Annotated in this window: 106 protein-coding genes, 1 other RNA gene and 1 pseudogene (1 of these 108 running past the window's edge); 46 read left to right on the top strand and 62 right to left on the bottom strand. The window is 70.6% G+C overall.

What is annotated here, in order from left to right:
* The 9 genes from ACIA5D_RS12155 to ACIA5D_RS12115 form a co-directional block, all read left to right on the top strand.
* Positions 1-441, top strand: partial view of an alpha/beta fold hydrolase gene (locus ACIA5D_RS12155; protein ID WP_396029907.1) — the 3' end only. The gene continues 567 nt to the left of window position 1, outside the view; only the last 441 of its 1,008 coding nucleotides appear in the window; its start codon lies off the left edge, out of view; the stop codon is at positions 439-441.
* 94 nt (positions 442-535) lie between these two features.
* Positions 536-1,318: a hypothetical protein gene (locus ACIA5D_RS12150; protein ID WP_396029906.1), complete on the top strand. Its 783-nt coding sequence runs from the start codon at positions 536-538 to the stop codon at positions 1,316-1,318.
* Positions 1,315-2,307 (top strand): LLM class flavin-dependent oxidoreductase, encoded by a 993-nt coding sequence (locus tag ACIA5D_RS12145; protein WP_396029905.1) that lies wholly within the window; start codon positions 1,315-1,317, stop codon positions 2,305-2,307. The genes ACIA5D_RS12150 and ACIA5D_RS12145 overlap by 4 nt, the downstream gene beginning before the upstream one ends.
* Before the next feature lie 349 nt (positions 2,308-2,656).
* On the top strand, positions 2,657-3,844 hold the full coding sequence (locus tag ACIA5D_RS12140; RefSeq protein WP_396029904.1) for a hydroxymethylglutaryl-CoA reductase: 1,188 nt from the start codon (positions 2,657-2,659) through the stop codon (positions 3,842-3,844).
* Between the two features lie 119 nt (positions 3,845-3,963).
* Entirely contained in the window at positions 3,964-4,623 is a 660-nt protein-coding gene (locus tag ACIA5D_RS12135; protein WP_396029903.1) for a DUF998 domain-containing protein, read from the top strand.
* Between the two features lie 32 nt (positions 4,624-4,655).
* Positions 4,656-5,027: a YciI family protein gene (locus ACIA5D_RS12130; protein ID WP_396029902.1), complete on the top strand. Its 372-nt coding sequence runs from the start codon at positions 4,656-4,658 to the stop codon at positions 5,025-5,027.
* 27 nt (positions 5,028-5,054) lie between these two features.
* Positions 5,055-6,284 (top strand): RNA polymerase sigma factor, encoded by a 1,230-nt coding sequence (locus ACIA5D_RS12125; protein ID WP_396029901.1) that lies wholly within the window; start codon positions 5,055-5,057, stop codon positions 6,282-6,284.
* A gap of 185 nt (positions 6,285-6,469) precedes the next feature.
* Positions 6,470-6,721 carry a type II toxin-antitoxin system Phd/YefM family antitoxin gene (locus tag ACIA5D_RS12120; protein ID WP_396029900.1) on the top strand — a complete coding sequence of 84 codons (252 nt, stop codon included), beginning with the start codon at positions 6,470-6,472 and terminating at the stop codon, positions 6,719-6,721.
* Complete coding sequence (locus ACIA5D_RS12115; RefSeq protein WP_396029899.1) at positions 6,721-7,092, top strand: type II toxin-antitoxin system VapC family toxin; 372 nt, start codon at positions 6,721-6,723, stop codon at positions 7,090-7,092. Before ACIA5D_RS12120 ends, ACIA5D_RS12115 begins: the two co-directional genes overlap by 1 nt.
* 189 nt (positions 7,093-7,281) lie before the next feature.
* Here ACIA5D_RS12115 and ACIA5D_RS12110 read toward each other — a convergent pair whose 3' ends face one another.
* Positions 7,282-7,815, bottom strand: a complete 534-nt coding sequence (locus ACIA5D_RS12110; RefSeq protein WP_396029898.1) for a TetR/AcrR family transcriptional regulator — start codon at positions 7,813-7,815, stop codon at positions 7,282-7,284.
* A gap of 199 nt (positions 7,816-8,014) precedes the next feature.
* Here ACIA5D_RS12110 and ACIA5D_RS12105 point away from each other — a divergent pair, with 199 nt between their 5' ends.
* Positions 8,015-8,950, top strand: coding sequence for an NADP-dependent oxidoreductase (locus ACIA5D_RS12105; protein WP_396029897.1), 936 nt, complete (start codon positions 8,015-8,017; stop codon positions 8,948-8,950).
* Between the two features lie 181 nt (positions 8,951-9,131).
* Here ACIA5D_RS12105 and ssrA read toward each other — a convergent pair.
* Positions 9,132-9,506: a transfer-messenger RNA gene (gene ssrA / locus ACIA5D_RS12100) on the bottom strand.
* A 24-nt stretch (positions 9,507-9,530) separates the two neighbouring features.
* Positions 9,531-9,779, bottom strand: coding sequence for a cellulose binding domain-containing protein (locus ACIA5D_RS12095; RefSeq protein WP_396029896.1), 249 nt, complete (start codon positions 9,777-9,779; stop codon positions 9,531-9,533).
* Positions 9,780-9,828: 49 nt separating this feature from the next.
* Here ACIA5D_RS12095 and ACIA5D_RS12090 point away from each other — a divergent pair, with 49 nt between their 5' ends.
* A complete protein-coding gene (locus ACIA5D_RS12090) occupies positions 9,829-10,059 on the top strand; it encodes a hypothetical protein (RefSeq protein ID WP_396029895.1) in 231 nt (76 codons plus the stop codon).
* A 175-nt stretch (positions 10,060-10,234) separates the two neighbouring features.
* Here ACIA5D_RS12090 and smpB read toward each other — a convergent pair whose 3' ends face one another.
* The 7 genes from smpB to pruA all read right to left on the bottom strand — a co-directional run bounded on the left by smpB (position 10,235) and on the right by pruA (position 17,467).
* Positions 10,235-10,711: an SsrA-binding protein SmpB gene (gene smpB, locus ACIA5D_RS12085; protein WP_396029894.1), complete on the bottom strand. Its 477-nt coding sequence runs from the start codon at positions 10,709-10,711 to the stop codon at positions 10,235-10,237.
* Between the two features lie 41 nt (positions 10,712-10,752).
* Positions 10,753-11,925 (bottom strand): peptidoglycan DD-metalloendopeptidase family protein, encoded by a 1,173-nt coding sequence (locus ACIA5D_RS12080; protein WP_396029893.1) that lies wholly within the window; start codon positions 11,923-11,925, stop codon positions 10,753-10,755.
* A gap of 170 nt (positions 11,926-12,095) precedes the next feature.
* Positions 12,096-12,971, bottom strand: a complete 876-nt coding sequence (ftsX, locus tag ACIA5D_RS12075) for a permease-like cell division protein FtsX (RefSeq protein ID WP_396029892.1) — start codon at positions 12,969-12,971, stop codon at positions 12,096-12,098.
* A gap of 75 nt (positions 12,972-13,046) precedes the next feature.
* Entirely contained in the window at positions 13,047-13,727 is a 681-nt protein-coding gene (gene ftsE / locus ACIA5D_RS12070) for a cell division ATP-binding protein FtsE (RefSeq protein WP_396029891.1), read from the bottom strand.
* A 143-nt stretch (positions 13,728-13,870) separates the two neighbouring features.
* A complete protein-coding gene (prfB, locus tag ACIA5D_RS12065; protein ID WP_396029890.1) occupies positions 13,871-14,983 on the bottom strand; it encodes a peptide chain release factor 2 in 1,113 nt (370 codons plus the stop codon).
* Between the two features lie 57 nt (positions 14,984-15,040).
* Positions 15,041-15,556 (bottom strand): PadR family transcriptional regulator, encoded by a 516-nt coding sequence (locus ACIA5D_RS12060; protein ID WP_396029889.1) that lies wholly within the window; start codon positions 15,554-15,556, stop codon positions 15,041-15,043.
* A 279-nt stretch (positions 15,557-15,835) separates the two neighbouring features.
* Positions 15,836-17,467 carry an L-glutamate gamma-semialdehyde dehydrogenase gene (gene pruA, locus ACIA5D_RS12055; RefSeq protein ID WP_396029888.1) on the bottom strand — a complete coding sequence of 544 codons (1,632 nt, stop codon included), beginning with the start codon at positions 17,465-17,467 and terminating at the stop codon, positions 15,836-15,838.
* A 122-nt stretch (positions 17,468-17,589) separates the two neighbouring features.
* Here pruA and ACIA5D_RS12050 point away from each other — a divergent pair, with 122 nt between their 5' ends.
* Positions 17,590-18,645, top strand: coding sequence for a hypothetical protein (locus ACIA5D_RS12050; RefSeq protein WP_396029887.1), 1,056 nt, complete (start codon positions 17,590-17,592; stop codon positions 18,643-18,645).
* Positions 18,646-18,660: 15 nt separating this feature from the next.
* Here the strand turns inward: ACIA5D_RS12050 and ACIA5D_RS12045 are convergent, their stop codons facing one another.
* Both ACIA5D_RS12045 and ACIA5D_RS12040 read right to left on the bottom strand, forming a co-directional pair.
* The gene (locus ACIA5D_RS12045) at positions 18,661-19,170 is read right to left on the bottom strand and encodes a DUF6912 family protein (protein ID WP_396029886.1); all 510 of its coding nucleotides are present in this window, start codon (positions 19,168-19,170) and stop codon (positions 18,661-18,663) included.
* Between the two features lie 101 nt (positions 19,171-19,271).
* Positions 19,272-19,919: a rhodanese-like domain-containing protein gene (locus ACIA5D_RS12040; protein WP_396029885.1), complete on the bottom strand. Its 648-nt coding sequence runs from the start codon at positions 19,917-19,919 to the stop codon at positions 19,272-19,274.
* A gap of 93 nt (positions 19,920-20,012) precedes the next feature.
* Here ACIA5D_RS12040 and ACIA5D_RS12035 point away from each other — a divergent pair, with 93 nt between their 5' ends.
* Complete coding sequence (locus tag ACIA5D_RS12035) at positions 20,013-20,618, top strand: Lrp/AsnC family transcriptional regulator (protein ID WP_396029884.1); 606 nt, start codon at positions 20,013-20,015, stop codon at positions 20,616-20,618.
* A 129-nt stretch (positions 20,619-20,747) separates the two neighbouring features.
* On the opposite strand, the gene ACIA5D_RS12030 is transcribed toward ACIA5D_RS12035, so the two are convergent.
* The 3 genes from ACIA5D_RS12030 to secA form a co-directional block, all read right to left on the bottom strand.
* The gene (locus ACIA5D_RS12030) at positions 20,748-21,308 is read right to left on the bottom strand and encodes an Rv3235 family protein (protein ID WP_396029883.1); all 561 of its coding nucleotides are present in this window, start codon (positions 21,306-21,308) and stop codon (positions 20,748-20,750) included.
* Between the two features lie 249 nt (positions 21,309-21,557).
* Positions 21,558-21,785: a helix-turn-helix transcriptional regulator gene (locus tag ACIA5D_RS12025; RefSeq protein ID WP_396029882.1), complete on the bottom strand. Its 228-nt coding sequence runs from the start codon at positions 21,783-21,785 to the stop codon at positions 21,558-21,560.
* Positions 21,786-21,907: 122 nt separating this feature from the next.
* Positions 21,908-24,808, bottom strand: coding sequence for a preprotein translocase subunit SecA (secA, locus tag ACIA5D_RS12020; RefSeq protein WP_396029881.1), 2,901 nt, complete (start codon positions 24,806-24,808; stop codon positions 21,908-21,910).
* A 177-nt stretch (positions 24,809-24,985) separates the two neighbouring features.
* Here secA and ACIA5D_RS12015 point away from each other — a divergent pair, with 177 nt between their 5' ends.
* Positions 24,986-26,116, top strand: a complete 1,131-nt coding sequence (locus ACIA5D_RS12015) for a GNAT family N-acetyltransferase (protein WP_396029880.1) — start codon at positions 24,986-24,988, stop codon at positions 26,114-26,116.
* Positions 26,117-26,120: 4 nt separating this feature from the next.
* Here the strand turns inward: ACIA5D_RS12015 and hpf are convergent, their stop codons facing one another.
* The 16 genes from hpf to ACIA5D_RS11935 all read right to left on the bottom strand — a co-directional run bounded on the left by hpf (position 26,121) and on the right by ACIA5D_RS11935 (position 43,720).
* Positions 26,121-26,744: a ribosome hibernation-promoting factor, HPF/YfiA family gene (gene hpf, locus ACIA5D_RS12010; RefSeq protein WP_396029879.1), complete on the bottom strand. Its 624-nt coding sequence runs from the start codon at positions 26,742-26,744 to the stop codon at positions 26,121-26,123.
* A 216-nt stretch (positions 26,745-26,960) separates the two neighbouring features.
* Entirely contained in the window at positions 26,961-27,761 is an 801-nt protein-coding gene (locus ACIA5D_RS12005) for a ComF family protein (protein ID WP_396029878.1), read from the bottom strand.
* Positions 27,762-27,763: 2 nt separating this feature from the next.
* Positions 27,764-29,572, bottom strand: coding sequence for an LpqB family beta-propeller domain-containing protein (locus ACIA5D_RS12000; protein WP_396029877.1), 1,809 nt, complete (start codon positions 29,570-29,572; stop codon positions 27,764-27,766).
* Positions 29,572-31,236 (bottom strand): MtrAB system histidine kinase MtrB, encoded by a 1,665-nt coding sequence (gene mtrB, locus ACIA5D_RS11995; RefSeq protein ID WP_396029876.1) that lies wholly within the window; start codon positions 31,234-31,236, stop codon positions 29,572-29,574. The genes ACIA5D_RS12000 and mtrB overlap by 1 nt, the downstream gene beginning before the upstream one ends.
* 53 nt (positions 31,237-31,289) lie before the next feature.
* Positions 31,290-31,979: an MtrAB system response regulator MtrA gene (gene mtrA / locus ACIA5D_RS11990; RefSeq protein WP_396029875.1), complete on the bottom strand. Its 690-nt coding sequence runs from the start codon at positions 31,977-31,979 to the stop codon at positions 31,290-31,292.
* Positions 31,980-32,046: 67 nt separating this feature from the next.
* A complete protein-coding gene (efeB, locus tag ACIA5D_RS11985) occupies positions 32,047-33,321 on the bottom strand; it encodes an iron uptake transporter deferrochelatase/peroxidase subunit (RefSeq protein WP_396029874.1) in 1,275 nt (424 codons plus the stop codon).
* A gap of 2 nt (positions 33,322-33,323) precedes the next feature.
* A complete protein-coding gene (gene efeO, locus ACIA5D_RS11980; RefSeq protein ID WP_396029873.1) occupies positions 33,324-34,448 on the bottom strand; it encodes an iron uptake system protein EfeO in 1,125 nt (374 codons plus the stop codon).
* Positions 34,449-34,457: 9 nt separating this feature from the next.
* A complete protein-coding gene (efeU, locus tag ACIA5D_RS11975; protein ID WP_396029872.1) occupies positions 34,458-35,303 on the bottom strand; it encodes an iron uptake transporter permease EfeU in 846 nt (281 codons plus the stop codon).
* A gap of 162 nt (positions 35,304-35,465) precedes the next feature.
* Positions 35,466-35,666, bottom strand: a complete 201-nt coding sequence (locus ACIA5D_RS11970; RefSeq protein WP_396029871.1) for a DUF397 domain-containing protein — start codon at positions 35,664-35,666, stop codon at positions 35,466-35,468.
* 39 nt (positions 35,667-35,705) lie between these two features.
* Positions 35,706-36,566 (bottom strand): helix-turn-helix domain-containing protein, encoded by an 861-nt coding sequence (locus ACIA5D_RS11965; protein WP_396029870.1) that lies wholly within the window; start codon positions 36,564-36,566, stop codon positions 35,706-35,708.
* Positions 36,567-36,747: 181 nt separating this feature from the next.
* A complete protein-coding gene (gene ahcY / locus ACIA5D_RS11960) occupies positions 36,748-38,214 on the bottom strand; it encodes an adenosylhomocysteinase (RefSeq protein ID WP_396029869.1) in 1,467 nt (488 codons plus the stop codon).
* Positions 38,215-38,730: 516 nt separating this feature from the next.
* Positions 38,731-39,885 (bottom strand): mannose-6-phosphate isomerase, class I, encoded by a 1,155-nt coding sequence (gene manA / locus ACIA5D_RS11955; RefSeq protein ID WP_396029868.1) that lies wholly within the window; start codon positions 39,883-39,885, stop codon positions 38,731-38,733.
* 39 nt (positions 39,886-39,924) lie between these two features.
* Entirely contained in the window at positions 39,925-40,887 is a 963-nt protein-coding gene (locus ACIA5D_RS11950; protein ID WP_396029867.1) for a cation diffusion facilitator family transporter, read from the bottom strand.
* On the bottom strand, positions 40,884-42,095 hold the full coding sequence (locus ACIA5D_RS11945) for an SIS domain-containing protein (RefSeq protein WP_396029866.1): 1,212 nt from the start codon (positions 42,093-42,095) through the stop codon (positions 40,884-40,886). Before ACIA5D_RS11945 ends, ACIA5D_RS11950 begins: the two co-directional genes overlap by 4 nt.
* The gene (locus tag ACIA5D_RS11940) at positions 42,095-42,280 is read right to left on the bottom strand and encodes a Trm112 family protein (protein WP_396029865.1); all 186 of its coding nucleotides are present in this window, start codon (positions 42,278-42,280) and stop codon (positions 42,095-42,097) included. Before ACIA5D_RS11940 ends, ACIA5D_RS11945 begins: the two co-directional genes overlap by 1 nt.
* 60 nt (positions 42,281-42,340) lie before the next feature.
* Positions 42,341-43,720 (bottom strand): phosphomannomutase/phosphoglucomutase, encoded by a 1,380-nt coding sequence (locus ACIA5D_RS11935; RefSeq protein WP_396029864.1) that lies wholly within the window; start codon positions 43,718-43,720, stop codon positions 42,341-42,343.
* Between the two features lie 154 nt (positions 43,721-43,874).
* On the opposite strand from ACIA5D_RS11935, the gene ACIA5D_RS11930 reads away from it, so the two are divergent.
* From ACIA5D_RS11930 to ACIA5D_RS11915, 4 genes are all read left to right on the top strand, one after another.
* Positions 43,875-45,176: a transcriptional regulator gene (locus ACIA5D_RS11930; protein WP_396029863.1), complete on the top strand. Its 1,302-nt coding sequence runs from the start codon at positions 43,875-43,877 to the stop codon at positions 45,174-45,176.
* 149 nt (positions 45,177-45,325) lie between these two features.
* Entirely contained in the window at positions 45,326-46,849 is a 1,524-nt protein-coding gene (gene adh / locus ACIA5D_RS11925) for an aldehyde dehydrogenase (RefSeq protein WP_396029862.1), read from the top strand.
* 2 nt (positions 46,850-46,851) lie between these two features.
* Positions 46,852-47,226, top strand: coding sequence for a DUF779 domain-containing protein (locus tag ACIA5D_RS11920; protein ID WP_396029861.1), 375 nt, complete (start codon positions 46,852-46,854; stop codon positions 47,224-47,226).
* 239 nt (positions 47,227-47,465) lie between these two features.
* Positions 47,466-48,290: a polysaccharide deacetylase family protein gene (locus ACIA5D_RS11915; RefSeq protein WP_396029860.1), complete on the top strand. Its 825-nt coding sequence runs from the start codon at positions 47,466-47,468 to the stop codon at positions 48,288-48,290.
* 11 nt (positions 48,291-48,301) lie between these two features.
* Here ACIA5D_RS11915 and ACIA5D_RS11910 read toward each other — a convergent pair whose 3' ends face one another.
* Positions 48,302-48,667 (bottom strand): DUF3499 domain-containing protein, encoded by a 366-nt coding sequence (locus tag ACIA5D_RS11910; protein ID WP_396029859.1) that lies wholly within the window; start codon positions 48,665-48,667, stop codon positions 48,302-48,304.
* A 197-nt stretch (positions 48,668-48,864) separates the two neighbouring features.
* Here ACIA5D_RS11910 and ACIA5D_RS11905 point away from each other — a divergent pair, with 197 nt between their 5' ends.
* The gene (locus ACIA5D_RS11905; protein ID WP_396029858.1) at positions 48,865-49,338 is read left to right on the top strand and encodes a metallopeptidase family protein; all 474 of its coding nucleotides are present in this window, start codon (positions 48,865-48,867) and stop codon (positions 49,336-49,338) included.
* A 1-nt stretch (position 49,339) separates the two neighbouring features.
* Here the strand turns inward: ACIA5D_RS11905 and ACIA5D_RS11900 are convergent, their stop codons facing one another.
* From ACIA5D_RS11900 to ACIA5D_RS11890, 3 genes are all read right to left on the bottom strand, one after another.
* A complete protein-coding gene (locus ACIA5D_RS11900) occupies positions 49,340-49,597 on the bottom strand; it encodes a WhiB family transcriptional regulator (protein ID WP_015619224.1) in 258 nt (85 codons plus the stop codon).
* Positions 49,598-49,879: 282 nt separating this feature from the next.
* Entirely contained in the window at positions 49,880-52,381 is a 2,502-nt protein-coding gene (locus ACIA5D_RS11895; RefSeq protein ID WP_396030350.1) for a bifunctional FO biosynthesis protein CofGH, read from the bottom strand.
* A 136-nt stretch (positions 52,382-52,517) separates the two neighbouring features.
* On the bottom strand, positions 52,518-53,495 hold the full coding sequence (locus tag ACIA5D_RS11890; protein ID WP_396029857.1) for a hypothetical protein: 978 nt from the start codon (positions 53,493-53,495) through the stop codon (positions 52,518-52,520).
* A 113-nt stretch (positions 53,496-53,608) separates the two neighbouring features.
* Between ACIA5D_RS11890 and cofD the strand changes: the two genes are divergently transcribed.
* The 4 genes and pseudogenes from cofD to ACIA5D_RS11870 all read left to right on the top strand — a co-directional run bounded on the left by cofD (position 53,609) and on the right by ACIA5D_RS11870 (position 56,650).
* Positions 53,609-54,565 (top strand): 2-phospho-L-lactate transferase, encoded by a 957-nt coding sequence (cofD, locus tag ACIA5D_RS11885; protein WP_396029856.1) that lies wholly within the window; start codon positions 53,609-53,611, stop codon positions 54,563-54,565.
* Positions 54,566-54,603: 38 nt separating this feature from the next.
* Positions 54,604-55,203: pseudogene (locus tag ACIA5D_RS11880) on the top strand (coenzyme F420-0:L-glutamate ligase); the annotation flags it as partial.
* Positions 55,204-55,949: 746 nt separating this feature from the next.
* Positions 55,950-56,093 carry a hypothetical protein gene (locus ACIA5D_RS11875; RefSeq protein ID WP_396029855.1) on the top strand — a complete coding sequence of 48 codons (144 nt, stop codon included), beginning with the start codon at positions 55,950-55,952 and terminating at the stop codon, positions 56,091-56,093.
* Positions 56,090-56,650 carry an NUDIX hydrolase gene (locus tag ACIA5D_RS11870; protein WP_396029854.1) on the top strand — a complete coding sequence of 187 codons (561 nt, stop codon included), beginning with the start codon at positions 56,090-56,092 and terminating at the stop codon, positions 56,648-56,650. Before ACIA5D_RS11875 ends, ACIA5D_RS11870 begins: the two co-directional genes overlap by 4 nt.
* A gap of 117 nt (positions 56,651-56,767) precedes the next feature.
* Here the strand turns inward: ACIA5D_RS11870 and ACIA5D_RS11865 are convergent, their stop codons facing one another.
* Positions 56,768-58,993 carry a hypothetical protein gene (locus tag ACIA5D_RS11865; RefSeq protein WP_396029853.1) on the bottom strand — a complete coding sequence of 742 codons (2,226 nt, stop codon included), beginning with the start codon at positions 58,991-58,993 and terminating at the stop codon, positions 56,768-56,770.
* 317 nt (positions 58,994-59,310) lie between these two features.
* Here ACIA5D_RS11865 and ACIA5D_RS11860 point away from each other — a divergent pair, with 317 nt between their 5' ends.
* The gene (locus tag ACIA5D_RS11860; protein ID WP_396029852.1) at positions 59,311-61,248 is read left to right on the top strand and encodes an acetoacetate--CoA ligase; all 1,938 of its coding nucleotides are present in this window, start codon (positions 59,311-59,313) and stop codon (positions 61,246-61,248) included.
* On the opposite strand, the gene ACIA5D_RS11855 is transcribed toward ACIA5D_RS11860, so the two are convergent.
* Entirely contained in the window at positions 61,226-61,954 is a 729-nt protein-coding gene (locus ACIA5D_RS11855) for a TIGR03089 family protein (protein WP_396029851.1), read from the bottom strand. The two genes, ACIA5D_RS11860 and ACIA5D_RS11855, sit on opposite strands and share 23 nt — an antisense overlap.
* A gap of 160 nt (positions 61,955-62,114) precedes the next feature.
* Between ACIA5D_RS11855 and ACIA5D_RS11850 the strand changes: the two genes are divergently transcribed.
* Both ACIA5D_RS11850 and ACIA5D_RS11845 read left to right on the top strand, forming a co-directional pair.
* On the top strand, positions 62,115-63,263 hold the full coding sequence (locus ACIA5D_RS11850) for a glycosyltransferase family 4 protein (RefSeq protein WP_396029850.1): 1,149 nt from the start codon (positions 62,115-62,117) through the stop codon (positions 63,261-63,263).
* 19 nt (positions 63,264-63,282) lie between these two features.
* The gene (locus ACIA5D_RS11845) at positions 63,283-64,398 is read left to right on the top strand and encodes a mannose-1-phosphate guanylyltransferase (RefSeq protein WP_396029849.1); all 1,116 of its coding nucleotides are present in this window, start codon (positions 63,283-63,285) and stop codon (positions 64,396-64,398) included.
* On the opposite strand, the gene ACIA5D_RS11840 is transcribed toward ACIA5D_RS11845, so the two are convergent.
* Positions 64,389-65,582 (bottom strand): M20 family metallopeptidase, encoded by a 1,194-nt coding sequence (locus ACIA5D_RS11840; RefSeq protein ID WP_396029848.1) that lies wholly within the window; start codon positions 65,580-65,582, stop codon positions 64,389-64,391. The genes ACIA5D_RS11845 and ACIA5D_RS11840 overlap by 10 nt on opposite strands.
* A gap of 91 nt (positions 65,583-65,673) precedes the next feature.
* Between ACIA5D_RS11840 and lexA the strand changes: the two genes are divergently transcribed.
* From lexA to ACIA5D_RS11825, 3 genes are all read left to right on the top strand, one after another.
* On the top strand, positions 65,674-66,297 hold the full coding sequence (gene lexA / locus ACIA5D_RS11835; RefSeq protein ID WP_396029847.1) for a transcriptional repressor LexA: 624 nt from the start codon (positions 65,674-65,676) through the stop codon (positions 66,295-66,297).
* A gap of 59 nt (positions 66,298-66,356) precedes the next feature.
* Positions 66,357-66,500, top strand: a complete 144-nt coding sequence (locus tag ACIA5D_RS11830) for a hypothetical protein (protein WP_396029846.1) — start codon at positions 66,357-66,359, stop codon at positions 66,498-66,500.
* A 117-nt stretch (positions 66,501-66,617) separates the two neighbouring features.
* Entirely contained in the window at positions 66,618-68,108 is a 1,491-nt protein-coding gene (locus ACIA5D_RS11825; protein ID WP_396029845.1) for a PstS family phosphate ABC transporter substrate-binding protein, read from the top strand.
* Positions 68,109-68,110: 2 nt separating this feature from the next.
* Here ACIA5D_RS11825 and ACIA5D_RS11820 read toward each other — a convergent pair whose 3' ends face one another.
* Positions 68,111-68,503, bottom strand: a complete 393-nt coding sequence (locus ACIA5D_RS11820) for a cupin domain-containing protein (protein ID WP_396029844.1) — start codon at positions 68,501-68,503, stop codon at positions 68,111-68,113.
* 100 nt (positions 68,504-68,603) lie between these two features.
* Here ACIA5D_RS11820 and ACIA5D_RS11815 point away from each other — a divergent pair, with 100 nt between their 5' ends.
* A complete protein-coding gene (locus ACIA5D_RS11815; protein ID WP_396029843.1) occupies positions 68,604-69,965 on the top strand; it encodes a peroxidase family protein in 1,362 nt (453 codons plus the stop codon).
* A gap of 100 nt (positions 69,966-70,065) precedes the next feature.
* On the opposite strand, the gene ACIA5D_RS11810 is transcribed toward ACIA5D_RS11815, so the two are convergent.
* Genes ACIA5D_RS11810 through ACIA5D_RS11790 form a run of 5 tightly spaced genes read right to left on the bottom strand, consistent with a single transcriptional unit; the run spans position 70,066 to position 73,884 of the window.
* The gene (locus tag ACIA5D_RS11810) at positions 70,066-70,764 is read right to left on the bottom strand and encodes a WXG100 family type VII secretion target (protein WP_396029842.1); all 699 of its coding nucleotides are present in this window, start codon (positions 70,762-70,764) and stop codon (positions 70,066-70,068) included.
* Positions 70,761-71,075, bottom strand: coding sequence for a hypothetical protein (locus ACIA5D_RS11805; protein ID WP_396029841.1), 315 nt, complete (start codon positions 71,073-71,075; stop codon positions 70,761-70,763). The genes ACIA5D_RS11810 and ACIA5D_RS11805 overlap by 4 nt, the downstream gene beginning before the upstream one ends.
* On the bottom strand, positions 71,068-71,451 hold the full coding sequence (locus ACIA5D_RS11800) for a YbaB/EbfC family nucleoid-associated protein (protein ID WP_396029840.1): 384 nt from the start codon (positions 71,449-71,451) through the stop codon (positions 71,068-71,070). Before ACIA5D_RS11800 ends, ACIA5D_RS11805 begins: the two co-directional genes overlap by 8 nt.
* Before the next feature lie 28 nt (positions 71,452-71,479).
* Positions 71,480-73,072, bottom strand: coding sequence for a putative bifunctional diguanylate cyclase/phosphodiesterase (locus tag ACIA5D_RS11795; protein WP_396029839.1), 1,593 nt, complete (start codon positions 73,070-73,072; stop codon positions 71,480-71,482).
* Positions 73,069-73,884: an SAM-dependent methyltransferase gene (locus ACIA5D_RS11790; protein WP_396029838.1), complete on the bottom strand. Its 816-nt coding sequence runs from the start codon at positions 73,882-73,884 to the stop codon at positions 73,069-73,071. The genes ACIA5D_RS11795 and ACIA5D_RS11790 overlap by 4 nt, the downstream gene beginning before the upstream one ends.
* Positions 73,885-74,083: 199 nt before the next feature.
* On the opposite strand from ACIA5D_RS11790, the gene ACIA5D_RS11785 reads away from it, so the two are divergent.
* On the top strand, positions 74,084-74,881 hold the full coding sequence (locus ACIA5D_RS11785; protein ID WP_396029837.1) for a DUF3152 domain-containing protein: 798 nt from the start codon (positions 74,084-74,086) through the stop codon (positions 74,879-74,881).
* A gap of 22 nt (positions 74,882-74,903) precedes the next feature.
* Here the strand turns inward: ACIA5D_RS11785 and ACIA5D_RS11780 are convergent, their stop codons facing one another.
* Both ACIA5D_RS11780 and ACIA5D_RS11775 read right to left on the bottom strand, forming a co-directional pair.
* Complete coding sequence (locus ACIA5D_RS11780; RefSeq protein ID WP_396029836.1) at positions 74,904-75,707, bottom strand: SAM-dependent methyltransferase; 804 nt, start codon at positions 75,705-75,707, stop codon at positions 74,904-74,906.
* Between the two features lie 44 nt (positions 75,708-75,751).
* The gene (locus tag ACIA5D_RS11775) at positions 75,752-76,906 is read right to left on the bottom strand and encodes an acyl-CoA dehydrogenase family protein (RefSeq protein WP_396029835.1); all 1,155 of its coding nucleotides are present in this window, start codon (positions 76,904-76,906) and stop codon (positions 75,752-75,754) included.
* A gap of 89 nt (positions 76,907-76,995) precedes the next feature.
* Between ACIA5D_RS11775 and ACIA5D_RS11770 the strand changes: the two genes are divergently transcribed.
* Together ACIA5D_RS11770 and ACIA5D_RS11765 are read left to right on the top strand one after the other, a co-directional pair.
* Positions 76,996-78,363: a UDP-glucose dehydrogenase family protein gene (locus ACIA5D_RS11770; RefSeq protein ID WP_396029834.1), complete on the top strand. Its 1,368-nt coding sequence runs from the start codon at positions 76,996-76,998 to the stop codon at positions 78,361-78,363.
* A 146-nt stretch (positions 78,364-78,509) separates the two neighbouring features.
* On the top strand, positions 78,510-83,939 hold the full coding sequence (locus ACIA5D_RS11765) for an SCO7613 C-terminal domain-containing membrane protein (RefSeq protein WP_396029833.1): 5,430 nt from the start codon (positions 78,510-78,512) through the stop codon (positions 83,937-83,939).
* 310 nt (positions 83,940-84,249) lie between these two features.
* Here the strand turns inward: ACIA5D_RS11765 and ACIA5D_RS11760 are convergent, their stop codons facing one another.
* Genes ACIA5D_RS11760 through ACIA5D_RS11735 form a run of 6 tightly spaced genes read right to left on the bottom strand, consistent with a single transcriptional unit; the run spans position 84,250 to position 89,257 of the window.
* Positions 84,250-84,690 (bottom strand): glutaredoxin domain-containing protein, encoded by a 441-nt coding sequence (locus ACIA5D_RS11760; RefSeq protein ID WP_396029832.1) that lies wholly within the window; start codon positions 84,688-84,690, stop codon positions 84,250-84,252.
* A gap of 21 nt (positions 84,691-84,711) precedes the next feature.
* Positions 84,712-85,128: a hypothetical protein gene (locus ACIA5D_RS11755; RefSeq protein WP_396029831.1), complete on the bottom strand. Its 417-nt coding sequence runs from the start codon at positions 85,126-85,128 to the stop codon at positions 84,712-84,714.
* Positions 85,129-85,137: 9 nt separating this feature from the next.
* Positions 85,138-85,635: a 5-(carboxyamino)imidazole ribonucleotide mutase gene (gene purE, locus ACIA5D_RS11750; RefSeq protein WP_396029830.1), complete on the bottom strand. Its 498-nt coding sequence runs from the start codon at positions 85,633-85,635 to the stop codon at positions 85,138-85,140.
* On the bottom strand, positions 85,635-86,777 hold the full coding sequence (locus ACIA5D_RS11745; RefSeq protein WP_396029829.1) for a 5-(carboxyamino)imidazole ribonucleotide synthase: 1,143 nt from the start codon (positions 86,775-86,777) through the stop codon (positions 85,635-85,637). Before ACIA5D_RS11745 ends, purE begins: the two co-directional genes overlap by 1 nt.
* Before the next feature lie 28 nt (positions 86,778-86,805).
* The gene (locus ACIA5D_RS11740) at positions 86,806-88,806 is read right to left on the bottom strand and encodes a thioredoxin domain-containing protein (RefSeq protein WP_396029828.1); all 2,001 of its coding nucleotides are present in this window, start codon (positions 88,804-88,806) and stop codon (positions 86,806-86,808) included.
* Positions 88,807-88,861: 55 nt separating this feature from the next.
* Positions 88,862-89,257, bottom strand: a complete 396-nt coding sequence (locus ACIA5D_RS11735; protein ID WP_396029827.1) for a nuclear transport factor 2 family protein — start codon at positions 89,255-89,257, stop codon at positions 88,862-88,864.
* 59 nt (positions 89,258-89,316) lie between these two features.
* Between ACIA5D_RS11735 and ACIA5D_RS11730 the strand changes: the two genes are divergently transcribed.
* Positions 89,317-91,527 carry a hypothetical protein gene (locus tag ACIA5D_RS11730; RefSeq protein WP_396029826.1) on the top strand — a complete coding sequence of 737 codons (2,211 nt, stop codon included), beginning with the start codon at positions 89,317-89,319 and terminating at the stop codon, positions 91,525-91,527.
* Between the two features lie 4 nt (positions 91,528-91,531).
* Here ACIA5D_RS11730 and ACIA5D_RS11725 read toward each other — a convergent pair whose 3' ends face one another.
* The 3 genes from ACIA5D_RS11725 to mca all read right to left on the bottom strand — a co-directional run bounded on the left by ACIA5D_RS11725 (position 91,532) and on the right by mca (position 95,620).
* Positions 91,532-94,075, bottom strand: coding sequence for an EAL domain-containing protein (locus tag ACIA5D_RS11725; RefSeq protein WP_396029825.1), 2,544 nt, complete (start codon positions 94,073-94,075; stop codon positions 91,532-91,534).
* Between the two features lie 249 nt (positions 94,076-94,324).
* Complete coding sequence (locus tag ACIA5D_RS11720; RefSeq protein ID WP_396029824.1) at positions 94,325-94,681, bottom strand: hypothetical protein; 357 nt, start codon at positions 94,679-94,681, stop codon at positions 94,325-94,327.
* 57 nt (positions 94,682-94,738) lie between these two features.
* Entirely contained in the window at positions 94,739-95,620 is an 882-nt protein-coding gene (mca, locus tag ACIA5D_RS11715; protein WP_396029823.1) for a mycothiol conjugate amidase Mca, read from the bottom strand.
* Positions 95,621-95,652: 32 nt separating this feature from the next.
* On the opposite strand from mca, the gene ACIA5D_RS11710 reads away from it, so the two are divergent.
* Together ACIA5D_RS11710 and greA are read left to right on the top strand one after the other, a co-directional pair.
* Positions 95,653-96,132 (top strand): DUF4307 domain-containing protein, encoded by a 480-nt coding sequence (locus ACIA5D_RS11710; RefSeq protein ID WP_396029822.1) that lies wholly within the window; start codon positions 95,653-95,655, stop codon positions 96,130-96,132.
* Positions 96,133-96,272: 140 nt separating this feature from the next.
* Positions 96,273-96,767 (top strand): transcription elongation factor GreA, encoded by a 495-nt coding sequence (gene greA, locus ACIA5D_RS11705; RefSeq protein WP_396029821.1) that lies wholly within the window; start codon positions 96,273-96,275, stop codon positions 96,765-96,767.
* A gap of 209 nt (positions 96,768-96,976) precedes the next feature.
* Here greA and ilvA read toward each other — a convergent pair whose 3' ends face one another.
* From ilvA to ACIA5D_RS11690, 3 genes are read right to left on the bottom strand one after another with little or no spacing between them, the layout of a single operon-like run.
* The gene (ilvA, locus tag ACIA5D_RS11700) at positions 96,977-98,206 is read right to left on the bottom strand and encodes a threonine ammonia-lyase (protein ID WP_396029820.1); all 1,230 of its coding nucleotides are present in this window, start codon (positions 98,204-98,206) and stop codon (positions 96,977-96,979) included.
* Positions 98,207-98,227: 21 nt separating this feature from the next.
* Positions 98,228-99,586 (bottom strand): amidase, encoded by a 1,359-nt coding sequence (locus ACIA5D_RS11695; RefSeq protein WP_396029819.1) that lies wholly within the window; start codon positions 99,584-99,586, stop codon positions 98,228-98,230.
* A gap of 35 nt (positions 99,587-99,621) precedes the next feature.
* Positions 99,622-100,773 (bottom strand): cystathionine gamma-synthase, encoded by a 1,152-nt coding sequence (locus tag ACIA5D_RS11690; protein WP_396029818.1) that lies wholly within the window; start codon positions 100,771-100,773, stop codon positions 99,622-99,624.
* Positions 100,774-100,797: 24 nt separating this feature from the next.
* Between ACIA5D_RS11690 and ACIA5D_RS11685 the strand changes: the two genes are divergently transcribed.
* The 5 genes from ACIA5D_RS11685 to ACIA5D_RS11665 all read left to right on the top strand — a co-directional run bounded on the left by ACIA5D_RS11685 (position 100,798) and on the right by ACIA5D_RS11665 (position 103,066).
* Positions 100,798-101,211 (top strand): HIT family protein, encoded by a 414-nt coding sequence (locus ACIA5D_RS11685; RefSeq protein ID WP_396029817.1) that lies wholly within the window; start codon positions 100,798-100,800, stop codon positions 101,209-101,211.
* Between the two features lie 48 nt (positions 101,212-101,259).
* The gene (msrA, locus tag ACIA5D_RS11680) at positions 101,260-101,919 is read left to right on the top strand and encodes a peptide-methionine (S)-S-oxide reductase MsrA (protein ID WP_396030349.1); all 660 of its coding nucleotides are present in this window, start codon (positions 101,260-101,262) and stop codon (positions 101,917-101,919) included.
* An 81-nt stretch (positions 101,920-102,000) separates the two neighbouring features.
* Complete coding sequence (locus tag ACIA5D_RS11675) at positions 102,001-102,231, top strand: hypothetical protein (protein WP_396029816.1); 231 nt, start codon at positions 102,001-102,003, stop codon at positions 102,229-102,231.
* Positions 102,221-102,532, top strand: a complete 312-nt coding sequence (locus tag ACIA5D_RS11670) for a type II toxin-antitoxin system PemK/MazF family toxin (protein ID WP_396029815.1) — start codon at positions 102,221-102,223, stop codon at positions 102,530-102,532. The genes ACIA5D_RS11675 and ACIA5D_RS11670 overlap by 11 nt, the downstream gene beginning before the upstream one ends.
* Positions 102,533-102,745: 213 nt before the next feature.
* Complete coding sequence (locus tag ACIA5D_RS11665; RefSeq protein ID WP_396029814.1) at positions 102,746-103,066, top strand: hypothetical protein; 321 nt, start codon at positions 102,746-102,748, stop codon at positions 103,064-103,066.
* Here the strand turns inward: ACIA5D_RS11665 and ACIA5D_RS11660 are convergent.
* Positions 103,063-103,239: a hypothetical protein gene (locus ACIA5D_RS11660; protein WP_396029813.1), complete on the bottom strand. Its 177-nt coding sequence runs from the start codon at positions 103,237-103,239 to the stop codon at positions 103,063-103,065. The genes ACIA5D_RS11665 and ACIA5D_RS11660 overlap by 4 nt on opposite strands.
* Between ACIA5D_RS11660 and ACIA5D_RS11655 the strand changes: the two genes are divergently transcribed.
* The 3 genes from ACIA5D_RS11655 (at position 103,238) to ACIA5D_RS11645 (ending at position 106,987) form a co-directional block, all read left to right on the top strand.
* On the top strand, positions 103,238-104,788 hold the full coding sequence (locus ACIA5D_RS11655; RefSeq protein ID WP_396029812.1) for a CHAD domain-containing protein: 1,551 nt from the start codon (positions 103,238-103,240) through the stop codon (positions 104,786-104,788). The two genes, ACIA5D_RS11660 and ACIA5D_RS11655, sit on opposite strands and share 2 nt — an antisense overlap.
* A gap of 30 nt (positions 104,789-104,818) precedes the next feature.
* A complete protein-coding gene (gene ppk2, locus ACIA5D_RS11650; RefSeq protein WP_396029811.1) occupies positions 104,819-105,769 on the top strand; it encodes a polyphosphate kinase 2 in 951 nt (316 codons plus the stop codon).
* A gap of 312 nt (positions 105,770-106,081) precedes the next feature.
* Positions 106,082-106,987 (top strand): ribonuclease Z, encoded by a 906-nt coding sequence (locus ACIA5D_RS11645; RefSeq protein WP_396029810.1) that lies wholly within the window; start codon positions 106,082-106,084, stop codon positions 106,985-106,987.
* Here ACIA5D_RS11645 and ACIA5D_RS11640 read toward each other — a convergent pair.
* Together ACIA5D_RS11640 and ACIA5D_RS11635 are read right to left on the bottom strand one after the other, a co-directional pair.
* Positions 106,968-107,477 (bottom strand): pyridoxamine 5'-phosphate oxidase family protein, encoded by a 510-nt coding sequence (locus tag ACIA5D_RS11640; protein WP_396029809.1) that lies wholly within the window; start codon positions 107,475-107,477, stop codon positions 106,968-106,970. The genes ACIA5D_RS11645 and ACIA5D_RS11640 overlap by 20 nt on opposite strands.
* Positions 107,474-108,472 carry an RNA polymerase subunit sigma-70 gene (locus ACIA5D_RS11635; protein ID WP_396029808.1) on the bottom strand — a complete coding sequence of 333 codons (999 nt, stop codon included), beginning with the start codon at positions 108,470-108,472 and terminating at the stop codon, positions 107,474-107,476. The genes ACIA5D_RS11640 and ACIA5D_RS11635 overlap by 4 nt, the downstream gene beginning before the upstream one ends.
* Here ACIA5D_RS11635 and ACIA5D_RS11630 point away from each other — a divergent pair.
* Both ACIA5D_RS11630 and ACIA5D_RS11625 read left to right on the top strand, forming a co-directional pair.
* A complete protein-coding gene (locus tag ACIA5D_RS11630; protein WP_396029807.1) occupies positions 108,471-109,040 on the top strand; it encodes a dihydrofolate reductase family protein in 570 nt (189 codons plus the stop codon). The genes ACIA5D_RS11635 and ACIA5D_RS11630 overlap by 2 nt on opposite strands.
* A gap of 26 nt (positions 109,041-109,066) precedes the next feature.
* Positions 109,067-109,570, top strand: a complete 504-nt coding sequence (locus ACIA5D_RS11625) for a GNAT family N-acetyltransferase (protein WP_396029806.1) — start codon at positions 109,067-109,069, stop codon at positions 109,568-109,570.
* Between the two features lie 112 nt (positions 109,571-109,682).
* Here ACIA5D_RS11625 and ACIA5D_RS11620 read toward each other — a convergent pair whose 3' ends face one another.
* Entirely contained in the window at positions 109,683-111,848 is a 2,166-nt protein-coding gene (locus ACIA5D_RS11620) for an ATP-binding protein (RefSeq protein ID WP_396029805.1), read from the bottom strand.
* Between the last annotated feature and the right edge of the window lie 89 nt (positions 111,849-111,937).

Raw genomic sequence — 111,937 nt, 5'->3', positions numbered from 1 at the left:
CTGGACCGCATCAGCACACCGACGCTGGTCCTGCACCGAGAGGCGGACCGTGCCATTCCGTACCGGCTGGGACGGGATCTCGCCGTCCGGATCGCCGGTGCCCGGCTGGTAACGCTCGCCGGCAGAAGCCACTTCCCCCATGCCGGCGACGCCCAATCCGTCGTCCGGGCAATCCTGGAGTTTCTCGGCGAGCCCGCGAGCCAACTGCTCCCGGCCTTGTCCGGCCGCGAGTCGAGCCCGCTCACCGCGCGGCAGTCACAGGTCGCGGCACTGATTGCGGAGGGCTTCACCAACCGTCAGATCGCCGAGCGGCTCGGGATCGAGGAGCGCTCGGCCGAGGGTCATGTGGAACGGATCCGCCGACGGCTCGGGGTTCCCTCCCGCGTGCAGGTCGCGGCGTGGTGGATCCACCAATCGCGGGGCGATGAGGTACCGCATTGAGGTACCGACTGGCGTACTTCTCCGCCTGACAGCCAGGTCGGCCTGGCCTAGCGTCGCCAGGACGACCCTGCCGACCGCGAAGGAGACCCACCATATGTCTGCGCCGGCTGAACTGTGTTTCGCGCAGCGCTTCCGCGGTCCACCCGGGGTAACCAACGGCGGCTTCGGCTGCGGATCGCTCGCTGCCCTGCTCGACAGCTCAGCCGATGTGACACTGCGCCGCCCGCTGCCGCTGGAGCGAGCGTTGACGGTTCGCCGGGACGGCGACGGCCTGGTTCTCAGCGACGGCGCCATGTTGCTCGCCGAGGCACGCCCGTCTGCGATCGACGTCGCGCTGGTGATGCCCGCCGACGTAACCGCCGCGCAGGCACGCGCCGCCGCCGGCACGGCGCGCTACTACGCGGACCCGGTGTTCCCGGAGTGTTTTGTCTGCGGGCCGGCCCGCGGTCCAGCCGATGGTTTGCGGATCTTCCCCGGACCGGTCCCCGGCAATGCGATGCACGCCGCACCTTGGACGCTCGACCCTTCGGTTGCCGGCCCGGATAGCCAAGCATGGCCCGAGGTGGTCTGGGCGGCGCTCGACTGCCCCAGTGGGGTCGCCGCCGCGGCGGCGGTCGAACTGCACGCCGACACCGCGGTCGTGCTCGGCCGGATGACGGCCAATGTAGCCGCGTTGCCCAACGCCGGTGACGAGTGCCGTGTGGTCGCCTGGCCACTCGGACACGAGGGTCGCAAACTCACCGCCGGCTCGGCGCTTCTCGGCCCGGACGGCCGCGTGCTAGCTGCGGCCAAGGCACTGTGGATCACGGTTCCGCGTCCCCTCGGCGCGGGTCGGGGGACGCGGCTACAGACGTACGGCCGGGGGATACCCGAATGACCATGAAACGCCGCGGCGTTGCGCTGACCCCGATGGAAACACGCCCCGACATCATCGTGCGGACCGCCCAACTCGCCGACGAACTGGGCTACGAGGTGTTCGCACTGCCCGAAGGCTGGGGATTGGACTCCACCGCCACAGCAACCGAAATCGCACTGCGCACGCGACGGATCACGGTCGTGTCCGCCATCCTCTCCATCTGGGGACGCACTCCGGGCACGCTCGCGATGACCGCCGCGACGCTCCATCGAATCTCGGGGGGTCGCTACATCCTCGGCCTCGGCGCCAGCACCAAAGCGCTCGTCGAGGGGTTCCACGATCTGCCCTTCGTCCATCCGGCCGCGAAACTGCGGGACGTCACCGCGAAGGTCCGCGCACTGCTGACGGGTGAACGTGCCCGGCTGGATCCCGCATCCACAGCGCGGCCGCTCCGCCTCGGCCAGCCGGCCGTACCGGATCTGCCGATCTGGCTCGCGGCGACCGGCGACCACACCGTCCAGGTTGCCGCCGAGTTGGCCGATGGCTGGTTTCCACTGTTCGTCGCGCGGGACCGGGTCGCCGGCCAGCGACCGGAACTCAACCGGGTACGCGCGGCCGCCGGCCTCTGGAAGACGCCACTCACCGTCGCCGCCGGTCCGATGACCGTCGCAGATGACGATGCCGACACCGCCCGATCGCTCGTGGCAAGCACCATAGCCTGGTACCTGTGCGCCATGGGCGACGTGTATGCCCAGGTGGTCGCCAAACAGGGCTACGGCGACGCTGTCCAGGCCATCCGCGCGGCGAACCCTCGTCCCAGCCCGGCACACGGCATCGTTCCCGGCAACGCTCAAATCGTCCTCGACCAGTTCACCGCGTACGGCACGCCCGATCAGGTCCGCGACAACTTGGAGCGCTGGGACAGTGCGGTCGACATACCGATGATCGGCCTCCCGCCTGGCCTCGGCTGGCCGGCCATCGAGACGACATTGCGGGCCGCCGCACCATGACCGTGATCCGGTGTCAGCGCCGCAACGCTTGACCGCCTTCCTCGCGCGCCGCGCCTGTCCACGTTCGCCTCCCTACAGCAACGGCGACGCGCGCCGCATGTCGCGGTCGCCAACCTTCCAGTCGCACTACGGACACCGTTCCCGCTGGTCAGCACGTGTCTCGCCTCCTAACGTTGTGCAGGAGTGATTGTGGGGTGACGGATATGTCTGGTCAACGAGGAATCGTCACCGCGTTGCCGATCACGCCGACAATGCCGCTCACGCCCACGCATGCCCAGGGTCTGACGGACGGCCGCCGGCTTCGACCGGACGCGGCCTCGGCTCGGATGCATTCCCGCGGGGTCATCGCATGACTGACGGGATACCGGGACGGGGTCAGTACACCGAGGAGGCACGACGGCACCGCCTGGACTGGCTGCGCGCACGCACCGGGGCAGAGCTACCGTCGCTCGACACCACCAGCCTCGATGCGCGGGCATTGACCGGCAATGTAGAGAATCTCGCAGGCTCAGTGGAGGTGCCGGTCGGGCTCGCCGGGCCGCTGCTGTTCACCGGCGACGCCGCCCGTGGCAGCGTGGTCGCGCCGCTGGCCACCACCGAGGGCGCACTTATCGCGTCGGCATCCCGGGGTGCCCGGGCCATCACCGCCGGCGGCGGCGTGACGACGAAAGTGCTTTCCCAGCGGATGATCCGGGCGCCGGCATTCGAATTCGCCGACATCGCCACTGCGGCGCGGTTCACCGACTGGCTGCGGGCGCACCGGCCCGACCTGGACGAGCAGGTCCGGCTCGCCTCCCGGTACGCGCGGCTGGTCGACGTCGACCCGTACCAGATCGGGCGGTACCTCCACGTACGGTTCGTGTTCGAGACCGCCGACGCCGCCGGGCAGAATATGACCACCGCGGCGACGTGGCAGATCTGCCGCTGGGTGCACGACACGCTGGCCGGCGACGACGGGCCGGCACCGATATGGATGCTGCTCGACGGCAATCTCAGCAGCGACAAGAAAGTCAGCGTGGCGTCCATGCTGGCCGGCCGCGGCACCCGGGTCGTCGCCGAGTGCCGGATCCCGGCGGACGTCGTCGGATCGGTCCTGAAGAGCACACCGGCGGCGATGGTGAAGGGGCACGTGACGTTGCTGCTCGGCGCTCAGCAGGCCGGCATCGTCGGGGCCGGCCTCAACGCCGTCAACATCATCGCCGGGTTGTTCGTGGCCACCGGGCAGGACATCGCCTGCGTACACGAGTCCGGGGTGTCGATCCTGTCGATGGAGAGGGACGGCGATGATCTGATCGCCACGTTGCTGCTGCCCGCCTTGGTCATCGGTACGGTGGGCGGGGGCACGTCGCTACCGCACCAGCGGCAGTGGCTGACCGCGCTGGGCTGTGCCGGCTCCGGCGGCGGCGCCCGGTTCGCGGAGATCGTCGCCGGGTTCGCCCTGGCGCTGGACCTGTCGACCACGGCGGCGCTGGTCAGCGGGCAGTTCGCGGACGCCCACCAGCGTCTCGGCCGATCACAGCAGGCGGACCGGCTGTAGACCACAGCAACCACCCAGTTGCTCGGACGCGGCCCTCCCAAAAAATCTTGAAGAGCGCTGTCGGAATCCGGTCGCTCCGTTCGAGGCCCAGGTAGAGACCTCGAACGAAGGAGAGAGCGATGACCGCGTACGCCACATCCGACTGCACCTCGGCCAATCGGATCACCAGGTCCCTGCTTGGCTACGGCGTTCTCGCCGGCCCGCTGTACCTCGGAGTCTCGCTGGCGCAGGCGCTCACGCGCGACGGCTTCGACCTCAGCAAGCACGCCTGGAGTCTCTTGGCCAACGGCGACCTGGGTTGGATCCAGATCATGAACTTCGTCGTCGCGGGCCTCGCGACCGTGGCGGCAGCCGTCGGGCTGCGTCGTGCGCTTGGTCGCCGGCTGGCGCCGACGTTGATCGCTGCCTATGGCGTCAGCCTCATCGGCGCCGGCATCTTCCGCGCCGACCCGGCGCAGGGCTTTCCGGCGGGTACTCCCGAGACGACACCGATCAGTTGGCACGGCGCGCTGCACTTCGTCGTCGGCGGCGTCGGCTTCTTCTGCCTCATCGCGGCCTGCTTCGTGCTGGCCGGCCACTTCCGGCGGGAGGGGCGGCGCGGGCTCGCCTGGTTCTCCCTCGCCACCGGGGTGGCCTTTCTGGCCGGATTCGCGGGCATCGCCAGCGGCTCACACGGGCCGACGACATTGGCATTCGTCGCCGCGGTAGGGCTCGTCTGGGCCTGGCTCGCCGCAGTCTGCATCCACTTCTACCGCGCCCTGGCGGATACGGCCGCCTGAATCACGACACCTGACACTGAAAGGATTCGCTCATGCGCTACCTGACTCTGCTCAAAGCGACCCAACCGGCGGGCCCACCGCCGCCCGAGCTGATGGAGGCCATCATGGCGCTCGGCGCCGAGGCGACCGCGTCCGGCGCTCTCCTCGACACCGCCGGACTGGCGCCGAGCGTCGCCGGTGCCAGGGTGGATGTCGTCGGCGGCAGGCTGAGCGTCACCGACGGGCCGTTCGCCGAGGCCAAGGAGACGATCAGCTACGCGCTCTACGAGGCGCGCTCCAAGGACGAGGCGGTCGAGTGGGCGTCCCGCTTCATGGGCCTGCACCGCGACCTGTGGGCGGGCTGGGAAGGCGAGACCGAGGTACTCAAGGTCATGGGTCCGGAGGATTTCGCGGGTCCCGCGTAGTCCGCCGATGAGGCAGGATCGGTAGCCGTGACGGCTACCGATCCTCGCCGCACGCTGGAGACCGTCTGGCGGATGGAATCCGCGCGGATCGTCGCCGCGCTGGCCCGGCTGGTGCGCGACGTCGGACTCGCGGAGGAACTCGCACAGGACACGCTCGTCATCGCGCTGGAACAGTGGCCCATCGGCGGGGTGCCGGACCATCCGGGTTCTTGGCTCATGGCCACGGCCAAACACCGGGCCGTCGACGCGTTGCGCAGGCAGGGCCGGTATCGGGAAAAGCTCCAACTCCTCGGCAACCAGACGCCTGACGCCGAGGAGCCGGACATCGCCGCGGCCATGGACGACTACGTCGGCGACGACCTGCTGCGGCTTGTCTTTGCCACCTGCCACCCGGTGCTGTCGACCGAGTCCCGGGTGGCCCTGACCCTGCGCCTGCTCGGCGGACTGACCACCGAGGAGATCGCCCGGGCCTACCTGGTGTCGGAGTCGACGGTCGGGCAGCGGATCACCCGTGCCAAGCGGACGCTGGCCGACAACCGGGTGCCGATCGAACTCCCGCCGCCGACCGAAGTGGCTCAGCGGCTGGCCTCGGTGCTCGAGGTGATCTACCTGATCTTCAACGAGGGGTACGCCGCGACGGCCGGCGACGACTGGATGCGGCCGACCCTCTGCGAGGAGGCGCTACGCCTCGGCCGCATCCTCGCCACGTTGGCGCCCGATGAGCCCGAGGTGCACGGGCTGGTCGCGCTGATGGAGCTCCAGGCGTCCCGGACCGCCGCTCGAACGGCGCCGGACGGTACCCCCATCCTGCTGCAGGACCAGGACAGGCGACGCTGGGACCGGTTGCTGATCCGCCGCGGGCTCGCGGCGCTCGCCGGGACCGAAGGCTCGTACGGCCCGTATGTCCTACAGGCCTCGATCGCGGCGTGCCACGCGCGCGCCGCCCATGCGGACGACACCGACTGGCGCCGGATCGCGGCGCTCTACGAGGTGCTCAACCACGTCTCGCCCTCTCCGGTGGTCGACCTCAACCGGGCGGTCGCCGTCGGCCACGCACACGGCCCGGCCCGTGGCCTGGAGATCGTCGACAGCCTGAACCTGCCCGGCTACCCGCTGTTGCCCGCCGTCCGCGGCGACCTCCTGGCAAAGCTGGGCCGCGCCGCGGAAGCCCGCAAGGAGTTCGAGCGCGCCGCCGCAATGACCCGGAACGCCCGCGAACGCGTCCTGTTCGAGGCGAGGGCCGCCGCACTGCGCTGATCTCACAGCCGGCGCCGAGATTGCGAAGTACGAGATCGGCGCCCTGATCACGTGACGTCGCGACCACCGCATCGTGGAGGTGCCGTCGGCTTACTTGGACCCGGCCGACCAGGAGGGAGCGTGCGTTGGATACTGCTGGCCGGTCCGCGTGGCACTGGACTAACCTCTTAGCTAAGGAGGTCAAGATGGCCGACGCACCTGCGCAGTTCAACATCCACGACGCGAAGACGAACCTTTCGCGGATCATCGAGCGCGTCGAGCACGGCGAAGAGATCATCATCAGCAGGTCCGGCACACCGGTCGCCAAGGTGATCCCTCTGAATCGCCGGGTCAACAGGGCTGGGCGAGGTAGCCTCGCCGGCCAACTCACCATGACCGATGACTGGGACTCCCCCGACGTGAACGAGGCCATTGCCCGAGACTTCGGGCTCGCTTGATGAGCCTGCTCCTCGATACCCACATCGTGCTGTGGTGGCTGTCAGACGACCCCGCGCTCGCCGCAGAGCTCAAGGATCGGCTGGACCACGAGCCGGACGTCTACGTCAGCGCCGCGACGATCTGGGAAGTAGCAATCAAGCAGTCGATCGGCAAGCTCAAGCCGGACGATCTCCCTGAGCGCGTACGCGACAGCGGCTTCCGTCATTTGGAGATCACCGCCGACCACGGCATCGCAGCGGCCAGGCTTCCCCTGCTGCACCGCGATCCATTCGACCGGATGCTGATCGCCCAGGCGAAGACAGAAGACTTGACACTGGTAACCCGCGACGCCGCAATCGCGAAGTACGACCTCGAAATCCTGAGGGCGTAGCACCCACCGCCAAACCGCAACGCCGCCCAGCGCAACCACGGCACCGCGGAGCGTCCGGTGGGCCTGCGGGTGGACGGCCGGGTCTTCGACGCCTGCTGCGGCACGGGCGCATCCGCGCTGCCGGCCGCGCACGTGGTGGCCGCCTCCGATCGGATGCCGTACTTCACCGCTGTGCAGCGGCAGGCTGGGTCAATGCTGGAGCCCCACCGGTGGGATGTCCAGGCCGGCCGTATCCGGCGGGGGTGGCCGGAGGCCGTCCATCAGGAGGCTCAGCAGGCGACTGGCATTGGCTTCGCGCTTCGGCCGGGGAGCGACGGTGAAGATGCCGATGAGGGCGGCGGCGATGTCTTCAGCGGTGACGTCGGGGCGGAGGTCACCCACCACGCGACCGGCGTCGAGGATCGTGGTGATGGCCGTCAGCAACTCGCTCCGGGTTTGGTCATGAGCGATCTCGCCCGACTGGATCATCGAAAGCAGCGTGCCGAGCATGCCGTTCTTGGCCGCGATCCAGTCCCCGAACAGATCCATCCAGCGCCGCATCGCTGCAGCCGGGGGCAGCTGGCCCAGCAGCTCATGGGCGCCGGCCGTGAGCCGCGCGACCTGGTCCCGGTAGACCGCGTCAACCAGCGACTCGCGGGTGGGAAAATGCCGGTAGAGCGTGGCGATGCCGACACCGGCCTCGCGGGCGATCGCGCGCATCGACGGCTCGATGTCGGCCGACATGAACACGCGGGTCGCCACCGCGAGCAGCTGTTCGCGGTTGCGCGTCGCGTCCGCTCGCGGCGCGCGGCTCTCCGTGCCAGTCAAAACGGATCACGCTCCGGTTGTGCTAGGTTCGTTCGTGCAAGCGGAGCATAGTCCGTTTCAGCGCTTTCCCTCGTACTCAGGGAGGCCAGCGAGCATGCATGAGTGGAGCGATCAGATGCCGGCGAGCACGAGCAGAGTGGTCCGGCTCGATTCATTCGGCGGCCCCGAAGTCCTGAACATCCGCGAGGTACCCACTCCACAGGCCGGCACAGGGGAGATCCGAGTGCGGGTCACCGCCGCCGGACTGAACCCGATGGACTGGATCATGACCGCCGACGCGGGCACCGCGGCCCGGTTCGGCTTGAGCCTGCCGGCCGGGTTCGGAACCGACTACGCGGGAGTGGTGGACCAGATCGGTGACGGGGTGACCGGGTTCGAGCCCGGCGACCGGGTATTCGGTGGCGCACTGTCTCGTGCGGTCGCCGACTTCGTGGTGGTAGACGCGGCCGGGGACATCGCGGCGAGCGAGGCCCATCGCACCCCCGACGGCGTCGACGACCGTACCGCCGCCTGCCTTGCGATAGCGGGCCGCACGGCGGCCGCCGCCCTCGCCGTTATCAACCCCGGCCCGGGCGACACGGTGCTGATCGGCGGCGCAGCGGGCGGTGTCGGGGTTTTCGCGGTCCAGTTGGCCCGGCTCGCGGGCGCGCGGGTGATCGGGACGGGATCGGCAACATCGTCCGATTTCCTTCGCGGCCTCGGGGCCGAGCCGGTCGCCTACGGCGACAGCCTGGCCGACCGGGTCCGGGCCCTCGCTGCCGGCCGTGTCACCGCCGCGATCGACCTGCACGGGACGGAGACAGTGCACGCCGCAAGGGAACTCGGCGTCCCAGACGGGCGCATCTGCACCATCGCCGCCCAGGTCGACCGGGTCACGCCGGCCAACGGCGCCAACGCCGCCCCCGGCGCCCTGGAAGAGATCGCCCGTCTGGTCGCGGTGGGCCGGCTCCGGGTGCCCATCGCGGCGAGCTTCCCGGCCGAGCAGATCCGCACCGCGGTCGAGCTCCAGGCCGGCCGGCACGTGCACGGCAAGGTCGTGATCGATCTCTAAATTCAGTGTCAACAGCGCGTCGCTGCCTTGGTCCGTTTCCGCGATCACCGCAACCACCGCAACGCGCAACCACCGCAACGCGCAACCACCGCACCGCGGGGCGTCCGGGGGCTCGGCCCCCGGAGCAGATATACCGGAACGGCCCCCGGTTCGCGCTTTCCGCGAACAGGGGGCCGCCACGCCGTGGAGGTGCCGGGAATCGAACCCGGGTCCTTCGTTGTTTCGTCAGGGCTTCTCCGAGCGCAGCTCACTATGCCTCTACTCGCCCCTACCGATCACGTGAGCAAGTCGGTATGACGGGGCCAGCCGTGTTTGATCTCGTCGCGCGGTCCTCACGACTGGGACCGGTTGACCAACCTCCTAGCTGATGCCGGAGATCTGGGACGGAGGTGCTCCCAGCCCGACAGACTCGCTACTCGCCTCAGGCGGCGAGAGCGAAGTCAGCGCGATTGTTATCGGCGCTTATAAGTTTCCGACGACCGATTCTCGAGACGACGTCGGCTTCCTCGGCTCGCTTCCCCTGTCTCCACGTACGAAGTCGAAACCAGTCACCCCCTGGTAATGATCCAACCCTGAAATCTTAGCTCACGCCGCACGTGCCGCCCACGACGGAGCAGCCGGACGGGCGGGCGTTGCCTCGTCCGCTCTTGCTGACCTGGTAGCCGAAGCTGGCCGACGCGCCGGGCGCCAGCGGGCCGCCGGTGAAGGTCAGGTTGTCGCCGCTCTGCGAGCCGCGGGCGTTCCACGTGCCGAGCAGGCGCAGGTTGTCCTGGTCGGAGTGCCTGACGGTGACGCTCCACGAGGCGACGGCGCGGCCGGTGTTCCGCACGCGCACCGTAGCGACGTACCCCTGCTCCCAGCTCGCCCCGAGACTCAGGGTGACCGAAAAGTTGGCCTTGGGCGGCGCCGGGGTGGTCTTGGAAGGCGTCGGCCGGGTCGTCTTCTCGGGGACGGGCGAACGCGACGTCGTCGTGGGCCGGGCCGACGTCCGCGATGGGGACGGCGACGGCGAGGAGGACGAGGGCGAGACCGATGGCGAGGAGGAGGTAGCGGAGAAAGCCGGCGAGATCGGCACCTGCGGCATCGACGGCAGCACGACCTTGGGCTGAAGCGTCGCTTCAGCCGGCCCGACGGCCCGCACGGCGATCCAGACCACCAGCATGACGAGTACGGCCGCGGCCGCGCTCAGAAAGATCCGGGCGGGACCGAGCGAACGCGCGGAGTGCTTTGCGGGCAAGCGGGCCACCCCTTCGGTGATCTAGGGCCGCCCGGCACAGTACCTGATCAGGACACACCTTTGTTACGTCGGCCCAACGCGCGCGTGATCTCGCGCTGGGCGTCGCGGGTGGCCAGGTCTTGGCGCTTGTCGTAGCTCTTCTTGCCGCGGGCCAGGGCGAGCTCGACTTTCGCGTACCCGTTGTGGAAGTAGACCTGGAGCGGCACCAGCGTGATGCCCTCGTCGCGCAGCTTGCCCTGGATTTTCCGGATCTCGTCGCGGTGCAGCAGCAGCTTGCGGACGCGCCTCGGCTCGTGGTTGGTCCAGGTGCCCTGCGTGTACTCGGGGATGTGCAGGGCGTGCAGGTAGATCTCGCCGTTGCTCTCGTGGCCGAACGCGTCGGTCAGCGACGCGCGGCCGGCCCGCAGCGACTTGACCTCGGTGCCGGTGAGCGCCATGCCGGCCTCGTAGGTGTCGAGGATGGCGTAGTCGTGGCGGGCCTTGCGGTTGGAAGCGACGACCTTGCGCCCCTGTTCGCGTGGCATTGCTCCCCTTGGAAGGTTGAATGGACAACCCTACAAGCGTACTAGCAGAGGCATGCGGGCAGATATCGCAGCGGGTTGCGCGGCACCCCGTCGAAGCGGGTCTCGAAGTGCAGGTGGTTGCCGGTCGACGCGCCCGTCGTCCCGACCCGCCCGATCACCTCGCCGCGCCGCACGTACTCCCCCACCCGTACGAGGATCGCCGACTGATGGCCGTAGCAGGTCTGGAAGCCGTAGCCGCCGATCTTCCCGTGGCTGATGCAGGTGTAGTTGCCGTAGCCGCCGTTCCACCCGGCCCGGATCACGTGTCCGGCCGCCGCCGCGTGGATCGGCGCGCCACCGGGCGCTGCGAAGTCCGTGCCGGCGTGCAGCTGCCACACCCGGTAGTACGGGTCGTATCGGTTGCCGTAGTCGCTCGATTTCCACCCGCGCACCGGCATGAGCAGCCGGCCGCCGCCGTACCGGCCGCCGCCGCCCGACTTGATCGAGTAGCCGCGCAGCGCCGCCCGGATCCGCTGCTCCTCCGCCAGTGCCGCCCGGTAACGGGCGAGCACGGCGCTGCGCTGGGCGTTGGCGAGGCGCAGCGCGGCCTGGCGGATCACCGTGAGGTGGACCAGCTCCTGCTGGGCGCGCACCGCGGCCGTCTGGGCGTTCTTCGCCGCCATCAGCTTGCCCTGGGCGATCGCCTCGGCGTCCTCGGCCTCCCGCTTGGCGAGCCCGGCCCGGTCCTGAGCGCTGCGAGCGACGCGGCGGGCCGCGATCAGCCGGTCGACGTCCTGCTGCTGAGTGCGCATGAGCTGGTCGACGAGGCTGAGCCGGTCCATGATGTCGGCCGGCCCGGTGGCCTCGACGAGCACGTTGATCCGCGAGAACGTGCTGCCCATGTAGGTGGCCTGGGCGATCTGGTCGACCCGTTCGCGCGCGTCGGTGAACTCGGCCTGCGCCTGCTCGTAGTCGCCCGCGATCTGCGCGTAGGCGGCCCGGGCGGCGTTGGCGCGGCGGCCGGCCGTGTTGGCCGCGGTGATGGCGGCGGCGACGGCGCCGCGGGAGGTGGCGACACGCCGCTGGGCGGCGGGCATCGCCGCGGTGGCGGCCTCGAGGCGGAGTGCGGCGGCTCGCGCCCGGCCGGTGGCGTTTTCGAGTACGGCCGAAGCACGGTCCACGGCCCGGGCGGCGCCGGCGGCGTCACCGGTGTCGGCGACCGCCGGGGACGGCACGACCGTCAGGCTCACTAAGCACGCACATATCGCCAGAAGGGTTCTATGTCGGCATTTGGACCACACGGGGAGTCAACCTACCCCCAACAACCGGGGATAACTGCCCAAATCGCCCAACGGCCGCGTTCCTGTAGTGGGAACGCGGCCGTTGCGTGATCAGCTCTGGGAGGTCAAACCTTGAGGTAGAAGCGGAGCGTGACCCACGCGGTGACCGCGCTGACCACCGCGCCGACGCCCGCCAACAGGGGCAACATCAGCCACACATTGCTGTTGTGCACCGGTGTCAGGATGCTCGTCAGCGCCTGAAGCTTGTGGTCGAGCAGCACCACCTTGCCGACGAACAGCACGATGAAGCCGAGGACCGCGCCGATGACGCCGGCCACCACCGCCTCGAGCACGAACGGCGCCTGGATGAACCAGTTGGACGCGCCGACGAGCTTCATGACCGCGACTTCTCGGCGCTTGCTGTACGCCGCCACCTGGATCGTGTTACCGACCAGGAGCAGCGCCGCGACAGCCATGAAGGCTGCCACCCCCAGCGCGCCGAATTGGAAGCCGTTGAAGATGTTGAACACCTTATCGAGCAGCGTGCGCTGGTCGATGATGTCCTGGATGCCCGGAAGGCTCTGCATCTGGTCGGAGAAGGTCTTGTACTGCTCCGGGTCCTTGAGCTTGACCCGGAACGACTCGGGCAGGCTGTTCGGGCCGACCGACTTCACGAAGTCGGGCGAGTCCGCCCAGAGCGCCTGGAAGCGCTCGAACGCCTGCTTCTGCGTCTCGTACTGCTTGTCGGCGACCAGCGGGTTGCTCGAGATGGCCTGGTCGATGGCCGACCGCTGCGCCTCGGTGACGTCCGGGCGCAGGAAGATGGAAACCTCGATCTCGCCGTAGTAGTAGTTCTTCATCTGGTCGACCTGCATGTACAGCAGCACACTGGCGCCCAGCATGAACAGCGAGACCGACATGGTGATGATCATGGCGACCGTCATCGTGACGTTCCGCCACAGGCCCACCAGGACCTCGTTGAGTACGTACTTCAAACGCATCGGGGGGTTCCTTCCGGGACTCCGCGTCCCGCGATTTCGGGGGTCGGGGATTCGGCAGCGGAGCCGCGGGCGTGCTCAGCCGTAAACGCCACGGGCCTGGTCACGGACGATTCGTCCGCTCTCGATCTCGATGACTCGGCGGCGCATCTGGTTGACGATGTTGGAGTCGTGCGTGACCATCACGACCGTCGTGCCGGTCCGGTTGATCCGGTCCAGCAGACGCATGATCTCGATCGAGGTGTCCGGGTCGAGGTTTCCGGTGGGCTCGTCGGCCAGCAGGATCAGGGGACGGTTGACGAAGGCCCGGGCCACGGCCACACGCTGCTGTTCACCACCGGAGAGCTCGTGCGGGTAACGGTGTTCCTTGCCGCCGAGACCGACCAGCTCGAGAACCTCGGGCACGACCCGGCGGGCCACGGCCTTGGTCTTGCCGATCACCTCGAGGGCGAAGGCGACATTCTCGTACGCGGTGCGGTTGGGGAGCAGGCGGAAGTCCTGGAACACGCACCCGATCGACCGGCGGAACTGTGGAACCTTCCACGACCTGAGCGTCGTCACGTCCTTGGTGTTCACCACGACCTTGCCGCGCGTAGGGGTGACCTCGTGCAGCAGAAGCTTGATGATCGTCGACTTGCCGGAACCGGAGGGGCCGATGAAGAAGACGAACTCACCCTTCTCAATGCCCACGCTCACGTCGTCCAGCGACGGGCGAGACGCCTTGGGGTACGTCTTCGTCACGTTCTCGAGCTGAATCACGGGACGGTAGTCTACGCGGTGTAACGAAATCGCCAAGTCCGGCGGGTACGCCAATCTGCACCGGCGGTGCCGGAACAGGCGTTTCAGAGGCCGGCGCCTGACCGAACGCTCAGGCGCCGTCGCCGTCCGTGGTGGATCTCGACTCAGCCGGCGACCTGGGTCTGCTTGCGCCAGCGGATCCCGGCCTCGATGAACTCGTCCAATTCGCCGTCGAACACCGCAGACGGGTTGCCCGTCTCCTGCTCGGTACGCAGATCCTTCACCATCTGATACGGGTGGAGGACGTACGAGCGCATCTGGTCGCCCCACGAGCCGGTGGTGTCGTGCTTGAGACCGGCGAGTTTGGCCTCTTCCTCCTGGCGCTTGCGCTCGAGCAGCCGGGCCTGCAGAACTCGCATAGCGGACGCTTTGTTCTGCAACTGGGACTTCTCGTTCTGACACGTCACCACGATCCCGGTGGGAACGTGCGTAAGCCGGACAGCACTGTCCGTAGTGTTGACGCTCTGTCCACCCGGCCCCGACGAGCGGTACACGTCGACGCGGATCTCGTTGTCGGGGATGTCGATGTGGTCGATCTCGGCGACCACCGGCATCACCTCGACGCCCGCGAAGCTCGTCTGGCGCCGGCCTTGGTTGTCGAACGGGCTGATCCGCACCAGCCGGTGGGTGCCGGACTCGACGCTGAGCGTGCCGTACGCGTAGGGCACCTTGACGGCGAAGGTCGCCGACTTGAGGCCGGCCTCCTCGGCGTACGACGTGTCGTAGACCTCGGTCGGGTAGCCGTGCCGCTCGGCCCAGCGCAGGTACATCCGCATGAGCATCTCGGCGAAGTCGGCCGCGTCCACACCGCCGGCGCCGGCCCGGATGGCCACGACGGCCTCCCGGGAGTCGTACTCGCCGGAGAGAAGGGTGCGGACCTCCATCTCCTCGACCGCCTTGCCGAGCGCGACGATCTCGTCGCCCACCTCGGCGATCGAGGCCTCATCGCTCTCGGCCTCGGCCATCTCGAGCAGCAGGCCGGCGTCGTCCAGCCGGGAGCGCAGCCGCTCGAGCCGGCTGATCTCGCCAGAGATGTACGACAGCCGGCTGTTGACCTCCTGCGCGCGCGCCTGGTCGTCCCACAGGTCGGGCGCGGAGGCCTGTTCCTCGAGCTCAGCTTTGTCCCGGCGCAGCTTGTCGACGTCCAGGACGTTCTCGATGTTGCGCAGGGTGGCGTCTAACGCCTTGAGTCGCTCAGGAAAGTCGGCAGCGGTCACGACACCCAAGACTACGCCGCCCGGCCGGCGTTCCGGCCGGGCGGTGGGGTCCGCTCATCAATTCGCCGGTGCGGTCTTCAACCAGCTCAGCGCGGCCTTGTGATAAGCGACGGCGAACTCGAGGGCAGCGGAGCCGTACGCGTCGCCGTTCTTCTTCGCCTCCTTCGCCTGTTCCTTGGCCATCGCGAGCGCCTCGGAGTGGTACTCGCTGGCTTCGGTGTAGAGCGACTTCAGCTGGCCGCCGGAGTGCTGCTCGCCGAAAGCGACACGTAGGGCGACGGGGTTACGCAGTGCGTCGCGGCCGGGGGCCTCGGCGAGCCACCGGCTGAAGGCGCGCTTGCCGGAGGCGGTGATGGCATAGGGCTGGCTGGAACGGGGTCCGGGCTTGCCGAGTCGGACGTACCCCATATCGGCAAGAACCGGCAATTCGCGGTAGACCTGGCTCCGCGTCATCGACCAGTAGGGCCCGAGGCGGCGTTCGGCAGCCGCCATGAGCTGTCCGCCGGTCATCGGCCCCTCGTGAAGCAGGCCGAGCAGAGCGGCAGCCGTGGGATTGATTTGAGTGTCGGGCATGCCTTCTAAGCTGCCACTTTGTCGCGCCCACGTCCAGGATTTCGCCCGATCCGTCCAGTTTGCGTCTCCACAAACGACTGTCCCGCACAGACAGTCCGACCACGAGGGTCGAGACGGCGCGTTTATCGGGCACGCAGAGGTCTGACCAGCTAAAATGGCGCAAGCAAACCGGTCAGACGGCGATGCCGGGCAGCAACCACCCAAAAAGGGACGAGCCGCCGCGCCCAAAGGGCGCGACGCCTCCTAAATGCACACGATCACGCCAAAGAGCGCCGGCGCTCAGCCCATGTGGGGGTAGCGCCACGACACCGGCGCTTCGAAGGTCTCCTTGATCGTGCGTGGAGAGACCCACCGCACGAGGTTCAGCGCCGAGCCGGCCTTGTCGTTGGTGCCGCTCCCGCGGGCCCCGCCGAACGGCTGCTGACCGACCACCGCGCCGGTCGGCTTGTCGTTGATGTAGAAGTTGCCCGCCGTGAAGCGCAGCGCCTCCTGAGCCCGATCGATCACGGCACGGTCGGTAGCGAAGATCGATCCGGTGAGCGCGTATTCCGACACGACGTCCGCCTGCGCCATCACCGCCGCGAGGTCGTCGTCGGCGTAGACGTGCACGGCCAGGATCGGGCCGAAGTACTCCGTCCGGAACACCTCATGGGACGGATCGGTGCACTCGACCAGCGTCGGCGCCACGAACCAGCCCTCCGAGTCGTCGGCCGTCCCGCCGGCCACGACCGTGCACGACGCGCTGTTCTTGATGCGGTCGAGCGCGCCGGCCAGCTTCGCGAACGACCGGCCGTCGATCACGGCGCCGCCGAACACGGAAAGGTCGCTCACGTCGCCGTACGCGATGGAAGAGACCGAAGCCGCAAGCCGGTCGCGAAGGCCGCCACCCTCCCAGAGACTCCGCGGGACGTAGGCCCGCGACGCCGCGCTGCACTTCTGGCCCTGATATTCGAAGGCGCCGCGCACGAGCGCGGTGTGCAGCGCCTCGACGTCGGCGCTGGCGTGTGCGAAGACGAAGTCCTTGCCCCCGGTCTCGCCGACCAGCCTCGGGTACGACCGGAAGTGGTCGATGTTCGCGCCGACCTCGCGCCACAGGTGACGGAACGTCGCCGTCGAGCCGGTGAAGTGGATGCCGGCCAGGTCGCGATCGGCGAGCGCCACCTCGGAGACCGCGAGGCCGTCCCCGGTCACCATGTTGATCACACCGGGCGGCAGGCCGGCCGCCTCGAACAGGCGCATCGTGAAGTGCGCCGCGAACTGCTGCGTCGGCGACGGCTTCCACACCACGGTGTTGCCCATGAGTGCCGGCGCCGTCGGAAGGTTGCCGGCGATCGCGGTGAAGTTGAACGGGGTGATCGCGTAGACGAAGCCCTCGAGCGGGCGGTGGTCGAACCGGTTCCAGACACCGGGCGATGACTGCGGCTGCTCGCTCAGCAGGCGCTCGCCGAACGCCACGTTGAACCGCAGGAAGTCGATCAGTTCGCAGGCCGCGTCGATCTCCGCCTGGTAGCAGGACTTCGACTGGCCCAGGATCGTCGCCGCGTTCAGCGTGTCGCGCCAGCTGCCGGCCAGCAGTTCGGCCGCGCGCAGAAAGACGGCGGCCCGCTCGGCGAACGGGAGCGCGCGCCAGGCTGGGGCGGCTTGCTTGGCTGCTTCGATCGCTTTCGCGGCATCTTCACGCGTGGCATTGGCGGTCGTGCCGAGCAACTCCCGGCGGTGATGTGGCTGGACAACGTCGATCGCCGGGCCCGAGGCCATGCGCTGCGCGCCGCCGATCGTCATGGTCAGGTCGGGCCGGGCGTTGCGGAGATCGGCGATCCGCGCCTCCAGCGAGGCCCTCTCCGGGCTGCCGGGCCGATATTCGCGTACGGGTTCGTTGCGGGGGGTGGGCACGGCGAGCTGGGCGTCCATCAGGGGCACTCCTCGACATGGTGGTCTGCTGAGTAGAACCGGGCCGCGGGGTCGCCGGGGCCGGAATCCCCATCCTCGCACCGCTTCCGGCCCGCGCAGACTTCCCGCGTACCCTGTGCCACATGAGTGCCCAGGACACGACTCCGGACGCCGAGCGCCCCTCGCCGTACGGTCTCCTCCTCGCGCTCGCCGCGCTGATCTGGATGGCCGCCATGCTCTGGTCGGCGCGCGCCACCATCACCGGCCGGGCCGACGCCGAGATGGAGGTGACCTCGACGGCCTACGCGCTGCCGGGCGCCGTCACCGCGTCACTGGCCGCCGGCGCCGCCGTCGCGCTCGCCCTGATCACGCTGATCACCCGCCGCCGCGACCTGGGATCCACCCTGCGCTTCGCGGTCGCCACCGGCACGGGCCTGGTGCTCGGCCTGCTCGGCGCCATCACCATCATCACGATCAACACCGAGGGCTGGATCTACGCGGTCGTCGGCGGCACGATCGCCGCGGCCGCCACGATCGGCGGGGCGCTGGCCGGCTTCCGCCAGCCGCGGGTGCTGGCCGCGGCCTGCTGGGCGGCGATCGGGGTGTTCCTGGTCGGCTTCGTGCTCAACTTCTTCCAGAATCCGGTGCTGCGGGCGCTCGGCTCCGGCGACTCCCAGGCGTCACAGACAAATGCGGCGCAGTGGTTCACCTTCCTCCAGTCGTTTCTGTCCGGCCTGGCGGCTGGCTTCATCGCGTACGGGGTATTGCGGCGCACCCGCCGCCGCACAACGGCCGGCGACGTGGCCTGGCCGATGTACGCGCTGGCCGGTGGCGGTCCCGGCCTGCTGCTGGTCGTCGGCGAGGGCCTGACCCGGACGGCGGGTTCACGGGTGCTGGAACTGGCCGGCAAGGTCAGCGAGCTCGAGCTCACGGTGCAGCAGATGTTGAGCGGCGCCCGCTTCAACAGCGCGCTGATCGTCCTCTTCGTCGGCGCGATCAGCGCGACGGTCGCCGTGGGCCGCACGATCCGCCCGGCCACCACCGACGAGGCCGCGGAGGTGCCCGAGCCGGCGCCCAAGACGAAGGCCGCGCCCGCCACGAAGGCCGCGCCGAAGGCGAAGCCCGCGGCAAAGGTGAAGGCCGAGCACGACGCCGAGGCCGAGTCGTCCGCCAGCGCCACCTCCGCCGCCGGCGAGTAGGCGGCGCGGCTCCGCTCAGGCCAGGTCGTCGAGTTCGGAGACCGCGTACCACTCCAGCTCGTGGTCCTCGGCGCCGTCGACGGTGAACTGCGCGTCGGGGTCGCCGGCCTGCGCCTCCTCGACCACATCGGCCGCCGCGCCCACCTGTTCGGCCGCGTCCGGGCTGTCCACGTGGATCGACGCCACCTCGGTGAGCGACACCGGCTGCGGCAGCCGCACCGTGCTGGACCCGAGCTCGACGTCCTCGCGCACCAATGAGGTGGCCGGCACGTCGGCCGAAACCACGACCCGCCGGCGCGGCGCCTCCGGATCGTGCCGCAACAAGTGGAGAGCGCCCTGCGCGGCGCGGGTGAACGCCACGTACTCCAGCTCTTCCTCGTCGCCCTCCGCATACCACTCGCGGAGCGCCGGGGTGACCGCGTGCGCGACCATTCCGTCGCCGCCCAGCTTCCCGGAGGCACGCAGGGCCACGAGCATCGGCACGGTGGCCGGTACGTAGACCCGGACCAGCTCGGTGATCGGCACGTCTCCTCCTGCGGTTCAGACCGTCCCCGTAGTACACCGCTGCCGCGGCGCTAGGAAGGCCCATTCCACCAGTCGTGTCCGGATCGTGCCGCGCCGGGGTTTCAGCAGCCGCAGGCCGGTCCCTCCGCTCCCGCCAACGAGATCAAACCCGCTCCCACCGCCGCCGAGGTCAGCTTCGCTCCCGCCGTGGCCGGCTTCGCACCTGCCGTGGCCGGCTTCGCACCTGCCGTGGCCGGCTTCGCACCTGCCGTGGCCGGCTTCGCACCTGCCGTGGCCGGCGAGGGCCCGGCGACGGGCACGGTGAGCGGGTCGGCGTCGGCCACGACGTCGCCCTCACGCGTACGCAGCGGCAGCCCCTCCCGAACCCAGTACTCGACCCCGCCGATCATCTCCTTCACCGAGTAACCGGCGAGCGCGAGGGCGAGAGCCGCCCGGGTCGACCCGTTGCACCCCGGCCCCCAGCAGTAGGTGACCACCGGCGTCGCCGGGTCGAGCAGCTCACCGGCCCGCGCCATGATCTCGGCCGTCGGCAGGTGCACGGCCCCCGGAATGTGCCCCTGCTCCCACGCCACCCGGCTCCGCGTGTCGATCAGCACGAACCCCGGCGTCGCCTCGAGCAGCCCGGCCCGCACGTCGGAGACGTCGGTCTGGAACTCGAGCCGGGCCGCGAAGAAAGCCGCCGCCCGCGAGGGTTCGCTCGGCGTGGCCGGACCCACGTTTTCGCTGGTGAATGCGGAAGTGATCGTCATGCCGAAAACGCTACGAGCGCTTCACGGTGCGGAACATGCACATTCCACGGCACCACCCGGGGATTGCCGAGGAAAGCCCGGTACATTGCCGCCATGACCGTGGACTTCCCCCTGGACCGCACGGATTGGCGACTCCTCGCCGAGCTGCAGCGCGACGGCCGGGCCTCGTTCGCCGAGCTGGCCCGGGCCGTCTCCATGTCCGCGAGCGCCGTGGCCGAGCGGATCCGCCGCCTCGAGGAGTCCGGCGTGATCGCCGGGTACCAGGCCACCATCAACCCCGAGCGGATCGGCCTGACCGTCATGGCCTTCGTCCGCCTGCGCTACCCCACCGGCAACTACCGCCCCTTCCACGCCATGCTCGACACCACCCCCGAGATCGTCGAGGCCCACCACGTCACCGGCGAGGACTGCTTCGTCCTCAAGGTCCTGGTCCGCTCGATGCGCCACCTCGAGGAGGTGACCGGCCGCATCGCCGGCCTCGGCCCGGTGACCACGAGCGTCGTCTACTCCAGCCCGCTCGCCACCCGCTCGATAGCCGAGCCCACCCATCCCCAACCGACCCAGCCCGCCCAGCCGCAGCCGGCCCAGCCGCAGCCGGCCCAGCCACAGCCCGTCCAGCCACAGCCCGTCCAGCCGCAGCCCGCCCAGCCGCAGCCCGCCCAGCCGCAGCCCGCCCAGCCGCAGCCCGCCCAGCAGTAGCCCGTCCAGCAGTAGCCCGTCCAGCAGTAGCCGGGCCGGCCCCAGCCAACCCGGCCCCGGGGACGCGGACGCAGGCCCGGGACGCCCGCCGTCTCCACTGCGCGGCGGACGCCCCGGGGGTCGGTAGCGCTAGATGAGGCGCAGGATCGTCGCGCACCAGCTCTGCTGATGCAGCTCGAGCCGCAGCGCCATCGCCCACGTGCGCTCCCCCGTAACCAGCGCCACCGCGGCCTCCACCGCTCCCGGGCGCGGCTCGCACATCCGCAGTTGTATCACCGCCACCGGCGCCGGCCGCCGCCCCGGCCTGCGCCCCGGGCCCTGGGCGGCCCGTCGCAACTGGGCCACCCGCCGAGCCCCGATCAGCCCCTGCGCGACCACCGCCGACGCGTCGGCCGGGACAGCGAGACGCCGCAGGTGCGCCGGCGGCCGATGCCCGTTGAGCACCTCGACGCACATGCGCACGAAGCGATGCACCGCAAGCTTGGCGTCATGCGAGGCCCCCGCCACGATCACCGGCCGTCGAGCCGGCGGCCCCGAAGCCGGCCCTGACGAAGGCCCAGAGGGCCCAGAGGGAGGCCCAGAGGGAGGCCCAGAGGAAAGCGCTGATGGAGGCCCCGAAGGCCCCGAAGAACGCCGGAGTGCCGCCGCCGACCAGTCAAGCGCAAGCTGATGTGCGGAGACCCACGCCATGGGCTCAATCTCGTCGTCGAAGGGCGGCTCGCACGGCGGAACCGGACGAAAACTGATCGAGGGCCGCGGCCCGCCCGGAGCGATCTCAACAGTCCGCCTCATCCCGCACCCCATCCCGTCCGGACGCTTGATCGTTGCGTTTGCCTACGTTTGCCTACGACAGCCATTGTCGCGAGGGCGTGACGGAGCGTCAACGCGCGGCTCCAAGAGCACTACCGATGCGGGAAGAGGCCCAAACCGGGCGCTAGATCAGTCGAGCTCGCGGTCGGTGAGCGGGTTCACCCGGACCCACTCGGCGGTCTCCGCGTACTTCTGCTGGATGTACTCCTCCAGCTTGGAACGCTCCACCCGCCACTGACCGCGGCCACCGACCTTGATCGCGGGGAGCTCGCCGCTGCGGACCATGTGGTAGACCTGCGAATCGGACACGTTCAGTTCGGTCGCCACGTCCGACAGGAGCAGAAATCTGGGTTCCAACGCTGGCCACCTCCCTGTTGCGATCGGCTAAGTTTGCCACCGTTCGCCTTCGGCTGCTGAAACGCAAAACGGCCCGCCGGACAAGGCCGGCGGGCCGTGAAACGATCGGAAACAGACCGGGATCAGGCGGCCCCGGGCGCGCCGTGGCAGCGCTTGTACTTCTTGCCCGACCCGCAGTAGCAGGGGGCGTTCCGCGACGGTCCGCCCGACTCCCCGCCCTGCGCGGCCCCGCGGCCGCCGCGACGGTTCGGCGGCGTGTTCGCCGGGGAGGCCGGAACCGGCGACCCGCCGGGCCCGATGCCCAGGGCGGGCGCCTGCTGCTGGATCGTCGGCGATCCGTCGCCCGCCGCGCCGTCGATGGCCGGGGCGGTGTACTGGAGGTTCTGCGGGCGACGACCGCCGCCCAGCCCTTTGGCGCGCACCTCGACGCGGTCGGAGTCGGTCATGTTGTCGGCGCCCACCGCCGACAGCGGCATCGCCTTGCTCGGGTCGACGGTGACGGTGGGGGCCTCCTCGACCTGGACCTCGAGGTTGAAGACGAAGCCGACCGCCTCCTCCTTGATGCCCTCCATCATCTGGTTGAACATGTCGAAGCCCTCGCGCTGGTATTCCACCACCGGGTCGCGCTGGGCGTACGCCCGCAGGCTGATGCCCTCCTGGAGGTAGTCCATCTCGTACAGGTGCTCGCGCCACTTGCGGTCGATGACCGAGAGCAGCACCTGACGCTCGAGCTCGCGCACCGCGTCGGCGCCCAGTTCCTCCTCGCGGGCGGCGTAGGCCGCGGCCGCGTCGTCCTTGAGCTGCTGGGTGAGGAATTCCTGGTCGATGGTGTTCTTCTCGCCGCCGGCCTCCTCGAGGACGTCGTCGATGGTGAGGACGACCGGGTAGAGACGACGCAGGTTGGTCCAGAGCTGCTCGAGGTCCCAGTCCTCCGCGTAGCCGTCGGAGGTGGCGGCCAGCACGTAGTCGCCGACCACGTCGTCGATCATGGTCTTGACCTGGTCGTGCATGTCTTCGCCGTCGAGCACGCGCTTACGCTCGGCGTAGATGACCTGGCGCTGCTTGTTGAGCACCTCGTCGTACTTGAGGACGTTCTTGCGGATCTCGGCGTTCTGGCCCTCGATCTGGGTCTGCGCGCTGCGGATCTGCCGGGTCACCATCTTGGACTCGATCGGCACGTCCTCGGGGATGTTGAAGCGCTCCATGACGGCCTCGACCGCGCCGGCCCGGAACCGCTTCATCAGGTCGTCCTGCAGCGACAGGTAGAACCGGGACTCGCCCGGGTCGCCCTGCCGGCCGGAGCGCCCGCGCAGCTGGTTGTCGATGCGGCGGGAGTCGTGGCGCTCGGTGCCGAGCACGTAGAGCCCGCCGGCGTCGATGACCTCGGCGGCCTCCGCGTCGCAGGCCTCCTTCCACGACGGGAGGACCTCTTCGAGTGCCTTCGCGTACTCGTCGGGGCTCTCCACCGGGTCGAGCCCGCGCTGGTGCAGCTCGGCGGAGGCGAGGAACTCGGGGTTGCCGCCGAGCAGGATGTCGGTGCCACGGCCGGCCATGTTCGTCGCGACGGTGACGCCGCCCTTGCGGCCGGCCTGCGCGATGATCGTGGCTTCCTGGGCGTGGAACTTCGCGTTCAGCACGCTGTGCGGGATGCCGCGGCGGCGCAGCAGCGTCGACAGGATCTCGGAGTTCTCCACCGAGACCGTGCCGACCAGGACCGGCTGGCCGGTCGCGTGCCGCTCGGCGATGTCTTCGATGACCGCGTTGAACTTGGCCTTCTCGGTCTTGTAGATGACGTCCGGGTGGTCGATCCGGATCATCGGCCGGTGCGTCGGGATGCTCACGACGCCGACCTTGTAGACCGTGTTGAACTCGCCCGCCTCGGTCTGCGCCGTACCGGTCATGCCGCCCAGCTTCTCGTACAGCCGGAAGTAGTTCTGCAGGGTGATGGTCGCCAAGGTCTGGTTCTCCTGTTTGACCTCGACGCCCTCCTTCGCCTCGATGGCCTGGTGCATGCCCTCGTTGTAGCGGCGGCCGTGCAGGATGCGGCCGGTGAACTCGTCGACGATCAGGACCTCGCCGCCCTCGTTGACGATGTAGTCCTTGTCCCGCTTGTAGAGCTCCTTGGCCTTGATGGCGTTGTTCAGGTAGCCGACCAGCGGGGTGTTCACCGACTCGTACAGGTTTTCGATGCCGAGGCGGTCCTCCACCCGGGTGACGCCGCGCTCGGTGACCGCGATCGTGCGCTTGGCCTCGTCGACCTCGTAGTCGCCCTCGCCGTCCTTGCCCTTCTGGAGGCGGCTGACGATCGCGGCGAACTCCGCGTACCACCGGGCCGAGTGCTCGGCCGGGCCGGAGATGATCAGCGGGGTACGGGCCTCGTCGATCAGGATGGAGTCGACCTCGTCGACGATCGCGAAGTGGTGGCCGCGCTGGACCAGCTCGTCTTTCGACCACGCCATGTTGTCGCGCAGATAGTCGAAGCCGAACTCGTTGTTCGTGCCGTACGTGATGTCGCACCGGTACGCCGTCTGGTGCTCGACGGACGGCCGGTTGGGCAGGATCACACCCACGGTGAGGCCGAGGAACACGTGCACCCGCCCGACCCACTCGGCGTCGCGCTGGGCGAGGTAGTCGTTGACCGTGATGATGTGCACGCCCTTGCCGCTCAACGCGTTGAGGTAGGCCGGGAACACGCCGGTCAGGGTCTTGCCCTCACCGGTCTTCATCTCGGGGATGTTGCCGAAGTGCAGGGCGGCCCCACCCATCAGCTGTACGTCGTACGCCCGCTGGCCGAGCACCCGCTTGGCGCCCTCCCGGGCCACCGCGAACGCCTCGGGAAGCAGGGAGTCGAGGGACTCGCCGTCCGCGAAGCGCTCCTTGAACTGCTCGGTGCACTCACGCAACTCGTCGTCGGTCAGATCGACGTAGTCTTCCTCAATCGAGTTGACCGCGTCTGCGATCGCCTTGAGCCGGCGCACCATGCGGCCTTCGCCGGCGCGTAGGACCTTTTCCAAAATCGACACGGGTCAGCGCTCCCCTAGACAGTCTGCCGAACCATCGTAGGCACCCTCTCGCGGAACCTGTGACCCGAGCCTCGGGTTAACCGCACAATTGGTACGAAAGACGGCATCACGTTCGCTCACGGCGAAGCCATTCCGGCAGGATCATCCCGGAAAACGGCAACATCATCAGGAGGATTCTTGAGTCCCGCGGAGATCAACGGTACCGGGGTGCGTCTTAGGGCATATCACTCGGACGATGCCGAGGCGGTCGCCGTCGGATACGACGATCCGCTCAGCCACCGGTTCCTGCCGCCGCTGCCGTCGCCGTTCACGCTGGCGCACGCCGAGCGGTTCCTCAGCGAGGGCGTCGCCGCCATCTTCGCGGAGGGTGGCGCGGTCTACGCGATCGCCGACCCCGAGACCGACGACCTGCTCGGCGGGATCGGATTCGACAAGGTCGTGCCGAGTCGCGGACAGGCCGAGATCGGTTATTGGGTAGGGCCGTGGGCACGCGGCCGGGGTGTCGCCACGGCCGCCGTGCGCGCGCTGAGCGCGCACGCGCTCGGCGCCGGCCTCCAGCGCCTCGAGCTGCTCACGCACTGGGACAATCCGGCGAGCATGAGGGTCGCGCTCGCCGCCGGGTTTCAACGAGAGGGCGTACGCCGGGAGGCGCTGCCCAACCGCGACGGCGGGCGCGACGACCTGGTCGCGTTCGTCCGGCTGGCGGCCGACCCCAGCCTGCCCACCCCGCGGATTCTGCCCGATCTGCCCGGTGGAGAGCTCGCCGACGGCGTCATCACGCTGCGCCCCCTCGGGCCCGGGGATCAGCAGTTCCTGCAGGAGCTGCGCGGCCTGCCCGACGTGTGGCGCACCAGCGTGCCGGCCGAGCCACCGACCGCCGAGCAGATCCGGCGACGCTGCACGCGCTCGGCGGCGCACTGGCTCGAGGGCACCCGGGCCGACCTGGTGATCACGGACGCCGCGACCGGGGCGCCGGCCGGCGAGATCGGCCTCTTCTACCAGGAGCCCGCCACCGGCCAGGGCATGATCGGTTACAGCATGCTGCCGGCTTTCCGGGGACGCGGCTTCACGACCCGGGCGGCCCAGCTGCTGGCGCTGTGGGCGTTCGCCGAGACCGACATCGCCCGCCTCATCGCGGGCGCGCTGCCGACGAACGTGGGCTCGCAGCGGGTGCTGGAGAAGGCAGGATTCCACCGGGAGGCGTACCTACGGTCGCGCCTGCCCGGGCCGGACGGCACCCGCGAGGACGACATCCAGTACGTGCTCCTGGCCGAGGACCTCCTGGAAGGTCCCCGGCTTGACGGCTAGCAGGTCAGGCGGTTCCCTCTAGCGACAGAATTCCGTAGTCGTACCCGCGGCGCCGGTAGACGACGCTGGGCCGGCCGCTCTCCTTGTCGAGGAAGAGGTAGAAGTCGTGGCCGACGAGCTCCATCTGAAAGAGAGCGTCGTCGACGGTCATCGGGTCGGCGGGATGTTCCTTTTCCCGCACGATGCGCCACGGCTGGTCACCATCGTGTTCGACGAGGGAGGTGGCCACGGATGACGACTCCTCGGCCGGCGGGGCGGCTCGGGTGAGATCGGTGGGCAGACCGGCGGTGGCGGCTGCCACCGAGACGGGCGCGTGGCGCCCGCGGTGGACCCGGCGGCGGTCGGCCGAGCGGCGCAACCGTCCGTCGAGCTTGGTGATGGCGCAGTCCAGAGCGGCGTAGAAGTCCTTGGCGCAGGCCTCGGCGCGAACGACCGGGCCTCTCGTCATGACGGTGATCTCGACCCGCTGGCACGTGTCGGACTGGCGAGGGTTGCGTTCGTGGAAGAGCTCCACATCGGCCCTGATCAGCTTCTGGTCGTAACGCTCGACCTTGCTCAGCTTGTCGGCGACGTGCTCCCGGTAATGGTCGGGAACCTCTACGTTGCGGCCCTTGACGACAATGTCCACTCGTGACCTCCCCCAACGTTCCTGTTCTGCGGGCGCCCAACGACGGGGTGCCGGGGGCGCCGAACTGCGACGCGGTGTGCTGGTTACGGCGACGCCGGTGCCTCGAGCACCTTGCGTGACCGATCGCGAATGAGACGACTCCTTTCCCGGTGGCGGTACCACTGCGCACTCCCGGTGGGCGGGTAGGCGATGACGCTTACCCTCGTCACCAAGACGCTAACGTGCCGATGCTCCCGCGTCACCCCTCGTTTCGGATAGCTGATCGCCGAGCTTCCGCCTTTTCGGTACCGCCCGGCGATAATCGTGCGAAACCGCTCTCCGCAGTTGTGTGGCGGCCAGCACCGCAGCCCCTGCGACCTGCATGTCCGCCTCCTCGAGACGACGCCTCACCACGGCCAGCGTTGCCCCGGTCGTGACGATGTCGTCCACCACCACCAGCGTGCCTTCGATCGGCCGCGCGTGCCGGGAAAACCCGATTCGCCGGGAGCGGATTCGCAGCGAACTCTCAGCTGCCGCACGGCGTTCGGTGACGGTCAGTGAGGCGGAGTCCGGGCGGGGTAACGCTTCGAGCGGCCGGGCCATCCCAGCCTGCCAACCCGCCGCCCGCAGCCGCCGCACCGCCTGTCCGGCGAGGCGTGCCATGTGGTCGCCGTGCCGCTCGCGCACCGCCGCTGCGGTCGACGGAACCGGGATCAGCGTCACCGGGCGCCGGGCCGGAGCGAGCGCCGCCACCGCCGCGGCGAGCAGCGTTCCGAGCGGCGGGGCGAGCCGGTGCCGGCCCTTCTCCTTGTACGCGAGCAGGACGCCCCGCAGCGGCCCCTGATAAGCCCCCACAGCGACGCACGGTGGCAGACCCGGGCCGGGTGAGGCCGGCGCGGTCCGGAACGGCCGGAGGGCTTCCAGGACGGTCATGCAATCGCCGCAGACCCCGTGCCGCAGCGGGGCCCGCTCGGCCCCGCACCCGGCGCAGGCGGCCGGCAGCACGAGGTCGGCGAGATCGCCGAGCAGACCGAGCACGGTCAGTCGAGGAAGAAGGGCGCCGTCGGCGTGACGCCCGCCGCCGGGCTCGCGGGCGCGCCGGCCAGGTCGCCGACCTTGATCGGAGCCGGCTCGTTGAGCACGTCCCACGCGCCGCCGGCCGCCTCGTAGGACTCGGTGTCGGCGTTCTCCCCCCGGGTCCACGGGTTGGACGGGTACGCCGTGAGGTACGTGATCGCTTCCTTGCCGATGTCTTCCAGGCGGGTGTACGTGATCGCGCCGTCGACCGACACGTCGACGACCGCGTACCGCGGGGAGTCGTCACGCACGCCGGCCACCGCGAGGTACGTCTCGCTGCTCCAGGCCACCGCCGCGACGCTCGAGAGGTTCGGCGCGAGGACCTGCTCGGGCTCGCTCATCGTGGGAATGTCGCTGCCGGTGTCGAGGACCGCGCGGTAGAGCCGCCCACCGGCGACCAGGGCCACCCGGTAGCCGTCGGGGGCGACCGAGATCGAGTCGATCCGGCCCGGGTCGCGCTGCCACTCGACCGGCGCCGCCGACCCGTTCGGGCGGAAGCTGTACAGCTTGCCGTTCACGGTGATCAGGCCGATCGCGCCGTTCGCGTCGTTGTCGGCGGTGACCGCCCAGACCGGGCGCCCGAGCTTGCCGGAGACGCCGGGGACGTTCCGGAGGCCGGCCTGCTCGCCGGCGCGGGCCGAGGCCACCCGCAGCCTGGCGTTCTTGTTCGAGCCGACCACCACGGCCGCGAAGGTGTGCGTGCTGGAGGTGCTCATCGCGGCCGTCGAGATGCCCTTGTTCTCTTCCGGCTTGAGCACCGGAACCGGGCTGTCGGCCTGCGGCGTCTTCGCGAGCCGGCGGATGACGCCGTTGTAGACCACGAACCGCTCGGGCTCGACGGCCAGCCGGAATGCCGGGTTGCTGCTCCGGTAATCGAAGTCGGAGTAGCGCACCGCGTCCTGATGGCCGATCTTGAGCTCGAGGGTGAGCGGATCGGTGCCCTGCCGCAGCGACCACTGCAACTGCCGGCGCAATCGGTCTTGCGCCTTGGCATCACCGACCGGCACCGCCTGGGTGCTCAGGGTGACCGTGAGCGTGCCGTTGGTGGGCGCGGGCACGTTGTCGGGCGCTGTCGTGCCGATCGGCAGGCGTTGCGCCACGTCGGCGAGCCAACCGGCCGGGCCGTTCACCAGCCAGCTCAGGATCGTCGTGGGCTGTTGCGCGCTGGGCACGTCGCTCGGCATGTAGCGCAGGTCGGGGATCAGCGAGGTGTTGTCGTTGTTCCAGAAGTAGATCGTGCGGCGCTGGTAGAAATTGTCGAGCGCGTTGTCGGTGATCAGCAGCACCTTCGGGGCTTCGAGCACGAAGTAACCGGCCTGCCCGGCGACCGAGCCGACCCGCAAGGTGTACTCGGAAGTGGACGACGCGTCGGCGCTCGGCTGAAGCGCCCCGTTGTTCTTGAGCGTGCCGATCTGCTGCGCGCTGAAGGGGATCTCCGGGTCGCCCGGGGTGTAGAGCGGGTCGCCCTTGAGCCGGATCACCCGGACGTCGGGCCCGGCCGTCCAGCCGTCCTGCGCTTCCGGGGACATGAACGCCTTGACCCGGGCGACCGCGCCGTCCGGGTCGCCGGCCGCGGCCTCGAGGTAGTAACGCACCAGCTGGCGGGGGTCGGTCGCCGCCAAGCGCAGGTTTCGCACCCGGGAGACCTCATCGTCGCGGACGGCCCCGCCGGTCGGCCCGGCGCCGACCACGGTCACCTTGGTGTCGTCCGGGATGCCGCAGCCGCCCAGCAGCAGGGCGGCCACGGCGACGACGGTCAGCAGGCGCCGCATCACATCACCTCGGCGGAGTCGGTCTCGGCGAGCACTGGCGCCTCGATCACGGGTTCCCGGTCGCGCGGGATCAGCGGCAGCGGCGCGGACAGCAGCCGGTCGCCGGCCCGGACCGGCAGGGTGAGCCGGAACTGGGCGCCCTCGCCCGGCGCGCCCCACGCCTCGAGCCAGCCGCCGTGCAGCCGGGCGTCCTCGGCGCTGATCGACAGGCCGAGGCCGGTGCCGCCGGTCTGCCGGGCGCGGGACGGGTCGGCGCGCCAGAACCGGTTGAAGACCAGGCGCTCCTCCCCCGGCTTGAGGCCGATGCCGTGGTCGCGCACGGTCATCGCCACGGCGCCGTCGTCGGAGGCCAGGGTGATCTGCACCGGCCGGCCCTCGCCGTGCTCGACCGCGTTGCCCACCAGGTTGCGCAGCACCCGCTCGACCCGGCGCGGGTCGACCTCGGCGATCACCGGTGTCTCGGGCACGTTCAGCTCGATCGTCACGCCGACCCGGTCGGCGAGCCCGGTGAGCCGGTCGGAGACCCGCTGCACGATCGGGACCAGGTCGGCGTGTTCGGCGTCGAGCGCCGCGAAGCCGGCGTCGAAACGGCTGATCTCGAGCAGATCGGTGAGCAGGCTCTCGAACCGGTCGAGCTCGGCCTGCAGCAGCTCGGCGCTGCGCGCCACGGCCGGGTCGAACTCCTCGCGCTCCGAGAAGATCAGGTCGGCCGCCATGCGGACCGTGGTCAGCGGGGTGCGCAGCTCGTGCGACACGTCGGAGGTGAAGCGGCGCTGGAGGCGGGACATCTCCTCGAGGCGGACGATCTGGCGCTGGAGGTTGGCCGCCATCTGGTTGAACGACGCGGCGAGCAGGGCCAGGTCATCTTCGCCGTCGACCTTCATGCGCTGGTCGAGCAGGCCGGCCGAGAGCCGCTGGGCGGTGCGGGCGGCGCCGCGCACCGGGAGCACCACCAGCCGGGTGACCAGGCCGGCCACCACGCCGAGCAGGATGACCAGGGCCAGGCCGGTGACCAGCACCGTGGTGCGGATCTGGTTGGCCGCGCTGTCCTCGGTGGTCAGTGGGACGAGGTAGTAGAGCTCGACGTGACCGAAGCTGGTCCGCACGGGCGACCCGTACACCAGGAATTTGATCGTCCTGCCGCCGATCTCGGCGGTGCGGACCTGCTCGGCGACCTTGCCGTCCTGGGCGACGGCCTTGCGCAGGTCGTCGGTGATCAGCTGGTCGGTGTTCACCTTGGCCGAGGTGACCGGGTCGATGTCGGGGAAGTTGTCGGCGCGGATCGCGACGATCGAGCCGCCGGAATCGGCCGGGTCTCCGTCGGCGGCCAGCGAGCCGACCGTGGTGATGATGGTCGGCCCGAGCTTGCGGTCGCGCGCCTGGAAAAAGATGCTGAGCTGGGACGACGCGTACTTCACCTTGTTGTCCATCGACGAGGCGACTTCGTCTTGCGCCCGGTTGAGCAGGATCCGCGCGCTGTTCTGCGCCACGAAGAAGCCGAACGCGCCGACCAGCAGGCTCGAGGCGACCAGCGTGAGCGCCACGACGCGCAGCTGCAGCGACCGGCGCCACTGCCGGCGCGCGGGCGCCGACCAGTGCTCGAACCGGCGCCCGAGCACGCGCGAGTACCGCCGGAGCACCCGGAGGGTACGGCGGATGGGCATCGGGAGCCAGGCTGGAGCACGCATCTCGCGGCAAGGTTAACCGCTCGCGTCGATCACCCGGTGCCGGCCTTGTAGCCGACCCCCCGTACGGTCAGGATGATCTCGGGCCGCTCGGGGTCGGGCTCGATCTTTGCCCGCAGCCGCTGGACGTGCACGTTGACCAGACGGGTGTCGGCCGCGTGCCGGTAACCCCAGACCTGCTCGAGCAGCACCTCGCGGGTGAACACCTGCCGTGGCTTGCGGGCGAGCGCGACCAGCAGGTCGAACTCGAGCGGGGTCAGCTTGACCTCCTCGTCGTCGCGGTTCACGGTGTGTGCCGGGACGTCGATGGAGATCTGGTTGCCGGGCGGGCCGATGGTGAGCATCTCCGGCGCGGCGTCCTCGCCGCGGCGCAGCCGGGCGCGCATCCGCGCTACCAGTTCCTTGGGCTTGAACGGCTTGACCACGTAGTCGTCCGCGCCGGACTCGAGGCCCAGCACGACGTCCACCGTGTCGCTCTTGGCGGTGAGCATGACGATCGGGATGCCCGACTCGGCGCGGATGGCACGGGCCACGTCGATGCCGCTCATGCCGGGCAGCATCAGGTCGAGCAGGACGATGTCGGGCCGGCTTTCGCGGAACGCGGCCAGGGCGCGCTCGCCGTCGGCGACGAACGACGGCAGGAATCCCTCGCTCCGAAGGACGATGCCGAGCATCTCGGCCAACGCTGGGTCGTCATCGACGACGAGTACCCGGGCTCTCATGCGGTCCAATATTGCACTGTCCTCCCAGACCCCGCGTACCCTGGTGCCGATCTTGCTTCCCGGCAGCCTACGCGAAGAGCTGCCGTCCCCAGAAGTCGTCCGGCCCGGATACCCCCGGTGGGCAGGCGAACAGGCCGCTCGACACGTGCCGGACGTACTCGTTCATGGCGTCGTGACGGGCCAGATTGAGCTGGATCGGCACGAAATGCGTGCGTGGGTCGCGCTGGTACGCCATGAAGAACAACCCGGCGTTGAGCCGCCCGAGCCCGTCCGAACCGTCCACGAAGTTGTACCCGCGGCGCAGCAGTCGCGCGCCCTTGTTCGTGTCCGGATGCGCGAGCCGGACGTGCGCGTCCTCGGGGATCTGCGGATCGCCATCCCCTCTCTTGGCGACCAGGTCGATCTCGTCGAACTCCTTGGCCTGCCCGAGCGCCGCGCCCTCGCCCTTGGTACGCCCGATGATGTCCTCCTGCTCACCGAGCGAGGTACGGTCCCACGTCTCGATCATCATTCGGACCTTCCGGGTGACCAGGTACGAACCGCCGGTCATCCATTCCGGCCCGTCGCCCGGCCGTACCCAGAGGTGCTCCTTGAGCAGGTCGGTCTCCTCGGCCTTGAGGTTGGCGGTGCCGTCCTTGAAGCCGAACAGGTTGCGTGGCGTCGTCTGAGTGGTGGACGTCGACGACGTACGCCCGAAGCCCAGCTGCGACCAGCGGACGCTGACCACGCCCATGCCGATGCGGGCCAGGTTGCGGATCGCGTGCACCGCCACCTGCGGGTCGTTGGCGCAGGCCTGCACGCACAGGTCGCCGCCGGAGATGGCCGGGTCGATGGTGTCGCCCGGGAAATGCGGCAGGTCGGCGAGCGCGGCCGGCTTGCGGGCGGCCAGCCCGAAACGGTCCTTGCCGGACGCGTCGCGGAACAGGGTGGGCCCGAAGCCGACGGTCAGCGTGAGCCCGGAGGCCGGCAGGCCGATCGCCTCGCCGGTGTCGTCCGGCGGCGCCTCGAGGATGCCGGCGGCGGCGCCGATCGGGCCGGCGTCGTGCCCGGCCGTCATCCGGGCGGCGGCCGCGGTCCAGTCCTTGAGGAGCTGGACCAGCTGCTCGCGGTCCTTGGTGAGCACGTCGAACGCCACGAAGTGCAGCCGGTCCTGGGCCGGCGTGACGATGCCGGCCTGGACGGCGCCGTGGAACGCCACGGCATCGGAGACCACCGAACCGGACTCATCCGATTTATCGGAAGTGATGAGCGCCCCGCCCACGGCGGACAGGCCGGCGATCCCGGCCACCCCGGCGCCGGCGAGCCCGATGGCCCGCCGGCGGGAAACCTTGTTCTCGGCCATGGCTACTTCTGCGCGATCACGCCGGCGACCTTGCTGATCGGCTCGGCAACCGCGTTGATCACGTCCGAAAGGCCCTTCAGCTCGGCCTGGGTCAGCTGGTTCTGGAGCTTCCACCCGTCGCCGACGCGGTACTTCGCCAGCTCCTTGTCGACGTTGGCGAACCCGGTGTCGATATGCTTGACCAGCGCGGGATCGCGCTGCTCGAGCGCGGGCCGCAGCGCCGCGACGGCGGCCTGCGAGCCGTCCACGTTGGCCGCGAAGTCCCACAGGTCGGTGTGCGAGTAGCGGTCCTCCTCGCCGGTGATCTTGCCGGTGGCGACCTCGTCGAGGAGCTCCTTGGCGCCGTTGGCCAGCTGGAGCGGGGACAGCTTCTCGGCCTTGGCCTTGGTGGCGATCTCCTTGACGTCGGTCAGCAACTGGTCGGCGAGCGGGCCGTCCTTGCTGATGTCCTTGGCCACCCACAGGTCCTTCTCGATCTTGTGGAAGCCGGTGAAGGGCAGCTCGGCGGTGGCGTCGTCCTCGCGGCCGTCGATCTTCGGGTCGAGGTCGCCGAAGATCTCGGCCACCGGCTCGATGCGCTCGTAGTACGTCCGGGCGATCGGGAACAGCTGCTTGGACTTCTCGATGTCGCCGGCCTTCACCGCGGCCACGAAGTCGGTGGTCTTCTCGACCAGCGCCTCGCTCTGCGAGGTGATGTACCGGGTGTAGCTGTCGGTGGCCTGCGCCAGCAGGGCGTCCTCGGAGAGCGCCGGCGCCGAGCCCGCCACGGTCAGGTCGTTGCGGATGCCGGCGCCGACCATGCCCGGCTTGCAGGCGGTCTGGTACGTCCCGGCCGGCAGCTCGACGCGCAGCTCGCGGGAGAGGCCGGGGGTGATGTTCTCGACCTCGCCCATCACCCGGTCCCCCGCCGCGTACACGTAGAACTCGGTGACCTTGGAGCCCGAGTTGGCGACGGCGAAGACGTGGGTGCCGGCCTCGAGCTGGTTCTTGCCGACCTCGCACGCGGTGTCGGACGCCTTCACCGCGATCCGCCCGCCGCCGCCCGCGGCGGAGGAGTCCGACTTGTCGCTACAGGCCGCGACGGCGCTGACCGCGACGAGCGAAAGTATCAAGGGGGTGCGACGCACGGGGGTCTCCTAAGACTGTGCTGCGGGGGTAGGGGCGGGGGCCGGGGCAGGCTTGCGCACCGGCCAGAGGAAGAGCACGAGGACGGGCACGGTGTACGCGATCCACGCGATCACCTCGAGCACCGTCGGCTCGGGGGTGATGTTGAACATCCCGGCGAGCAGGGTGGCGTACCAGGTGGACGGGTCGAGCCAGCTCGCCGCGTGGTAAGCGATGTCGTTGCCGCCGGGCAGCACGGTGGCCTCCTGGAGGGCGTGCACGCCGTACTTGAAGATGCCGGCGGCGACCAGGATCAGCAGCACGCCGGTCCACTTGAAGAAGACGGTCAGGTTGACCCGGACCGCGGTCGCGTACATGAGGTAGCCGATCGCGACCGCGGTGGCGATGCCGCCGAGCAGCGCGAGCAGCGGGCCGCCGTCGAGGCTGGCGCCCTTCACGGCGGCGTAGAAGATCAGCGACGTCTCGAGACCCTCGCGGACCACCGCGAGGAAGGCCATGAAGCCGACCGCGAGCGAGCCGACGGCCAGCGCGTCCTGCAGCTTGTTGCGCAGGTCGCCGGCGATGCCGCGGGCGGCGCGGCGCATCCAGAAGATCATCCACGTGACGAAGCAGATCGCCGCGATCGACGTGACCGCCTCGAACAGCTCCTGCTGCTTGAAGTCCTGGAGCAGGGTGGTCTCGGTGTAGTTGAGCAGCCAGCCGAAGAGGACGGAGACCGCCACCGCGGCGGCCACGCCGATCCACACAAGCTTGAGCTTGTCCTTGCGCTCCGACTTGACCAGGAACGCGATGAGGATGCTGACCACCAGGGTGGCCTCCAACCCCTCGCGCAGGCCGATGAGGTAGGTGGCAAGCATGGAACTCCGCTCCGGTCCGGCCCCGCGTGCTTAGGAAAGGCGACCCTAACTAAGGCTAGGTTGGCCATACCTTAGCAAGACGGTCCTACGTTTTGCAGGGACCCCGGACACGAAGGAGGGCGGCCCCACAGGGGACCGCCCTTTCGTGGCGATGCGAGAGCTTCAGGCTCCGTGACGGTCGAACTCCCCCGCCCGGATCCCGGCGATGAACCCCGTCCACTCCGTGGCGGCGAAAGTGAGTACGGGACCGTCAACGTCCTTCGAGTCGCGCATCAGCACGGCCGCCGGAACGTTCGCCACCTCGACGCAGTGGCCGGCGGCCGCGCTTCGAGTGCTCTTACGCCAGGTGAGAGTGGCGTGCATGGCTGTCCCCTTCCAGGATGGATGCGCCTCCATTTCAGCTCACGGAGCCGACGCGCAGCGCAGCGCTTCCTCCCTTTCAGCGATGACCGTTCGGCTGTCTTCTGCCGACAAAGAGCGTTCTCGCAGGTCAGCGAGGGCGTCCCGATAGACCTCGACTTCGCCGGCTGTCACCCGGAAGAGACCGCCGATCAGCCCTTCGCTGTGCACGATCGGGCCGCGGGTGCCCGACGCGAACTCCAGCACCATGAACGACTCGCCCTGTCCGGCGTGCGCGCCCGCCGAGAACGGCAGGATCCGGATCTCGATGCCGGGCCGGCGGCCCATGTCCACCAGCTTCGCCAACTGGCGGCGCAGCACGCCGGCCCCGCCCACCCGGCGGTGCAGCACCGCCTCGTCCAGCACCATCAACAGCGTGGGCGGCGGTTCCCGGGTCAGCACCGCCTGCCGGGCCATCCGCAGCGCGAGCCGGCGGTGGATCACCGCCTCGTCACCGACGTCGGCGCCCACCTCGATCACCGCGCGGGCGTACTCGTCGGTCTGGAGCAGGCCCGGGACGACCTGGTTCTCCCACTCGCTGATCCAGACGGCCTCGGCCTCGAGGGCGACGAACTCGTCGTACGGGTCGGGGACGGACGAACGATAAGGGGTCCACCAGGCCCGGGCGCGGCCGCTGCGGGCCAGGCCTCGCAGGCGGTCGCGGTCCTCGACGGGTACGCCATAGATCGTCAGCAGGCGATCGAGGTCGTCCTCGCTGATCGAGGTGTGCGCGGTCTCTATCCGGGACACTTTCGACTCGGACCAGCCCAGCGCGGTGGCGACCCCGGCCGCACGCCGATCACCGCGAAGCCGGCGCAGTTCATTGCCAAGCTCGCGCCGCGCGGTGGAAGTCGGCCTCGCCACGCCAGTCACCATAGCCAAACATGAGTGGCTCTCTGCAACTTGCACTGCACACTATGCACTTGCACGCAGGTCAGGAGGCATGACGTAATGAACATGAACGACGGGATCACGGTGGCGGCAACCGCCGTGCGCCCGGAGAAAATCGAGCCCCCGTCCGGCGGGCGGACGGGGGTTCGATCCTTCAATAGCGATAGTGATCCGCCTTGTACGGGCCTTCGACCGCCACGCCGAGGTAGGCGGCCTGCTCCTTGGTCAGTTCGGTGAGGCGAACACCCAGGGCGCCGAGGTGCAGCCGGGCGACCTTCTCGTCCAGGTGCTTGGGCAGCACGTACACCCCGACCGGGTAGTCCCCGGTCTTGGTGAACAGCTCGATCTGCGCGATCGTCTGGTTCGAGAAGCTGTTGCTCATCACGAACGACGGGTGGCCGGTCGCGTTGCCCAGGTTCAGCAGGCGGCCCTCGGACAGCACGATGATCGAATGCCCGTCGGCGAACTTCCACTCGTCGACCTGCGGCTTGATCGTCACCCTGGTGACGTCGCCGCGGCGGGACAGCCCGGCCATGTCGATCTCGTTGTCGAAATGCCCGATGTTCCCGACGATCGCCTGGTGCTTCATCCGCGCCATGTGCTCGTGGGTGATCACGTCGAGGCAGCCGGTCGCCGTGACGAAGATGTCCGCGTATTCGACGACGTCGTCGATCGTCGCGACCTGGTAACCGTCCATCGCGGCCTGCAGCGCGCAGATCGGGTCCACCTCGGTCACGATCACCCGGGCGCCCTGCCCGCGCAGCGACTCGGCGCAGCCCTTGCCCACGTCGCCGTACCCGAAGACGACGGCGACCTTGCCGCCGATCAGCACGTCGGTGGCCCGGTTGATGCCGTCGATCAGCGAGTGCCGGCAGCCGTACTTGTTGTCGAACTTCGACTTGGTGACCGAGTCGTTCACGTTGATCGCCGGGAACAGCAGCGTGCCGTTCTGCTGCATCTCGTAGAGCCGGTGCACGCCGGTCGTGGTCTCTTCGGTGACGCCCTTGACGCCCGCCGCGACCCGCGTCCATCGCCGGTCGTCCTCGCTCAGGCTGCGTGCCAGCAGCGAAAGGATGACGGCGTACTCCTCGGAGTCGGCGGTGCCGGCCGACGGCGCCGCGCCCAGCTTCTCGAACTCGGCGCCCTTGTGCACCAGCAGGGTGGCGTCACCGCCGTCGTCGAGAATCATGTTGGGACCCTCGCCGTCCGGCCACAGCAGCACCTGCTCGGTGCACCACCAGTACTCCTCGAGCGACTCGCCCTTCCACGCGTAGACCGGCACACCCTGCGGCGTCTCCGGCGTCCCGTCCGGCCCCACGGCGATCGCCGCGGCCGCGTGGTCCTGCGTCGAGAAGATGTTGCAGGAGGCCCACCGCACCTGCGCGCCGAGCGCCGTCAGGGTCTCGATCAGCACCGCGGTCTGAATGGTCATGTGCAACGATCCGGTGATCCGGGCGCCCCGCAGCGGCCGGCTCGGCCCGTACTCCCTGCGTAGCGACATCAGGCCGGGCATCTCGTGCTCCGCCAGCTCGATCTCCTTGCGCCCGAACCCCGCAAGCGAGAGATCGGCAACCTTGAAGTCTCCCTCGGCAACGCTCATCGGCCGGCGCGGCGTGGTCATCGATCAGCTCCCGGTTCGTCGGATCGGTCATCACCCTCAATCTGCCACTCACGCTTCGCGCGGACACGAAATTCCATCGGATACGGGCGACACGCCGCCGACAACCGCAGCAGCGCCGCCCCCGGCGCTCCACGCGAGCCGGCTGCAACAGCGGCGAGTGCCGCGACCGCCGGGCTGACCTGCCGGGAGACCAACAGCGCCTGCCGGGAGACCAACAGCGCGTGCCGGAGGCCAATAGCGAACGGGGCGACAGGCCAAAGCCCGCCGCCCCGTTCATCCCCCCGGTTTGGTACCGCGCGCGTCCGTGGGACCCCCCGATCACCAATGACGCTGCGTGGTTATAGATTCACACTCCGCATTCGCCATGTCAAGCAAATCGGGAAATTTCGTATTTGTTCCTTCACGGGGTGTGAAGAGATGCGGCGTCACAGCGTGACAATCGAGACCTGATCGCGGGGAGTGAAGGAGACCGAGGCCGTCATCGACGTGCTCGAGCAGCGCCGCGAGCGTGTCGAGTCAGGCCGGGACGGCGGCGACGAACGCCTGCCCGGTGCCCGCCAGCTTGATCTTGCCAGCGCTCGCCGGGGCGAACGCGGCGTCCCCCCGGGTGAGCTCGATCGGCGTGCCGTCCACCGACTCGCCGGCGAAGAGGTCGCCCGACGTGGCCAGGATGATGCGCGGGCCCTCGGCCGGGACCTCGAGCGGGGGGCCTGCGCCGTCGAGATCGAGGCGGTAGAGGACGAAGTCGGGGATCGGGACCGGCCAGGTCAGGATGCCCGGCGCGACCTCGGCCGACTTGAGGACGGGATCGTCGAGGACCTCGAAGCGCAGGACCTTCAGCAGCTCGGCCACGTCGACGCGCTTGGGGGTCAGGCCGCCCCGCAGGACGTTGTCGCTGGCGGCCATCAGCTCGACACCGAGGCCCTTGACGTACGCGTGGAGGTTGCCGGCGGGCATCCAGATGGCCTCGCCGGGCTGGAGGCGAACGTGGTTGAGCAGGAGCGCGACCAGCACGCCGGGGTCGCCGGGATAGCGGTCCGCCAGGCCGGCGGCGAGCTCGGAGACGCCGGATTCCCGGACGGCAGCGGTCAGCGCGTTGCGGTCGTCCTCGGGCCAGGTCAGCAGGGCCTCCACCGCCGAGCGCAGGTCGCCGTCGCGGAGCGACTTGATCACCGGTTCGAGGGACGGGATCGCGAGCGACTCGAGGGTGTCGGCGGCCTGCCCCGGGGCCCGGAACCCGCATAGGGCCTCGAACGGGGTCAGCGCCACCAGCATCTCGGGCTTGTGGTTGGCGTCGGTGTAGTTCCTGGGCAGCGACGGGTCGGCCTGCTGGCGGGCGAACGCCTCGCGGGCGTACGCGCGGTCGGGGTGGGCCTGCAGGGACAGGGGCGCGCCGGCGGCGAGGACCTTGAGCAGGAACGGCAGGCGGGGGCCGAACTCGGCCATCACCTGCTCTCCCAGCTGGTCCTTCGGGCTGCCGGCGATGAGCGTGCTCAGGCTGACGTCGCCCGCGGCGCCGCCGACGGTGGACGGGTCGTCGGGGTGGGCGCCCAGCCACAGCTCGGCCTCGGGGGCCTCGGTGGGGCTGGGCCGGCCCTGAAGCTCGGCGATCGCGGTGTGGGAGCCCCACGCGTAGGGGCGGATGACACCGGTCAGCGGATACACGGTCATAAGCGGCGAACTAGCCTTCGGTCGGATGATGGATGGCGGCTACCCGGCGGTGGCCGGGGCGCCCTCGGCGGCGGCCGACTGCGCCGTGCGCTCGTGGTAGATGTCGGGCTCGATGTAGATGACCCGGGCGATCGGGATGGCCTCGCGGATGCGGACCTCGGTCTCGTCGATGTGCTGGGCCAGGTCTTCGGCACGCTCGGCCCGCGGCACCGCGATCTTGACGGCGACCAGCAGCTCTTCGGGGCCCAGGTGCAGGGTCTTCATGTGGATGATCCGCTCGACGCCGTCGCCGGCCAGGATCGCCTTCTCGATCTTCTTGACGTCTTCCGGGTTGGCGCCCTCGCCGATCAAAAGGCTCTTCGTCTCGATCGCGAGGACCACCGCGATCGCGACCAGCAGGACGCCGATGGCCGCGGTGCCGATGCCGTCCCACACGCCGTCGCCGGTGATCAGGGTGAGCACCACGCCGAACAGGGCCAGGACCAGACCGATCAGGGCGCCGGTGTCCTCGAGCAGCACCACGGGCAGCTCGGGCGCCTTGGCGCGGCGCACGAAGTTGACCCAGGTGGTCTTGCCGCGGGTGCGGTTGGACTCGTTGATCGCGGTCATGAACGAGTAGGTCTCGAGTCCGATCGCGACGATCAGCACGGTGACCGGCACCCACTGCCACGAGTGGATCGGCTCGGGGTGCTGGATCTTGTGGTAGGCCTCGTAGAGCGCGAACAGGCCACCGACGCTGAACAGCACGATCGACACGATGAACGCGTAGATGTACCGCTCCCGGCCATAGCCGAAGGGGTGCTCGGGGGTGGCCCGCCGCTGCGCCCGCTTGCCCCCGATCAGCAGCAGGAGCTGGTTGCCGGAGTCGGCGACCGAGTGGATCGCCTCGGCCAGCATCGACGACGAGCCGGTCAGCGCCCAGGCGATGAACTTGGTGACCGCGATGCCGAGGTTCGCCGCCAGCGCGGCGATGATCGCGCGGGTCCCGCCCTCGGCGCTCACTGAATTCCCTCGGGCATGGGGTTGGACAGCTCCTTCATCTCGCTGATCGCGGGAACGGCCATCGGGTCGAGCCCGTGCGCAAGGGCCAGGTAGAGGGAGGCGAAGTCGGGCACGGCGGTGAGCGAGGCGAGCCGCTCCAGCGCCGAGCCGCCCTCGGCGATGAGCACGTCGCAGCGCACGCCGCGCCGCTCGGCGAGAGTCTGTACCGCGTCGGCGCGGCGCTCCTCGACGGCGACCGGCTCGTCGGCGTCGTCCTCGGGGTTGAGGCCGCCGTCGCGGAAGAGCACCAGGCGCAGGCGGGTGGCCGCGGTGTCGTCGTCCTCGTCGTCGCCGGTGTCGGCGAAGATGTCGCGCGACGACTCGGCGAGACCGCCGAAGACGCCGTCGAGCAGGCCGACCCGGCCGCGGCCGGCCTCGCCGAGCGCGCCGGCCATCACGGGGTACCGCGCGTTCGCGGCGAGCGTGTCGGCGAAGCGGCGGGCCGCGACGGTGGCCAGCGGGGACGAGCCCCAGACGATCGGGATCGAGCCGGCCAGGCCGAGCGCGAGGGCCTTCGCCGGGTTCACGAACGAGTCGGCGCCCGGGCGGCAGCGCTCGGCGTCGGCGTCCAGCCGGGTCGCGGTCTCGGCCAGGTCGGCCTCGTTGACCTTGACCAGGCCCAGGGCGCGGCCGGCCAGCAGCACCGGGACGGCGAGGCCCCAGAGGCTGGCGCGGGCCGGTGCCCGGCGGGGCACCGGGATGAACGGCGCACGGGCCCGCTCGGCCATCGCCTGCAGCTCGGTGTCGGGGTTGCCGATGGCGACCAGGCGGGCGCCCCGGCGGACGGCCGCCTCGGCCGCGGCCAGCGCCTCGGGGCTGCGGCCGGAGGCGCTCACCGCGAAGACCACGTCGGCCGCGCCGACCCAGCCCGGGATGCCGGCGCTGCGGTGCCCGATGATCGGCACCGGGCAGCGGTGGCCGGCGACGGTGGCCAGGATGTTGCCGGTCAGGCCGGCGGTGCCGATGCCGGCGACGACGACCGCGCGGGGGCGGCCCTCGTCGGCCAGCATGGTGAGGTCGGTCTCGGCGGCAAGCGCCGCCGACTCGCGGACCTGGGCGCCGGCCGACGCGGTGGCGCGCAGCATGCCACCGGGATCGTTGTCGAGCATCGACTTCTCGTCGTCGAGCAGCGACTGGTCGGCCACCCGGTGCCCGTTGACGTCCGCCATTACGCCTTCTCTCCCGTGGGCTGGCGAGCCTCGTCGAGCAGGAGCACCGGGATGTCGTCGCGGATCTCGAAGATCCGTCCGCACTCCGTGCAGGTCAGGGTCTGCGCACCGGCGTCGTACGTCAACGGCGCATGATGCGTGTCCGGGCAGGCCAGGATGTCCAGCAACTGCGGATCGAGGGCCACCGAACGACTCCTTACGGTGTTACGGACAGGTAAGCCTCCCCGATCCTAATCAAGCGCGGCCTAGCGGCGGACGATGGCCAGCACTTCGTCTCGCAGCGACGCCATGCGGTCCGGCTTGGCCGCCTCCACGTTGAGCCTCAGCAACGGCTCGGTGTTGGACGCGCGCAGGTTGAACCAGGCGCCGTCGGGGAGGGTCGCCGTCATGCCGTCCAGCTCGTCGATGGTCGCGCCGGGGAACGCCGCGCGGACCTCGGCGACCTTGGCCTGCACATCGGCCACCGTAGAGTTGATCTCGCCGGACGCGGCGTACCGCTCGTACTCGGCGCCCAGCTCGGACAGCGGCCGCTCCTGGCCGCCGAGCGCGGCCAGCACGTGCATGGCGGCCAGCATGCCGGTGTCGGCGAACCAGAAGTCACGGAAGTAGTAGTGCGCCGAGTGCTCGCCGCCGAAGACCGCGTTGGTGCGGGCCATCTCGCCCTTGATGAAGGAGTGGCCGACCCGGCTGCGGACCGGCGTGCCGCCGTTCTCGGTGATGATCTCGGGGACCGCGGCCGAGGTGATCAGGTTGTGGATGACCGTGCTGCCCGGGAACTTGTTCAGCTCGCGCACGGCGACCAGCGCGGTGATCGCCGACGGCGAGACCGGGTCGCCGTTCTCGTCGATGATGAAGCAGCGGTCGGCGTCGCCGTCGAACGCGACGCCGATGTCGGCGCCCTGCTCGCGGATCGCCCGCTGCAGGTCGACGAGGTTGGCCGGGTCGAGCGGGTTGGCCTCGTGGTTGGGGAACGAGCCGTCGAGCTCGAAGTACATCGGGACGATCGTGAGCGGCAGGGCGGGCAGCACCTGGTCGCCCAGCACGGCCGGGACCGTGTAGCCGCCCATGCCGTTGCCGGCGTCCACGATGACCTTGAGCGGCCGGATGCCGGACAGATCGACCAGCGAGCGCAGGTGCGCGGCGTAGTCGCGCAGCAGGTCGCGGTTCTCCATCTGGGCCGGGCCGTCCGCCTCGGCGTTCAGGTCGGCGAGCAGTTCCTCGGCGCGGCGGCGGACCACGGCCAGACCGCTGTCCTGGCCGACCGGCTTGGCGCCGGCGCGGCACAGCTTGATGCCGTTGTACTGGGCCGGGTTGTGGCTCGCGGTGAACATCGCCCCGGGCAGGCCGAGCGTGCCGGAGGCGTAGTAGAGCTCGTCGGTCGAGGCCAGGCCGATGCTGACCACGGCGGCGCCGGCGGCGTTGGCGCCCCGGCCGAACGCGGCGGACAGGCCGGGGCCGGATTCCCGCATGTCGTGGGCGATCACTATCTGATCCGCGTTGTCGCCGGACTCGCGCAACATCTCGACGAAGGCCGTCCCGAGCGCGCGGGCCACCGACTCGTTGAACTGGTCGGGCACCGTGCCGCGCACATCGTAGGCCTTGACGAGCTTGGACAGATCGGACAACTCTCCCCCTCAGCCAGGTGATTCCCGCTGAGAGTAACGGAGCACCCGGAACGTTCGGGTGGCAATCCGGCAGCGCCACTGTTACGCGTGACCGCGCTCCCGCTTGTCGCGGCACGTGATGCGGGTCACGATGGTGGGGACTGGGAGGTTCCCCTTGGCCAACCCATGGCTCGCCCTCGATCACGGCGCCGATCCCGCCGAGCGGATCCGCCAGGTCGGGCGGGCTCACGAGCGCTTTTTGTCCGGCGACGAGCGGTTTGCCGTGCCGCCGATGCGGTCGGTGGTGGCCGACTCGTGGAAGCGATCGGCCGACGCGCTGCACAGCCCCGACGGCACCGCGCCGATCGATCTGAGCGAGGGGGAGCTCGAGGAGTACCGCGCGGCGCACCCGCTGGCGCGGGTGCTGCCGATCTTTCGCGACCTGCTCGGTGGGCTGGCCGACGACGGCGACCATCTGATGGCGGTCTGCGACGCGTACGGGCGACTGCTGTGGGTCGAGGGGGCCGGCACCGCGATGCGCGGGGCCGAACGGATGAACTTCGTGCCCGGCGCGCGCTGGGACGAGGAGCACGCCGGGACGAACGCGCCGGGCACCGCGATCGCGATCGACCACTCGGTGCAGATCTTCGCGACCGAGCATTTCAGTCGCCAGGTGCAGCGCTGGACCTGCGCGGCCGCCCCGATCCACGATCCGGCCACCGGCCGCCTGCTGGGCGCGATCGACGTGACCGGCGGCGATCTCCTGGCCAACCCGCACAGCCTCGCCCTGGTCCGGGCCACGGCGCTGGCCGCCGAGGCGTACCTGGGAAGCCACCTGACGCCGACCGCCGCGGGGCGGGTGACGGCGCTCGGGCGCAACGAGGCGACACTCACCTTCGGCGGGGTGCGGCAACGGCTCGGCCGCCGGCACTCGGAACTGCTCGTCCTGCTTCTGGCGCACCCGGAAGGGCGTACGGGCGAGGAGCTTGCGCTTGATCTCTATGGCGACGACGCCGCGAGCCCGGTGACCGTGCGCGCCGAGCTGTCCCGGCTGCGCCGCACGCTGGGGCCGGAACTGCTCGGGTCGCGCCCGTACCGGCTGCGCGCCTCGCTGGACGCCGACTTCCACACGGTGGCCCGCCTGCTCGAGCGCGGCAAGGTGGCCGAGGCCCTGGGCGAGTACGCGGGACCGCTGCTGCCCGGCTCGGACGCGCCCGGCGTGACCAAGATGCGCCGGCTGATCGACGGCCAGCTGCGCGCCGCCGTGCTGGCCTCGCGCGACCGCGCCCTGTTGCGCACCTGGCTGAGCGCACCCTGGGGCGCCGACGACCTGCACGTGTGGGAGGAGTACACCAAGCTGCTCCCGCACGGCGCCCCCGCCCGCCCCTTGGCCGTCAGCCGAGTAAACGACCTGGCTGTTGAGTACGGACTGCGCCCGCCGATGTCGGGGGCTCCGAAAATAGCGAGGCGCAGCTGAGGCTATTTTTGGCGCCCCCGACATCGGCCCCGAAGGGCGCAGTCCCCGCGAGCCGGAGGCGACGCCGGCCAGCACGGCCTTGCAACCCGGTTGCAACGTCCCGGTAACTAGCTTCGGCGGCACCTATCCCCAAAGGTGCGGAGGCTGCCATGACCACATACTCCCCGCCCGGTTCCGACGGATCGATCGTCAGCTACCAGTCGCGGTACGACAACTACATCGGCGGTGAATACGTCCCGCCGGCCAAGGGGCAGTACTTCGAGAACCCGAGCCCGGTGACCGGCGAGACCTTCACCGAGATCGCCCGCGGCACCGCCGACGACGTGGACAAGGCGCTCGACGCCGCGCACGGCGTGGCCGACGCGTGGGGCCGTACATCGGTGGCCGAGCGCGCCAACATCCTCAACAAGATCGCCGACCGGATGGAGGCGAACCTCGAGAAGCTCGCGGTCGCCGAGGCCTGGGAGAACGGCAAGCCGGTCCGCGAGACGCTCGCCGCCGACCTGCCGCTCGCCATCGACCACTTCCGCTACTTCGCCGGCGCGATCCGCGCCCAGGAGGGCACGGTCGGCGAGATCGACGACGACACGATCGCCTACCACTTCCACGAGCCGCTCGGCGTGGTCGCCCAGATCATCCCGTGGAACTTCCCGATCCTGATGGCGACCTGGAAGCTGGCGCCCGCTCTCGCGGCCGGCAACGCGGTCGTGCTCAAGCCGGCCGAGCAGACCCCGGCCTCGATCCACTACCTGACGTCGCTGATCGGCGACCTGCTGCCGGCGGGCGTCCTGAACATCGTGAACGGCTTCGGCGTCGAGGCGGGCAAGCCGCTGGCCAGCTCGAACCGGGTCGCCAAGGTGGCGTTCACCGGCGAGACCACGACCGGCCGCCTGATCATGCAGTACGCCTCGGAGAACCTGATCCCGGTCACGCTGGAGCTCGGCGGCAAGAGCCCGAACATCTTCTTCGAGGACGTCAACCGCGAGGACGACGACTTCTTCGACAAGTCGCTGGAGGGCTTCTCGATGTTCGCGCTCAACCAGGGCGAGGTCTGCACCTGCCCGTCCCGCGCCCTCATCCAGCAGTCGATCTACCAGGACTTCCTGGCGGCGGGCGTGAAGAGGGTGGAGAACCTCAAACAGGGCAACCCGCTGGACACCGACACCCAGGTCGGCGCGCAGGCCTCGAACGACCAGCTCGAGAAGATCCTGTCGTACATGGACATCGGCCGGCAGGAGGGGGCCAAGGTGCTCACCGGCGGCGCGCGGGCCGACCTCGGCGGCAACCTGTCGGGCGGCTACTACGTGCAGCCGACGATCTTCGAGGGCAACAACGCCATGCGGATCTTCCAGGAGGAGATCTTCGGGCCGGTCGTGTCGGTGGCCTCGTTCGCCGACTACGCGGACGCCATCAAGATCGCCAACGACACGCTGTACGGCCTCGGCGCCGGCGTGTGGACCCGCGACATCAACCTCGCCTACCGGGCCGGCCGCGCGATCAAGGCCGGGCGGGTCTGGACGAACTCGTACCACCTGTACCCGGCGCACGCCGCGTTCGGTGGCTACAAGCAGTCCGGCATCGGCCGGGAGAACCACAAGATGATGCTGGACCACTACCAGCAGACGAAGAACCTGCTGGTGTCGTACAGCCCGAAGGCGATGGGTTTCTTCTAGAGATGGCCACTCGCGTTGACGTGACTCCCGCGGCCGCCGCCATGATGCGGCGGCTGCGGGGGCAGCACGGTCCGCTGATGTTCCACCAGTCCGGCGGGTGCTGCGACGGCAGCTCGCCGATGTGCTACCTCGAGGGCGAGTTCCGCACCGGCCAGTCCGATGTGCTGCTCGAGTCCCTCAAGATCGACGGGGTGGACGAGCCGATCACGTTCTGGATGTCGTCCTCGCAGTTCGAGCTGTGGAAGCACACCCATCTGACGGTGGACGTGGTCCCGGGCCGCGGCGCCGGCTTCTCGCTGGAAGCGCCCGAGGGCGTACGTTTCCTCATCCGTTCCCGCCTGCTGACCGAAGAAGAGTTGGCGGAGCTTTCGTCCTGAGACCCTTCGGTCCACGATGGCCGATCTCATCCGATCGCGTGGCCCCGTACGTACTCCTCGGCGTGCGGTCATGGCTAGTACGACAAGTCCGAAATATCAGGATTGTTGGATTCCTTTCGCGTGACTTTGGTCCCGAAAGTGTGCCGAGACGCGCATGGCGGCTGGCATTGGAGCGCTCCCGGCAGGCAGTGTCGTGGTTCGAGCCACCGATGGCGCTCGAGCCACCCGGGGAGGGTTTGATGCGGTTGTCGCAACCCAAGAGGCTGGTCCTGTTCGGCATGGCCCTCCTGATGGTCGGACTCGCCGGGCGCGCCTTCGCGGATACGACGCCCGATGCCCGTACGCAAGCCAAACCCGCAGCCTCGGCGCCCAGCGCGACCAAACGCCCGCCGACGCCGAAGCCGAAGCCGTCGTCGTCCACAAAGGCGGTCGCCAAGAAAGTGTCGGCGAAGAAGGGCGCGGGCCCCGGCGGCAGCAAGATGACCACGGGCACGAAGGCCGTGGCGCTCACCTTCGACGACGGGCCCGACCCGGCACAGACGCCGAAGATCCTCAAGCTGCTGGCACAGAACCATGTGCACGCGACGTTCTGCCTGGTCGGACGCAACGTGCAGAAGCACCCGGAGCTGGTACGGCAGATCGTGGCCGGCGGCCACACGCTCTGCAACCACACGTGGAGCCACGACCTCAAGCTCGGCAAGAAGCCGGCCGCGAAGATCAAGGCCGACCTCGCGCGCACCAGCGCGGCGATCCACAAGGCCGCGCCGAAGGCGAAGATCAAGTATTTCCGGGCGCCCGGCGGCAACTTCACGCCCGGCGTCGTCTCGATCGCCAAGTCGATGGGGATGGGCTCGTTGTACTGGAAGGTCGACCCGCGGGACTGGGATCACCCGAAGGGCGAGACGCCGGCGCAACACCGTGCCAAGATCATCTGGCGGGTGGAACACAACACGCATGCCGGCGCGATCGTGCTGTCCCACGACTACGCCCAGCCCGACACGATCACGGCCTACCGGACGCTGCTGCCGTGGCTGAAGAAGCGCTACTCGCTGATCGGGCTGTAGGCCCGTCGGGGTCAGTGGGTCGGGGGGATGACCCTCAGGTGTCCCCGGCGGCCGGTCTGGTGGCCCGGCAGGTCACGCTCGTCGGTGCGCGGCGGCGGGGCGGGCGGCCGGGCGGCCTCTCGGACGGCGTCGGCCAGGGCGACCAGGTCGTCGGTGGTAGGGGGCGGGGGCGCGAAATCGCCGTCGTGCCGCACGAGTTCCCAGCCTCGGGGGGCGGTGAGGCTGCGGGCGTGCGGCTCGCAAAGGTCGTACGTGTGAGGCTCGGCGAACGCCGCCAGGGGGCCGACGACGGCGGTCGAGTCGTTGTAGACGTAGGTCAGGGTGGCGACCGCCTGTCGGGGACAGCCGTTCCGGGAGCAGCGCCGTGGGGACCTCACGGCGGCACGTTATCGCCCCGCGGGCTCGCGTGGGGGGCGATGCCGCGCGACACGCCGACCCGTGGCGCATCACGATTCGGGCATGGCCGCCCGACACGCCAACTCGTTGGGACGAAATACCGGCCAACGCTCTTGCGGACACGCGGCGGAAACATTGCTGCCACCGTGTGCCGCTGCCGGAGGACTAGGCTTGCGGGGTGACCACGAGCCCCGAGCGCCGCCGCAACGACAGGGCGGCGCGCAAAGCCGGTCCCGGACACCCGGCCCGGCGCGATCGGCACGGGCGAGGGCTGCGCGGCCGGCTGGTCCCGGCCACGGTCCCGCTGGCCCGCACCAAGGCCGAGATCTTCGACGACCTGGTGCTCGACACGGTCGAGAGCCTCGAGCGGCGGTACGCCAAAGAGCTGGCCGGCGTCGAGTTCGCGGTGGAAGACGTTCCCCCAGATCTCAACGTCTACGACTCCGACGTGCTCGAGGACGGCGAGGTGCCGCTGGCCCGCTTGCTGCCCGGGCGTCCCGGCCGGCAGGAGCTTCCCCCTCGGATCGTGCTCTACCGTCGGCCGCTGGAATTCCGGGCGATGGACCGCGAAGACCTCGCCGACCTCGTCCACGATGTGATCATCGAGCAGGTAGCCAACCTGCTCGGGGTGGATCCCGACGAGCTCTCCTGAGTTATGCGACCCGCCGCTTGAGCTTGCGGCGCTCACGCTCGGACAGCCCACCCCAGATGCCGAACCGTTCGTCGTGGCCCAGCGCGTACTCGAGGCACTCGGCCTTGACGTCGCAGCGGCCGCAGATCCGCTTCGCCTCCCGCGTCGATCCGCCCTTCTCCGGAAAGAAGGCCTCCGGATCGGTCTGCGAACACAGCGCCCGCTCCTGCCACTCGGGCGCGTCCCCGAGCAGGTCTACCCCTTCAACCTGCGCTTCCATCGGCGTGCCTCCCAAATTCCGCGCCGGCATCGCTGCCGACGCTGACCCCCCACGCACGCGGCGTGTTTTTTGCGAGCCCTGTACCCCTCCTGCCCGCAACCCCACCGAAATTACACGCGTGTAAGACGTGCGTCGTCAAGCCGAACCTGATAAATAGGCCCGTTTCCCCGGCGCGCCTTCGGCGCGTCGTGGTCCCGTTCCTGCCCTATCTCTCAGGGGGCGCACAGGGTTACGCCACTGGGGCGCGTCGCGTCCAATTTAACCCGATTTGTGACTTTGGGGTCAGCGGCGGCCATACACTGTGGTGCGCTCCACAGCGGGCCGGCCGGCCGAGGCCGCGAGCTCCTTCAGCTCCGCGACCGTCCGCGCCGAGCCGTGCTCCGAGCCGGCCATCCGGGAGATCGTCTCCTCCATCAGCGTGCCACCAAGATCATTGCAGCCGCCGTTGACCATCGCCCTCGTGCCCTCGTCACCGAGCTTCACCCAAGAGCACTGAATGTTGTCGATGCGACCGTGCAGCAGGATGCGGGCCATCGCGTGCACGACCCGGTTCTCCCGCCAGGTCGGGCCCGGGCGCGCAATTCCGGCCAGGTAGATCGGGGCGTTGGTGTGGATGAACGGCAGCGCCACGAACTCGGTGAAGCCGCCCGTCCGGTCCTGCAGGCCGGCCAGCACCCGGAAGTGGCCCAGCCACTGGCGCGGGTGGTCGACGTGGCCGTACATCATCGTCGAGCTCGACCGGATGCCCACCTCGTGCGCGGTGCCGACCACCTCGACCCACGTGCTGGTCGGCAGTTTGCCCTTGGTCAGCACCCAGCGGACGTCGTCGTCGAGGATCTCGGCGGCCGTGCCCGGGATCGTGTCCAGCCCCGCCTCGCGCAGCTCGATCAGCCACTCCCGGATCGGCACGCCGGCCTTCGAGGCGCCCGTGACGATCTCCATCGGGGAGTACGCGTGGACGTGCATCCCCGGGACGCGGCTCTTCACGGCGCGCACCAGATCGGCGTACGCGGTCACCGGCATCTTGGGGTCGATGCCGCCCTGCATGCAGACCTCGGAGGCGCCGTCCCGCCAGGCCTGCTCGGCCCGGTCGGCGACCTGGTCGACGGACAGGCGGTAGGCGTCGGCGTCCTGCTCGCGCTGGGCGAACGCGCAGAAGCGGCAGCCGACGTAGCAGACATTGGTGAAGTTGATGTTCCGGTTGACGACGTACGTGATGTCGTCGCCGTTGACCTGTTTGCGCAGGTCGTCGGCGATCCTGGTCAGCTCGTCGAGCGCGCTGCCATCGGCGTTGAACAGCGCCATCGCCGCGTCCTCGTGCTGCGGCAGGAGGAGGGCGGCCGGGTTCTCCGATGCGAGCTTGAGGCCGGCGAGGACCTCGGTGGGCGTGCTGGTCGTGGATCCGTCCTTGACGTGGGCGGCAACCTCTTGCCAATCGCCGTAGACGTCGTCGAAGTCGGACCGGCGGTCGCTGGTGCGGCCGGTCGTGTCGATCGTGGCGAACAGGTCGGTGCGGCCACTGCCGTACGCGTCGTCTGGTTCTTGCCAGGGTTTGCCTTCGGGCATGGCGCTTTCGTTCGCCAGCCCGTTCTCGTCCGCGAGAGCGATGACGTGCGCCGCCAGGCGCGGGTCCAGCCAGCCCTCGTTGGCCCGCTTGACGTACTCGGGATAGATGGTGAGGCGCTCACGCAGGACGAACCCGGCATCGGCCGATTTTTCGCGCAACAGCTCGATCTGCGGCCAGGGGCGCTCGGGGTTGACGTGGTCGGGCGTCACCGGCGAGACGCCGCCCCAGTCGTCGATGCCGGCCTTGATGAGGAGCCCGAACTCGGCGTCGATCAGGTTGGGCGGCGCCTGGATGCGGGCGCGCGGGCCCATGATGATGCGGGCCACCGCCACCGTCGTGGCGAGCTCGCGCAACTCGGCGTCGGGCATCCCGCGCATCGCCGTGTCGGGCTTCGCGCGGAAGTTCTGAATGATCACTTCCTGGACGTGGCCGAACTCGCGGGCCGTGCGCCGCATCGCGAAGATGGCGTCGATCCGCTCGGCCCGGGTCTCACCTATCCCGATCAGGATGCCGGTGGTGAACGGGACACCCACCCGGCCGGCGTCGTCGAGCACCCGCAGGCGCACCGCCGGCTCCTTGTCGGGCGAGCCGAAGTGCGGGCCGCCCGGCTCGGACCACAGCCGGGTCGCCGTGGTCTCGAGCATCATGCCCATGCTCGGCGCCACCGGCTTCAGCCGTTGCAGGTCGTCCCAGCTCATCACCCCGGGGTTGAGGTGCGGCAGCAGGCCGGTCTCCTCCAGCACGGCGATCGCGCAGGCGCGGACATAGTCGAGGGTGGAGTCGTAGCCCCGCTCGTCCAGCCACTGCCGGGCCGCCGGCCATCGCTCCTCGGGCCGGTCGCCCAGCGTGAACAGCGCCTCCTTGCAGCCCTGCGCGGCGCCCTGGCGAGCGATCTCGAGGACCTCCTCGCGCTCGAGGAAGGCGGCGGGCAGGCGGTGCGGCACCGTGGCGAACGTGCAGTAGTGACACCGGTCGCGACAGAGCCGGGTCAGCGGGATGAAGACCTTTTTCGAGTACGTCACGACGCCCGGTCGACCGGCCTCGCGCAGGCCCGCGTCCCGGATGCCGGCGGCGATCGCCAGCAGGTCGTCGAGCCGGTCGCCGGTCGCGGCCAGCAGGGCGACCGCCTCGTCGGTGTTGAGCGCCTTGCCGTCGGCGGCGCGGCGTAGCGCCCGGCGGATGCTCGCGTCGGTCGGAACCGGCTCTTCCCCGTCCAACCGCGCCGCCGCCACCCTTGAAGACTCATTCGCTGCAACCACGCAGTGCAGCCTAGGCCGGAAAGTCGCCGGGTGCGCCGGTCGTGCCCGGGCGCGCGCAGTGGCATAGGACACGGCGGCGCCCGGGGCACGCGGGTTACTGGCGGGGCGGGTCCTGGTCGGCGGGACCGAAACCGGGACGTTCGTCGCCCAGCTTCTGGGTACGGTCGTCGGTCTCTTGCTGGGGAACCACCTGGGTGGGCTCGGCCGGGTAATCCATGCCGCCGGCCTGCGTCGATGGCGCCGGCGGGGCCGAGTCCGGGTACGGGGCGAACGGTCCCGGCGGGACCGGCTGAGTGGACGCGGCCGGGTTCGGGATCGGCATGCCCGGCTGGTTCCAGGCGGGGGTGGGCTGGCCGTACACGCCCGGGGCGAAGCCCTGCTGGCCCGGGCCCGGCGGATAGCCGCCGGGCGGCGGCGGGGGCGGGAAGCCCGGCTGGCCCGGCTGACCCGGCTGACCCGGATGGATCGGCTGTCCGGGGGCGGGCTGACCCGGGGGCGGGCCGAAGCCCGGCTGGCCCGGGTAGGCGCCCGGCTGGTTGTAGCCCGGCTGGCCGTACATACCCTGCGGCTGGGGCTGCGGCTTCGGGCGCGGTGTGTAGAACATGTTGCGCCAGATCTGGAAGACGGCGTATGCCGCGACGGCGAACACCGCGAGCCAGGCGACCCGGTCGAGCAGGCCCTCCAGCGCGCTGCGGGCGCCGTTGTGGTCGGCCTCGTTGATCAGGCCGATCAGCACGCCGAAGAAGATGCCGAAGAGCGCCATCAACCCGTACTCGATGACGGCGACCAGCACGATCAGCTGCGCCTTCGGATGCCGCGGCTGCACCAGCAACGACAGCAGCACCGCGGCGAGCGGAAAGCCGATCGTCTCGAGGTTGATGAAGGCGCCGAAGCTGGCCTGGGTGCGGAAGCTGAACTGGCCCTGCCCGTCCGGGATCAGATCGAGGAGTGCCAGGAAGATGAAGACGGCGGCGGCACCGACCAGGGCGTACACCGCGAGGTCGCGGAGCGGGCGAAGGTACTGGCCGGCCGACTTGACCTCGCCCGGCACGGACTGCGGTTGGCTGGTCACGGTTCTCTCCCTGACGTGGCGATTTGTGGTCGGCCCAGCGTAGACCGCCGGCGCATGGGCCACCCGCTACCCGGGGAACGGTTCTGTCATACCGGTGAGAGAGGATGAACGGCATGCGGATCGTGGTCCTCACCGGTGGCATCGGCGGCGCCAAGTTCCTCGTCGGCGTGCGGGCTCATGCCCGGGCGATCGGCGCCGACGTCACGGCGGTCGTCAACGTGGGCGATGACGTGCGCATGCACGGCCTGCAGATCTGCCCCGACCTCGACAGCGTGATGTACACGCTGGGCGGCGCGCACGACCCCGAGCGGGGCTGGGGCCGCGTCGGCGAGACCTGGGTGGTCAAGGAAGAGCTCGCCGCCTACGGCGTCGAGCCGTCGTGGTTCGGCCTGGGCGACAAAGACACCGCCACCCATCTCGTACGCACGCAAATGCTCACCGCCGGCTATCCCCTGTCCCAGGTCACGGCGGCCCTGTGCGAGCGCTGGAAACCAGGGCTCACCATGCTGCCGGCCACCGACGACCGCCTCGAGACGCACGTGGTGGCCGACGTCGACGGCGAGCGCAAGGCGATCCATTTCCAGGAATGGTGGGTCCGCTACCGCGGCGACCTGCCCACCCACCGTTTCGTCTTCGTCGGCGCCGACGCGGCCAAGCCGGCCCCCGGCGTGGTCGAAGCGATCACCGCGGCCGACGTGGTGCTGCTCGCCCCGAGCAACCCGGTCGTCAGCATCGCCCCCATCCTGGCGGTCGACCCGATCCGCGACGCGATCGCCACGGGCCAGGCCCCCGTCATCGGCGTCTCACCGATCATCGGCGAGTCGCCGGTGCGCGGCATGGCCGACAAATGCCTGGCCACGCTGGGCGTCGAGGTGAGCGCCTCCGGCGTCGGCGCGCTGTACGGCGCCCGCAGCGACAACGGCCTGCTGGACGGCTGGCTGGTCGACACCACCGACGCGGGAGCCGAGGTCCCCGGCGTGCCGACCCGGGCCGTGCCCCTCTGGATGACCTCCGAGGAGGCCACGGCCCAGATGGTCGCCGACGCGCTTTCCCTGGCCGGTGTCGCGTGACCACCGCCGACGGCCTCGAGATCCTGCCGGTCCGCGGAATGGGCGACGTCACCCCCGGCGACGACCTGGTCGAGCTGATCGCCACGGCCGCACCCTGGCTGACCGACGGCGACGTCCTGGTCGTGACCAGCAAGATCATCTCAAAGTCCGAGGGCCGCCTGGTCGAGGTCCCCGCCGACGGCCCCGAGCGCGACGCGGCCCGCGCCGCCACGCTGGCCGCCGAGACCCGGCGCGTGGTGGCCCGGCGCGGCCCGACCACCATCGTCCAGACCCACCACGGCTTCGTGATGGCCGCGGCCGGCATCGACGCCTCCAATGTCGACAAGACCCACCTGGTCCTGCTACCCACCGACCCCGACGCCTCGGCCCGCCACCTGCGCGACGGCTTCCGGTCCCGGGGCCTGGACGTGGCGATCATCGTCTCCGACACGATGGGCCGCACCTGGCGCAACGGGCTGACCGACGTCGCCCTGGGCGCCGCCGGCATCGCGCCGTTCCGCGACCACAGAGGCGAGACCGACCCGTACGGCAACGAGCTCCAGATCACCCAGATGGCCGTGATAGACGAGCTGGCCGCCGCCGGCGAGCTGGTCAAGGGCAAGTGCGACCAGGTGCCCGTCGCCGTCGTCAGGGGTTTCTTCCGCCACTCGACAGCCGAGGCGCCCAGCGGCGCGCGCGCCGCAACCCCGCCGCCCGCCCCGCAGGGCACCCACTCGACCGCCCCGGACGACGCCCGCTCCACCGCCCCAACCGCCCCGGACGACGCGCGCGCCACCGCCTCCACCACCTCGGACGACGCGCGCGTGAACGCGCCGCACGACACCCGCTCGACCGCCCCGCACGACACCCGCTCGACCGCGCCGCACGACACCCGCTCGACCGCGCCGCACGACACCCGCTCGACCGCGCCGCACGACACCCGCTCGACCGCGCCGCACGACACCCGCTTGACCGCGCTGGCGGATGCCGACCTGGGCGCCGCCGCGTTGTTGCGTGACGCGGCGAGCGACATGTTCAGCCTGGGAACGGCCGAGGCGCGGGCGGCCGGGCTGCTCGATGCCGCGCTGCTGTCCGAGGGCGGCGAGACCGCGCTGCCCGGCTTCCCGGTCGACGGCGAGGCGGTGCAACGTGCGCTGACCGCGGTCGCCGGCGTGCTGGCTCGCGGCACGGTCGTGACCCCGGCCGAGGTGCTGCCGCACAACGGCGCGACCGCCGCGCTCCACCTGACGACCCGCGACACGACACCGCCCGGCCTGATGCGGTTGGGCGCCGACGCCCACCGGGTGCGGGCCGCACTGGCCGCCGAGGCGATAGCGACGGTCGCGCTCCCCCACGAGGACGGCATCCGGCTCGACCTCTCCGCGCTCACCCCCGACGGCGACCGATGAGCGAGACGTTGGGCGCGGTGCGGGTGCTGCCCGAATGGCAGGCCACCACCGAAGGGCGACGGATGAGCGAGGCGCCGCACGTCGACACGGTGGGAGTGCTGCCCGAATCGCGGGCCACCGCGGAAGAGGGCGACCGATGAGCGAGGCGCTGCACGCGGACGCGGTGTGGGTGCTGTCCGAGTGGCAGGCCACCACCGAGGAAGGCGACCTCGCCCGCAAGCGCGCCCTCGAGTTGCTGGCCGACGGGCCGGTGGCGGTGACCCGCGCGCATCGGGCCGGGCACCTCACGGCCAGCGCCCTGGTCGTGGACGCCGACGGCCGCGTCCTGCTCTGCCTGCACGGCCGCCTGGGCAAATGGATGCAGCTGGGCGGCCACTGCGAGCCCGGCGACCTCACGCTGGCCGAGGCGGCCCTGCGCGAGGCGACCGAGGAGTCGGGCATCGAGGGCCTGACCCTCGACCCGAACCCGATCGATGTGGATGTCCACGACGTCCGCTGCGGCGCCGGCGACGGCACGCCCGCGAGCGCTTCGACGCACTACGACGTGCGCTTCCTGGTCCAGGCCCCGGCCGGCGCCACCGAACAGATCAGCGAGGAGTCCTCGGCGCTGGGCTGGTTCCGGCCCGACGCGCTTCCGTCACCGCTGGCATCCGCCACGGTCCGGCAGATCCCGCCGGCCCTGTCTCGCCTGGGCTGACCAGCGCGGGTCCGGCTGGGGGTGCGCTGCAACTCATCATGTCGTGAGGCGCCCGCCCAGGAGGCGCCCTGTCGTTGTCGCGGGAGCGGCACTGGGTGGGATGCCCGGCCGGGGGTCTCAGTCGTTGTCGTTCGGGCGGCGTTGGGTGGGGATTTCCAGGGCGCGGGTCGGCTCGTCGGCGAGTTCGTCCTGAGGGCGTTCCATATTCATGACGGTCATCGAACGCTTGCCGGGCTCGGTCGCCTCCTCATCGTGGTCGGAGGGGAAGATGATGGGGCTGGTGGGATCCTCGGCGAAGTTCGGCGCCTCGGCGTTGGCGATCGAGCTGGGGATCGGGGCGTCGTGGCGCGGGGCCGGCGGGCGAAACTTGAGCACATCCGTCGTCTCGCCCGGGCGCGACACCAGGGCCGGCCGGATCACCTGGGTCTTCTCCTCATCGACCGTCTTGTCGACCAGGCGGATCACCTGGGTCTCGTCGCCGCCCACGTCCCTGGTGGCCCGGTTGGACAGGTCGCGGGTGCGCTGACCGGGCTCGGCCCCCGGGGAACGCACGGGGAACTGCAACACCTGGGTGGTGTCGCCCGGCGGCCTCGGGAGCTTGATGACCTGGGTCTTCTCCTCCGGATCCGCCGACGGGAACGGCACCACCTGCGTCCGGGACTCGCCCCCGACGGGCAGCTTCAGCACGTCGGCTGAGTCTCCCACCGGGAGGCGCACGACCTGGGTCCGCTCGGCGGCGTCGCCCACCGGAAGACGAACCACCTGGGTCCGCTCGGCCTGGTCCCCCACGGGCAGCCGCACGACCTGGGTGCGCTCGGCGGGATCGCCCACCGGCAGCGGGATGACCTCGGACCTGCCCCCGCCGGCCACGAACGCCACGACGGTCGTGTCGTCCCCGGCATCGGACTCGCCGTCGGCGACGGTCGCCGCATCGGCTTCGGCAACCGCCTCCGCGGCCTCATCCTCGGCCGTTGCCTCGTCGCCGGTCTCCGCCACCGCGTCCGTGACCTCATCCTCAGCCACCGCGACCGGCTCCATGACCTCGTCGTCATCCTCGGTCGGCGGGGCGGGTAGCTCGTTGTCTTCTACCGGGGCGGTCGGCTCCTCGTTCGCGGGCGCCTCCACGGCGACCGTGGGCTCCTCGTCGACCTCGGCAGCCGGGGCGACCGTCGGTTCGTCGCCGTCCACGTCGGCGGCCGGTTCCTCGTCCGCGGGTGCCTCCACGGCGACCGTGGGCTCCTCGTCGACCTCGGCAGCCGGGGCGACCGTCGGTTCGTCGGCATCCACCTCGACGCCCGGTTCCTCATCTGCGTCCGCCTCGATCACCGCGTCCGCCTCGATCACCGCGACCGTCTCGTCGTCAGTGGTCGCCTCGGCCTCGGTGGCCGCCTGGTCGTCGGCGGCCGCCTGGTCGTCAGCGGGCGCCTGGTCGTCAGCGGGCGCCTGGTCGTCAGCGGGCGCCTGGTCGTCAGCGGGCGCCTGGTCGTCAGCGGGCGCCTGGTCGTCGGCGGGCGTCCCATCGTCGGCAGGCCCGGTCACGACGGTTTCCTCGTCCGTTGACGAGACGCCGGCCGAAAGCGCCGCCGCAGTAGGCCACGCGATCGTGAGCGCCTCGTCGAGAGTGGGCCTCGCAGCGCCGGCAGCTGTCATAGCGGGGTTGGGCAGGTCGGCCGTCGTCTCGCCTTCGCCGGGCGACACCACGATCGTCGTCGAGTCGGCCGGTGGGCGGACGGCCGTCGCGTTGGCGGGAGCGGCCGGAAGCAACGTCGTGGGGTCCGCGGAAGCGTTCGGGAGGCGGAGCACGGTGGTGGGGTCGGCGTCGAGGACCGCGAAGTTGCGTGGTGTGCCGATCACCGTGGTCTGGATCGCGGCCAGCGGGGTGCCCTGGGCGGAGGCCGCGCCGCGGGCGCGGCCTATCTGGCCGATCAGAGGCAGGACGGGCGGCTCGTACTTCTCCCAGCGGCGGGCGCTCAACGCCGTACAGATCAAAGGGACCGCAAGCAACGCAGCCACGCCGTAACCGGGGCGTGAGAGATCGAACCCGTCCTTCGCGAGCGACGGTGGCCAGACGGCGGCGTAAGCCGACGGAGACATCAGCGCCCAGCCGGCGATCGCGAGATAGACCACGCCGGCGAGCAGCGGGCCGGCCGGCGAGATCGGGCCGAGCACGAGGATGCCGTAGGCGGCGCCGGCCAGCAGCAACAACAGCAGACCAGTGAGGCTCTCCACGGCGAAACCGTCGCGGCCGCGGGCGGTCAGGTCGCCGGTGAGCCCCACGCCGGCCAGCACCCAGGCGGCCGGCGCCAGGACGAGCGAATACAGGATCGACCTGATGTGGCGCAACGTTTACTCCCCGGGTGGCTCCTGTTCCAGGACGCTACTTGTGCCGGGCAAGTTCCCCGGTACGGGCCGTAACGTAGCCGTCATGACCGACTGCACCAGCTCAAGCGGCATATCGGCTCGGCCGGGTGGGCACAGTTGACGGCCGATCAGCCAAGGTCCATCGAGTAGTCCTGGCGGCCGTCGATGTGGCCGGGCAACCGCGCGCCATCCCGCCTGTGGTGCCGGAAGACATGGACGAGCAGCGCGAGTTCCAGGAGGCTCTGTTCGCCGCGCCGCGATCCAGAAGGCGCGGGCTGAATGATAGTTAAGGTGTGTGCATGACGGGCACAGTGCTGTGGGAACCGCCGGCCGATGTTCGCGAGACCACCCGCATCGGCGACTACCTGCGCTGGCTGCGGGGGCGCGGTCACGACTTCGCGAGCTACGAGCGCCTGTGGGAGTGGTCCGTCACCGACCTGTCCGGCTTCTGGCAGTCGATCTGGGACTACTTCGAGGTCATCAGCCACGACCCGCCGACGGCCGTGCTCGCCGACGCCGGCATGCCGGGGGCGAAATGGTTTCCGGGCGCGACGCTCAACTATGCCGAGCACGTCCTGCGTATGCCCGGCCGGGACGACGAGGACACGGTCGTCATCGCGTACTCGCAAAGTCGCGAGCCGATCAGGCTGAGCGCGCGGCAGTTGCGCGACCAGGTGCGGCGCGTGCGTGCCGGGCTGAAGGCCCGCGGGATCGGCAAGGGTGACCGGGTTGCCGCCTATGCCCCGAACATTCCCGAGACCTACGTGCTGATGCTCGCCACCACCAGCCTCGGGGCGATCTTCTCGTCGTGCGCGCCGGAGTTCGGCAGCCGCAGCGTGATCGACCGGTGGAGCCAGATCGAGCCCAAGGTGCTGGTCGCGGTCGACGGCTACCGATACGGCGACAAGGCGGTCTCGCGCGCGGCGGAGGTCGAGGCGATCACGTCGGCCATTCCCTCGATCGAGCACGTCATCGCGATCGGCTACCTCGACCCGGCAAAAGACGATTTCTCTGATCTGTACGGGGATGAGCCGCTCGCCTTCGAGCCGGTGCCGTTCGACCACCCGCTCTACGTGCTCTACAGCTCGGGCACGACCGGCCTGCCGAAGCCGATCGTGCACGGCCACGGCGGCATCCTCCTCGAGCACCTCAAAATCCTGGCGCTGCACCACGACCTAGGCCCGAAGGACAAATTCTTCTGGTTCACCACGACCGGCTGGATGATGTGGAACTTCCTGGTCAGCGGCCCGGCCGTAGGGGCCTCGATCGTCATGTTCGACGGCAACCCGGGCTTTCCGGATTTGTCGGCTTTGTGGGATCTGATCGATGAAGCCGGCATTTCGTACTTCGGCACGAGCGCGCCTTTCCTCATGGCCTGCCGCAAAGCGGGGCTGCGCCCGGACAAGCCGACCCTCAAGGCGATCGGGTCGACCGGCGCGCCCCTGCCGCCCGAAGGCTTCGACTGGGTCTACGAGACAGTGGGCACGCAACTGCAATTGCAGTCGCTTTCCGGGGGTACGGACGTGTGCACCGGCTTCGTCGGCGCCAGCCCTCTGCACCCGGTGCGCGAGGGCGTGATCGCCTGCCGCTGCCTGGGCGCCCGGGTCGAGGCGTACGACCCGGCCGGCAACCCGGTCATCGACCAGCTCGGCGAACTGGTGATCACCGCGCCGATGCCGAGCATGCCGGTCGGCTTCTGGAACGACCCCGACGGCAAGCGCTACCGCGAGGCCTACTTCGACGTCTTCCCCGGCGTCTGGCGGCACGGCGACTGGATCACGATCGGCCCCGACGGCAGCTGTGTGATCACCGGCCGCTCCGACGCGACCCTGAACCGCGGCGGCGTCCGCCTGGGCACGGCCGAGTTCTACTCGGTGGTCGAGGCTCTGCCCGACATCGTCGACTCGGTCGTGGTGCACCTCGAGCAGGACGACAACCCGAACGGCGAGCTGCTGCTGTTCGTGGTGCTGTCCGACGGCGTCGAGCTGAGCGACGAACTGATCGGCACGATCCGCCGCGAGTTGCGCACCGCCCTGTCGCCGCGCCACATTCCGGACGAGATCCATCAGGTACGCGCGGTGCCCCGCACCCTGTCGGCCAAGAAGCTCGAGGTCCCGGTGAAGCGCATCCTCACCGGCACGCCCGTCGAGTCGGCCGCCGCCAAGGGCGCGCTGGCCAACCCCGATTCGCTCGTGGCCTTCGAAGAGCTCGCGGCTAGGCGGTCAGCACGACCGTGACCTTTTCGGCGGTGGCGCGGGCGTCGAGCTTGGCCTTGTCCAGGTTGGCGCAGAGCACCACCGACGCCCCCACCGCGAGCGGCGCGAAGAGCCAGTCGGCCGGGTCGGGGTAGGCGCGGGTGTCGATCAGCACGCGGTCGCCGGCGGCGATGCCGAGCTCGGCGGCCCGCTCGGTGGCCGTGCGCATCACCGCGAGGTGGCTCAGCTCGACCGGGCCGGCCACAGCGCGGTCGTCGGGCGCGACGGGCGCGCCACGGAAGTGGTCGCCGTAGTTGCGCACTTCTGTCACATAGTCGACAAAACCCGGGGGGACCTCGCGCAGCGGCATGGCGAGCGGGAGCAGCCCCGTCGCGAACCGGTCGGCGGCCGCCCACTGCGCCGACTCTGCACTTTGCGAAGGGGTCGCGAACAGGGCATCCACCGGCCCGGGGCGGCCGGGGAGGCAGACCGCGAGACCCGCCGCCGAGACGCCGAGCGCGATCGCCGCAGTCTGCCAATGCGGCGGAAGCAGCACCGCGACCGTGTCGCCGGCGCCCAGCCCGAGGCCGTCGATCATGAGGTTCGCGGTCTTCGAGACCCAGTTCTCCAAGGTCGCCCCGGACAGCTCGGTGCGGTCGCCGGTGGCGTCGTCGTACCAGGTCAGCAGCGGAGTGGTCGGGTATTGCCGAACCGATGACGCCAACGCCTGCGGGATCGTGTTATGCACCGCCCCCACGATAATCGCGTCACCCTGCGTAACCGCGCCTGAGCGAGCGATGAGTTCCGGGAAACGCTTCGAATCCGGCGGTGTCGCGGTCACATGCCCGATGCATTCCGGGCGTAGGCTTGCCAGTGGTCTGAATTACAACCTCTTTGGGAGTTGCCTCGTGACCGCCGGTCGCCCCCCGCGAGTGCTCGTCGACGCCACCAGCGTCCCCGCTGATCGGGGAGGCGTCGGCAGATACGTCGACGGCCTTCTCGGCGCCCTCGGCAGGCTCGATCCCGACCGGGTCGATCTGGCCGTCGTGGCACAGCGTTCGGATGCGGAGCGTTACAGCCGCATGCTCGGCGACGCCGAAGTGATCGCCGGCCCCGCTGCCGTCGCGCACCGTCCCGCCCGCCTTGCCTGGGAGCAGACCGGTCTGCCGCTGCTCGCCCAGCAGGTCGGCGCCAAGGTGCTGCACTCGCCGTTCTACACGTGCCCGCTGCGAGCCAGCTGCCCGGTGACGGTGACCGTGCACGACGCCACCTTCTTCACCGAGCCCGAGCACTACGACAACACCAAGCGCACCTTCTTCCGCAGCGCGATCAAGACGTCGCTGCGCCGGGCCGCGCGGGTGATCGTGCCGAGCAAGGCGACCCGCGACGAGCTCATCCGGCTGCTCGACGCCGACCCGACCCGCATCGACGTGGCCTATCACGGCGTCGACCAGGCCGCCTTCCACGCTCCCACCGACGAAGAGAAGGCGCGTGTCCGCGCCCGCCTCGGCCTCGGCGACGCGGGCTACGTCGCGTTCCTGGGCGCCAAGGAGCCGCGCAAGAACGTTCCGAACCTGATTCGTGGCTGGGCCCGCGCCGTGGCCGACTGGCCGCACGCGCCGGCGCTGGTGCTCGCCGGCGGCCAGGGCCACGACGACGAGATCGACCGCGCGGTCGCCGAGGTCCCCTCTCACCTGCGCCTGCTGCGCCCGGGCTACTTGCGGTACACCGACCTGCCCGGCTTTCTCGGCGGCGCGCTGGTGGCGTGCTACCCGTCGTTCGGCGAGGGCTTCGGCCTGCCGATCCTCGAGGCGATGGCCTGCGCGACCCCGGTGCTGACCACGCCGCGCCTGTCGCTGCCCGAGGTGGGCGGCGACGCGGTTGCCTACACGACGGAAGATCCCGACCGGATCGCCTCCGACCTGGCCGATCTGCTGCACGACGAGCAGCGCCGGATCACCCTGGCCAAGGCCGGATTCGACCGGGCGAAGGAATTCACCTGGGCTTCGAGCGCGGAAGTGCATGTCACAACCTGGAAACGAGTCGCGACTTCGTGAGCCACTACACTCTGTGCGCATGATTGAGCAACGGGGTGCGCTGTATGGCGTGGTGCTGGCCGGTGGCACCGGAACGCGTCTCTGGCCCCTCTCGCGGGCCGGCCACCCGAAGTTCCTTCACCCGCTGACCGGCACGGACGCGTCCCTGCTGCAGGCCACGGTGGACCGCCTCGACCAGCTGACCAGCTCCGATCGCATCTTCGTGGTGACCGGGGTCGCGCACGCCGCGGCAGTGTCCCGCCAGCTCGCCGACGTCCCGGAAGAGAACGTCCTGGTCGAGCCGTCCCCACGGGACTCCTGCGCCGCGATCGCGCTGGCCGCCGCCGTGATCGCGCGCCGCGACCCCGAGGCGATCATGGGCTCGTTCGCCTCCGACCACCTGATCGCCGACAGGGCGCAGTTCACCGAGGTCATCAAGCAGGCGATGGACGGCGCCCGGCAGGGCCTGCTCATGACGCTGGGCATCACCCCGACCCGCCCCGAGACCGGCTACGGCTACCTCGAATGCGGCGGCGCGATCGGCGACGGCCCGGTGCTGGCGGTCGAGGAATTCAAGGAGAAGCCGTCGTACGACGTGGCCGAGAGCTACGTGAAGTCCGGCAACTACCTGTGGAACGCCGGCATGTTCGTCTGGCGGGCCGACGTCTTCCTGGCCGAGCTCTCCCGCCAGCAGCCGCAGCTCGCGGCCGGTATCTCGCGGATCGCCCAGGCCTGGGACTCCCCGGCCCGCGAGGAGGTGCTCGGCGAGGTCTGGCCGACGCTCCCGCGCATCTCGGTCGACTACGCGGTGATGGAGGGCGCGGCCACTGTCGGCCGGGTCGGCACCGTCCCCGGCGACTTCGGCTGGAACGACGTGGGCGACTTCCACACGCTGGGCGAGGTGCTCGCCTCCGACCAGGCCGGCAACGTCGTGGTCGGCCACACCGACGAGAACAAGCCGGGCGTGCTGCTCCGCGAGACCGAGGGCCTCGTGGTGGTGCCGACGAGCGGCCGGCTGGTGGCCGCGATGGGCGTCCGCGATCTGGTCATCGTGGACACCCCCGACGCGGTGCTGGTCTGCCCCCGCGACCGGGCGCAGGAGGTCAAGCAGCTGGTCGACCAGCTCAGGGACGCGGGCGAGCTCGGCTACATCTGAGACAGCCGCCGGGCGGCCAGCTCGGCGAGCAGCACCGCGCCGAACGGCACGCTGCTGTCGTCGAAGACGGCCCGCGGTGAGTGGTTGATGGCCGCCGTGCCGGAGTCCAGGCCTGGCGGCGTCGCACCGACGTTCAGATAGGCCCCCGGCACCTTCTCCAGCACGAACGCGAAGTCGTCGGAGGCCGCGAGCGGGCGCGGCATGTCGATCGCCAGCTGCGCCCCGACCAGCCCGGCGGCGGCACGCAGCGCGAACGCGACCTCGGCGGCGTCGTTGACGGTGACCGGGTACTGCTCGCGGTAGTCGAGGTCGGCCTGCACGCCGTGCGCGGCCGCGATCCCGCGCACCACCCGCTCGAAGCCCTCGCGAATCGCCCGATGGGTGGCGGCCGAGAAGGAACGGATCGTCGCCGCGAAATGCCCCGAGCCCGGGATGACGTTGCCGGCCGAGCCCGCGTGGATCGAGCCCACCGAGATCACCGCGGGGTCGAAGGCGTCGATCGAACGGGTGACCATGGTCTGCAGCGTGGTGACCATCTCGCACATCGCCACGATCGGGTCGGCGGCCATGTGCGGCATGGAACCGTGTCCGCCCTTCCCGGTGACGGTCACGGTCGCCGCGTCACAGGCCGAGAGGATGGCGCCGGCTCGTGTGGCGACAACGCCTCGCGGGATTCCGGCCGAGGCAACATGCAACGCGTACGCGGCGACGACCCGATCGCCGGCGGCATCCAGCACCCCCTCGCCGACCATCACGCGCGCGCCGCCCGGCCCCTCCTCCCCCGGCTGGAACATGAACACGACATCGCCGGCCAGCTCGTTACGCCGCTCGGCCAGCAGGTGGGCAGCGCCGGCCAGCGCCGCGGTGTGGATGTCGTGGCCGCAGGCGTGCATGCGTCCGGGCTGCCGCGACGCGTACGGAAGATCGGTCTCCTCCTGCACCGGCAGAGCGTCCATGTCGCCGCGCAACAGCACCGCCGGCCCGGGACGGCCGCCGCGTAGCACCGCGGTCACCGAGGTGAGCGCCTTGCCGGTGACGATCTCCAGGGGCAGGCCGTCGAGGGCGGCCAGCACCTTGGCCTGGGTGAGAGGCGTTTCCAGCCCCAGCTCGGGCTCGCGGTGCAGCGCGTGGCGGAGGTCGATCAGGCGGTCGGCCAGGCGCTGGCCGTCATCGAGCGAGAACATGGCGACATTGTGTCGCCTGCTTCGTCGCCCGCGAGGAGGACGTTCGCCGGCGATTAGCACAAATGATCGAGAAATGTAGTATCGTCACGGCATGGCTTCCCCTGCGCCGGAGCTCACCACACGCCAGCGACAGATCCTCACCATGATGCGCGACTGGGTCGACCGGCACGGCTACCCGCCCACCATGCGCGAGATCGGGGCCGCCGTGGGCCTCGCCTCGCCGTCCTCGGTCGCTCACCAGCTCAAGGTCCTCGAAGAACACGGCCACCTCCGCCGCGACGCGCGCGGCTCGCGGGCCGTCGCGCTGTCGGCCGGCAGATCAGACCCGCCGGGACGAACCGACGACGTCCGCGTCCCGCTCCTCGGCCAGATCGCGGCCGGCACGCCGATCCTCGCCGACCAGCACGTCGAAGACGAACTGACCCTGCCGCAGAGCTTCGTCGGCCGCGGCACGCTCTTCGCCCTCCGCGTCAAGGGCGACTCGATGATCGAGGCTGCCATCTGCGACGGCGACGTGGTCGTGGTCCGCCAGCAGCAGACCGCCGAGAACGGCGACATCGTGGCCGCCATGATCGACGAAGAGGCCACCGTCAAGGTGCTGCGCACCGACGGGCGCAACGTCGACCTGCTCCCCCGCAACCCGGCCTACTCGGTGATCCCCGGCAACAACGCCGTCATTCTCGGCAAGGTGGTGTCCGTGCTGCGCCGCGTCTGACGCAGCCGGCCACAAATCGACCGCTCGGCTACCTCGCCGACCGGTACGGCCCGCGGCGTATGCAGATCCTCGCGCTGGTCGTGCTGGCCGGCGCCTACGCCGCGCTGCTCACGCTGCGCACGCCGCTCGCGTTCGCGGGCGTCTCCTGCGTGATCGCGGTCGCCATGGCGCTGTCCAAGGGCTCCTCTATCGGCCGATCGTGATGAGCGGCCGACTCGTGAACGTTGCCTGAATCCTCGGCGTGACCGGGCCGCCGACCGCCGCGGTGAATCGACAATGATGTCGCGTAGCGGGAGGCGATCATCGATTTCTGGTGGAGCGTGGCGCTCGCGACCCTGGGTGTGGTCGTGCCCGGGATCGCGGCGTTCTACGAATTCGTTGTCAAGGGGCGTAAGCGCCTCGGCTATCGGGTCCAGATGGACACCACGGCCACCAACGTGGTCGAGACCGATGACCCCGGCGTCTTCGACCAGCTGCGCGAGCCGCTCGTCGACCCCACGCTGGTGCTGCTGCGGATCGAGAACAACGGCCAGACCCACATCGACGAGGACGACTACGCGGTCCTGCACGACAAGAAGGCCGGCGTCACGATCACCTTCCCCGACCGCAAGGTCGTCGGCATGGTGGTGACCGAGCTCAGCGACGACGGCATGCGCTCGAGCTTCGAGGACGGCGGCGGTCTGGCCGTGAAGGGCAGCCGGATCCTGCTGCCCAAGGTGCCGATGAACCGCGGCGCCCACTACAAGGTGCTCGCCGCGCTCGACACCATGAACGGCAAGATGGATCAGTACCCGCCGCCGAAGGTCGCCTGCACCATCAAGGGCGGCGTCACCGGCGGTAAAATTCAAGAGACAAGAAGCCGCACGGGTACGCCCAAACGCGTCATCGCCTTGATCGTCTTCCTCGTCGCGATCGTCGTGGCGCAGCTGGTCGTCTTCACCCAGAGCAACAACGGCGCCCCGCTGGACTGCGCGAGCGGCCACCTCAACGTGACCGGCTCGACGGCGTTCGCCCCGATCGCCCGCGAGGCCGCGAAGTCCTATCAGGACCTCTGCCCCGACGCGACGTTCGGCTTCGACATGCGCGGCAGCGGCGAGGGCCTGCAGTTCCTCGACCAGGCCGGCCGCGACGGCAAGGCGGACGGCCAGCTCACCTTCTCGGACGGCGAGAAGCCCGACGACATGCCCGGCCTGCTGCCCCGCCCGATCGCGTTCTTCCTGTTCACCCTGGTCGTCAACAAGGACTCCGGGGTCGCCGACCTGACCGGCGACCAGATCGAGCGGATCTACCAGGGCAAGATCACCAACTGGCGTGCGGTCGGCGGCAACGACCTGGCGATCCGCCTGATCAGCCGCAACCCCGGCTCCGGCACCCGCAACGCCTTCCAGCGCCGCGTCCTCGGCGGCGTCCGCGAGCCCGGCACCAACTCGGACGACTGCCGCAACCGCGACCCCGGCTCCCCACCCGGCGTGGTGCGCTGCGCCCGCGACTCCACCGACGCGGTGCTGCGCACCGTCGAGTCGACGCCGGGCGCGATGGGCTACAGCGAACTGGGCGCCGCGACCGGCCGGGCGGGGCTCACGGCGATCCGCATCGACGGCCATCCGGCCACGGTCGACGAGGCCGACCACGGCGCGTATCCGTTCTGGGAGACGGAGTTCGGCTATACGGCCGGCGAGCCCGCGGCGAACTCGCTCGCCGCGAGCTTCCTCCGCTACCTGACGAACCAGGTGGGGGCCGACATCATCCGCTCATACGGGGATCGACCCTGCGCCGAGCTCGCCAATCCGCAGCTGTGCCGGCCCACCTGAGGTCAGGCGCGGCCCAAGGCCTTGAGCTCGTCCTCGTCGACCAGGACCAGCATGGGCTTTCCCGGCTCGCAGAGCATGGTGACCAGGAAGCGCAGGCGCACGTCGTCGCGGTTGTTGCCGTCCTGGAAGTGGACGACTTTGCCGCCGGGCTCCCAGAAGGCCTCGCCCGCCTTGATCACGCGTGGGGGCTCGCCCTCCAGCTCGAAGAGCATCTCGCCCTCCAGGACGTAGCCGAAAGCGGGGCCACCGGGGTGACGATGCGGCGGGGCGCCGGGATCGCCGGGCGGGTACTCGATGGTGATGGTCATCGCGTGGGCGCCCTCGGGAATGAACGGGGGCTCGGCCTCCTGGACCACGGTGACCGCGGACTGCCATGCGTTCGATCGTTCGGTCATACAAGGTCGACCGAGTGGTCGTGCGATATGTGACGTGCGCGCTGTCACAAATCGTGGAACTGGGTTGTCATGGCTGAGGTAGCCGAACCTCGGAGGAACGATGACCATCTCGCACGGCAGCCACCTGGCGGCTCGCGACCACTGCCTCAGCCTGGTGCGATCGGTCGACCGGCCGACGGGCGCGGCGCGCTACGGGCGGATGTTCCCGGACCTGGCGCCGCTGGGCACGGATCCGCAGTTGCTGATGCGGGCCGGCGACACCGGGGGGATCTGCGACGCGGCGCCGGTGCTGGATTCGCTCGCCCCGGGCGGGGACGACGCGACCGGGGCGGCGGGCTGGCCGTTCTTCGGGCAGCTGATCGCGCATGACATCACCGCCGACAGGTCGGCGATCGACGGTGGCGCCGACCCGGCGGCGCTGCGCAACGCGCGGGCGCCGAAGCTGAACCTGGAGATGCTCTACTCGGACGGGCCGGTGGGGTCGCCGTTCCTGTACGACGTGGGCGACCCGGCGAAATTCCTGCTCGGGCCCGATGGCGGTGACGTGCCGCGCAACCAGCAGGGCACGGCGCTGATCGGAGACCCGCGCAACGACGTGCACCTGTTCTCGCTGAGCCTGCATGTTGCGCTGCTGCGGACGCACAACCGGATCGTCGACTGGCTACGCGATGGCGGGGTGCCGGCGACGGAGGTGTTCGATCGGGCCCGGGTCGCGTTGACCCGGCACTACCAGTGGGTTGTCGTGCACGACTTCCTGCCGCGGCTGGTGGGCGGCGATCTGGTCGCGGAGGTGCTGGCCTCTGGGGGCCGTTGGTTCGCGCCCACCGAGGCGTTCATTCCGCTCGAGTTCGCGGATGCCGCTTATCGGTACGGGCACGGGCAGATTCGGCACACGTATCGGTTGCGGGAGGGCGGCTCCGCCGTACCACTTTTCCCAGATTTAGTGGGATTTGGGCCGCTGCCGCTCGATCGACGCCTGGATCTGACGCAGATCTTCGACGTGCCGGGGCATCCGGCGGCGCAGCGGGCCAAGCGGCTGGACGGCCGGCTGGCGGCCAGCTTGATCGGGCTCCCGGAGCAGGTGACGGGGGCCGTGGAGACGTCGGCGTACCGGTCGTTGGCGGTGCGTGATCTGCTGCGCGGGGAGACCACGAAGCTTCCCAGCGGAGAAGCCGTTGCGAAGGTGATGGGCGTGAAGCCGCTGACCGCGGAGGAGCTGGGACATCCGTGGCCACAGGGGACGCCGCTGTGGTTCTACATCCTCAAGGAGGCGGAGAGCCGGGGAGACAACGGGGATCGGCTGGGGCCGGTCGGGGGACGGATCGTGGCGGAGGTCCTGATCGGGTTGCTGCGGGCGGATCCGGCGAGTTATCTGAGCCTGGAGGCGGACTGGCGGCCGACGCTGCCGGCTGCGGCAGATGAGTTCGCCCTGGCCGACCTGATCACGATGGGCACGGCCTGACCGGGGATCAGTGCCCGCTCCGCCATCGCGCCGATCGGAGTGGCGCCGGCGAGGGTCAGCCGGTAGTCAAGCGACACCCGTCATGCTCCCCGCCATAGCGTCACCCCTCGAGGAGCGTCGTCAGGTTGCGGAGGCTGCCGACCAGGGCGCTGGTGTAGCCCAATATGCGGCCCGCCCATTTGGCGACCGCGGCAATGATCTGGGCGGCCACCACCGGGATCGTCACCACCAGGAGGGACTCGGCGGCCCAGACGATCACGCGGGCCACCAGGTCGGAGATCAGGTCGCGGACGAGGTCGCGGGTGAGCTGGACCAGGTTGCCGGCCGCCTGGGTGGAGGCCGACATCGTGGCCGCCAGCACACCCAGGCCGGAGAGCGCCTCGACGTTGTTGGCCATCAGGCCCTGGTAGGACGCGGCCGCCGGCCCCTGCCAATCGGGCAGGTCCGCGGTCAACGCCGACCGGAGGTCCGCTGACATCTCCGACAGGTACGCCGAGATGTTCGTCCAGGTGGCGGCGTGGGCCATGACGCGGTCGGGGATGCCGGCCAGGTTGTCGAGCATCTCGCGCAACGGCTCGAAATATTCCATCGCCCAGCCGAGGCCGTTCGACAGCAGGGCGCTGAACGGGTCGAGCACCGTCGCGGCGGCCTCGACGGCGAAAGCGCCGCCGGCCAGGGCGCCCTCGACCCAACCGCCGCCGGTCACGGCCTGGTGGACGCCCTGGAAGCTGTCGGCCAGGGACGCGCCGGTCCACGCCGTACGGGTGGAGGCGACGTCGGCGACCAGCGGGGAGGTCATCCGACGCCCCCCGCCCGGCGCAGGCGCGACGCCGCCTCGTCGTCGGATCGGTCGTAGTCGTCCCCGGTGCGGACCACGGCCTCCGCCGCGGCGCGCAGATTCTCCTCGACGTACGCGATGAGCTCGTCCTGCCGTACGTGTCGCCGCTGGAGAATCGCGGAGATCCAGCCGCACAGGACGCCGTAGGCGGCGTCGTCCTGGGCGATGGCCGCGCTCGCCGCCCGGACCGCGCCGAAGCGCTGCTGCACCGCCTCTATCCGCGCCGCGTGCGCTCGCATCTGCCGCGAGTCGACGGCGAAGCCGTCAGACATCGGTGGACGCTCCCAGCAACTGCCGCTCGACCCGCTCGGCGATCGTGCGGGCCGCCACCGACTCGCTGCCCACCGTCTCGGTGATGATCTCGCGGGTGTGGTCGGCCGCCTTCAGCCGGGCCGCCCGCAGCGCGCTCATCAGCGCCCGGGAGACCGCCTCGGGCGCGGCGCGCTGAATCCGCTGGTGGAACCGCACGTCCAGCAGGACGCCGGTGGAGTCGATGGTCACCTCGACCAGGCCGTCGTCGTCGGACGCGGTCACCCGCAGGTCGGCGAGGCGGTCGCTCATGGCCTTGGTGTCGGCAGCCATCCGGTCGATCCGGGCCTTCCAGCCCTGCAGGTAGGTGTCGGCCGCATCCGGGTCGAGGAATGTCATCATTCACCCCCGTGAATTGCCCGGGAGTCTAGCAGCGGCCCACCACAGTGTCCGGATTGCCCGACGGGCGACCGAAATGGAACCCCTGGCCGATGTCGCAGCCCAGCGACCGCAGCAGCGACTCCTGGGCGGCGGTCTCGATCCCCTCGGCCGTCACGGTCAGGTCGAGCGCGTGGCCCAGCGCGATCGCGTGCTGGAGCACCCGAGGCTCGGCGAGGAACTCGGCGGCCAGCTTGACGGTCGAGACCGGCAGCCGGGACAGCGTGGCCAGGCTGGAGTAGCCGGTGCCGAAGTCGTCGAGTGCCAGGCGTACGCCGAGGTCGGCGACCTGCCGCAGGGTGACGCTGCCGTGATCCAGAGCCGCGCTCTCGGTGATCTCCAGTTGGAGGTTGCCGGCCGGCAGGCCGGCGCGGTGCAGAATGTCCGCCACGTCGGCCGGCAGCGTCGGCTCGCTCAGCTGCAACGGCGACAGGTTGACGCTGATCAGCAGGTCGTGTCCGGCTCGCCGCCACCGCGCTCCCTGCCGGCAGGCCTGTTCGAGCACCTGGCGGCCGAGCGGGCGGATCAGGCCGGTGCGCTCGGCGAGCGTGATGAAGTCGGGCGGGCCGAGCAGCGGGCCGCCCGCCGGGCGTTGCCAGCGGGCCAGCGCCTCGGCGCCGATGACCGCGCGGTCGGCGAGGCGGTAGAGCGGCTGGTAGTGGGCCACGATCTCGCCGTTGTCCAGGGCCGACGGAAGATCGGCGGCCAGCCGGTGCCGGCGACGGTCGATCTCGGCTCGGCCCGGCTCGAAGACGGCATGGTCGCGCCGATCCTGCCGGGCCCAGCCGAGCGCGAGGCGGGCGTCGCGCAGCCAGTCGTCGGGGGTCCGGCCGGCGCCCTCGACCAGGGCCGCCCGCACGTCGACGCGCAGCGGGAGCAGCACGCGCCGGGCCTCGTCGGCGGCCTTGAGCAGGTCGTTGGCGTCGGCGACCAGGGCGAACTGGTCGTTTCCGAGGTGAGCGAGGAAAACGCCCGTGATCTGCCGCAGCATCGCGGCGACCGCGGTGAGCAGGGTGTCGTGCCCGAGCGTGTCGGCCAGCTCCGGGAACCGGTCGATGCCGAGCAGACAGAGTCCCATCCCGTCGCCGGCCGCGAGATGCTGCCGCAGTTGCTGCTCGTTGGGCAGGCCGGTCACCGGGTCGTGCTGGAGGCGCCGCTGAAGGTCGGTCTGCACCCGCCGCCAGTGGATCTTCTCGGACCGGTTCATCTGCTCGGCCGCCCGCACCGCCGCGTCGCGCTGGGCGGCGACGAATCCGGTGGTGACATGTTCGAGCAGATCAAGAATCCTGGCGCGTACGACCGCAGGATCGCCCTCGATCAGCGGGGGCAGCCTCGCCGCGAGCAGCCGCACGGTCATGCCGATCACCGGCGGCGCGGACATCCGCAGGTCGACGAGCTCGGTGCCGATGCGGTCGCCGGCGGCCGGATCGAATGGCTCGGCCCGTACGGCGGCGACCAGTTCCTCGAGCAGCTCCCGCAGGGCCGCGCGGGCGCGAGCCCGCACACCGGGGACGAAGACCGCGCCCGTGACGCCGCGCAGCCACTCCGCGGTCAGGGCGGTCAGATCGGCCCCCGGCCTCATCGCTTGCGGGCCACCGCGACGAGCGCGGTCGGCTGCGGCGGTTCGTCCGCCTCGTCGGGATCGGGGTGCCAGTCCGTGGCGGCCGCCACCCCCGGCGGCACGATCTCGTAGTCGCCACCGATCAGGGCCGCGACCTCCTCCCGGCCGCGAATGATCACCGGCGTCGGCGTGCGCTCGTAGAGCTTGCGCGCCCGCTCCTGCGCCTCCCGGCCCTCGGGGGTCGCCTCCGGCCCGGCGTGCGACATCACCAGGTAGCTGCCGGTCACCAGCGCGTCGCCGAGCCGCTTGAGGATCCCCGCCGGGTCGGCCGAGTCGGGCACGAAGTGCAGGACGGCCACGGTCAGCACCGCCACCGGCTCGGAGAAGTCGATCAGCCGCAGCACGTCGGGGTGGTAGAGGATGCCCTCCGGGTCGCGCAGATCGCCCTCGACCACCCGGGCGTACGGGTTGTCGGCGAGCAGGCTGCGGCTCTGCTGTACCGCGATCGGATCGATGTCGACGTACATGACCCGGGCGTCCGGGCTGGCCTCCTGCGCGACCTCGTGCACGTTGCCCAGCGTCGGGATGCCCGACCCGATGTCGAGGAACTGCCGCACCCCGGCATCGGCGAGCCAGCGCACGGCCCGGCCGAGGAATGCCCGGTTCGCCCGCGCCACCAGCGCCGCGCTGGGGAAAGCCGCCTCCGCGCGGCGCCAGAACTCCCGGTCCACCGCGAAGTTGTGCACCCCGCCCAGCGCGTAGTCGTAGACCCGCGACGCGTCCGGCACCGTGATGTCCACGCCGTCCGGCACCCACCCATAGTCCTCGGCCATCCGGTCATTCAAGTACGTAAATCGATCGAGGGCCAGTACCCGGGCCCCGGGGATCGACCTGCTCGCCCTGTTCATCGGCGGTGGCGCCGACGCCGGTGACGGGACACGGTGAGCCGGCTCACCCGCGGGCTTCGCTTCCCGAAGCAACCTCGCGTCCCGGGCATCCGTCAGGTGCACAGGACGCCCGAAGGGAAGACGCATGGCCAACCGCGCACGCTTGTGGATCGCCGCCGCCCTGACCCTCGCGGCCTGCGGCACCGGCCCCGGCAACGCAGCGCCTGCCGCTCCCCCGGTCGAGCCGCCGGCGGTCACGTCGCCGGCGGTCATACCAGCGCAGAAGGCGACGGAGGCGGCGACGGAGGCGGCGACGGCGACGCCGATCACCTACCCCGCACAGGGCAAGGACGCCTGGCTGATCGCTCCCGCCGAGAGCGACCCGCCCGCGGGACACGCGGGCCGGCTGTTCCGCTACCGGGTGGCCGTCGAGAAGGGCATCGTGGGCCTGGCGCCGGCCGACTTCGCGAAGGCCGTGCAGACGACGCTGGCCGACCCGCACGGCTGGACCGCCGGCGGCCGCTGGCGCTTCCAGCGAGTCGGCCCCGGCCGGCCGTACGACTTCACCGTCTACCTGGCCACTCCTGTCACCCGCGACCGGCTCTGCGACGACAACGGCGACGGCTACACCTCCTGCCGCAACGGCAAGAGCGTGGTCCTCAACGTTGCCCGGTGGGTCAAGGGCGTCCCCGGGTTCGCCGGCGCGGGCCTGCCCGTCTACCGGCAGTACATGGTCAACCATGAGGTCGGCCACCGCCTGGGCAACGGCCACGAACTCTGCCCCGGCCAAGGCGATCTCGCTCCGGTGATGCAGCAGCAGACCCTGGGCCTGCACGGCTGCCGGCCCAACCCGTGGCCCTACCCCGACGGTCATTCCTACCACGGCCGGTCCGGCGTGTACGACGACAAGACGCCGCGCCGCGACGAGGGCAAGCTCAGCTGACCGCAGGCGCGCCGGGGGGCGGTCAGGGTAGCTTCGCGACCACCACGTAGCACATCGCGTCGGCCACGCTGGTCTGCGGCGGTTTCGCGGGATCGGGCCGCCACTCCACACTGGAGACGATGCCCGGCTCCAGCAGCTCCAGCCCGTCGACGAACCGTTCGATCTCCGCCCGGGAACGCGCCCGGTAGGCGCCATGCTTGCCGGTGGCTATCAGGGCCCGCACCGCCCGGCGCGTCTCCTCGGGCAGCGTGTCGAAGGTGCCGTGGACGATCATCAGGTAGCTGCCGGGCGGAAGCGACTCCCGCAGCCGGCGCACCGCCGCGTACGCGAGCTCGTCGTCCTCGATCAGGTGAAGCACGCTGGCGAGCAGCACCGCGACCGGCCGGCCGAGGTCGAACACCTCCTTGACCTGGTCGCCGGCGAGGATCTCGTCGGCGTTCAGCAGGTCACCCGCCTGGAACTCGGCCCGCCCCTCCCGCCGGCTCATCACCGTGCCGCGATGGTGGACCCCGACCAGCGGATCGTTGTCGACGTAGACCACCCGGCAGGCCGGATCGATCCGCTGCGCCACCTCATGCACGTTGGGCTTCATCGGCTGCCCGGCTCCGATGTCGAGGATCTGCCGGATCCCGCACTCCGCCACCAGATCACGAACGGCCCGCATCACGACGGCCCGGCCCTCCTTGGCCGCGGCGAGCATGTTGGGCAGCACGGTCAGGATCGTCTTGGTCGACTCACGCTCGACCCCGGTGTGGTCCTTCCCACCGACCCATTCGTTGTACCGGCGGGAGGTGTTCAGAGCGGAGACATCGGGCGACTCTGACATGCCGGCCACTGTAGTCAGTCGGTGAGCGCAGAGTGGACCCTCCGTCAGTCCTTGAGGAGCTGCCTCGCCATCACGATGCGCTGCACCTGGTTGGTGCCCTCGTAGATCTGGGTGATTTTGGCGTCGCGCATCATGCGCTCCACCGGGTAGTCGCGCGTGTAACCGTACCCGCCGAGAAGCTGGACCGCGTCGGTCGTGATCTCCATGGCGGCGTCGGAGGCGAAGCATTTCGCCGCGGCGCCGAAGTACGTCAGGTCGGCGTCGCCGCGCTCGCTCTTGCCGGCCGCGGCGTAGGTCAGCTGGCGGGCCGCCTCGAGCTTCATGCCCATGTCGGCCAGCATGAACTGGACGCCCTGGAAGTCGCCAATCGGCTTGCCGAACTGCTTGCGCTCCTTCACGTAGCCCCTCGCGAAGTCCAGCGCGCCCTGGGCGATGCCGATCGCCTGCGCCGCGATGGTCACCCGGGTGTGGTCGAGGGTCTGCATGGCGGTGGCGAAACCCGTACCCTCCGCCCCGATCATGCGGGACGCGGGGATGCGCACGTTGTCCATGTAGACCTCGCGGGTCGGCGAGCCCTTGATCCCGAGCTTCTTCTCCGGTGCCCCGAAAGACACCCCTTCGTCAGACTTTTCCACGACAAACGCGGAAATGCCCCGGGAGCGAGCAGCTGGGTCGGTCACCGCGAAAACGGTGTAGAACTCGGACACCCCGGCGTTGGTGATCCATCGCTTCACGCCATGGAGAACATAGAAATCCCCATCGCGTACGGCTCGCGTGGTCATCGAGGCGGCATCGGAACCTGCCTCGGGCTCGGAGAGGCAGTACGAGAACATCGCCTCCCCCGAGGCGACCTTGGGCAGATACTGCTGCTTCAGCGACTCGGACGCGGCGATCAACAGCGGCATGGTCCCGAGCTTGTTCACCGCGGGAATCAGCGACGAGGAAGCACAGGCCCGCGCCACCTCCTCGATCACGATCGCGGTGGCGAGCGCGTCCGCCCCCGCACCCCCGTACTCGACCGGGATGTGCGGCGCGTGGAAGTCGGACGACTTCAGTGCCTCGTAGGAGGCCTTCGGGAACTCCGCAGTCTCGTCCGCCTCGGCGGCGTGGGGCGCCACCCGCGCGTCACAGACCTCGCGCACCGCGGCGCGGATGGTCTCGTGGTCCTCCGGCAGCCGGTAGACGTCGAACTCAGGCATGAACGCGGTCCTTTCACGGAGAGGAAACCCCCCGCTATGTTACTGGCGCGTAGCACTCGCCCACCAGGGGCTCGATCGTTAGGCGGGGTGTGACACTTCCCCGCCTGTCGTTCCTGGGCACCGGCTATCTGGGCGCCACGTACGCGATCTGCTTCGCCGAGCTCGGCTACGAGGTGATCGGCGTCGACGTGGACGAGACCAAGATCGAAACCCTGCGGAACGGCCGGGTTCCGTTCCACGAGCCGGGCCTGGACGACCTGCTCCGCCGCAACCTCGCGGCGAAGAGGCTGCGCTTCAGCACCTCGTACGCCGACGCGGCCGACCGAGCTGACGTGCATTTCATCTGCGTGGGCACGCCGCAGCGTGGCGACGGGATGGGCGCCGATCTCACGTACGTGGAGCGGGCCGTCACCAATCTCGCACCACTGCTGCGCCGCCGTGCCCTGATCGTCGGGAAGTCCACCGTGCCGGTGGGCACGGCCTCGTGGGTCGAGCAGCTGGTCGCGAAGCTCGCCGATCCCGCGCTGGGCGTCGAGGTGGCCTGGTCCCCCGAGTTCCTGCAGGAGGGTTTCGCGGTCGAGGACGTGCTGCGCCCGAACCGGATCGTCGCGGGCGTGCGCTCGGAGTGGGCGAACGACCTGCTCGCCGCCGCGCACAAGGGCGTCTTCGACCTGGCCGCGACCGAGGACCGCGAGGTCCCGCTGGTGGTGACCGATTTCGCGACGGCGGAGCTGGTGAAAGTCGCGGCGAACGCGTTCCTGGCCACGAAGATCAGCTTCATCAACGCGATGGCCGAGGTGTGCGAGGTGGCCGGCGCGGACGTCACCCAGCTGGCCCGGGCGATCGGCTACGACCCGCGGATCGGCAACAAGTTCCTCCAGGCGGGGCTGGGCTTCGGCGGCGGCTGCCTGCCCAAGGACATCCGCGCGTTCCAGGCGCGGGCGCAGGAGCTGGGCGCAGGCGAGGCGCTGCGCTTCCTGCACGAGGTCGATCTGATCAACACCCGGCGGCGGGGCCGGGTGCTCGATCTCGCGGCCGAGCTGCTGGGCCGGCCGGTCGGCCCGGCCGGGCCCGACCTCTCCGGCACGCGGGTGGCGGTGCTGGGCGCGGCGTTCAAGCCCAACTCCGATGACGTACGCGACGCGCCCAGCCTTGCCGCCGCGGCCGCGCTGGCCGCGGCCGGGGCGCGCGTGCAGGTCTACGACCCCGAGGCCATGGAGAACGCGCGCCGCGCCCAGCCGTCTCTCACATACGCGCCGACGATGGCCGCCGCGGTGAGCGGCGCCGCCCTTGTGGTGATCGCCACCGAGTGGGCGGAGTTCCGCAACGCGGACCCGGCGCTGCTGGGCGAGCTGGTCGAGGCCCGCCGCGTCATCGACGGCCGGAACTGCCTGGACCCCGCCCAGTGGGCGCGCGCCGGGTGGACCTATCGGGGTATCGGTCGCCCGCCCGCGTGACAACGCCTGCGGCGTTTCGCGCCCGTTTCCCTAGATCTCCGCCCGGGTGAGCCTGTTCTAATGAGGTGTCGTACCGGCATGCTCTAGTTGTCCCCGGCTAGTCATCTCGGGCTGGCCGGGCCGCCGGCGGGGGTCGAGGAGGTGCCGTGGCGCAGGCTGGAAAATCCGACGGCTACGACGACGAGCTGTCTCGGATCGATGCCTCGATAGCGGAACTCAAAATCCGCGACATGGCCGCCGCGAAGGAGCGCACGAACATCGCCGCCAAGATCCAGGCGGCGCAGTTCCAGCGAGACATTCTCGCGCACGCAAATCAACAGACAAAGGCCAAAAAGGCCGCAAAACCTCGTCGCGTACGGCGTAAGCCCTCCGAGGAGTTCCCGCCGCCTCCCTCGCCCACGGGTCACGAGGGCGAGGCGCCCCCGCCACCGCCCGGTCCCGCGCCGACCGGAGCGCCGCCCCCGCCCGGTTCCGCCCCGGTGAACGAGACGCCACCGCCTCCGCCCGGGGCCCGGCCCGACGGCCCGACGCCCCCGCCGCCCGGAGCCCGGCCCGACGGCCCGCCGCCCGAGGCTCGGTCCGGCGGCGCGACGCCCGGGGCTCGGTCCGGCGGCGCGACGCCCGGGGCTCGGTCCGGCGGCGCGACGCCCGGGGCTCGGTCCGGCGGCGCGACGCCACCGCCTCCGGGCCGGGCCGCCACGTCGGGGCCGACCGGCCGGTCGCGCGGCAGCGCCACCGGTCCGCGCCCCGAGTGGGCGCCCCCGGGTTCGCCGCACACCGGCCCGCCCGGCGTCGCCACCGACGGCGTGACCGCGCTGGTCGACGACCCGCCGCCCACCGAGCGTGTCGGCCCGCCCCCGCGCCGGGCCGGCTTCACCGGCGGCGAGCAGCACCCGCCCGAGGCCTCCACCCAGTCGGTGCAGAACATCCTGCTCGCCCTCGGCGCGCTGCTCATCGGCGTGGCCGCAGTGGTCTTCGCCGGCGTCGCGGTGAGCAACCCGCTGGCCCGCGCGGTCATCCTGGCCATCTTCACGGCGATCGCCCTGGTGGCCGCGCCCGGCATCGCCCAGCGTGGCCTGAGCTCGACTGCCGAGACGATCGCCGGTGTCGGCCTGGCGCTGCTGCCGATGACGCTGTACGTGCTGCACGGCAGCAGTCTGGCCGGCGGGTCCCGGGTGTCCCTGCCGCTCTATCTCGGCGTCACGTTCGCGATCACATCCGTGGCGGCGTTCCTGTACGCCACCGCCACCCGTCTGAGCGCACCCCGATACGCCACGGTCGTCGCGCTCCAGCCGGTGCCGTTGCTGCTCGCGTACCCCTCGATCCAGAGCCCGGCCGGCTGGGGCATGGCCCTGACCGTGGTGGCCGTGCTCGACCTGTTCCTGCTCACCACCGTGATCCGCAGCGGCCGGCTGGTGCCGCAGTGGCCGATCGGCCGCCCGGTCGGCGCCGACCGCGAGACGCTCGCCGCCGCGGACGCCGGCGCCGCCGACTACCTGCGCCGCGGGGACCCGGCCGACCCCGGCTCGTACGCGACGGACGCCCCGCCGCGCCCGGAGTCCCGGCCCGAGGAACCCGACCTGATCATCTCGGGGATGACCGGGCCGCGACGGCGCTGGCTGCGTACCCGGATCTTCCCCGGCCCGCGCCCGGCCGGCGCCCCGCCCGCCGGCTCGGTCCCGCTCGCGCCGCCGGCCACACCGCCCTCGGCCGACTGGCTGCGCGAGCTCACGTTCGCGCTGCTCTGTGTGGCCAGCGCGGGCGCCCTGCTCTACTCGTCGGTGGCCCTGCTCCAGGCCCAGGCGGTGCCCGACGCGGTGCGCTCGGGCCTCGTGCTGGTGCTGGCCGCGCTCGCCGCCGTGGCCGCCGCCGGCCTGCTCAAGAACCTGCTGGCCCGCAACATCACCGGTGGCGTGCTGACCCTGGCCGTGATCGGTTCGGCGGCCCGCATCGCCGACGTGGTCGACCCGCGCTGGACGCTGGTCGTGGCCGCCGCCACGGTCGCGGTCACCGGCGCGGTCGTCGGCCTGCTGCCACCGCTGGTCCGGGTCGGCCCCGAGATCGCCTCGGCCTGCGCCCTGGTCATCCTCGGGGTCTTCCTCACCATCGACGGCCTGCGGGCCGCACTCGCGCCGCTGTCGGCCGCCCGCCCGATCTGGGACGCCGACACGGCCGCGTACGCGCAGAAGATCGCCGACGCGGCCGGCCCGTCCGGCTGGCTGCTCGCGTTCAGCGCGCTGCTGCTCACCATCGCCGCCGCGCTCGCCCTGCCGCGCAGCTGGCGGCACGAGGGCGCCGTGATCGGCGTGGCGCTGACCGCGCTGGCCGTGCCCGCCTCGCTCGGCCTGCGCTGGTCGGAGGCGCCCTGGCCGCTGGTGCTCGCGGCCATCGCGATCGGCGGCGCGGGCCTCGCGGCCGGCACCCGCCGCATCGCCATCACGCACGTCGCCGCGGCCGGCACGGTCGGCCTGTTCGGCGCGGGCGCCGCGCTCAGCGCGTCCTGGCTCACCGCGGCCGTGCTCACCGCGCTGGCCGGCGCCGGCGTGATGATCGCCGTGGCGGCCCGGCAGATCCCGATCCGGCTGTACGCGTGGCTGGTCGGTGATTGGGCGGCCGGCGCCGCCGCGCTCGCCCTGCCCGGCGCCGTGGTCACCGGCGCGCTCGCCGTCTCCGACAAGGGCGGCGGCCCGCCCGCGACCGAGGCGGTCACCGTGCCCGCCCTGGCTGTCGGCTTCCTGGCCGTGGCCGCGACGCTGAGCTACGCCGCCGTCTTCCAGGTGGCCCGCCGCGAGATCAGCGTGCCGCTCACCGCCGGCGCCGGCCTCGGCGCGGTCGCCCTGGCCCTGGCCGCGCTGCTCGCCCCGGGCGCGACCGCGCCCGACATCTGGGTGGGCGCGCTGCTGCTGGTCGCGGCCGGCCTGCTGTTCTTCGCCAAGTCGATCGACAACGGCCGGCGCAGCGACCGGGTCCTGGACGGCCCCGACATCGCCGCGGCCGCGGCGACGGTCGCGATCTGCGGCGCGCTGGCCCGGGTATTCGCCCTGGCCTTCCCGGAGGCGCCGCTGGCCGTGGCGGGCGTGGTGGTGCTGATCGTCGCGCTCGGCGTGGCCGCCCTGCCGGACGACTGGCGGCGCGGCCCCGTACGCGGTCTCGCGCTCGCCGGAACAGTGGTCGGCGCGATCGCCGGCTGGCAGGCGCTCGCCGGCGGCGTCCGGATCCTCGGCCTGCACGGCGCGGTCTGGGCCGCCGACTTGACGCAATACCCGACGACGGCCCAGCCCGGCGCCTGGCAGGCCCCGTTCGCGCTGGTCGTGGTGGCCATCGCGGCCGCGTTCGCGGCGCCCCGCCCGTGGTCGTACGCGATCTCGGCGACGGCCGGCGCGCTCGCGGCGATCGGCACGCCGTTCGCGATCGGGCTGCCGTGGTGGTCGCCGCTGCTGATCGGCGGCGCGGTCGGCGTCGCGTACGCGATGGCCGCGATCGCCGCCACCGACCCCCGCGCCGCCCTCTGCCGCGCCGGTGCCGCGACCGCCGTGCTGCTGCACGCGGCCGGCGCCGGCCTCGCCCGCCCGTGGTCCACCGGCGTCGCCCTGCTGATCATCGTCACGATCGCCGCGCTCACCGCGGTCATGGCCCGCACTCCCGTCGCCTACACGGTCGCCCCCGAAGATGTGCCGGTCGACGCCGGTGGCTTCTGGTCGCCGATCATCACCGAGGCCGACCTGGCCCGCGACGACACCGGCATGCCCCGGCACCGCGCCCAGATCGGCGGCGCCGCCACCGGGACGGTGCTGCTCGGGCTGCCCGGCATCTTCGCCGCGCTCGCCGCCGAGCAGGGCAGCGGCGCCCAAGTCGTGCTGACCTCGGCGCTGGCCGCCTCGAGCCTCAGCCTCGCCCTGCTCGCGCTGATCGGCCGCGGGATTCCGCAGTACCTTCCGTGGGCCACGGTCGGCCTGGTGCTCGGCGCGACGATCACCGCTTTCGCGTCGGTGCCCACCGACCACCCCACCGCGCTCTACGCCGCCGCCGCGGCCCTGCTCGGCGTCCTGGCCGAACTGCTGCGCGGCGCGATCCCCGCGCCCGGCCTCACCGTCGCGCGCAGCCGGTCCTGGTCCGGCTCCCGCTACGCGTCCCGCTGGACCAGCCTGCGCCCGAGCGGCCTCAGCAACCGCTGGCTGGTCGACCCGGCCACCAGCGCCGTGATGCTGGCCCTGGTCCCCACGGTGCTGGCGATCTTCTCGATCGCCCCCGCCCTCAAGGCGGCGCTGGTCGACCCGCTCCAGCAGATGCGCCACATCTGGGAAGGCCCGATCCCCGCGCTGTCCCAGCCCGCGTCCGGCAACGTCGACGCCACCAGCGTCCTCGCGATCGTCCTGCTCACCGGGGCCGCGGCCCTGGCCGCGATCGGCTTCGGCGGCAAGACGTCCGAGGCGGTGCCGGTCATCCTGCCCGGCGTGGCCATCACCATCCTAATCGCCCCGATCGCGCTGCACGCGCCGTTCCCCGCCGCCACCACCGCCGGCCTGGTCGTCTTCACGATCGTCATGCTCGGCCTAGCCCTCACCCCGCCCCCGGCGGGCGGCCGGGCCGGCCTGCTGCGCACCACCCGCACGATCGTCTTCGTGATCGGCTTGCTCGCGGGCAACGCGGGCCTGGCCGGCAGCCTCGCCCAGCAGCAGCTCACGCTGTTCACGCTGGGCTCCGCGGTCGGCGTCGGCCTGGTCGCCGCCTTGGCCGGTCGTTCACAGTCGGCCCGCATCCTCGGCTGGCTGTTCGCCGCCGTGATGGCCCAGCTCTTCGTCTTTGCCGCCGCGATCGCCGGTGGCGTGGCCCGCGAGTGGGCGGCGTTCGGCGTCCTGGGCGTCGGTGCCGCCCTCCTGATCATCGAGGCCACCGTCCCCCGGCTGGGCCTCCCGCATTACCGCGCCGAGGCCAGCACCGTCGAATGGGCGGGCTACACGTCCGCGGTCCTGGCCGGCGCCCTGGCCTACGACGCCCCCGCCCACCTGGCCGCCCTGCTGGCCGCGTGGGGCGCCGTACTGGGCCTGGCGGCCGCCCGCACGGGCCGCTCCCCCAGCCAGCGCCGCCTGCTGTTCTGGCTGGCCGTCGGCTTCGAGATCGTCGGTTGGTGGCTGTTCATCGCGCTCGCCGACGTCGCGCTCCCCGAGGCGTACACGCTGCCCTTCGCCGCGCTCGCGCTGGCGGTGGGCGTGATCGAATCCCGCACCCGCACCGACCTGAGCAGCTGGGCCGCCTACGGTCCGGCATTGCTGGCCGCCTTCGTCCCCACGATCGGCATCGTCCTGGCCGGCGACGGCGGCGACCTGCGCGAGGTCGTGCTCCTGCTGGCCGCCGTAGCCACGCTGATCGTCGGCTCGATCTACCGCCAGCAGGCGCCGGTAGTCGTCGGCGCCGTGGCCACGGCGTTCGCCGCGATCCACTTCGCGGTGACCCTGGTCGGCCCGTGGCTGGTCCTGCTGCCGCTGGGCATCATCCTGCTGATCTTCGGCGCCACCAACGAAAATCGGCGCCGCACCCGCGAGGGCCTGCGCGACGCCCTGGTGAAGATGCGCTGAGACCGTCGGCGCGAGAGGGCCACCGCCTCATGCCTACGCGCCTGGTCGCGGTGAGCGCAGCTGGTCACCGTTGTTCGATGGCCGGGCCGGGCGTGCCATGCCGGGGAGCGCGTGGTTGAGGTGGGCGCGGCCCGTCGCGGTCGGTCGGCGGCTCGGCTGCCTGCGTCCCCGCCTGGCTGGCTGCTCCGGCCTGCCTGGGCGTCAGCCCGCGTCGGAGCTTGATGATCTGCGGTTCGTTGCGAGCAGGAAGTCATCAGCCTTCCGCGGGACCCGGTCTGGACAGCGCTGTTGCGCACGAGGCGCGTGGGCCCTAGGCCGCCGTGTTGCGCACCAGCTCGCGCACGACCTCGGGCCTCGGGTTGACCATGGCCTCGCCGCCGGCGATCACCGTGGGCACGGTCTCGTTGCCGTCGGCGACCGCGCGGACCGACGCCGCGCCGTCCGGGTCGGCCCAGATGTCCACCCAGTGCAGACGGCCGGCGTCGCGCCCGACGGTTGCCCGCAGTCGCATGCAGAACGGACACCCCGGCCGCCAATAGACGATCGGCCGCCCGTCCGCGGCGCTCAGCGCGCGAGCCTGCGCGTCGGTCACCGACGCGGGAAAGGCACGCGGCGACACCAGGGCGGCGAGAACAGCGAAGAGAACGAACAATCCGACGGCCGCGACAACATTCCCCGCGATCAGTTCGGCAGCCCCGAAAACGAGCGCCAGCGCGAACACACTGATCGACAGACCCCAACGCCGCATCATGGGCGTGACGCTACCGCAAGCTCACCCCGGTCGCGCCAGCGCGCGAACGGCCGAAGCCGTGGGATTGACGAGGGTCGTTCCGTTGAGCGCCACCGCGGGAACCGCTTCCACCGCCGCCGACGGGTCCATCCCGATGTCGACCCAGTGCAGCCGCCCCGCCTCGCCCCGCAGCGCCCACCGAAGCCGCAGGCACCACGGGCACCGCAGTCGCCAGTAGACGATCGGCCGCCCGTCCGCCGCGCTCAGCCGCTCGGCCTCGGCCGCGCTCACCGACCGCGGAAACATCCACGGCGAGACGACGAAGGCGATCACGGCGAAGAAGCCGAAGAGCAACAACGCCCCCACCGGCCGGCTGTCCGCCAGCCGCGCCCCGCCGTAGGCGACCGCGAGCGCGAACAAAACCCCAGAGAGCCCCCACCGGCCGAGGAGGTGCGACATGCGCCGACCTTAGCCCAGCAGGCGCTCTCGCAGGGCGGCGTCCTTCTCCGCCACCAGCTTCTCGAGCCCCGCCTGGAAGGCCGTCATCTTGCCCCGCAGCGCCGGATCCGACGCCCCGAGGATGCGCACGGCCAGAAGCCCGGCGTTCCGCGCTCCCCCGATCGAGACCGTCGCCACCGGCACCCCGGCCGGCATCTGCACGATCGACAGCAGCGAGTCCATCCCGTCGAGGTGCTTGAGCGGCACCGGCACCCCGATCACCGGCAGCGGGGTCAGCGCCGCCACCATGCCGGGCAGGTGGGCCGCGCCGCCGGCGCCGGCGATGATGGCCTTGATGCCGCGGTCGGCCGCCGACTCGGCGTAATCGACCATCTTGCGTACGGTGCGGTGGGCCGAGACCACGCCGACCTCGAACGGCACCTCGAACTCGGCGAGGGCCAGCGCCGCCGCCTCCATCGTCGGCCAGTCCGAATCGCTGCCCATGATGATGCCGACGACCGGCGCCATTACGAACCCTCCTGAAGCCATTTGGCGGCCCGGGCCGCACGGGCCCGCACCGAGGTCATGTCGTCGCCCAGCACGGTCACGTGCCCGATCTTGCGGCCGGGGCGGACCAGCTTGCCGTACAGGTGGACGCGGGCGCCGGGGTCGGTGGCGAACAGGTGATGCAGCCGCTCGTCGATCGACATGCCGCCGGACGGGCCGCCGAGCACGTTCGCCATCACGACGGCGGGCGCGGTCAGCGTGGTCGCGCCCATCGGGTAGTCGAGGACCGCCCGCAGGTGTTGCTCGAACTGCGAGGTGCGGGCGCCCTCGATCGTCCAGTGGCCGGAGTTGTGCGGCCGCATCGCCAGCTCGTTGACCACGACGCCGTCGTCGGTCTCGAACAGCTCGACCGCGAGCAGCCCGACCACGCCGAGCTCGGTCGCCAGATCGATCGCGAGCTGCTGCGCCTCGAGCGCGCGCGCCTCGGAGAGGCCGGGCGCGGGCGCCAGCACCTCGACGCAGATGCCGTCCTGCTGCACGGTCTCGACCACCGGATAGGCCGCGACCTGCCCGAACGGCGACCGGGCCACCAGCGCCGCGAGCTCGCGCCGAAGGGGAACGCGCTCCTCGACGATCAGCGGAGTGCCGGTCTCGACAAGCGAACGCGCTTCCGAAGGCGAGGACAGCATCCACACGCCGCGACCGTCGTACCCGCCTCGGACGGCCTTGGCCACGACGGGCCAGGACCCGGCCGCGAAGCTCTTGATGTCGCCGGCGGTGGCAACGCGCCGCCAGCGCGGCACCGGCGCGCCCAGCGCCGAGAGCCGTTCCCGCATCAGCCCCTTGTCCTGCGCGAACACCAGCGCCTTCGAGCCCGGGAAGATCTTCACGCCGTCGGCTTCGAGCGCCTCGATGTGCCCGGTCGGCACGTGCTCGTGATCGAACGTGACGGCCTCGCACCCCTTCGCGAACTCACGCAGCGCGGCGAGATCGGTGTGCGTGCCGATGCGCACATCGGCCGCCACCAGCGCGGCACTGTCGTCGGGCGAGACACTGAGCACGCGCAGTGACTGGCCGAGGGAAATGGCGGCCTGGTGGGTCATTCGGGCCAATTGGCCGCCGCCCACCATGCCGACTACGGGCAGACCGGTTCGGGTATCCATCGCCTGGCAAGCCTAGCGACACCCCTGCTCAGCCCTGCTGTGACCCCAGTTGCGCGACCAGCGCCCCGGCATCGTTGACCGGGCGTTCGCAGACAAAGCCGCGGCACACGTACGCCGTGGGCAGCCCGCCCAGCAGCGGCCGATCCGCCAGCAGCGGCACGCCCGGGCGATCCGGCTCGCCGGCGACGATCACGGCCCCCGGCGGGGCATGGCGCTGGGCGAGAGCAACGAGATCATCTTGCGCTTCGAGAGAGACCACAGCGATCTCGTACGGCCCGGAGAGCGCCGCCTCGGCCACCGCCCCCGAGTAGCCCGCGAAGCGCGGGTGCCCCCCGATCAGCGGACCCAGCTTCTCGAGCGCGACGTCGGCCGCCTCGCGATAGCCCGGGTCGCCCGAGAGCGCCGTATAGGCGACCAGCGCCGCGCAGATCGACGAGAAGCCGGACGGCGTGGCGTTGTCGGTCGGGTCGGCCGGCCGGGTGACCAGGCGCTCCGCGTCGTCGGCCGTGTCGTAGAAGCCGCCCTCCCCCGTGCCGAAGTGCGCGAGCGCCACATCGAGCAGCGTCTTCGCCAGCTCGAGCCAGCGACCGTCGGCGGTGAGCTGATGAACGGCCAGGAACCCCTCGGCGACACACCCGTAGTCGTCGAGCACGCCGACCGGCGCACCGATCACCCCGTCGCGCGAGACCCGCCGCAGCCGCCCGTCGACCAGGTGCCGGGTAGCCAGCACCTCGGCCAGCCCGATCGCCGCCTCGCGCGACGCGGCGTTGCCGGTCAGCACCCCGTGCTCGGCCAGCGCCGTCACCGCGAGCCCGTTCCAGGAGGCCACGACCTTGTCGTCCCGCGCGGGCTGGGGGCGGCCCGCCCTCGCGTCGAGCAGCTTCTCCCGTACGCGATGCCATCGCGAAACCAACGACGGCTCGGCGGCGTCGATGTCGCGCGCGAGGACCAGCACGCTGCTGCCGTGCTCGAACGTGCCCTGCTCGGTGACTCGGAAGAGATCGGCCGCCCACGCGCCATCGTCGGCGCCGAGCACCTCGACGAGCTGGGCCGGAGTCCACGCGTACGTCAGGCCCTCGACCCCCGCCGCGTCCGCGTCCAGCGCCGAGGCCAGCCCACCGGCCGGCGTGCCCAGATCACGCAGCATGAACACCGCCGTCTCGTCGGCGATCCGCTTGACGAACGGGTCGTCCGTCAGACGCCACAACTGCGTGTACGCCCGCAGCAGCAGCGCATTGTCGTAGAGCATTTTCTCGAAGTGCGGCACCGTCCAGTGCGCGTCCACGGAATAGCGCGCGAACCCGCCCGCGAGCTGGTCGTAGATCCCGCCCCGGCCCATCCTTTCGGCGGCCTCCCGCACCACGTCGAGCGCCTCGGCGTTGCCGGTCCGCTGGTAATGCCGCAGCAGGAAGAGCATCCCCATGTGCGGCGGAAACTTCGGCGCTCCGCCGAACCCGCCGTACGTCTCATCGTGGTCTTTCAAGAGACTGCCGACCGCCGCCGCGAGCAGTTCCGCCGAGATCGGCGCCGTCGGCCCACCCACCAGCTGGGCCCCGCCGATCGCCTGCACCACCGCCGCGCCCTGCTTGACGACGTCGTCCCGCTTGTCGCGCCAGGCCTCGCTCACCGAATCGAGCAGCCGCGCGAAATGCATCTTGGGAAAGTAGGTCCCGCAGAAGAACGGATCGCCTTCCGGCGTGGCGAAGACGGTCATCGGCCACCCGCCCTGCCCCGTCATGGCCTGCGTGGCGGTCATGTAGACCGCGTCGACATCGGGCCGTTCCTCGCGGTCGACCTTGATGGCCACGAAGCCGTCGTTCATGGCTTCCGCGATGCCCTCATCTTCGAAGGATTCGTGTGCCATCACGTGACACCAGTGACAGGCCGCATAACCCACCGAGATCAGCACGGGCACGTCCCGCCGCCTCGCCTCGGCGAACGCCTCTGCCGACCACTCCCACCAGTCGACGGGGTTGTCCTTGTGTTGAAGCAGGTAGGGCGAGGTCGCATCGGCGAGGCGGTTGGCCATGCACCAACCCTCTCACGGCCCGCGGCGAAGGGCCGAGGTTGGCGGGACGCGTCGATCAGGCGAACTCGACCGCGTCGAACTCCCAGAACGCGCGCAGCGCGACGAGCTTCCCCGAGCCGTTGCTCCGGTAGGTGAACACACCCCGGACGACGGCCGTGGACCCGCCCGGGAGATCCATGTGGATCACACCGACGTCGGCGATCTCGTCGCCGCAGAGATACGACCGCTCGATCTCGAATCCCAGCCGGTCGACCCGGCCGATCACGGCGTCGTAGAACGCGGCGATGGCGCCGGCGCCGCGATGCCCCTTGCCGGCCGGGTCGAGCAGCGACGGGCCGACCGGGTCTTCGACCACGGCGTCGTCGGCGAACAGCCCGAGCCAGGTCTCGCGGTCTTTGATCCCGGCCGCCGCCTGCGAGCGCCGAGCCAGATCACGAACCGTCAACGTCACCCCTCGAACTTAGAACACGTTCTAGTACAAGGCAATCCCGGATGCCATGCTGAAGGACTATGAAGACGGGGCGCTGGCTCGCGGGGGCGGCCGGGCTGATCGTGCTCGGCGCGCTGGCGGCAGGATTGATCCACCGGGACCGGGGCGAAGCGGCACAGCCACTGCCGAGCCCTCCGCCACGGCTCGCGGCGGCCGAGCTCACCGCCATGTTCGACCGGTACGGCGACACCTCCGGCGCCTGGAGCGGCGCCGACAACACGGCCTCGGTGGCCTTGCCGGACGGGCGGGTCGCGTGGCTCTTCTCCGACACGTACCTGGGCCGTGTCGACGCCGGCCACACACGGCCGCACGACACACCGTTTCTCCGCAACACGATCGTCGTGCAGCAGGGTGATCAGGCCGTCCGTACCGTGCACGGCGGCACCGACGCCCAACCGGCGACGTTGGTCAGGCCCCCGCAGACGGGCCAGTACTACTGGGCGCAGGACGGCTTCGCCTCCGGTGACAAGCTCTACGCCTTCTACAACCGCTACCGCACCGACGGCACCGGCCTGTGGGACTTCACGCTGACCGGTTCGGTACTGGCCACCTTCGACCTCCCCGGGCTCACCCTGCGGAAGGTCACCGAGCTGCCGCTCGGCGACCGGACCGCGTGGGGCTCGGCCGTGCTGCGGGACGGCGGGCAGACGTTTGTGTACGGCGCCGAGAACACCACGGATGCCCTGCGGTTCGCCCACGTCGCGCGGATGACGGCCGGCGGCGGCTGGGAGTTCTGGGACGGCTCCGGCTGGTCGGCGGACGTCACCCGGTCGGCGCGTCTGCTCAGCGGGGTGAACACCGGCTATTCGGTGCAGCGGGTCGGCGACCGGTACGTGCTGGTCACCACCGAGGGCAACCTCGTGTTCAACCCGTCCATCGTGGCGTACACGTCGCCCACGCCGACCGGACCGTGGGACGGGCCGATCCAGCTCTACACGCCGTCCGAGGCGCCGCCGGGCACGTCCCTGGTGTCCTACGACGCACGTCTGCACCCCGAGCTGGCCCGCGACGGGAAGCTGCTGGTGTCGTACAACGTGAACACCCTCGACCAGGACGCCGGGTACGCGGACACGCGGATCTACCGTCCCCGCTTCGTCGAGGTGACCTGGCCGCCGGCCGCGCCCGCCACGAGGGTTCCCGCCCCGGCGGGTCTCACGGCCGCCGTCAACGACGTGCACCCGGCCCTGCGCTGGACGGCCGTCGCCGGCGCCCGGCGCTACTGGGTGTACGAGCGGGACGTCACCGCCGGTCAGACCCACCCGGCGCGCCGGCCGTCGCCCGTCACCGGCACGACCACGGATGCCGGCCTGCTCAAGGACGGCCACACCTACGAGTTCCAAGTCTCGGCCGACGACTCTCCACTCTCCACGGTGGCACGCGCGATCCGTACGAGACCGACCGTCCCCGAAGGACTGACCGCCACCCCGAGTGGCACCGGAGGGATCACGCTGGCCTGGGCCGATCCCGGGGCGAACCTCTGGTACTGGCTGTACCAGCGGGACGTGACGGACGGCTCGGCCTGGGTCCGCGTCGACTACCCGATCGACCGGCCGCGCGGGTTCACCACCGCGCCGCTCGTGCACGGCCACACGTACGAGTTCCGCATCGCCGCGATCGGCCCGAGCGGCGAGTCGTCGCCCTCCGCCGTGGCGCGGGCCACCGCCCGGTACGCCCCACCACCGGCCCCGACCGGCCTGCGCGTCCGGGCCGGCGACGGCCGGGCCGACCTGACCTGGACGGCGCCCGCCGGCCGGCTCACCTACCTCGCCTACTACCGCGACGTCACCGCCGGACAGACCAGGTTCACCCGCAGCCCGTACCCACTCGACGAGCCGGCGGCGATCGTGGGTGCGCTGGTCGACGGGCATGTCTACGAGTTCCGCGTGACGGCGGTGCGCAACGGCGCCGAGAGCGCCCCCAGCGGGCCCGTCCGGGCCACCCCGAACCCGCCGCTGCCCGCCGAGCCGGCGCATCTCGCCGCGACCGTGACCGGCCCCGGCCAGGTCACGCTGACCTGGACGGCGCTCGGCGGGAACGTCCACTACTGGGTGTACTACCGCGACCGCACGGCGAAGCAGAAGCAGTTCACGAGGTCGGTGTTCCCGGCGCCGGGCCCGCCGTCCGTGCAGTCCCTGCTGATCCGCGACCACGACTACGAGTTCACGGTGACCGCCGCCAATCAGGCCGGCGAGAGCCCGAAACCACCCGCCGTGACGCTCCGCATCACGTGAACCGTCAGGAGGCGTCGTCGGCGCGGAGGGAGCGGATGTTGTTCGGGGCCGCCTCGGCCAGCTGTGTCAAGGCCTGCACGATGCGGTCGGCCGGCATCGGCTTGCAGAAGTGGTAGCCCTGGGCGTTCGGGCAGCCCAGCTCGATCAGCGCCGCGCGCTGCTCGGTCGTCTCGACGCCCTCGGCGACGACCCGCACGCCCAGGCGGGCGCCGAGCTCGACGGCGCCGCGGACGACCGCCTCGGCGGCCGAAGAGTCGATCATGTCGTCCACGAAGGAGCGGTCGATCTTGATCTCGTCCACCGGGGCTCGGGTGACCATGGCGAGCGACGAGTAGCCGGTGCCGAAGTCGTCCAGGGAGAGCTGGACGCCGGCGTCGCGGAGCTCGGCCAGGATGTCGTCGACGACGGCCTGGTCGCTCACCGCCACCGACTCGGTGATCTCGAGGACCAGGCTCGACGCGGGGGTGCGGTGGTGGCGCAGGGCGTCGGTGACCTGGGCCGGGAAGCCGGGGTCGAGCAGGCTGCGGGCCGACACGTTCACCGAGACCGGCAGCTCGACGCCGGCCGAGTTCCAGCCGGCCGCGGCCGACAGCGCCAGGTCGAGCACGCGGCGGGTGAACGGGGTGAGCAGCTCGGTGTGCTCGACCGTGCGGATGAAGTCGTTCGGCGAAAGTTGGCCGCGGCGCGGGTGACGCCAGCGGACAAGGGCCTCGACGCCGGTGGGGGCCGCGGTGATCAGGTCGACCGAGGGCTGCAGGTGCAGAACGATCTGATCGTCGGCGGCGAGCGCGTCCTGCAGCTCGGCCAGCAGCGCCAGCTCGTCGGTGGTCACCGCGTCCTGGTTGGAGTCGTACGTGGCGACCGCCAGCTCCCGCCGCTTGGCCTGGTCGAGCGCCAGGGACGCGCGCCGCACCAGCTCGCCCAGCTCGATCCGGCCGGCCCGGGCCACGACCACGCCGACGGCGATCTCGACGGCGAGGCGCACGCCGGACACCTCCATCGGCTGCGCGATCTTCTCCGCGATCTCGCGGGCGCGCCGCACCGCCATCGGCAGCGGGCTCGGGGTCTCGTGCAGCGGGGTCGCCGAGTCGGCGAGCGCCGTGATTGCCGGGATGAGGATCGCGAACTCGTCGTCGCCCGTGCGCGCGACCAGGTCGTTCTCGCGGGAGAGGTCGGTGAGCCGCTCGGCGACCTGCCGGAGGACCTCGTCGCCGCAGCGATGGCCGAGGGTGCCGTTGACCTCGCGGAAGCCCTTGATGTCGAGCAGCAGCAGTCCGATATGGCGGTCGCGCTCGACGCCGCGCACCAAACGGTCGCCGTCGGCGAGCATGCTGCCGCGGTTGCGCAGGCCGGTGAGCTGGTCGTGCACGCCGTCGTGGTCGACGCGCCGGCGCAGCTCGGTGAGCTGACCCTGCACGGACGCATCATGCAGCGCGGCGGCGAGCGCGTCGCCGTAGGCGGAGATCGCGGCCTCGTCGCGCGGCGCCGGCAGGGTCGGGTCGGCGAGCCAGACGGTGATCTCGCCGACCACGTCGCCGCCGACCGCCATCGACCGGGTGATCGCCGGGCCGGGCAGTCCGGAAAGGAAGTTGTCCTGGCCGGGCCCGTCCTCGGCGTACCGATGCTCGGTGCCGGGCCCGCGCACCTCGATCTCGACGCGCCGGGCGCCGAACACGTCGAGCGCGCCCCGCAGCCCGGCGGCGGCCACTTCGGACTCGCTGCCGGCGGGCATGGCGGCGGTGGCCGCGGCGAACGCCTCCCACATCCGGCGCTCCTCCTCGGCGCGCAGGTGGAAGCGGTAGGTGCGCTGCAGCAGCCAGAGCCCGGGCACGAAGGCGATCAGCCAGATGGGACCGCGCAGGAGCGCGAACACGGCGCCGAGTCCGACGAGGACGTTGCCGACGAACATCGGGATCTTCGCGTACGGGATCCGCGCGAAGATCTGTGCGGTGCGGGCGTCGCGGTGGACGGTGAGGGTCAGCGCCGCCAAGCCGAAGGTGATCAGAAGGTAGGCGAGCGCGCCGGCCACCAACGCACCCTGCGTCTGCACGCTGAGCACCGGGGCGTTGCCGCCGATCACGCGAGCCACGGCCGCCGCGCCGGCGGTGCCGAGCGCCAACGACGCGGCGAGGTGGGCGACCTCGGCGATGTTGCGGTGCTCGTCCAGCCAGGACAACAGCGCCCAAGCCACGGCCGCGCCGGTGAGGGTCGCGAGCGGCAGCCAGCCGGGCGGGGCCACCACGTACCCGATGATGAAAGCGGCCTCGCCCCAGGAAACAGAGACGACGCCGCGGCCGAGCCGGAAACGCAGCCTGGCGAGTTGTCCGGCGACTACGAGCAGTGCCGCCAGGCCCACTCCGGCCATTACCGAGAGTGGACGATCGGCGGGGCGTTCGACGGGTAGCAGAACCCCCGTGACGGCCACCAGAATCGCCGCGCCGACCACGGCGGCGGTGAGCGTGCGAACGCCTCGGGACCGTCCCGCGAGGCCGGCCGCGGCTATCCACGATCGACGGACGCCCGCCCCGGCGACGGGTGGGGCGGTCATGAGTTGTCCCTGTTCACGAGCGGCACTCGCGAATGCACGTGCATCTGCAGGAGCGAAAGCCCGGGGCGGGGGATGGTCATTTTCGGCGCCCCCTTCCGCGCAGGGTCGGGGGTCGTTGAGACCCCCGGCGGAAGGCTAAATCAATCCCGATGAACACAACAAGGGTTGACGTACGACCCGTGTTTGGCTTAAGTCTGACCAATACGGAGGGTAATGGCGGTTTCGTTCAGTGAACCGCCGCTCACGTGGTCAAACGCGGCCCTGGTCGCCTTCCGCGTGAGTTGCGTCACTCTGAGTAGTAACGCCTTTGACCTCGGATTCCGCGGGGGGCTGATCGGCCCCCGATCGATCCCGATCGACGTCATGGCGAAGCGATTCGACACCGGACCGCTCCGCGTCCGCATTCAGCCGTGCGATCTCGGCCTCACGCTCTGTCTGCTGGCCGTCAGGGAAACTGTCGGGAAGCCGACGCAAGCGCTTGTTCATATTGCGAATCAGCAAAACAGTTGCTATGGACATCAACACGATCACCAACAGGCCCATCGGGCCGGCCAGCCCGCCCGAGCGGGTGTCACCGAAGTTGTTGACCGCGAGAATGACGTCCACCCCTTGAGAGTACTGCCGCTGACCGGGGCGAAGTGAAGCGGAGCCCGCGGGCTCCGCTCATCGAGCGTCAACCGACTCGTGGATGCCCGCGAAGAGATCGGATTCCGGGATCGGGCTGTCGACCAGGGAGCGGGCCAGCTCGAAGTCTTCGGTGGGCCAGACCTTCTGCTGGAGTTCCAGCGGGATGCGGAACCAGAAGCCGTCCGGGTCGACCTGGGTGGCGTGGGCGCGCAGCGCGTCGTCGCGGACGCTGAAGTACTCGCCGCACTCGACCCTGGTCGTGATCTTGTCGCCCCGGTCGTCGCGGTCGGACCACTTCTCGAGCCACTCGGTGTACGGCGACTCGAGGCCCGCCGCGAGCATGCCCTCGTGCAGGGCGAGCATGCGGGCCCTGGTCCAGCCGGAGTTGTAGTACAGCTTCAGCGGCTGCCAGGGCTCGCCGAGCTCGGGGCACTTCTCGGGGTCGCCGGCCGCCTCGAACGCCACCACCGAGATCTTGTGGCACATGATGTGGTCGGGATGCGGGTACCCGCCGTTCTCGTCGTACGTCGTCATGACATGCGGCCGGAACTCGCGGATGAGCTTGATCAGCGGCTTGGCCGCCTCGTCGGGTTCCTGCAGACCGAAGCAACCGTCGGGCAGCGGGGGCAGCGGGTCGCCCTCGGGCAGGCCCGAGTCGACGAAGCCGAGCCAGGCCTGGTCGACGCCGAGGATCTCGCGCGCCTTGGTCATCTCGGCGCGACGGATGTCGGCGATGTCGGCCAGCACCTCGGGGCGGTCCATCTTCGGGTTGAGCACGCTGCCACGCTCGCCACCGGTACAGGTGGCGACCAGTACCTTCACGCCCTCGGCGACGTATTTCGCCATGGTCGCGGCGCCCTTGCTCGACTCGTCGTCGGGGTGGGCGTGCACCGCCATGAGGCGCAGCTGCTCGGTCACCGAAGAACTCCTCTAATTAACGGAGTGCGAAGATGGACCCTGCCATTCTGGCCGATCCCACCGACAAGAAACGCACGAGAGGTCGTCAGGTGAGCGAGACGCACACCACAAATCCGGTCTTCCCACCGGGACGTTACGGACGCCGGCGCGAGGGACGCCGCCGGCCGGTGCTGCCGATCGTCGTGCTGGCGCTTGTCGTCGCCGTGTCGGCCCTGCTGTCGGTGAAGCTCTATCAGAGGTACGGCCAGACCGACTACCAGGCACAGATCGTCGGCTGGCAGGAGCCGGGCGAAACTACCATGACGATCAAGTTCACGGTCCAGGTGCCGGCGGGCGAGGCCGCCGAGTGCGTCCTGCGCGCCCGCGACTACGGCGGCTACGAGGTGGGCCGCCGCACGGTGGTCGTCAAACCTGCGGACGCGAGCTCCACGACGATCGAGGCCGAAGAGTCGGTGACGACGACGAAGCGCGCCTCGGTGGGTGACGTGCTGGGCTGTCAACCCACCGATTGACCCCCTGCACATCGCGCTCGGAATGGTGCAAGATCGTGCAATCCAGTCGTCGAGCATACCGCTGGTAAGCTTGGTGATTCGCTCCGTTCAGCATGCAACGACGATGTTGAGCGTTCCCCGTCCCAGCAAGGAGATCGACCGTGTCCAGTTCAGAGACGCCCAAGACTTGGCTTTCTCAGGACGCTCACGACCGGCTGCAGGCCGAGCTTGACGAGCTGATCGCCGGGCGGCCGGCGGTCGCGGCCGAGATCAACGCTCGTCGCGAGGAAGGCGACTTGCGGGAGAACGGCGGCTACCACGCGGCCCGGGAAGAGCAGAGCAAGCAGGAAGGCCGCATCCAATATCTGAAGGAGTTCCTGCGCAACTCCGAGGTCGGCGAGGCGCAGCAGGCGGGGTCGGTGCAGCCCGGCTCGGTCGTCACCATCTACTTCGACGACGACAAGACCGACACCGAGACCTTCCTGCTCGGCTCGCGCGAGATCGCCTCCACCACCGACCTGACCGTGTACAGCCCGGAATCGGCGCTCGGCAAGGCGATCCTCGGCACCAACAACGGCCAGACCGTGACCTACACGGCCCCCAGCGGCGCCGACATCAAGGTCACCGTAGTCGAGTTCGGCCCTTTCGAGGGCTGAGCTGAATTTTCAGACCACAAGGCCTCAGGGGCACCCGCACTCCGGGGACACCCGCGATCGCCCCGCTGATGAGGAGGCAGTCGACTTTTCGTCGCCGCGGGGTTTGCGGCGCCGGAAAGTTGGCTGACTCCTCATCAGCCCCGAAGGGGCGATCGCCCGCGGAGCGAAGCGGAGCCAGCCAGCTCAGCCAGCCAGCTCAGCCAGCCAGCTCAGTCGGCGAGCTGCGCTACCCGGTAGCCCGAGTCGCGCAGGTCGGCGATCAGGGCGGACGAGTGGTCGGGGCCGCGGGTCTCGACCGACAAGGCCACCTCGACCTCCCCGAAGTTCAGCCGGGGGCTCTCCCGCACGTGTGCGACGTCGACGACGTTTGCCCGCTGCCCCGCTATCCGGCCGAGCAGCCGGGCCAGCTCTCCCGGCCGGTCGTCGCAGCGCACGGCCAGGCGCAGGAAGCGGCCGGCCGACGCGAGGCCGTGCTCGATGACCCGCAGCAGCAGCATCGGGTCGATGTTGCCGCCGGAGAGGATCGCCACCACCGGGCCGTTCGCCGGCACGACCGCGCCGGTCATCAGCGCCGCCACGCCCGCCGCGCCGGCCGGTTCGACCACCATCTTGTGCCGTTCCAGCAGCAACAGCAGCGCGGCCGACAGATCGTCGTCGGTCACCGTGACGACGTCGTCGACCAACTTGCTGACGTGCGCGAATGTCAGGTCCCCCGGCCTCAGGACGGCGATGCCGTCGGCGATGGTCAGCCCCCGCTCGAGCTTCTGCGGCGAACCGGCGGCCAGCGAGGGCGGGAACGCCGCCGCGCCGCCCGCCTGCACGCCCACCAGCCGCACGTCGGGCCGCAGCGCCTTGACCGCCACCGCGAGGCCCGAGATGAGGCCGCCGCCGCCGACCGCGGTGACGATCGTGGCCGTCTCCGGCAGCTGCTCGAGGATCTCCAGGCCGACCGTGCCCTGCCCGGCGATGATGTCGGGGTGGTCGAAGGGGTGGATGAACACGGCGCCGGTCTCGTCCGCGAAGTGCCGCGCGGCATCGAGAGCATCGTCGACGCTGGTCCCCGCGTACTCGATCGCCGCGCCGTAACCCCTGGTGGCCGTGACCTTCGGCAGCGGCGCGCCTTCCGGCATGAAGACCGTGGCGCTCGCGCCCAGCATCTCGGCCGCCAGGGCGACGCCCTGGGCGTGATTTCCGGCGCTGGCGGCCACGACGCCCCGCTTGCGCTCGGCGTCGGAGAGCCGGGCGATTCTCGTGTACGCCCCCCGCACCTTGTACGAGCCCGCACGCTGCTGGTTCTCACACTTGAGCCAGGACGGCATCCCGGTGATGTCCGACAGCGGGCGCGAATGGATCAGCGGGGTCGTCTCGACCACTCCGGTCAGCAGCTCGCGCGCCGCCTCGATGTCGGACAGGGACAGCAGATTCAACGGCGTGCTCATGCAAGCGATGGTGCCACTTGATCACCCGAAGGCGTGACGCTGCCAGGGGTTGAGCATCTCCAGCTGCCCGGCGATCGAGAGAAGCAGCAGCTCGGAGTCGGGCGGGCCGACGATCTGCACGGCCAGCGGCAGCCCGTCGGGACGCAAGCCGACCGGCACGACGATCGCCGGGAGGGCGGCCACGTTCCAGGGCGCGGCGTACGGCGCGTACCTCATGCTGACCGCCATGTTGTGCCGCCACGAGCCGGACGAATAGCTCTCGGCGAGCGGCGGCGCCGCCGCCAGCGCCGGCGTGAGCAGCACATCGATGTTGCGCTCGGCGAAGAACCGGATCGACTGCTCGCGCCAGGCGTCGCGGTGTGCCTGCTTCACCATGCCGCTGCGCCACGCCCACTTGCCGAGCCGGATGTGCCGGCGGGTGCGTGGCTGGAGCTTGCTGACGTCGAGGTTCTGCGACTCGCGGTAGGCCGAGGCGAACCAGGTGGCCAGCACGCGCAGGCCCAGCGAGGTGGGATAGCGCGGCTCGGCGACCACCGTGTCGTGCCCGGCCTTGGTCAGGATCGTCCCGGCGGTGGCCACGGCGCCGAGATTCGGCTCGTCGGGACGGATGCCGATCACGGGCGAACGGGTCGAGACGCCGATCCGCAGCTTCGGGGGCTCGACCAGCTTGACCGGGTCGCGGCCGGCCAGCACCGAGAAGCCGAGCACGGCGTCGGCCACCGTGGTGGTGAGCACGCCGTTCTCGACCAGGCCGAACCAGCCGTCGATGCCCAGCTCGGCCGGGATCACCCCACGGCCCGGCTTGAGGCCGACCAGCCCGCAGCAGGCCGCCGGGATGCGGATCGAGCCCAGCCCGTCGTTGCACTGGGCGATCGGCACCAGCCCGGCGGCGACCGCGGCCGCGGCCCCACCGGACGAGCCGCCCGGCGTGCGGTCGCGGTCCCACGGGTTGCGGGTCGGGGCGTCCTCGTCGTCGGTGACCGCCCACAGGCCCATCTCGGGCATCCGGGTCACCCCGACCACGATCGCGCCCGCGCCCCGCAGCCGGCGGACGACCTCGTGGTCCTGCTCGGCGACTGGCTGGCGGGCCGCCGCCGAGCCGCCCCAGGTGGGCAGCCCGGCCACGGCCGTGTTCTCCTTCACCGCGACCGGCACCCCGGCCAGCGGCAGGTTGGCCAGATCTTCCTGGTCGTCGACCTTCTCGGCCTCGGAGAGGGCCTCGCCGGCCCGGACCACGCGGAAGGCGTCCAGCGACGGGTCGGAGATGGAGATCTGCTCGATCGTCTCGGCGACCACCTGGGTGGCGGACACGTCACCGCGCCGCACCGCCCGGGAGATCTGTTTCGCGGTGGCGCCTACCCAGCTCGAACCGTCCGACATCCCATGCTCCAAATTCCGTGCCAGCCCGATGTGGGTCAGCCGAGCGCCTGCTCGAGGTCGGCGAGCAGATCGTCAACGCTTTCGATGCCGACAGACAGTCGCACGAGATCCGCGGGGACTTCAAGCGGTGAGCCCGCAGCGGACAGGTGTGTCATCTGTCCCGGGTGCTCGATCAGCGATTCGACTCCGCCGAGCGACTCGGCCAGCACGAACAGTTTCGTCCGGTTGCAGATCTGGATCGCCGCCTCGGGGCCGCCGGCCGCGCGGAACGACACCATCCCGCCGAACCGCTGCATCTGCTTCGCCGCGGTCTCGTGCCCCGGATGCGACTCCAGGCCCGGGTAGAACACACTCTCCACGGCGGTGTGCTCACCGAGATACCCGACGATGCGCTCCGCGTTGTCGCAGTGCCGATCCATCCGTACGCCCAAGGTCTTGATCCCCCGCAGCGTCAGCCACGCGTCGAACGGCCCGTTGACCGCGCCCATGGCGTTCTGGTGGAAGGCGAGCGTCTCGCCGAGATCGTCGGTCGCGGTGATCAGCGCGCCCCCGACCACGTCGGAGTGTCCACCCAGGTACTTCGTGGTCGAATGCACGACCACGTCGGCGCCCAGGGCGATCGGCTGCTGCAGGTAGGGCGAGGCGAACGTGTTGTCGACGACCAGCATCGCGTCGTACTCGTGGGCGAACGCGGCCAGCGCGGCGATGTCGGCGATGTTGAGCAGCGGGTTGGTCGGGGTTTCCGCCCAGATCATCCGGGTGTGGCCGGGCCGGAACGCGGCCCGCACCTCGTCGAGGTCGTCGAGCGGGACGGCGGTCCAGTCCAGGCCCCAGTTCTCGGCGACCTTCGCGAAGAGCCGGTACGTCCCGCCGTACGCGTCACCGGGAATGACCACGTGATCGCCGGGCCGGCAGACGGCTCGCAGCAACGTGTCCTCGGCCGCGAGGCCGCTCGCGAAGGCGAGACCGCGGCGCCCGCCCTCGATCGCCGCCAGGCAATCCTGGAGGGCGTCGCGGGTCGGGTTGCTGGAACGGCTGTACTCGTAGCCCAGCCGGGGCGCGCCGACGGCGTCCTGGGCATAGGTGCTCGTCTGGTAGATCGGAGGCACCACCGAGCCCGTCCGCGGATCCGGCTCCTGACCGGCGTGGATGGCAAGGGTGTCGAAGCCGTAGCTGTTAGCCGTCATGCTCCGCAAGGCTAGTCTCGCTGAGTGGCGGACTGCGTGTTCTGTGCGATCGTGGCGGGGACGGTCCCCGCTTTCAAGGTCATCGACGTGCCCGAAGGGGTTGGCTTCCTCGATACCCGGCCGGTGTTCAAGGGCCATGTGCTGATCGCTCCCAGGCAGCACGTGGTGACGCTGCCCGAGCTGCCGGCCTCCGATCTGCCCGGATATTTCGGGCTGGTGCAGCGCGTCTCGGCCGCGGTGCCGGCGGCGCTGGGATCGTCCGGCACCTTTGTCGCGATAAATAATGTCGTTTCGCAGTCCGTTCCTCATCTGCACACACATGTGGTGCCGCGGACAAAAGGGGACGGCCTGAAGGGCTTCTTCTGGCCGCGCACGAAATACGCAAGCGACGAGGAGGCCGCCGACTACGCCGCGAAAATCGCCTCCGAACTCGGGTAAGGGTTACCTAACCTCCGACGTTGCAACGATCGGATGAAGGGAGTGACCGTGTTCCTGCGGCACAAGAAGCTCGAGCTACCCACCCCCGACAACGCCCTGCCCGGCCGTCTCCTCGAGATGCCGGTCGCCGACAAGCACGTCGTGCTCGGCACCCCGATGAAGGGCCCATGGCCGGCGGGCCTCGAGGTCGCGGTCTTCGGAATGGGCTGTTTCTGGGGCGCGGAGCGCATTTTCTGGCGCCTGCCCGGCGTGTACTCGACCGCCGCCGGTTACGCCGGCGGGTTCACCACGAACCCCACCTATGAACAGGCCTGCTCCGGCTCGACCGGGCACGCCGAGGTGGTCCAGGTCGTGTACGACCCCAGCAAGATCACATTTGAGGACCTGTTGAAGGCCTTCTGGGAGAACCACGACCCGACCCAGGGCATGCGCCAGGGCAACGACGTGGGCACGCAGTACCGTTCCGCGATCTACACGACGACGGACGACCAGCTGCGGACCGCGGGCAACTCCGAGGCGCTGTTCCAGCCCGTGGTGACGGCGGCGGGCCACGGCCGGATCACCACCGAGATCAAGCCGTTGACCACGTTCTTCTACGCCGAGGACTACCACCAGCAGTACCTGTCCGACGCCAAGAACCCGTACGGCTACTGCAACCACGGCCCGAACGGCATGACCTGCCCGGTCGGCGTCGCCAAGACCGCCTGACAATCCCAGCGCCACGCCGGAACTCACCGGCGTTGCGTGACAACCTGGCGACGCATGACGCTGCGTAATACAATCTGTCTTATGACCACGATTACGTTTCGCGCTGACGATGACGTCGATCGGGCGCTGGCCGATCTCACGTCGGCTGACAGGGATCGCTCTCAGGTGATCCGCGAGGCAATCCTCGCGGCGTGGCGACTCCGTCAGGCAGAACAGCTCCACGCCGAGGCAGAAGCGGTCGCGGCCGACCCCGATGATGTCGCCGAGGCGAGAGCAGTCCTCGCCGACATGGAGGATCTCCGTGCGTGGTGACGTCCACGAGCTGAAAGCGCGCAGGGACAGCAAGGGCCACGAGCAACGCGGCAACCGGTTCGCAGTCGTCGTCCAGTCAGACCTGCTTCCGTTGTCGACGCTTCTGATCGCGCCGACCTCAACCAGCGCGCGGCCAACCAGCTTTCGGCCGGAGGTGGAGATCAACGGCAAGACGACTTACGTCCTGGCCGAACAGACGGTCGCCGTCCAACCCGAGCGACTCGGCCGCGTCGTGGCACATTTGACGCACGACGAGATCACGGCCGTCAACAAGGCCCTGCGCACCGTTCTCGATCTCTGATTCCGGTGCCGACCGGACGCAAACGGCCCCAACAACCCGGCTCCCCAGCGGAGCCGGGTTTCTTTGTCTCGGAAACCGGGCGACGCCTGAAACCGGGCAATGTTGCCGAAACCGGGCGGGCGGGATTTCACACCCGTGGGTGGAAAAGATCGACATGTCCCGACATGATCCGCACACTGGGAATCGACGCGCTACGACGCCGGGAGGTGCACCATGCCAACCTTCAACAGTGAGGAGGAGCGAGCCGCCTGGGCTCTCGCCGAAGCCCTCACCGAGCAGGCGCGCACGATGATGCGCCAGGCCGAGGCCGCGCTCGAGACCTGGAAGACGGGCAAGGAGATGAATCGCTTGCGCTGCGAGCGCAAGGGGATCAGCGCCTCGGACGCGGAGATCCGATGGGCCGCATCGGCCAACTCGAAGAATGCGCTGACCGACAACAGCTTCCACGTCGGCCTCGCCACGATGTACTACGGCGCCGCAACGGCGAGCTACTCGCGGGCGCTCTACCTCCGCAGCCGGGGCGGCTATCGCTAGTCTTGCTCGGCGCCCGGGGACTCCACGACCTGGGACGCCGGCGGCCGGGGCGGACGAGCGTCGTCCGACGTCGCGGCGGACGCGGGGGTGGCGAGCGCGATGCCGAGAACGGCCCCCGCGCTGAGCAGGCCGAGCCCGGCGAGCGAGACCTTCCGCGTCTCGGGCTTCTCCATGAGCTACCTCCAACCGGCGGTGAAACACCGGCCTACAACGGTGCCAGGCGTAGCTGAGACCAGCCTGTGCAGAACCTGCCAATCGTTTGGTCTGTGTAGGTCGCCCCCCGTCGGGCAACATGAACAGATGGAGATCGCCAGCGAAACTGAACGTAAATACGACGTCCCCGAGAACTTCGAGTTGCCGTCGCTGGCCGGCATTGGGCAGACCGCCGCGGCGAAGACCCACGATCTCGATGCCACCTACTTCGACACCGACGAGCTGACCTTGATGAGAAATCGCCGGACCTTGCGCCGGCGTACCGGCGGCGGCGACGCGGGCTGGCATCTCAAGACCCCCGGCGCCGGCGGCAGCCGCACCGAGCACCGCCTCCCCCTCAACGGCGGCGACAAAGACCGGGTGCCCTCCGAGCTCAGCAGCCAGGTCCGGGCGATCATCCGCCGGGAACAGCTCAAGCCGATCGCCCGCCTGCGCACCCACCGGGTCGAGACGCCGCTGGTCGACGGCGACGGCCACACGCTCGCGCTGATCGCGCAGGACAGCGTGCGGGCCGAGGCCGACGGCTCGGAACAGTGCTGGCAGGAGGTCGAGGTCGAGCTGGTCGACGGCGATCCCGCGGTGCTGGAGGAGGTCGAGCGCCGGCTGGTCGACGCGGGCGCCCGACCGGCTGCGGGTCCCTCCAAGGTCGCCCGGGCGCTCGACAGGCGCCTCTCGAAGAGGACCGAGAAGACCAAAAAGATCAAAAACCCGGTCTTCGCGTACGCCCGGGCGCAGCGGGACGCCATCGCCCAATACGACCCGGGCGCGCGGCAGGCCGACCCCGAGTCCATTCACAAGATGCGCGTCGCCACCCGGCGCCTGCGCAGCTCCCTCAAGACCTTCAAGCGCTCCTTCCCCGGCTTCGAGGAAGTCGGCCCCGAGCTGAAATGGCTCGCCGATCTGCTCGGCCAGGTGCGCGACAGCCAGGTGCAGAAGGGCAAGCTGCTCGCCGAGGTGGAGCAGGCCGGCCCCGATTTCGCCGAGGCCGCCACCCGCATCCGGGATCACCTCGACCACCAGGTCCGGGACGGCAAGGACGCGCTCGCCGAGGCCCTCGACAGCGAGCGCTATCTGGCCCTGCTCGACCGCGTCGACAGCCTCGCCGAGCTGACCGGCAGCGGCGAGAAGGACCAGCTCGGCCGGGCCTGCAAGAGCCTGCGCAAGGCCGACCGGCTCCTCGACACGGCCCTCGACCATGGGCTGGACCACGAACTGCATGAGGCGCGCAAGGCGTACAAGAAAGCTCGTTATGCCATTGAAGTTTTCGCGCCCGGCGCGGGGAAGGATGGCAAGCGGCTGGTCAACGCCCTGACCGACCTGCAGGACGTGCTCGGCGCGCATCAGGACTCGGTGGTCGCCCGCGAGCTGCTGCACGAGCTCGGGCCGGACAGTTTCTGGTTCGGCGTGCTCTGGGGGCGCCAGGAGCAGGTCGGGCGGGAGACCCACGCCCAGTTGCCCGTTGTGGTGGAAGCTTCACGAAAGAAGAACCTTCGTCGCTGGATCCGCTGAGGTTCATCTGTACGGGGTAAGAATCTCGGTATGCAGGCCGAGGCGGAGTACCACGACGAGCAGACCACCGAGCCCTACGACGGGCCGATCACGACCCTGGGCGGTTACCGGGTCGCGGACGATGACGACGACGACCCGGTGCTGCTCAACGCCGACGGCACCCCGGTCGACACGTGGCGCGAAGATTACCCGTACGGCGAGCGGATGCCCCGCCACGAGTACGACCACCACAAGCGGCTGCTCCAGATCGAGCTGCTCAAGCTGCAGAACTGGTGCAAGGAGACCGGCGAGCGGCTGGTGATCCTCTTCGAGGGGCGGGACGCGGCCGGCAAGGGCGGCACGATCAAGCGCTTCATGGAGCACCTGAACCCGCGCGGCGCCTCCGTCGTGGCGCTCGAGAAGCCGAGCGAGCGCGAGAGCAAGCAGTGGTACTACCAGCGCTACATCGCGCACCTGCCGGCCGCCGGCGAGATCGTGCTGTTCGATCGCTCCTGGTACAACCGGGCCGGCGTCGAGCGGGTCATGGGCTTCTGCAGCCGCGCGGAGTACCTCGAGTTCATGCGGCAGACCCCCGAGCTCGAGCGCATGCTGGTGCGCTCCGACATCCACCTGGTCAAGTTCTGGTTCTCGGTCACCCAGGGCGAGCAGCGCACGCGTTTCGCGATCCGGCAGGTCGATCCCGTGCGCCAGTGGAAGCTCTCGCCGATGGATCTCGCCTCGCTCGACAAGTGGGGCGACTACACCGAGGCCAAGGAGGCGATGTTCTTCTACACCGACACCGCGGACGCGCCGTGGACGGTCGTGAAGAGCAACGATAAGAAGCGGGCCCGGCTCGAGGCGATGCGGTACGTGCTGAGCCGCTTCGACTACGCGAACAAGGATGACGGGGTGGTCGGTCGGCCCGACCCGCTGATCGTCGGTCCCGCCTCGCTCGTGGTCGAGAGCACCGAGATGTCGCCCAGGGTTTTCCCCCGCCTGTAGCTCAGCGTATTCCCGCGCCTTTGGTGATTCAAAACCGTTGGCGTTGTTCGCGGTCCCTCGATAACGTGGCTGTACACGTGAAGGGAGGTGGTCCGAAGTTGTATACCAACGGGACTCGTGAGGTGGCTGTCCGCTAGCCGCTGTCCTCGACAGCTTCGTTCTGTTTGAAGTGCCAAGTCGAGACCGTGTGGCAGCGGTCCGGCGAATTTACGGCAGCCACCCGACCCCCGGGGATCCGGCCTTGTCCGACCGGACCACGCTTGCGAGCGTGGAAGTCCCCGGGGGTCGCTTCATATCCACGGGGAGTATCCGATGCGCGAGCTGGCCGTGCTCGGCACCGCCAGCCAGGTGCCCACGCGACACCGCAACCACAACGGATACCTGTTGCGCTTCGACGACGAGGTGATCCTCTTCGACCCGGGCGAGGGCACCCAGCGTCAGATGCTCGTGGCCGGCCTCGCGGTCAGCCCGATCACCCGCATCTGCGTCACGCATTTCCACGGCGATCACAGCCTCGGCCTGCCCGGCGTCCTTCAGCGGATCTCGCTCGACCGGGTACCGCACCCGGTCACCGTGCACTACCCCGCGGCGGGCCAGGAGTTCTACGACCGCCTGCGGCACGCCACGAGCTACTGGGACAACGCCGAGATCGTCCCTGGTCCGGTCGACGGCGCGAGCTTCGAGGTCCCGATCCCGGTGGGACGACTCACCGCGCTGCCGCTATGGCATTCCCTTCCGACGTACGGCTACCGCGTCACCGAACCCGACGGCCGCCGCATGGTGCCCAGCCTGCTGGCCGCCCACGGCATCAGCGGCCCCGCCGTCGGCGAGTTGCAGCGCGCCGGCCGCCTCGGCGACGTCACGCTCGATCAGGTCAGCACGGCCCGCCCCGGGCAGAGCTTCGCGTTCATCATGGACACCGGCCTGTGCGACAACGTCTACGCCCTGGCCGAGGGCGTCGACCTGCTGGTCATCGAGTCGACGTTCCTCGAGGAGGACGCCGAGATGGCGCGCATGGTGGGACATCTGACCGCCCGTCAGGCCGCCGCGGTGGCGCGCGAGTCCGCCGTACGCGTGCTGGTCCTGACCCATTTCTCGCAGCGCTACCAGGACGCGTCCCGGTACCTGGCGGAGGCCCGCCTCGAGTTCGACGGCGAGATCGTCCTGGCCGAGGACCTCATGCGGATCTCTTTCCCGCCTAGAACCGCCACCGGGTAGCGCCGTACGGCTCCTCGGTCGCCACCCCCACCACCTGGTGGAACGTGAACCGGAAGACCTGCCAGGGCGGCGGCCCGGCGCTCGGCGCGCTGTACGGCGCGGTGAGCGCGTCACCCTCGACCTGGGCCGGCCACCCGCCGTCGCGGTATCCCTGGGCGAGCCGCTCGAGCGTGCCGGCGTCGGTCATCCGCTCCGCGGACCCGTCGAGCACGAGGTCGATCCCCGGCAGCCGCGCCGAGATCGTGCAGCGCGGGTTGACCGCGAGGTCGCGGGACTTGCGGGTGGTGGGGTTGCTGGTGAAATAGAGGAGGCCGTCCAGCCACTGCGGCCCGATGCCCGCGGAATGCGGCGTGCCGTCCGCCCGGCACGTGCCGAGGAAATAGGTGTTCTCCTTGGCGGGCGGCGCCGAGAGCGCCTGCTCGGCGCGGCTCCAGGGCATCTCGGGGTCACCGTAGCGGTCGATGTTCTTGGTTTCTCTCGGTTCGCTCATGTCCGGACAGACCGCCGATCGGCCCAGAACTCATCGTTGCTCTCGAATCGGGTCATGGCGCTGATCCTTCCGCCATCGAGGGTGAGAACGTAGAGGCCGACCGCTTCGCCGGTGCGGAGGTGGACGACGAACGCGGGCTGGCCGTTGGCCCGCGTCGGGACGAGCCGGAACCGGCGGCCCGCGGCGAAGAGGCCGGCGCAGAAGCGGGCCACGGCTTCCCTGCCGACGTATTCGTAGGGCATCGGCGGCATCGAGATGAAGACGTCGTCGGTCAGCAGCGCGACCAGCGCGTCCACGTCCGCGGCCTCCCACGCCCGGACGAAGCTCGCGACGGTCGCGTCCTGCGCGGCCGCGGGTTTCCGCGGTGGTTGCGGCAGGGCGGCCCGCGCCCGCTTCAAGGCGCTCTTGACCGAGTCGACGGTGGTGTCGAGCATCCCAGCCACCTCGTCGGCGTGAAACCCCAGCACGTCCCGCAGGATGAGTACGGCGACCTGCCGCGGCGGCAGCGTCTGCAGCGCGGTGACGAAGGCCAGCGAGATCGACTCGCGCCGCTCGTAGCTCTCCTCCGGCAGCAACGCGTCCGGGAACGGCTCGAGCCACACGACCTCGCCGAACCGGGTCGGCTCGGGCAGCTCGACGCCCGGGATGTCCCACTCCTTCGCCCTTCTCGACCGGCGCTTGTTGAGGCACCGGTTGGTGGCGATCCGATACAGCCAGGTACGCATCGAGGCGCGCCCCTCGAACCCGGCGATCCCCTGCCAGGCCGCGAGCATCGTCTCCTGCAGCACGTCCTCGGCGTCGTGCAGGTTCCCGAGCATCCGGTAGCAGTGCACCCGCAGCTCCCCGCGGTGCGGCTCGGTCAGCTCCCGGAACGCATCCCCGTCCACGGACTCCCCCTCCTGTCCCCGGTACAGACACCGGCCGCGCCCCTTTCGGGTCGCCCGCGGTGTCAGTACCGCCGACAGCTCACAGCACAGCGAACGGAGTACCACCATGGCAAGGATCGTCGTCAGCCAGAACATCACCCTGGACGGCGTGGTGCAGGACCCCACCGGCGACGAGGGCCGGCCCTTCGGCGGCTGGTTCAACCGCATCACCCCCGCCGACCGCGAGGCCTGGGCCGAATTGGAGACCGCCGAGGCGATGAACGCCGAGGCCCTGTTGATGGGCCGCCGCAGCTACGAGTACTTCGCGGCCCGCTGGCCCGCCCGCACCGGCGCCTGGGCGGACCGCCTGAACGCCCTCCCCAAGTACGTCGTGACGTCCACCCTTGACGATCTGAAGTGGGCCAACTCCGTACCCGTCACGGCCGACTCCGTCGCCAAGCTGAAGCAGTCCCTTGACGGCGACATCGTCGTCAACGGCAGCGCTCAGCTGGCACACACCCTGCTGCGGAACGACCTGGTCGACGAGCTACGCCTGATCGTCTTCCCGTCCCTCACCGGCGCCGGCACCCGTCTCTTCCCCGAACCGGGCGCCACCCGATCCCTGCGCCTGCGCGCCGGCCGAAACCTCGGCGACGGCCTGACCTTCCTGACCTACGAGCCGGTCCGGGATGTCTGACCATCACGGACGGGTACGGTCGGGCGATGACGGCCGCACTCCGTACGGGACATGATGTTGATCTTTTGCCGGTGGGGGCCCTGCATTTCCGGTCGCGCGCCGCCGCGTATGCGCACATCCTCCCCGCCGAGACGCTCGCCGAGCCGCCCGCCGCGGCGCTCGCGGCCTGGTGGGCCGAGCGCTGGAAGTGGGAGCGCGACACCCACCGCCTGACCGTCGCCGAAGATTTCGACCGGATTGTCGGCTTCACCTACGTCGGCCCGAGCGAGACCGAGGGCGCCGCCGAGCTCTACGCCATCCACGTCGACCCGGTCCTGGTCGGCGCCGGCGTCGGGCGGCTGCTCATGGAGAACGCCTGGGAGCAGCTCGGCGACATCGGCGGCGACCGCGCGGTGCTCTGGGTGCTGGAGGCGAACGAGCACGCCCGCCGCTTCTACGAGCGCGGCGGCTGGAAGGCCGACGGCGAGACGCGCGTGGAGGCGATCAGCGGCCGGCCGGTCTCGCAGGTGCGCTACAGCAGGAGCTGGTGAAGCAGCCCCGGGCGGCCGAGCCGAGATCGGCCACCCGGGCGCTCCCCCGTGTGTGTTCCAGGTCTTCATCGTCGCCCGGCGCCACGACGCGGCACAGGAAAGCGACCGGCAATCAACCGGCAATCAGCGCATGGAAGTTGTCGCGCTCCTCGCCCTCCAGCCCGAACGCGTCGGCGAGAAGGCGGGTCGTCTCGGGCCGGGGCCGCCCCGCGCGACCCGATTCCAGATAGCGGATGGTGCGCACGCTCAGGCCGGTGCGCTCGGCGAGATCTTCCTGGGACATGCCGCGGCGCAGCCGATGCCCGCGGATGCCGGGCACGGCCGAGGGGCTGACGGGCGCGAGCTTTCCGCGCAGGGCCGCGGCTTGCGGGTGGCCGAGGTCGTCGAGAATCGCGTACGCCTCGCGCCACCGCTCGGCCGCGGTGCCGGCGTCGCCGAGGGTCTCGTAGAGGTCGCCGAGATGGGCGAGGATCTGCGCCTCCACCGCGGGGTTGCCGGTGCGCCGGGACAGCCGCAGCCCCTCCTCGAAATGGCGGGCGGCGTGGTCGTGCTCGGCGGTGTGCAGATGGAGTAGGCCCAGGCTGTCCCGGGTGATCGACTCGTTCTCCCAGTCGCCGGCGCGCTGCTGCAGCGCGAGAGCCTCGGTGAAGTAGGGCAGCGCGGTCCGCGGCTCGCCGCGCTGGGCGTGGTACCAGCCCACCGCCAGGGCTGCCTTGCCCTCCCAGACCGGGTCGTCGAGGGTGCGGAAGATGTCGAGCGCCGCGCCCGCCTCGTCGAGCGCCCGCCGCTGGTCGCCCTGCAGCCACCACAGGTAGGAGAGGATGAACCGGCACTCGGCCGCGCCGGCGCGGTCGCCGTCGGCCTCGACCAGGGCGAGGGCCCGGGCCATGTTGGCCTGCGCTTCGTCGAACCGCTGCCGGCGGCCGTCGGCGACGGCGAGAAACGAGTACGCGTACGCCAGCGCAGGCCCGTCGGCGAGCGTGGCGGCCGCGTCGAGGGCGACCGCCCAGGCCGCGCCCTCGACGTCCCAGCGGCGCTCCTCGTGCAGGAACGAGTCGAGCGCCCAGCTCAGCTGCCACGCCTGGGTGTCGAGGCCCTCGTCGCGGGCCTGCCGGACGGCGGCGAGCAGCGTCTCCCGTTCGCCGGTGAGCCAGGCGAGCGCGGCTTTCATGTCGGCCGGCGGGCTCGGCCGGGCGTCGTCGGCGGGCGCGCTCAGCGTCATCGGGATCGGCGCCCGGGTCGGGTTGAGCACAAGATCGGCCTGGTACGCGGTGTGCGTGTAGTGATCCATGAGCCGGGTCAGGGCGGCGCGACGCTCGGCGGACGGATCGGTGGCGCGGGCGAGCTCGGCGGCGTGGGCCCGGATCAGGTCGGTCATCGCGTACCGGGCGGGCGCCGGCTCGGTGACCAGGGCCGACTCGGTGAGCTCGCGCAGCAGCCGTCTGGTCTCCCCCGGCGCGCGCCCGGCGAGGGCGGAAGCGGCCGCGAGCGCGATGTCGGGGCCGCTCGCCAGGCCGAGCCGGCGGAAGAGACGGGCCGCGGCCGGGGTGAGCCCGTGGTACGACCAGGAGAAGACGGCTCGCAGGTCGTCGAGGGCCTCGAGCCGGCCGGCGGGGCGGCGCAGCTCGGCGGTGAGGGCCGCGAGGGCGGCCAGCGGGTGGCCCGCCGTGCGGACCCGGGCGGCGGCGAGCGTCACGGCGAGCGGGAGGCCGCCGCATGCTCGTACGATGTCGGCCGCGCCCGGCTCGGGGGCGCCCAGGCGCTGGTGGAACAGCGCGATCGCCTCGGGCTCGGGCAGCGGCCCGAGGTCGATCGGGCGGGCGCCGACGGCGGCGATCAGCCCGGTGAGCCGGCGACGGCTGGTGATCACCGTGCGGGCGGCGTCGCCGGCCGGCAGCAGCGGGAGCACGTGGTCGTCGTCGCGGGCGTTGTCGAGGACCACCAGCAGGCGCAGCGGCTCGGTGAGGGCACGGTAGAGGGCCTGCCGGGCGTCGAGGTCGGCGGGCATCCGGCCGGGCTCGACGCCGAGCGACTCGAGCAGCAGGCGCAACGCGTCGGCCGGGTCGCGCGGGTCGGCCTCGGCGAAGCCGCGCAGGTCGACGTGGAGGCGGCCGCCGGGGAAGGCTTGCTCCTTGCCTCTGGCCCAGTGGGTGGCCAGGGCGCTCTTGCCGACGCCGGGCGGGCCGGAGATGACCGTGACGGCCGGCGCCGCGGCGTCGAGGAGGGACATCTCGGGCTCGCGGCCGGTGAAGCCTGCGATCGGGGGTGGGACGGACATGCGGTCGCAGCACCTCCACTGTGGATCCGCCCCAACTATAGGTGGGCGGGAGCGCGCGACCGAGTTGTTGCGGGGGAACCTGTGGTCAC

This window comes from Actinoplanes sp. NPDC051513, assembly GCF_044454685.1.
Taxonomy (GTDB): Bacteria; Actinomycetota; Actinomycetes; order Mycobacteriales; family Micromonosporaceae; genus Actinoplanes.
The sequence above is the reverse complement of the archived record's forward strand: the minus strand, read 5'-3'. Positions and strand labels throughout refer to the sequence as shown.

What these genes read in the sequence shown, in the direction of transcription:
- ACIA5D_RS11635 (WP_396029808.1), bottom strand. Translation starts at nt 108,472, where the DNA reads ATGGTGGTACTCCGTTCGCTGTGCTGTGAGCTGTCGGCGGTACTGACA.
- efeB (WP_396029874.1), bottom strand. Translation starts at nt 33,321, where the DNA reads ATGGCCGAGAACAAGGTTTCCCGCCGGCGGGCCATCGGGCTCGCCGGC.
- ACIA5D_RS11860 (WP_396029852.1), top strand. Translation starts at nt 59,311, where the DNA reads ATGACGGGCACAGTGCTGTGGGAACCGCCGGCCGATGTTCGCGAGACC.
- ACIA5D_RS11830 (WP_396029846.1), top strand. Translation starts at nt 66,357, where the DNA reads ATGCAGATCCTCGCGCTGGTCGTGCTGGCCGGCGCCTACGCCGCGCTG.
- pruA (WP_396029888.1), bottom strand. Translation starts at nt 17,467, where the DNA reads ATGGACGCCCAGCTCGCCGTGCCCACCCCCCGCAACGAACCCGTACGC.
- lexA (WP_396029847.1), top strand. Translation starts at nt 65,674, where the DNA reads ATGGCTTCCCCTGCGCCGGAGCTCACCACACGCCAGCGACAGATCCTC.
- ACIA5D_RS11645 (WP_396029810.1), top strand. Translation starts at nt 106,082, where the DNA reads ATGCGCGAGCTGGCCGTGCTCGGCACCGCCAGCCAGGTGCCCACGCGA.
- ACIA5D_RS11745 (WP_396029829.1), bottom strand. Translation starts at nt 86,777, where the DNA reads ATGGATACCCGAACCGGTCTGCCCGTAGTCGGCATGGTGGGCGGCGGC.
- mtrB (WP_396029876.1), bottom strand. Translation starts at nt 31,236, where the DNA reads ATGCCCATCCGCCGTACCCTCCGGGTGCTCCGGCGGTACTCGCGCGTG.
- ACIA5D_RS11620 (WP_396029805.1), bottom strand. Translation starts at nt 111,848, where the DNA reads ATGTCCGTCCCACCCCCGATCGCAGGCTTCACCGGCCGCGAGCCCGAG.
- ACIA5D_RS11945 (WP_396029866.1), bottom strand. Translation starts at nt 42,095, where the DNA reads ATGGCGGACGTCAACGGGCACCGGGTGGCCGACCAGTCGCTGCTCGAC.
- ACIA5D_RS11795 (WP_396029839.1), bottom strand. Translation starts at nt 73,072, where the DNA reads ATGAGGCCGGGGGCCGATCTGACCGCCCTGACCGCGGAGTGGCTGCGC.
- ahcY (WP_396029869.1), bottom strand. Translation starts at nt 38,214, where the DNA reads ATGACCACGCCGCGCCGGCCGATGAGCGTTGCCGAGGGAGACTTCAAG.
- ACIA5D_RS12035 (WP_396029884.1), top strand. Translation starts at nt 20,013, where the DNA reads ATGACCGTGGACTTCCCCCTGGACCGCACGGATTGGCGACTCCTCGCC.
- ACIA5D_RS11875 (WP_396029855.1), top strand. Translation starts at nt 55,950, where the DNA reads ATGAGCGAGACGTTGGGCGCGGTGCGGGTGCTGCCCGAATGGCAGGCC.
- ACIA5D_RS12000 (WP_396029877.1), bottom strand. Translation starts at nt 29,572, where the DNA reads ATGCGGCGCCTGCTGACCGTCGTCGCCGTGGCCGCCCTGCTGCTGGGC.
- ACIA5D_RS12060 (WP_396029889.1), bottom strand. Translation starts at nt 15,556, where the DNA reads ATGCCCGACACTCAAATCAATCCCACGGCTGCCGCTCTGCTCGGCCTG.
- ACIA5D_RS11625 (WP_396029806.1), top strand. Translation starts at nt 109,067, where the DNA reads ATGACGGCCGCACTCCGTACGGGACATGATGTTGATCTTTTGCCGGTG.
- ACIA5D_RS11710 (WP_396029822.1), top strand. Translation starts at nt 95,653, where the DNA reads ATGGACCCTGCCATTCTGGCCGATCCCACCGACAAGAAACGCACGAGA.
- ACIA5D_RS12140 (WP_396029904.1), top strand. Translation starts at nt 2,657, where the DNA reads ATGACTGACGGGATACCGGGACGGGGTCAGTACACCGAGGAGGCACGA.
- ACIA5D_RS12135 (WP_396029903.1), top strand. Translation starts at nt 3,964, where the DNA reads ATGACCGCGTACGCCACATCCGACTGCACCTCGGCCAATCGGATCACC.
- ACIA5D_RS11780 (WP_396029836.1), bottom strand. Translation starts at nt 75,707, where the DNA reads ATGTCAGAGTCGCCCGATGTCTCCGCTCTGAACACCTCCCGCCGGTAC.
- ACIA5D_RS11840 (WP_396029848.1), bottom strand. Translation starts at nt 65,582, where the DNA reads ATGTTCTCGCTCGATGACGGCCAGCGCCTGGCCGACCGCCTGATCGAC.
- ACIA5D_RS11805 (WP_396029841.1), bottom strand. Translation starts at nt 71,075, where the DNA reads ATGTCTGACGGCTTCGCCGTCGACTCGCGGCAGATGCGAGCGCACGCG.
- mtrA (WP_396029875.1), bottom strand. Translation starts at nt 31,979, where the DNA reads ATGAGAGCCCGGGTACTCGTCGTCGATGACGACCCAGCGTTGGCCGAG.
- ACIA5D_RS11900 (WP_015619224.1), bottom strand. Translation starts at nt 49,597, where the DNA reads ATGGAAGCGCAGGTTGAAGGGGTAGACCTGCTCGGGGACGCGCCCGAG.
- smpB (WP_396029894.1), bottom strand. Translation starts at nt 10,711, where the DNA reads ATGCCACGCGAACAGGGGCGCAAGGTCGTCGCTTCCAACCGCAAGGCC.
- ACIA5D_RS11970 (WP_396029871.1), bottom strand. Translation starts at nt 35,666, where the DNA reads ATGCACGCCACTCTCACCTGGCGTAAGAGCACTCGAAGCGCGGCCGCC.
- ACIA5D_RS11785 (WP_396029837.1), top strand. Translation starts at nt 74,084, where the DNA reads ATGGCCAACCGCGCACGCTTGTGGATCGCCGCCGCCCTGACCCTCGCG.
- ACIA5D_RS11775 (WP_396029835.1), bottom strand. Translation starts at nt 76,906, where the DNA reads ATGCCTGAGTTCGACGTCTACCGGCTGCCGGAGGACCACGAGACCATC.
- ACIA5D_RS11695 (WP_396029819.1), bottom strand. Translation starts at nt 99,586, where the DNA reads ATGTCGGACGGTTCGAGCTGGGTAGGCGCCACCGCGAAACAGATCTCC.
- ppk2 (WP_396029811.1), top strand. Translation starts at nt 104,819, where the DNA reads ATGCAGGCCGAGGCGGAGTACCACGACGAGCAGACCACCGAGCCCTAC.
- ACIA5D_RS12030 (WP_396029883.1), bottom strand. Translation starts at nt 21,308, where the DNA reads ATGGCGTGGGTCTCCGCACATCAGCTTGCGCTTGACTGGTCGGCGGCG.
- ACIA5D_RS11820 (WP_396029844.1), bottom strand. Translation starts at nt 68,503, where the DNA reads ATGACCGAACGATCGAACGCATGGCAGTCCGCGGTCACCGTGGTCCAG.
- ACIA5D_RS11655 (WP_396029812.1), top strand. Translation starts at nt 103,238, where the DNA reads ATGAGCTACCTCCAACCGGCGGTGAAACACCGGCCTACAACGGTGCCA.
- ACIA5D_RS12130 (WP_396029902.1), top strand. Translation starts at nt 4,656, where the DNA reads ATGCGCTACCTGACTCTGCTCAAAGCGACCCAACCGGCGGGCCCACCG.
- ACIA5D_RS12050 (WP_396029887.1), top strand. Translation starts at nt 17,590, where the DNA reads ATGAGTGCCCAGGACACGACTCCGGACGCCGAGCGCCCCTCGCCGTAC.
- ACIA5D_RS11800 (WP_396029840.1), bottom strand. Translation starts at nt 71,451, where the DNA reads ATGACATTCCTCGACCCGGATGCGGCCGACACCTACCTGCAGGGCTGG.
- ftsX (WP_396029892.1), bottom strand. Translation starts at nt 12,971, where the DNA reads ATGCGTTTGAAGTACGTACTCAACGAGGTCCTGGTGGGCCTGTGGCGG.
- ACIA5D_RS12150 (WP_396029906.1), top strand. Translation starts at nt 536, where the DNA reads ATGTCTGCGCCGGCTGAACTGTGTTTCGCGCAGCGCTTCCGCGGTCCA.
- ACIA5D_RS11740 (WP_396029828.1), bottom strand. Translation starts at nt 88,806, where the DNA reads ATGGCCAACCGCCTCGCCGATGCGACCTCGCCCTACCTGCTTCAACAC.
- ACIA5D_RS11660 (WP_396029813.1), bottom strand. Translation starts at nt 103,239, where the DNA reads ATGGAGAAGCCCGAGACGCGGAAGGTCTCGCTCGCCGGGCTCGGCCTG.
- ACIA5D_RS11815 (WP_396029843.1), top strand. Translation starts at nt 68,604, where the DNA reads ATGACCATCTCGCACGGCAGCCACCTGGCGGCTCGCGACCACTGCCTC.
- ACIA5D_RS12145 (WP_396029905.1), top strand. Translation starts at nt 1,315, where the DNA reads ATGACCATGAAACGCCGCGGCGTTGCGCTGACCCCGATGGAAACACGC.
- ACIA5D_RS11760 (WP_396029832.1), bottom strand. Translation starts at nt 84,690, where the DNA reads ATGATGCGGCGTTGGGGTCTGTCGATCAGTGTGTTCGCGCTGGCGCTC.
- ACIA5D_RS11725 (WP_396029825.1), bottom strand. Translation starts at nt 94,075, where the DNA reads ATGACCGCCCCACCCGTCGCCGGGGCGGGCGTCCGTCGATCGTGGATA.
- ACIA5D_RS12120 (WP_396029900.1), top strand. Translation starts at nt 6,470, where the DNA reads ATGGCCGACGCACCTGCGCAGTTCAACATCCACGACGCGAAGACGAAC.
- purE (WP_396029830.1), bottom strand. Translation starts at nt 85,635, where the DNA reads ATGGCGCCGGTCGTCGGCATCATCATGGGCAGCGATTCGGACTGGCCG.
- ACIA5D_RS11690 (WP_396029818.1), bottom strand. Translation starts at nt 100,773, where the DNA reads ATGACGGCTAACAGCTACGGCTTCGACACCCTTGCCATCCACGCCGGT.
- ACIA5D_RS12105 (WP_396029897.1), top strand. Translation starts at nt 8,015, where the DNA reads ATGCCGGCGAGCACGAGCAGAGTGGTCCGGCTCGATTCATTCGGCGGC.
- ACIA5D_RS11755 (WP_396029831.1), bottom strand. Translation starts at nt 85,128, where the DNA reads ATGTCGCACCTCCTCGGCCGGTGGGGGCTCTCTGGGGTTTTGTTCGCG.
- ACIA5D_RS11870 (WP_396029854.1), top strand. Translation starts at nt 56,090, where the DNA reads ATGAGCGAGGCGCTGCACGCGGACGCGGTGTGGGTGCTGTCCGAGTGG.
- ACIA5D_RS11665 (WP_396029814.1), top strand. Translation starts at nt 102,746, where the DNA reads ATGCCAACCTTCAACAGTGAGGAGGAGCGAGCCGCCTGGGCTCTCGCC.
- ACIA5D_RS11810 (WP_396029842.1), bottom strand. Translation starts at nt 70,764, where the DNA reads ATGACCTCCCCGCTGGTCGCCGACGTCGCCTCCACCCGTACGGCGTGG.
- efeU (WP_396029872.1), bottom strand. Translation starts at nt 35,303, where the DNA reads ATGCTTGCCACCTACCTCATCGGCCTGCGCGAGGGGTTGGAGGCCACC.
- ACIA5D_RS11640 (WP_396029809.1), bottom strand. Translation starts at nt 107,477, where the DNA reads ATGAGCGAACCGAGAGAAACCAAGAACATCGACCGCTACGGTGACCCC.
- manA (WP_396029868.1), bottom strand. Translation starts at nt 39,885, where the DNA reads ATGACCGTGTATCCGCTGACCGGTGTCATCCGCCCCTACGCGTGGGGC.
- ACIA5D_RS11845 (WP_396029849.1), top strand. Translation starts at nt 63,283, where the DNA reads ATGATTGAGCAACGGGGTGCGCTGTATGGCGTGGTGCTGGCCGGTGGC.
- ACIA5D_RS12040 (WP_396029885.1), bottom strand. Translation starts at nt 19,919, where the DNA reads ATGACGATCACTTCCGCATTCACCAGCGAAAACGTGGGTCCGGCCACG.
- ACIA5D_RS12115 (WP_396029899.1), top strand. Translation starts at nt 6,721, where the DNA reads ATGAGCCTGCTCCTCGATACCCACATCGTGCTGTGGTGGCTGTCAGAC.
- ACIA5D_RS11630 (WP_396029807.1), top strand. Translation starts at nt 108,471, where the DNA reads ATGGCAAGGATCGTCGTCAGCCAGAACATCACCCTGGACGGCGTGGTG.
- ACIA5D_RS11920 (WP_396029861.1), top strand. Translation starts at nt 46,852, where the DNA reads ATGGCCACTCGCGTTGACGTGACTCCCGCGGCCGCCGCCATGATGCGG.
- ACIA5D_RS12110 (WP_396029898.1), bottom strand. Translation starts at nt 7,815, where the DNA reads ATGTCGGCCGACATCGAGCCGTCGATGCGCGCGATCGCCCGCGAGGCC.
- ilvA (WP_396029820.1), bottom strand. Translation starts at nt 98,206, where the DNA reads ATGAGCACGCCGTTGAATCTGCTGTCCCTGTCCGACATCGAGGCGGCG.
- ACIA5D_RS11675 (WP_396029816.1), top strand. Translation starts at nt 102,001, where the DNA reads ATGACCACGATTACGTTTCGCGCTGACGATGACGTCGATCGGGCGCTG.
- ACIA5D_RS11790 (WP_396029838.1), bottom strand. Translation starts at nt 73,884, where the DNA reads ATGGCCGAGGACTATGGGTGGGTGCCGGACGGCGTGGACATCACGGTG.
- cofD (WP_396029856.1), top strand. Translation starts at nt 53,609, where the DNA reads ATGCGGATCGTGGTCCTCACCGGTGGCATCGGCGGCGCCAAGTTCCTC.
- ACIA5D_RS11915 (WP_396029860.1), top strand. Translation starts at nt 47,466, where the DNA reads ATGCGGTTGTCGCAACCCAAGAGGCTGGTCCTGTTCGGCATGGCCCTC.
- ACIA5D_RS11730 (WP_396029826.1), top strand. Translation starts at nt 89,317, where the DNA reads ATGAAGACGGGGCGCTGGCTCGCGGGGGCGGCCGGGCTGATCGTGCTC.
- adh (WP_396029862.1), top strand. Translation starts at nt 45,326, where the DNA reads ATGACCACATACTCCCCGCCCGGTTCCGACGGATCGATCGTCAGCTAC.